We start from the raw sequence: 115,343 nt of genomic DNA on the forward strand, positions 1-115,343 counted from the left end.
AAATTAGGCGGTTTGCGGGGCCGTGCACTTGGTGTGATAAGCCGGGGACATATTCAAGCTACATATCCCAGCTATAGTAGAATGAACCTTAAATAGATTTAATGCTGATCAGGTATGTCATGACAAACCTATTAAAAAATTTACCTGCTGAATGCGAGCAGGAAGTGTTTGAAACTATCTTACAGTTAAGTCAAAGAGGCAGTACAGAGGTGCTGATTGAGCGCATTATCTCTGATGGTCAGCACAGCCCAGCAGATTTTTGGTATTGCCAGCAACAAGATGAGTGTGTGTTGATTGTTCAAGGACATGCGGATATCGAACTCGAGCGGCAGGGCATTATTCACTTAGATAAAGGCGATTATTTGTTTATTCCTCGCGGCGTAAAGCATCGTGTTGTCATGACCTCGGCCGTTGAGAAAACCATTTGGCTAGCCTTGCATGTAGGGCCAAAGGGTTTCATGGCAAGTGCAACGAGTAATGTTGAAGTTCACATTGAAAGCATTTCTTTGGCCCATGCAGCTTATTTACTGGCCAATATTCCTGAGCTAGAGGCGAGTGCCTCAATAAACGGTGATTATTTAGAACATCGTATTGGAAGTCAGCCATTTATTGCTCTTGCAGCGTTTGTTAATGGCCAAGCTGTTGCGGTAAAACTGGGCTATTTTATTGATAATGACGTGTTTTATAGTTGGCTTGGTGGAGTGTATGCTAATTTTCGTGGTCAAGGATTGGCGAAAAAGCTACTGCTTGAGCAAGAGCTGCGAGTAATGGAACTCGGTGCGAAAAAAATAACAGTAAAATCCATGAATCGATATATTGCAATGCTGCAGTTGCTGCTGAGCAACGGTTATTGCATCAGTGGCTATGAAGATAATGGCGATGTTAATAACAACAAAATTCTATTTACTAAAACATTGTGTAAATAAAGTGATGGCTTAATGGTTTGGTTTGACTACAAACCATCAGTTGAAAGCTCAGTTAAAGCCTTAGTTAATCCCGTAGTTAAAGCGGGCGACGTATTACAAGTGTAATGGCTCTGTCCCTGCACAATAATAAATTACGAAGCGATAATTATTGAGAAGGAAGAAGAAAAAGTGTTACCACGTTTTATGATAATCAGTTTTTTTATTATGAGTATGGTTATGGCCGTACCTAGCATGGCAACCAGTGTTGTGATCCCTAGCTCGTTTGCGGTAGAGCAAGTTAATGGTGAAGATATTGCTTATTCATTTCTTGCTAAACAACGTAAGTTCCCTTTGCGTGCAGGCAATAACTCATTGGTGCTCAAATATGAGGCGTTATTCGAAGATGAATTTGAAGATCATCATCATAATGTGCGCTCAAAACCGTTTATCGTACAATTTGCGCTTAAAGGTGACGAAGCGTTGGTGCTGCAATATGCGATTCCTGTCGATGTGAGTGCGGCGAGACAATTTGCTACAGCTCCGCAGGTTGTACTTATTGATCGCAATAACCATCAGCAAGCAATAACAAGCAAAATAGAGAGTCTTAGCAGCTATCAGCAACGCCTAGCGCAGCTGATAAAGCATGATAACGGCATCATAGTGACAGAGAATACCGCTAGCAAAGTCAACGAATACAACGATATCGCCCCAGAAACAAACAACAAGCAGCAAAACCAGGAGGAATATCAGACAAATAATGCTCCAGAGGTAAAAAGTTTGTCTATGCTAAAGTACTGGTGGCAACGTGCTACTCAACAAGAAAAACAAGCATTTATTGACTTTATTAACAAGGATTAAGCGATGCGCGGATTATATTTATTTGCTCTTGTCAGCATTTTTATGAGCCTTTCGGTAGCGGCGAATGATGATCAAAAACAGGGGGTAGAGGTTGTTGGTAAAGGGGCGCTATTAATAGAGCCTGATATTTTTACATTCAGTGTTACCTTGGCCGACAGAGCAAATGACGCTAAGCAATCAAAACAGGTGGTCGATGAAAAGTCACAGCGCCTCATTGATAAGGCGGTGGCCATAGGTATAGATAAATCGGCCATTGAGACGGCTCGCATGTATGTACAGCCAATTTACCCTAATAAACCGAGAGAAGACGTGCCAAGTCAGCCAACCATGATCGAAGTGAGTCGGGTTATCAGTTTTACCCTTGATGATTTTAAACACTACGATCAGCTACTCAATGAGGCTATTACGCTCGGTGTGCGTTATATTTCGCCTTTGCAATATGAAACACGCAAAGCTGATAGCTATTATCGTCAAGCGTTAGAACTTGCCGTTAAAGATGCCTCTATTAAAGCCAAGCTGCTTGCAAAACAACTTAACGTCACCTTAAAAGAAGTCACTTATATCACAGAGGTGCCTATGCATGCTCCAAGGGTATTGATGCGCAGTGATGCCATGGTGTCTGAAGCAAAATCATTTAGCTCGAATCCCGGTAAACGAGAAATTGCGGCACAAGTTGTTGTGAATTTTTCGATAGAGTAACTGTGGCGGTCAAAAATCACGCGGATTTACATAAAAAATTGTGAAATGTCTTTAATTTCGTGCCTTTAACAGGTATGTTATGCCAGTTTTTAAATTAGATAAATTAGGTTAATAGCATCCTATGGATAAATCTCCCTTTTACAACACCATGTTAGCGCAAGTCGATGCGATAATTAGTGGCGAATCTGACGTGATTGCTAATATGGCGAATATCAGTGCTATTTTGTTTAATAGCTTCGATAAAGTAAATTGGGCTGGGTTTTATCGAATGATTGATGGTCAGTTGGTACTTGGTCCATTTCAGGGGCAAGTAGCCTGTATCCGCATCGATGTTGGACGTGGCGTATGTGGTACGGCTGTATCTACAGGTAGCACGCAGCTGGTTGAAGACGTGCATAAATTTGCCGGACATATCGCTTGCGATGCGGCTAGCAACTCAGAAGTTGTGGTACCAGTGTATCATGGTGATGAGATTATTGCGGTACTCGACATAGACAGTACTGAGTATGCCTATTTTGATGAGCAGGATGTGCAAGGTTTACAAAAAATTGTTGAACGTTTGCAACAAACCTTTATTTGATCCTCAAGGATCGTACAGTTGGCGTATACTGAATGAAAGAATTTGTGGTTATTTATGATTTTCTCGTTTCCGAAGAGGTCGTTGGCGACTGGGACGGCGAGGAAGAGCAGGTAGCCGAAAATATCAATGAAATCTACCATACCTTGTATCAGCTCGCAGAAGAGGATATTGACGTTGAGGAACTGACTCAATTGTTGGAATTGGTTTGGGAACATTGGATCGGTCAGCCAGCGCTGGCCGAATTAGAACATGAAGATATTTATGATTGGTGCAGGCACCTGCTTGAAAACCGTGATCAGTATCTTGAGCAATATTTATAAATTTGAAGTAATCATATTATGGAAACAAAACGTATCACCAGTAAAGAAGTGGTAGCTTATTTAGTTGAAAAATTCCCTGCATGTTTTTCGTTGCAAGGACCTGTTAAGCCGTTAAAGGTTGGTATTTTTCAAGACTTAGCTGAAGCATTAGCAGAAGATGAAAAGGTAAGCAAAACCCAGTTGCGTCAAGCCCTTCGTCATTACACATCAAGCTGGCGTTACTTGAAGTCAATTAAGGCTGGCGCGCACCGTGTAGACCTAGCTGGTGAGCAAGTTGCTGAGATTGATCAAGAGCAAGCTGACTTTGCCGAGAAGACTCTAAAAGAGAGTCAGGAAAAATTTGCTAACAAAAAACCACAAGACAAATCAAAAGATTCGTCTTATAAAGGAACTAAACAGAGTGAAAAACGCTCTGAAGATAAAGCAAAGAAATTTAAAGTAGGTAAAGCCAAGAAGGCGCCAGCGAAAGCGAAACCTGCTGTTAAGTTAACCCAAGTTGATGCGGACGCTTTAGCTGTCGGTGACCGCGTAATGGTGCAATTTGGGAATTCACCAATTTCAGCTACTATTACAGAAGTAGCAGGTAAAGACGTATCAGTACAGTTGGTATCAGGTATGGTAGTTAAAACCCAGGCCGATAAAATCTTTACCAAATAACCACATCGGAGTTGTTATATGCATAAAGTTTGTCGAATTGCCCTCGCGATTGCTTTTTCTCTTTCACCTGTTGCCAGCGCAACAGAAACGCAGTTGGTTAACAAAGATGAGTTACCGACGCTGACGCAAGAAGTTCAGCATAAAAAAGCGAGTCAGCGCATTTCGGCAACTTTTGCACGACAGCACTATAAAAAGTTTTATTTTGACGATACCTTATCCTCAGACGTATTCGATTACTATATCAAGCAATTAGATTATTCGCGCAATGTTTTTTTGCAGTCTGATATTGATGCGTTTGAACGTTATCGCAACAGCTTTGACGATATGGTGACATCAGGTAAGCTAACCCCTGCCTACGACATATATAATGTTAACGTAAAACGCCGTTTTGAACGTTACCAGTATGCACTGAGCTTGTTGGAAAATGAATTCGACTTTTCTATCAAAGAAGAATATCAATTTGATAGAGAAGATATGCCTTATGCAAGCAATATTACTGAGCTTGATGAAATATGGCGCAAACGTGTTAAATACGATGCGTTAAACCTTAAATTGGCTGGTAAAGATTGGTCAGAAATTAAAAAGGTTTTGGGTAAGCGTTATCGTTATGCGATGAAACGTTTAACTCAAGGTGAGTCGGAAGATGTGTTTCAAGTCGTTATGAACTCATTTTCCCGTACTGTCGAACCGCATACCTCGTATCTATCTCCTCGCAATGCTGAGCGTTTCCAAATGGAAATGAACCTTAAGCTCGAAGGTATTGGCGCGGTATTGCGCATGGAAGACGATTTCACAGTTATTCAAAGTATTGTCACAGGCGGTCCTGCCGATAAGTCAAAGAGACTTAAGCCGAAAGACAAAGTTGTTGGTGTTGCTCAAGAAGGTGAAGGCTTTGTTGATGTTGTCGGCTGGCGTTTAGATGACGTGGTTGACTTAATCAAGGGGCCTAAAGGCACAACAGTACGCTTGCAGGTTGAAAAGGGCGAAGATGATCCGCGCATTGAAGTGATTTCAATTGTGCGTGATACCATCAAGTTAGAAGATCGCGCTGCTAAATCAGACGTATATCAAGAGCAAGTATCTCCGGGGCAAGACCCTGCTACGGCGCAAAAGTTAGGGGTGATCACCATCCCGAGCTTTTACAACAAACTATCACGTGATGTCGCCATAGAAATCGACAAGCTGAAGAAGCAAAATGTAAAAGGTATTATTGTTGATTTACGTGGTAACGGTGGCGGTTCACTGGTTGAAGCAACGCTTCTTACCGGACTGTTTATCGACCAAGGTCCTGTGGTACAAGTTCGTGATGGCGCTAATCGTATCGATGTCAACAAAGACAACGATGGTGTTAGCTATTATGACGGCCCGCTTACCGTGTTGGTTGATCGTTACAGTGCATCAGCGTCAGAAATCTTTGCTGCAGCCTTGCAAGACTATGGGCGTGCGGTGATTATTGGCGAGCATACCTTCGGTAAAGGCACCGTACAGCAGCACCGAGGTTTAGGGCGTGTTTATGACTTGTACGATAATCCATTAGGTTCGATTCAATTTACTATCGCTAAGTTCTACCGGATAAATGGTGGTAGTACTCAGCACAAAGGTGTGATCCCTGATATTAAATTCCCATCGGCGATTGAGCCGAGTGAATGGGGTGAAAGCCGTGAAGAAAACGCCTTACCATGGGATAAAATAGCGAAGGCACAATATCGTCAAATTAACGACTTTAGCCAAGATATTCCTTACTTAGCGTCGTTGCATGAAGAGCGCATTAAGAATAACGCCGAGTTTAAATACTTAATGCAAGATATTGCTGATTACCGTGCCAATAAGGACGACAAATCGGTGTCGTTAAACTATGACGAACGTAAAGCTGAGCGTGAAGAAAACAAAATGAAACGTTTACAGCGCGCTAACTTGCGTTTGCAAGCGATGGGTAAAGACAAAATCGCCTCGGTTGACGACATTCCCGAAGATTTAGCCGACTTAGACCCGTTTTTAGATGAAGCGGCTAATATCACGTTTGATTTGGTTGAAGTGGGTCGAATCGCGAGAAAATAAACTTCGTTATCGTCACAATTTAACGCAAGTTGTCATTTTAGAAAGCCACCAATGAGGTGGCTTTTTTTATTGCCAAATGCTCCATACCTAGTTGAATATTGAAAAGTAATTGAATCGCAACTTATTATCGTAGGCTTGTCATTAACAATGACGATATTTTTGCACCATGGCAGTTGCTGTCAGCAGATAATCATTTAGCCGTGAAACACTGAGAATTAACATGTTAAAAAAGCTTTATCGCATTGCCACCTGCAGCACGGTTGTGTTTGCTTTTTCGCTACAAGCATCTCCGACAGAAAACGAGTTTGCTGATTGTCAAAAACTCGCTGTCGCTCTACTTGACGCTTGTTTAAAAACGGACGGTGAGCAATGTTGGTCAAAATCCAAAACAGGCTATGGTTCATGTCGAGAACAGGTTATTCAAAGGCATAATCGTAACAGCCCAATTAATAGGGCAAAAATACAGGCAAAAAAACAAGTAGAGAAAAGGCTAGAAGAGCAGGCCAAGGCCAGTCAAGAAGTAACCCAGAATAGTCATCAATAATAGCTTTTGTTGATATGTGAAGTCTTGTATCTATATATATTTCTACTGGGTTAACAGTTGGGCTTACATGGTTAAGCGATATTGGACAGGGCGTTTAATTTATCGCGATAAAATTTGCCGTGGCTTTCGCATTAATGGTTGTTGTTTGAGTGCCATCCGATACGGAAATTAGTGCGTCACAATCTCGTGTGCAATAGGCATTGAGTAGTTTTGGGGTGGTTTTCACAGTGTCCGCGTTACTGTGTAATATGTTGGTTTCCGCTTCATGAGTAAATTGATAGCGAATACCGTTGATTTGATAATATCCTTTGCCTTTAGGTATTGTTGTAACTTGGTATGTTTGCTTAAATTTGTTCAATGCATCTAATGATTTTTGCGTACGTTTGTTTGGGGTTGTTTCACCAAAATTTAATGTGCAAAACATAGCATTATTGACGCTGTAGCAGGCCGATAGGTTATAACCTGATTGAGGTGTGAAACCTGTCTTTAGGCCGACAGCGCCATCTTCCCGCAGTGTCCGGTTTCTATTATATTGAGTGATTTCATTGAAGGTGAATTTTCTTAGTGTGGTGTATTCGAGGATTGTTGGAGTTAGAGCAAGGGTATGCTCAATGAGTTTTTTGAAATCGCTGGCTGTCGTGTAGTGATTCTTATCATGCCGACCGTGAGGGTTAGCAAAATTCGAATTATCCATACCAATATCTTTAGCCGTTTTGTTCATTTCTTTAACGAACTCTTTAACCGAGCCACTGTGATATTCTGCTAATGCAGTCGCTGCATCGTTACCAGATTGTATCAGCAAGCCTTTGAGTAGCGAATCAATATCTACACGCATACCTGGCTCTAAGAACGTTCTTGATGAATTCTTGAATTTATATCCCCACGCCGTTTTTGTTATTTCGGTAGTATCAGTTAGCTCTTGGGTATCTCTAAGAATGATGTGTGCGGTTAAAATTTTGGTTAATGAGGCAGGATATACCTTTAAATTAATATTTTGCTCAGTAAAAGTTTTTGCGGTTTTAACTTCAAAAGATAGAAATGAATTAGCGTATTTGGCAAAAGCACTGGTACTGCCTAGTGACAGTATCAAAGCAGACATGGTTGCTATGCAAGACGCAGATGTACTCATTGCTCGGGGATCAAAATATAAAAGCGAGTTTAAAAAATAAGTATAAGCGAGTTATAACCTAAGCAACAGCGAACAAGCTATATATCAACAAAACGGCTTACTATAACGTTACCATTTTAATGTATGTTGTTGATATATATGGGTTGTTTAGGTATGGTTTATTTTGGCTTTATATTAGTGATGATGGGTTGTTTTATTATCTGTAACGATTAAAGGAAATGTATTCAGATGTGGGAAAATCTCAGTAGATTGCAAAAATTGTTATTTGTGGCCGTAATATGCTTTGTTGTACCACTTGTACCAGAGCTTATTTTTATCGCCGATTTAGGTGGCATTGAGTTAGTGTTTAGTTTTCTCGTTTTGTATTACAAGCCATTGTTGCTCCGCTTACAGACCTTTATCGATAGGGCAAAGTATGAGTTTAATATTTGTGTTGTCGCATTTAAAGGAAGCTCTATTGTTAAGCCAAGAGTCTTCGTGACTCAGGCTGTATTCTATACCTGTACATTTGTGGTTTCCGGTTCAATGGTCTATGCCACCGCATTTTTATTACCCGGACTTTTGTTTAATAACGTGCTGGTATAGCGATAAAATTTACGACTGCAAGAGCGATGAAGGGAAGTGATGAGTAGATTGATTTTTAGTCAATAGCATCGTCATTGGCTTTTTATTACACTGATCTTAGTTATTGATAAGAAAAATTTTATTACCTATCGTAAATTTCCTATGGTCGCACTAATGAGTTGGCTTGTTATCGTTTTTAGTGCTTTTTGATAAGTATCGCATTTATGTTTGTGTTCGCCAGCCTACTGCCGGATATTCACCTTAAGGCTTTATTATATAAAGGCTTTACCTTAACTTTGATATTACCTGCTATTTGACTTTGGCAAATATTTCAAACGCAATAAAAAGGGCCTGCAAAGCGAGTCGCTTAAAGCCTATCATTGCGCACGTCGCTTAACCTGTTTTATTGTATCTTTGGTTGTTGTTTAATTACTTGTGAAAATTAGTTCTATTATATCAATCATACTTTTAAGTGTTCCTCCAATATCTCTTCGTTTTTTGTTAATAACGCTGTTATTGAAGATTAGGAAGGGATCTTACAGTCAATGCTGGTAATTTTCTATTTATGACATTCTAATTTAGAACTGTGTCATTAATGGGGAAGTGGACAATACTACTCTAAACTATACATTAACAAGCCTTTGTCTCAATAAACTGGACGTTAGCAACAAGTCTGTAGCCAATTTTTCGTCGAGTGATGATGTACTTCGGATCGTGAATTGAATCACAAAAATACTTTCTTAATAGCGAAACAGCTTTGTTAATAGAACTATCAGATACATGATGCTTCCAAACTTCCTCAATTAATTCATTTTTACTAACTAGTCGATCTTGATGCGTGATTAAAAATAGTAAAAGTTTGAAACAAATGGGGCTAAGGTCTGAGATTTTGTTTTTAGAATCGATTATTTGAGCTAACCGAGGGTCAAATTTATAGTCGCCGATAATATACATTGTTATTAATAGTTATAGTCACAGCAAGAATTGTTAGTGCCACATTATCTCGCATTTACTCCAATATTTCTGTTAATTCCTCGTTATAAATAAAACCCCTTAAAAATCATGCGGTAAAGAAGAAATCGCTTAAATGTAAGGATTTGGTAAGGTTTTTGTCATGTTACTTGTTTTATTTCTGTTGCATGAGTGTATTATCTTGCCACCTCAATTATCAATGACACTAAAATAAAATTTTTAAGGAAATTAAATGAAAAAGTTAGCAACTGTTGCGTTAGTGACTGTACTTGCAGGTTGTGCTACTCACGCCAATATTACCATGCCAACTGTAACTAATGTTTATCATCAAGCATTTGATAATAAAACTTTCTCTTACGATGTTATGTACAGTCAACCTAAGCCAGGTATTTTCTCAGACGGCGAGCAATTACCTCTAGCGCCACTTGCAGAAGCACAGTTATCAGTTGCATCAACAAAAACGTTAAGAGCTTTACCAAACTATATTTTTGCGCAGCTTCCTGCATCTGCAAAGCGTGGCGAGGTCGGTAATAGCGATTACACTGTGCATGTCGAGTTAACGGCTAATGACAAGTTAGGGCCAGTTTATGCCGACTATGAATCACTAAAAAACTTAGGTAAATCAATGATTACAATAGGTTTAGGTGCTAAAGAGTATGATCTTGTTGCAGACTTTAAAGTCGTTTACAAGTTAATTAATAATAATAAGACAATTTATCATAATGAATATATCGTTAATGAAAAGGTTGATCATGAACTCGGTTTAGGTGAAGGTTTTGGCCTTTTAGATGAGTTCACAGGTCAACTGTTTGAAAAACACTTAATGCTTACTTTAAATGACTTTTTCACTCAAGCGGCGAAAAAAATCTAAGTAGATAAGAAATATATTTTGTGGTGGTTTAAATCCGATATTAGAAATATTATCGGATTTTTTGACCCCGTAACACAATCTTTGTAACTACCTGATTTATATAATCCGTAATTCGGTCTTCAAATTCAATCATAAAGCGATTTAAGGCCGATTTCCAATTTCGAATAGGCATCGTCCACTTTTTCGATGCCTGTTCAATCGCCAAGTAGACAACCTTTTTAGCTGAATCATCATTAGGAACACCTTACGATTCTTCACTGCCTTGCGAATAACGCTGTTTAGGGATTCGATGGCATTGGTAGTGTAAATCGCTGTACGGATGTCTTCAGGATATTTGAAGAGCGTAGATACGTTTTCCCAGTGACGATACCAAGATGCTGAGATACTTGGGTATTTGTCATTCCAGCGCTCAGCAAATTGCTCCAGAGCATTGATGGCTTGCTCTTCCGTAGTGGCCTGATAGATTTTCTTCAAATCAGTGGTCACGGCTTTGTAGTCTTTCCAAGGAACGAACTTCAAGGAATTGCGTACCATGTGAACAATACAGAGCTGAATTTGCGTATCTGGATAAACTGTATTTATGGCATCCGGGAATCCTTTTAAGCCATCAACACAGGCGATGAGAATATCTTTAACACCACGTTTTTGAAGCTCAGTTAAGACGTTGAGCCAGAATTTAGCGCCTTCGTTGTAATCCAATCGCCAGAACCAAACCATATCTTTGTAGTGGCCGAGATCAATTCAGGGCCATTATCTACTCGTATTTGCTTAGGTAATCCTCGCTCAACTTTTAGTGTCTCAAGCGTTCGTACAACACGCTCTGCTGGCAATGATGTGTTCACTTCTATTGCCAAGCATTCTCGTGTACCCTCATCAAGCACGTTAGGGTTCTAAATCGTTTACCGCATTATAAAGTGTCGTCAATGCCCATTGGTGATTAACCTGAGGTAGCACTTCTAATGGCTGCGCTATCTGCTTTGGTAAGACACGTTTAGTTCGTCGTTTTAGATTTAAACCCATTTGACAGTAAACACGTATATGGTTGTAGGGATATACCTTAAAACGCATTCGACCAAAACATTTCCAGAAGCCTGCTCTCGCTTCTGTGCTGTCACAAACCCTTTTTTGCCACCAACTCCTTTACGGCTTGGTTTTCCAAACTGACGTCAGCGTACATCTTTTTTAATTGCGCATTTTCTTGTTCAAGCTCTCTTAAGCGTTTTAAATTTGACGCTTCCATACCACCATATTTTGACTTCCAGTTCTAATAGGTGGCATTGCTTGTACCGTGTTGACGACAAACATTTTCAACTTTCATACCGGCATCCGCTTCTTTTAATACTGCGATGATCTGAGATTCGGTAAAACGTGATTTTTTCATAATAGTCTCCTGCGTTAAGCATTGCAGAAAACTCTAATTACGTTTTTTCAGCTTAGGGGAGTGGACATATCATCATTGGATTTTTATCGAGTTTATGTTTTTGTCGGGTGGTATACTGCCTTAAATATTCACTAACGCATCGTTTATAAGACTTTTACTTTGGTTGTTATATTGGCGGCTATTTGGTTTTGGAAAATATTTCAAACGTAATAAAAATGGCACAAAACGAGTCACTTAAAGCCCATCATTGCATAGGGCTATTAACCTGTTTTACTGTATCTTTGGTTGTTGTTTAATCACTTAGTAAATTAGTTGCTTACTTTTGTTCATAATCGTAATACACTCTTAACACACCTATAACAATAAGTGCGGCAGAGTTTTATTGACTGACCGCCAATAATAAGGTTTTAGTTAAGATGTCTAAAAACAAGGTTATTCAACCACCTTCCTTATTTGATGCGTTGTTACCAATTGTGTTAATGATCGCATTGCTTGCAACCTCTTTTATTTATTTTGGCGATAGTTCGTCTTATGGGCCAAACCAGATTGGTTTATTACTTGCTACCGGTGTTGCCATTATCATTGGCTACAAAAATGGTCACAGTTGGCAAAGCATGGAAAAAGCTATCATTAATGGTATTTCCTTATCGCTTAGCGCTGTTCTTATCCTTTTGGTGGTAGGCGCGTTAATTGGTACCTGGTTACTAGCAGGCACCGTGCCGACGTTAATTTATTACGGCTTGCTTATTCTCGATCCAAGCTGGTTTTATGTTGCAACCTGTATTATTTGTGGCTTAGTGTCGATGTCGATTGGTAGCTCATGGACAACCGCCGCGACCGTTGGTGTGGCGTTATTGGCGGTCGCTGAAGGGCTTAATTTGTCACCGGTGATCACCGCGGGTGCGATAATATCAGGCGCATACTTTGGCGATAAAATATCACCGCTTTCTGAAACCACAAATTTAGCACCAGCGGTGGCGGGTTCAGAGCTATTTGAGCACATCCGCTATATGTTATGGACAACGGTGCCATCAATCATTACCGCACTGTTTTTGTTTACCATTTTAGGCTTACAAGAGGATGTAAGTACTACCACCGAAAGCGCGTTAGAACTCAATGCTTTATTACAGCAATACTTCCATATCAGTAGTTTTAACTTATTGCCTTTAGTGGTGTTAATGGTTTTGGCTTTTAATAAAGTACCTGCGTTTTTAGCGATCGGTGTTGGTACCTTAATCGGTGCAATTTGGGCTGTGTTGTTTCAACAAAACTTTATTATGCTGATTGCAGGCGAGGGCGTTGACCAATTTACTGCCAATGTGACCGTTGTTTGGACCGCATTTTTTGATGGTGTGGCGATCACCACGGATAACACTGATTTTAATAATCTCATTAGTCGCGGTGGTATGGCCGGTATGTTAAATACTATATGGCTAATTATTTGCGCGCTATCCTTTGGTGCGTTGTTAGAGCATTTAGGTTTATTGCAGCGCTTAATGGATGCCATGCTACGTGGTGTTAAATCTATCGGTGGTTTGATTTCCAGTACGGTTGGTACCTGTATTGTCACCAACATAGTAACGGCCGATCAATATATGGCCATCGTCATGCCGGGGCGCATGTATAAAAGTGAATACCAAAAACGTGGTTTACAACCGGTGGTATTATCGAGAACATTAGAAGACTCTGGAACCATTACCTCGCCACTAATCCCCTGGAATAGTTGTGGTGCATATATGCACGGAGTATTGATGGTTAATCCATTGGAATACGCCTTTTATGCGTTTTTTAATTTAATTAACCCAATTTTGGCTGTGGTCTACGGTTTTATTGGCTTTAAATTAAAAAGAGCGGTTAAGGCGGTAACTACTTAAACGATGTAGCTCATCGGTTAAAGAGTATTTCATGACAAAACCCAGTAGTTGCCGTTACTGGGTTTTTGTTTTCTGATATTTAGCCTAGGGTCTGTTGCCCTCTGCAGTATGTTTTTGCAACAGTTAAATAAACGCTGTCCAACGATTCGTTTAAAAACTATTTTCTCATTGCCGTAGCTCGTTTGTATGGAATCACTATCTCTCACTGCGCCTCGAGTAACTACCTTTTAATTCAAACAAAATCTATACCATAAAGATCAACCGACCTTAGGCGTAGATTGGTTGCAAACTCTGGTGTTGTGAGTACAATCAGCTTAAACAACCACACTTATATATTAACAAACACGCCCCGCAGGCGTTGTAATGCATTTGAGACTATGACAGATTTTACTCCCCGTTATTTAAAAGATTATAGTGCACCTGACTATACCATTAGCGATGTTTCTTTAGAGATAACGCTTGATGATCATAAAACACTTGTTAGTAATACCATGCAAGTAGTGAGACAAAACGATGCTGCAACGTCTCTATCTCTGGATGGCGAACATCTACGATTATTGTCCGTTAGCGTCGATGGTAAGTTGCTATCAGCGAATGATTACCAGCTGACTGATAGTAACCTCGTTATCTCTGATTTAGCAGAGTGTCATTCGCTTAATATCGTCACGGAGATTGACCCAAAAGGGAACAGTGCATTAGAAGGTATCTATAAATCGGGCGATGTTTTTTGTAGCCAATGTGAGGCCGAGGGGTTTCGTCGAATCACCTATTATCTCGACAGACCTGACGTGCTTGCAATATTCACCACCAAGATCATCGGCGATAAACAAGCTTATCCATACATGTTAGCTAACGGCAACAAAGTCGATAGTGGTGAGCTCGATAACGGTCAGCATTTTGCTGTTTGGCACGATCCATTCCCTAAACCAAGTTACTTATTTGCTTTGGTGGCTGGCGATTTTGACTTGCTAGAAGACCGTTTTACAACCCGTTCAGGTCGTGATGTTGCATTACAATTATTTGTCGACCACGGCAATTTAGCTCGTGCCGAGCATGCTATGGAAAGTCTGAAGAAATCGATGGCCTGGGACGAGCAAGTCTTTGATTTAGAATATGACCTTGATATTTACATGATTGTTGCCGTTGATTTTTTCAATATGGGGGCGATGGAAAACAAAGGCTTAAATATTTTCAATTCTAAGTATGTATTAGCTGATGATACAAGTGCCACCGACGACGACTTTTTTAACGTTGAAGCCGTCATTGCTCATGAGTATTTTCATAACTGGACAGGAAACCGTGTCACCTGTCGCGACTGGTTCCAATTAAGCTTAAAAGAAGGCTTGACGGTGTTTCGCGATCAGCAGTTTAGTGCCGATATGCACTCTGCTGCGGTTAACCGAATTAAAAATGTTCGCTTATTGCGCTCACATCAGTTTGCTGAAGATGCGGGACCAATGGCGCATCCAATCCGTCCTGAAAAAGTTGTCGAAATGAATAATTTTTACACCTTGACCGTGTACGAGAAAGGGGCTGAAGTTATTCGCATGCTCCATACCATTTTGGGGGAGCAAGGCTTTAAAAAGGGCATTGATTTATATTTTGCCCGTCATGACGGGCAAGCCGTAACCTGTGATGACTTTGTTGCTGCGATGAGTGATGCGAATAACGCGGATTTGAGTTTATTCAGTCACTGGTATCGTCAATCGGGTACACCTGAACTGATCGTCAGTGATCAGTACGATGCTAACAGTAAGCTGTATCAGCTAACGATAGAGCAAGTGCACCCAGCAACCGCTGATAAACAAGATAAGCACACATTACATATTCCTGTGAATATTGAATTACTTGTTAATCAACAAAGCACTGCGAAGCGATTACTGCAGCTTAAACAGAACAAGCAAACCTTTACCTTTGAAAATATTGAACAGCAACCGATCCCAGTATTATTAGGAAACTTCTCTGCGCCAGTGAGATGCCACTACCAGTACACCGATGCGCAACTTATGGCAGTCATGATGTATGCCGATGATGCATTTAATCGTTGGGATGCCGGGCAACAATTGTTTGCCCGCTATATTAAGCAACTGGTGGTAGATTCAGCATTTGTATTGCCTGATAACCTAGTTGAGGCAATGAGCTCTATCCTTCAGCAAGAGGGTGATAATGCCTTAAAAGCTGAGCAGTTAACACTACCTGACTTTGCTCAAATGGCCGATAGTATTGCCGGTGTTGAGCCGCAGCAATTAATCAACGCCATCAAACAACTGAAGACTTTTATCGCCAAAGCGTTAACATCAGAGCTCATCGCAACTTACCAAGGCCTTGTCAGCGAAGTATTTGCTAAAGATGGTCAAGCGATTGCAAATCGAGCATTAAAAAATGCTTGTTTGTCTTACTTGGCCTACACCGAACACGGTGATGACTTAGCTCGTGAGCAATTTAGCACGGCGAATAATATGACCGATGAAATTGCCGCATTACAGGTAGTGGCGGCGAATGACTTGCCATCAAGGCAACCTTTGCTTACTGCTTTTGAAGATAAGTGGCGAGATAACACCTTGGTCATGGATAAATGGTTTACGACTCAAGCCATGGTTGCTTGTGATAACAGTGTTGAACACGTACAGTCATTATTGTCTCATCCGTTATTCAGTTATCAAAACCCAAATCGTGCTCGTGCTCTGATTGCTGGTTTTGCCGTGCATAATCCGCAAGGGTTCCATCAAGTCGATGGTAAAGGCTATCAGTGGCTAGCAGAGCAAATCATCAAACTCAATGACATTAACCCGCAAGTAGCTTCGCGATTGATAACGCCTCTTATTCAGTTCAAATCGTTTGCGAAACCGCAACAAGCTTTAATGCGCACACAGCTTGAACGAATCAATGGCATAAATAATTTAAGCCGGGATCTACAAGAAAAGTTAACCGCGGCTCTGCAGTAGTCGACACTTACTGTATGTTTTACAATCAGTTATAAAAACTAAAGCAGGCGTAGTATTCTATTCCTGCTTTTTTTTATTGTGAATCTTTATCGCGTAGAGCAAATACTTTAAACGGTGGTCAGACCATTATGAGTCCCTGTTTAGTCTAAGATCGCCCACAACACCGTGATATAAACATGTCTAAGGCTATTTGCTGGTTTTAAACGCTTGTTTAAAACGTGTGAAAAAATATTTGCAAAAGCTTAGGGTTGAGGGGGAGTTTTCACAGCCTTGACCTTTGTGATTTAGTGTTGCCATGCGTGTGAAATAGTGTAATTATTGTTTGAGTTCTGCTCAGAACAGAATGTAAATTACAAAAAAATTAATAATAAACAAACGTTTTTCGAAACTCTCGGGGATTAAAACATGACGCCAAGTAATTTGCTTAACTTTGGTAAAAGCCCGGTCGCGAAAAGTGTCACAGCTGCTTTGTTGCTGACATGCGCCATGCCTTCTCAGGCGGTACGCTTTGAGATTGGTGATTTTGAAGTATCATTCGACTCAACATTTACTTATGGTGAAAGCTACCGAGTTGAAGACAGAGATTGGGATAACCTAGTCGGTAAATCAAATAATTTGAATAATAACTTAGATTGGGTCAACAACCAGTATTCTCAAGGTCAAATTTGGGCAATGCCTGGCTCATATTCTACAAATGGTGATTTGGCTAACCTAAATTACGACTCAGGTGAGGCTTTTTCAAAGCTATTCAAAGGCTCCCACGAGTTGGATGTACGCTATAGCAATGATTTAGGCGACTTCGGTTTTTTTGGTCGTGGTATGTATTTCTACGATTTCGAGATGATGGACAGTAGCCGCCCTTACACTAATCCATTAACGGGTCAAACCATCGATCCATGTGACGATGATGAAGCCAAAGACGAAGTGTGTCGTGATGTGCGCTTACTTGATGCGTTTGTCTATGCCGATATGTACGTTGGCGATACCCCTGTAAGTATCCGTGTTGGTGATCAATTAATTGGTTGGGGTGAATCTACGTTAATTTCTCACGGTATTTCTGAAATCAACCCGGTTGATATTGCTCGTTTACGTGCACCAGGCTCAGAATTAAAAGAAGCGTTTATCCCGTTTGGCGCGGTTTGGGCGTCAGTTGGTTTTACCGAGAATTTTAACGTTGAAGCGTTTTATCAATACCGTTGGGAAAAATCTTTATTACCAGCAGCAGGTAGCTACTTTTCAAATAACGACTTTGCCGGCTCTGGTGGTCATTTAAGCAATATTCAATTAGGCTTTGGTGCAACAGCAGACACGAGCCTTGCAACCACATTAGCAGGAGCTAATGCCATTGGTGCCGATATTCGTGCGGCACTCGCGTCTGGTGATATGGCGGCGGTGCAAAGTATTATTGCCGGAGACTATATCAGCCTTGCGCGTGCAGTAACGTTACGTGATATCAATGAAAATGCGGAAATTCAACCAGAAGACGGTGGTCAATACGGTGTGCGTTTCTCATATTTCTTCCCAGAGTTAAATGATACCGAGTTATCACTTTATTATGTCAACTACCACTCTCGTCGTCCGGTGATTTCAGGTGTTACAGCTGACTTTACAGGGGCTGCGTTAATGAGCGATGCGCAGTTGCTTGCTGGTGGTATTGATACGACCAACTACACCGATTTAAAAGCATTTGCTAAAGCACAATTTGAATACACTGAAGATATCAGCATGTATGCAATGAGCTTTAACACCACCGTTGGCTTAACGTCAGTAGCCGGTGAAATCAGCTATCGTCAAGATGAACCAATGCAAATTGATGATGTTGAATTATTGTTTGCGGCGGTACCGCAACAGCTTGCGAACGCAGGTTTAGCACCGTTCTTAGACGGTATCTCACAAATGGATGTCTACCAGCCAGGCGAAACCGCGCAAGGTTACATTGAATTAGATACCCTGCAAGCACAGGTTACTTTAACTCACCTGTGGGGCCCAACCTTTGGTGCCAGCCAATTTACCACGTTACTTGAAATTGGTGGTATCAGCATCGAAGACATGCCAGATGAAGATGTGCTGCGTCTTAATGGCCCAGGTGGTGCGCGCTCGGGCAGTGAAGGTCCTCTTATCGACGCGCTATTTGGTGGTACCGAGACGAATCCATTCCCAACCGATAATGCATGGGGTTACCGTGTGTTAGCAATGTTGGATTACAACGACGTATTTATGGGTGTAAACATGAAACCTCGCGTTGTGTTCTCACACGATGTTGATGGTATCACCCCAGACCCATTATTTTTATTTATTGAAGAAAGAAAGTCGATTTCTGCTGGTATCACGTTTGATTACCAAGCTCGCTGGTCAGCAGATATCACTTATAACGCGTTTTTTGGTGGCGTAGGCACGACCAACCAAAGTGAAGATCGCGATTACGTTTCTTTCAATATCAAGTATTCAATCTAGAGGTATACGATGAAAAAGTTTACAGCTTTATCGTTAGCCATGACTGTCGCGCTTTGTAGCGCGTCAGTATCGGCTAAAGTGTCGCCAGAGCAAGCGGCAAAATTAGGCAAAGAGCTTACTTGGATGGGCGCAGAAAAAGCCGGAAATGCTGATGGTTCAATCCCAGCATGGACGGGCGGTATTACATCTGCACCTGCCGGTTATAAACCAGGTGATCACCACCCGGATCCATTTTCAGGTGATCAAGTGTTATACACTGTGACAGCGCAAAATCTAGATCAGTACAAAGATTTATTAACGCCGGGTCAAATAAAATTATTCGAAACGTACCCTGATACGTTTAAAATGAATGTTTACAAAACGCGTCGTACCGCATCTTACCCGCAACATGTATATGATGAAACGGTAAAAAATGCGACGCGTTCTGAGCTTATTCGTGGTGGTAACGGTATTTCTAAGGCAGCGGTAGGTGTACCGTTCCCAATGCCAAAAGATGGCTTGGAAGCAATCTGGAACCACACACTTCGCTACCGCGGTGAAGAAGTTACTCGCGAAGGTGGCCAAGCAGCTCCTACTGCATCAGGTGACTACACCTACATTGGTTTTAACGAGTCTTTGATCTTGCCATACGGTAAGAAGGGCGCGAGCTATGAAGAGCTAGAGCAAACCAATATTTTGTTTAAATTCAAACAAAAAGTATCAGAGCCTGCGCGCTTAGCAGGTACTGCTTTGCTAGTACACGAAACCATGGATCAGGTGAAGACGCCACGTCAAGCATGGACCTACAACACGGGTCAAAAACGTGTCCGTCGTGCACCAAACGTTGCATACGATGCACCAGGTACAGCATCAGATGGTTTACGCACAACCGATGACTTCGATATGTTTAACGGTGCACCTGATCGCTATACATGGGAGTTAAAAGGCAAGAAAGAATTGTTGATCCCATACAATGATTACCGCCTGCACAGTGATCAAGTTAAATATGACCAAATCTTACAAGCTGGCCATATCAACCCTGATTTAGTGCGTTATGAAAAACACCGCGTTTGGGTTGTTGAGGCAACCTTGAAACCAGGTACCAGTCATATCTACAAAAAACGTGTATTCCACATTGATGAAGATAGCTGGCAAATCGCGGTAGCGGATATGTACGATAACCGTAATGAATTATACCGAGTAGCTGTTGCGCATGGTTTGAACTACTACGAACTACCAGCACACTGGTCAACACTTGATGTATACCATGATTTGAATTCACGTCGTTATATTGCCATTGGTTTAGATAATGAGCACGATATGTACGACTTTAGCCCGACCTTGCAAGAGCGCGACTTTACCTCGTCAGCATTGCGCCGCGAAGGCCGTCGTTAATCGACAACAGGCTTTGATGAAAACGGTTGGCTAAGCCAACCGTTTTGCTTTACATCGCTTGGTTAATGTTATGTTGCAGTAATACCAATCCCATTAAATTTTTGCTCACTCAGCGAGAATGTAAAGATTTTTAGGCAAGTTATTGATTGCCGGCAATGGTTATTCCCTTGTTAAAATCTGGTATGCGCTACTGCGAACGTTTTATACAAAGGCAAATACACGTTTTATGAAAAAAATTTATCAATATTGTTTGTTGATACTTAGCTTAGTTAGCAGTCAAGTGCTGGCAAACTCGGCTGAGCAACAGCCTCTAGCCAGTAAATCATTGATGCTAGATGTTCTTTCTCTTGATGCCGATACACTCATCGCCGCAGGTGAGCGTGGCCATATAATTCGCTCTTCAGACGGTGTCAATTGGCAGCAGCAAGAGGTACCAACGCAGTCGACAATTACCAAACTATTTTTCATTGATGAGAATATTGGTTGGGCAGTAGGCCATGATTCGTTGATATTAAAAACTCAAGATGGCGGTATCACATGGCAATTACAAAATTTCAAGCCGGATCTGCAACGACCATTATTCGATGTGTACTTTGTTGATGAGAATCAAGGGATTGCCGTTGGCGCCTATGGTTTTATGTATCGCACAACTAATGGTGGCGATACATGGCAACGTGAGCATCATTTAGAACTACTAAATGAAGACGACCAATATTACCTTGAAGATTTAAAGCAAGAAGATCCGGAATTTTATCAAGAAGAAATTGCCAGCATCTTACCGCACTTTAATTCATTAACCATGCACCAAGGGGTGTTGTACTTAGCTGGCGAAGTCGGTTTGATGGCAAAAAGCAACGATTTTGGTCGAAACTGGCAATTAATGGATGAAATTTATATCGGTTCATTTTTCGACATTAAAGCGACTAACAACAACGTATTGATAGCCGCAGGCTTACGTGGCAATTTATTTTATCGTGCAGCAGAACAAGCAAACTGGCAACGAGCTGATGTTGATTCTATCGCCTTGCTTAACAATATTGTCACCACCGATACTGGTCGCCTTTTTGTTTTAGGTAATGCCGGGGTGATATTAAGCTCGGATGATGGCCAGCAATTTACTTTAACAACCCAAGCCGACGGTAAAGCTTTGATGGCAGGTGTTTGGTTTAAGAATCAATTGGTTGTTGCGTCTGAAAATGGCATGAAAATACTGGATTTATAATGAGTGCAATAAAAAAATTCTTAAATGCCATTGAACATGGCCTGTTTCATTTCCGCTTTATTGTGCTGTGCATATTTTTATTTATCACGGGCTATTTATTAGCACAGGCAACCAACATTCGTTTAGACGCGAGTTTTGAAAAAAATATCCCACTGCAACACAGCTACATGAAAACCTACCTTAAACATCAAGAGAACTTTGGTGGGGCTAATAACGTCCTGATTTCAGTATGTAATAGCGAGGGGGATATTTTCAATGAGTCGTTTTTTACCACGTTAAAAGGCGTTCACGACCAGTTGTTTTTTATTCCTGGCGTTAACCGAATCTTAGTTAACTCGTTATTTTCACCGTCGACCCGCTTTGTTGAAGTGGTGGAAGATGGCTTTGCTGGTGGTCCGGTTATTCCTGCTGACTTTCAACCAACGCCTGAAGGTTTGGCGATTGTAAAAAGTAATATCGAAAAGGCCGGTATTGTCGGCTCTGTCGTATCTGATGATTACAGCTGTGCCATGGTAAAAACCAGCTTGTTATCAATCGATCCAAATACCGGTGAAAAGCTCGATACCTTAAAGCTTGCTAAACAGTTAGAAGATCAAATCCGCGGTAAATTTGAAAAAGACAATATTTCTATCCATATCATTGGCTTTGCCAAAATGGTTGGCGATGTTGCTAACGGTGCGAAAGGGGTAGTGATATTCTTCGCCATTGCTATCGCTATTACTGCGATAATGGTTTACCTATTCTGTAACTCTATTGTACTGACCTTACTACCGATTTTGTGTTCATTAATTGCAGTGATCTGGCAAATGGGTATGCTTACCCAGTTGGGATTTGGTTTAGATCCAATGTCGATTTTGGTGCCGTTTTTGGTATTTGCTATTGGTGTGTCGCACGGCGTGCAGATGATAAACGCCATATCGAAAGAAGTCGCAAAAGGCAGTCACGCCAAATTGGCTGCACAACAAGCGTTTCGTAAATTGTTAGTCCCAGGTGGTGTTGCACTGTTATCTGATACCATTGGCTTTATGACGTTACTGGCGATTGATATTGGTATTATTCGCGAGCTGGCAATTACCGCATCACTTGGTGTGGGCTTGATTATCTTTACTAACTTGGTGTTACTACCTGTGTTAGTGTCGTTTGTGCGTTTTGACACACAGCAACAAAAAGACATCATCGATAAGGCTGATCACAAGCTAATCAATCGTTTGCTGTGGAAAAAAGCAGCGATTGTCACCTCACCTAAACCGGCAGCGATTATTTTAGCGATAACGGCTGTGCTGTTTTTATGGGGCTTCCAGCAAAGTAAGCAAATGAAAATTGGTGAACTACAAGCCGGTGCGCCACAGTTGCATGAAACCTCTCGTTATAATCAAGACACGTTTTTGATCACCGATAAATATGCGATCAGTGTTGACTATATTTCGGTGATTGTTGAAACCTACGGTGATTCTTGTATTAATCATGAGGTATTAAGCACCATTGATACCATGCAATGGCGTCTTGAGAATATCGATGGCGTACAATCTGCAGTGAGCTTAGCCACCGTCGCTAAGAAGGTGAATGCCAACTTTAACGAAGGCAACAAGCGCTGGCAGGTATTACCACGTAATTCATCGTCGTTGGTGCAATCAATCGCTTTGGTGCCAACGACAAGTGGTTTATTGAATCGTGATTGTAGTGCTATGCCAATTATTCTGTTTTTAGAAGATCATAAGGCAGAGACGATTGAGCGTGTAGTTGCTGCGGTTAAAGCCAATGCAAAAGAGCTAAGCCAAGATGATATTCAGTTTAAATTGGCGTCAGGTCCAGCGGGTGTAATGGCTGCAACCAATGAGGCCGTATCAGAAGCACAAACACCCATGATGTTATATGTTTATGCTGCGGTAACCTTATTATGTTTGATCAGTTTCCGTTCAATTCGCGCCACTGTCGTTGTTATCGTGCCACTGTATGTGGTATCGACGCTCGCACAAGCGTTAATGACCTATTTAGATATTGGCTTAACGGTATCAACGTTACCCGTTATTGCCTTAGGGGTTGGTATTGGTGTTGATTACGGTATTTATATTCTATCAACCATGAGCCAGCGCTTGAAAATGGGTGAGAGCATGGCAGAGGCTTACCTAAGCGCGCTTAAAGAGCGTGGTAGTGCGGTATTGATTACTGGTGTTACCTTAGCGATTGGCGTGTCTACTTGGTTCTTCTCTGCACTTAAATTCCAAGTTGATATGGGCATATTGCTGACTTTTATGTTCTTAGTGAACATGTTAGCCGCGATAATTATTTTGCCAGCACTTTCAACATTCCTTTGGCGTGAAAAAAAATCAGTTAAAGGTTAAACGAAAACAGCGCAAAAATAGTGCATAAATAATCAAGAAAATGGCCGTCAGGCCATTTTCTATTTATGGATATTGAATAATCACTAACCAATTGATCAGAACCTTGAAAAAATTGGTATTTTTACTCTAAAAAAGTTCTCGCAATAGCTCGCTTTTCTTAATAGAATCCGCACCGTAGTCTATCCTAATAACTATTCAAATAGTTAGCTACATAAGTACTTACAGGCTAGTTGGTACTTTATGATGAAAGTTTAGAACAAGAATTACATTCGATGTTAACTTAGTCGTAACATATGCTCGCGATTAATTGGCTAAGTTGCATAAAATCGTTTCGCCAAAAAGAGGGTAATGTTAATGGCGTCGTTAGACAATCACTCTTCGGTACTGTTTACTAACGTGAATAAACTTATTCGCGAAAAAGTACCTGCTGCTACAGCTGGTTTGCTAGAGCAGTTCACCACCTTATTTTACAAAAACTTGTCGACTGACGATCTTGCCGGTCGTAACGACAGTGACGTGTACGGTGCCACGCTAAGCTTATGGAAAGCGTTAAACACCCGTCAAGATGACCAAGCGTTTATCCGTGTATTAAACCCTGAAGTATCTAAGCATGGTTGGAAATCAAGCCACACCGTTATCGAGATCATTTTAAAAGACTCGCCGTTTTTGGTGGACTCAACGCGTATCGCGCTAAATCGCTTAGGCCTATCGCCGCATTTGATTGTTAATTGCCCGCTTAACATTGTCCGTGATTATAACGGTCAGGTGTCCGCTATTGCTGATTCATCTCAATCATTAGCCGATAGCACCACCGAAACCGTCTTCTTTGTTGAAATTGATCGTTTATCATCGCAAAAGCAAATTGATGAGTTAACCGCAGAGTTGACCTCTGTTTATCAAGACGTTCGTTTAACGGTCGATGATTGGCAACCACTGACAGATAAGTTCAAAGAAGCGATTAGCCATTTAACCCAAGCTAAGCCGTTCATTGATGACATTGAATACAATGAAAGCAAAGAGTTTTTAGAGTGGTTGTTAGACAATAACTTTACCTTTATGGGCTATCGCTATTACCAAGTCAACCAAGTAAAAGGCGATGTTGAGCTCGTTGCGGATTACGACACCAGCTTAGGGATGATGAAAAATACCAAAAAAGAATCCCCTGTACGCTTGGTTAATAGCTTAAACAAAAAAGGTCGTGAGTTAGCATTAGGTAAAAACGCCTTAATTTTAACCAAGACCAATACTAAATCACGTGTCCATCGCCCGGCGAACATGGATTATATTGGCGTTAAGCGTTTCGATGACAAAGGCAATTTAATTGCTGAAGATCGCTTTATCGGCCTTTTTGGTAGCGCTTTTTACAATAGTAGCGCACTAAACCTGCCTATCATCCGTAACAAGGTACAGCGCGTCTGTGATGCATCGGGCTTTGCCCCAGGCTCTCATGCGTTTAAAACCTTGATTAATATTTTAGAAACGTTCCCTCGCGATGAAATATTGCAATCAACGGAAGAAGAGTTGGTGAGCACGGTGAAAGGCGTACTGCAAATGCAAGAACGCGATGTAACCGGCTTATTCGTACGTCGCGATGCGTTTGACCGTTTTTATTCTTGTATGGTTTACGTGCCTCGTGAACGTTACAACACCCAGTTGCGTATCGAAACGCAAAAGATTTTACAACAAGCCTTTGGCAGCGAACAAGAAGTTGAATTTAACACATTTTTCTCCGAGTCGGTGCAAGCACGAACCCATTACATTGTTAGAGTAGATTCCACCAAAGCAGACATTAACGTGAAAGAAATCGAACGAAACTTAAACGAAGCCGCCCGCAGTTGGGACGATAAATTCGCCGCCGCATTAAATTCGAATAAAGGCGAAGTTCAGGGCAAAGCATTATCTCGTAAATATTGCTCGTTCCCTCAATCATACAAAGATGAAGTACTACCAGGTACCGCGATCGTTGATATTGATAAATTAGAAGCGGTTAGCGATGCAAACCCTCTAGAAATGTTGTTCTATCAGCCGCTAGAAGAAAAAGCCGACAGCCGCTTTGTTAAGCTGAAGCTGTTCCACAAAGGCGAGCCACTGCACCTTTCTGACGTTTTACCGATTTTAGAAAACTTTGGTTTGCGTATTATTGGCGAAAGCCCGTACATGGTACGCACCAGTGATGGTGAAATGTGCTGGATTTTAGACTTTTCAATGTTATTAACCGGCAATAAGTCGTTTAACCTTGAACAAGTACAAAACTTATTCCAAGATGCCTTTGCTAAAGTTTGGCATGGCGATTTAGAAGATGATGGCTTTAACAAGCTTATTTTAGGTGCAGGTCTTGGTGGTCGTGAAGTATCTATTTTACGTGCCTATGCTAAATACCAACAGCAAATTGGTAGTACGTTCTCACAAAGTTACATCGAGTCAACATTCACTCGTTACCCTAATTTCGCTAAGTTATTGGTAAGCTTATTTGAATTAAAGTTCGACCCGCAAGAAAAACGTGGTGAGAAGGCAATTAACAAAGTTATTGATACCATTGAGCAATCATTGGATGCGGTAGCAAGTTTGGATGATGATCGTATTATTCGTCGTTATGTCGAAATCATCAACGCAACGATGCGTACTAACTACTTCCAAAAAGATGAGCAGGGTAATGATAAGTCATACGTATCATTTAAGTTGATGCCAGAGCTTATTCCAGAGATGCCAAAGCCACTGCCAAAATTTGAGATATTCGTATACTCACCACAGGTAGAAGGTGTGCACTTACGTGGTGGTAAAGTTGCCCGTGGTGGCCTTCGTTGGTCAGATCGCCGTGAAGACTTCCGTACCGAAGTATTAGGCTTGGTAAAAGCACAACAAGTGAAAAACACGGTTATCGTACCGGTTGGTGCTAAAGGTGGTTTCTACTGTAAGCAGCTTCCAGTTGGCGGTTCTCGTCAAGACATTTTTGAAGCTGGTCGCGAGTGTTATAAAACCTTTATCCGCGCTTTATTAGACATTACCGACAATATTGTTGCTGGTGAAGTGGTACACCCTGAGTCAGTAGTACGTCTAGATGAAGACGATACCTACTTAGTTGTTGCCGCTGACAAAGGTACTGCAACCTTCTCTGATACCGCCAATGCCATTGCCGAAGAATACGGTTTCTGGTTAGGTGATGCGTTTGCATCAGGTGGCTCTGTTGGTTACGACCACAAGAAAATGGGTATCACGGCCAAAGGTGGTTGGGAGTCGGTAAAACGCCACTTTAGAGAGATCGGTATTAACTGTCAGACAACCGACTTTACTGTACTTGCTGTTGGCGATATGGGCGGTGACGTATTTGGTAACGGTATGTTGTTATCGAAACATATCTGTTTACAGGTCGCTTTTAACCACATGCATATCTTTATCGATCCAACGCCTAATTCAGCCGCGAGTTGGGTAGAGCGTGAGCGTTTGTTTAATCTACCAGGTTCAAGCTGGGATGATTACAATCGCGAGTTTATCTCTGAAGGTGGCGGTATCTTCTCTCGTGCAGAGAAGTCGATCAAATTATCACCGCAAATGAAACAAATGCTTGGTACTAAAAAAGCATCAGTGGCACCAAACGAATTAATTCAAATGGCCTTAAAAATGAAGGTTGATTTAATTTGGAACGGTGGTATCGGTACCTACATTAAAGGCTCCAAAGAAACTCATGTTGAAGTTGGGGATCGTGCCAACGATGTATTACGTGTTAATGGTAACGAAATTCAAGCGAAAATTATTGGCGAGGGTGGTAACTTAGGTTGTACTCAGTTAGGTCGTATTGAATACACGGCTAATGGTGGCCGTATGAACACTGACTTCGTTGATAACGTTGGTGGTGTTGACTGTTCAGATAATGAAGTCAACATCAAAATCTTACTAAATACCTTGGTTGCTAATGGCGACCTAACGATTAAGCAACGTAACAAACTGCTTTACGATATGACTCAAGATGTCGAAGAGATTGTATTGCAAGATTGTTACCGTCAAACCCAGTCGATTACTATTTCAGAATCGCGCGGCGCGGCTAAGCTTAAAGAGCAACAACGTTTTATCCAACGCTTAGAAAAAGACGGCAAGTTGGATCGCGCGCTCGAGTTCATTCCAAATGACGAAGAAATCGTTGAACGTATGGCGGTCAATAAAGGCTTAACACGTCCTGAGCTATCGGTATTAGTGGCTTACGGTAAAATGGTACTTAAAGAAGAGTTATTGGTTGACGAGATCACCAATGATCCTTACTTAGGCCAGTTGTTGATTGATGCATTTCCAAAAACATTGCAAGAGTCATATAAGGCTGAAATGCAAGCGCACCCACTACGCGCAGAGATCATCGCGACGAGCTTAGCCAATGATTTATGTAACTACATGGGTTCAAACTTTGTGGTTCGTATGCAAGAAGAAACCGGTGCTGATGTGGCGGAAGTTGCGAAATGTTTCACCATTGCCAGCGCCATTTTTGAGCTGCAAAGTGTGTGGGCCAAGATTGAAGGCTTAGATAACAAGATTGATGCTGCAGTACAAACGGAAATGTTGTATCAAATCCGTCGTAATGTGCGCCGTGCTACGCGTTGGTTATTGCGTCATCGCAATAAAGCGTTATCTATTGAGCAATCAATTAAGTTTTTTGCGCCAACGTTTAAAGTACTAGCGAGCAAATTAGACAAGTTACAAGATGCCAAAGAAGCCAAAGGCCTAAATGACATCAAAGACAAGCTAAAAGAGCAAAAAGTACCAGCGACAATTGCCGAGCGCGTATCGCAACTATCGACCTTGTTCTCAACCATGGATATCGCCCAAGTGGCATGTCTTGAAGGACGTGACATTGAGTTAGTTGCGAAACTCTACTTCACCATTGGTGTTCGCTTAGAGTTGCACTGGTTCCTTGATCAAATCACTAAACAGCCGGTTGATAACCACTGGCAGGCATTGGCACGTGCGTCATTCCGTGAAGAGCTAGATTGGCAACAACGTGCACTAACGGCCGCTGTTTTAAGCATGTACCCAGACAGTTCAGATATCGAAGCGATGATCGACGGCTGGGTTGAAAGTGCAGAACAACCACTTGAGCGCTGGTACCACGTATTAGCGGACTTTAGAACCAGCAAAACTCATGAGTTTGCAAAGTTCTCGGTTGCCTTGCGTGAATTGATGATGCTGTCACATCATAATTTACAATAGCTCAAAAAGTTAGTGTGTTAGCTAGCTAATTAATGTTAAACTCCCCGTCCCAAGGGGAGTTTATTTTTTGTGGGCTATTAAGCCAATCTGTGCCAGCCTACAAACGGTAACTATTAGTAATGTATTGAGTCCTTAATAGCTTTTCATGGCTAGTCTCAATTCGCTTTCAACCTTGCGGCCCGTTACTTCCATATAATCTTCCCGATCATTGAACCCGTAACTAATGAGAAGTAAATAACACCATGCTATATTCCCTCGCCCGTAATATCTTATTTAAAATGACTCCTGAGCAAGCGCACGACTTCACTATTAATATGATGAAAAAGCCGGCAGCATTTGCGATGAAAGGTCTATATGGCGCCAAAGTAAAACAAAAGCCGGTGACCGTGATGGGCATCGAGTTTCCGAATCCGGTAGGCTTGGCAGCGGGTTTAGATAAAAATGGCGAGTGTATTAACGGTTTTTCTGCTCTAGGTTTTGGTTTTGTCGAAGTCGGCACGGTAACGCCACGACCGCAACCGGGCAACCCTAAACCACGTATCTTCAGATTACCTGAAGCCGATGCGGTTATTAACCGTATGGGCTTTAATAACCATGGTGTTGATTATTTAGTTGAGCAGGTTAAACGTGCCAACTTTAAAGGCGTGTTAGGCATTAATATTGGTAAAAACAAAGATACACCAGAAGAAAATGCGAAAGACGATTACATTCATTGTATGCGCAAAGTATACCCATACGCGACGTACATTACCGTCAACATCTCATCGCCAAACACACCAGGTCTTCGAGACTTACAATATGGTGATGCACTTAATACATTGCTTGCGGCGTTAAAAGTTGAGCAAAAAACACTAGCAGAGCAATACGGTAAATATGTACCGGTTGCGGTGAAAATTGCCCCAGATTCGACCGAAGAAGAAATCAACGGTATTGCTGAGTGTCTACTGGCCAATGATATTGATGCCGTGATTGCCACCAATACCACGTTAAGCCGTGAAGGTGTCGAAGGGTTAGAGCATGGTGATGAAATGGGTGGTTTAAGTGGTTTGCCCGTGCAGAAAAAGAGTACAGAGGTGATCCGCATGTTACACGCAGCGCTTGGCGATAAAATGCCAATTATCGGTGTTGGCGGTATCAACAGTGCTCAAGCGGCCAAAGAAAAGCTTGAGGCTGGTGCTAGCTTAGTACAGGTGTATACTGGCTTTATTTACGAAGGTCCTAAGCTTATCAAAGACATCGTTGATGCTTTGTAAGTAAACAACGTTTCGAGAGTTTAGGTTAACTAAACTCTAGATTAAGAAGCCCGGCTCTATGAGCCGGGCTTCTTCAAAGGTGAAAACTGTTAATAATTGCTGATATTAATAGCCATCATTATGCACAGAGCGCACTGCTCGTCCTGATGGATCGGCCATTTCACTAAACGCTTTATCCCAAGCAAGCGCCGCCTCGGTTGAGCAAGCGACCGACTTACCACCAGGTACACACTCAGCAGCACTCGCAAGTGGGAAGTGCTGTTCAAAAATACTGCGATAGTAATAGGCTTCTTTGCTATCCGGGGTATTATGAGGGAACTTAAATGCGGCATTTGCCAACATTTGGTCGCTCACCTCGTCCTCGACTAGCGCTTTTAAGCTGTCAATCCAGTTGTAGCCAACGCCGTCAGAAAATTGCTCTTTTTGTCGCCACAGGATTTCTTCGGGCAAATAGCCTTGAAATGCATCACGCAAGACATGCTTTTCGATTTTGCCATCGCGACACATTTTATCTTCTGGATTAATCCGCATCGCGGTGTCTAAGAAGGTTTTGTCCAAAAATGGTACCCGGGCTTCAATACCCCAAGCCGACATCGACTTATTGGCACGTAGGCAGTCAAACATGTGTAATTTACTTAATTTACGCACCAACTCTTCGTGGAATTCTTTGGCATTTGGCGCTTTGTGAAAATACAAGTAACCACCAAAAATTTCATCTGCGCCTTCCCCTGATAACACCATTTTTATACCCATGGCTTTGATTTTACGAGCCATTAAGTACATTGGTGTTGATGCCCGAACTGTGGTCACATCGTACGTTTCAAGGTGGTAGATCACTTCTTTAATGGCGTCTAAACCATCTTGCACGGTAAAGGTTATACTGTGATGGACTGTACCAATCGCGTCAGCCACCTTTTTCGCAGCTGCTAAATCAGGAGAGCCTTCCAGACCACAGGCAAAGGAGTGCAGTTTCGGCCACCAAGCATCACTTAAATCATCTTCTTCGATACGCCGTGCCGCAAACTTTTGCGTAATCGCGGATACCAAAGAGGAATCTAGACCACCAGAGAGCAGCACACCGTATGGTACATCGGTCATTAAATGACTTTTTACCGCGCTTTCCAACGCCTGCTTTAGTGCATCACTGTCTGTTTGGTTGTTGGCGACGTTGTCATAATCATGCCAATCACGTTGATAGTAAGGCGCAATTTTGCCTTGTTTGGAGCAAAGGTAGTGACCCGGTGGAAACTCGCTCACTGTTTTACAAACAGGGGTTAACGCTTTCATTTCGGAGGCGACATAAAAATTACCGTGTTCATCATAGCCGGTATACAAGGGGATAATGCCGATATGATCACGGGCAATTAAGTAACTGTTGTCGTCTTGGTTGTATAAACAAAATGCGAACATGCCTTCAAGCTGGTCGATAAAATCAGCGCCGTGCTCGGCATAAAGTGGCAAAATCACTTCGCAGTCAGATTTAGTCGCAAATTGGTAATCATTAACAAGATTTTTTTCTAGTGTTTTGTGATTGTAAATTTCACCATTAACGGCGAGAATATGGGCATTATCATTGCTATATAAAGGCTGTGCACCATTTTCTGTATCGACGATGGCTAACCGTTCATGCACTAAAATGGCATTGTTATTAGCAAATACGCCCGACCAATCAGGACCTCGGTGGCGTAACAAGCGAGATAGCTCAATCGCTTGGCCTCGTAATTGGCTAGCATCCGACTGGATATCTAAAATACAAAATATTGAACACATAGCAATGCTTCCTTGTAATAAAAAATTAATGCGTTGCACAAACCTGATATGAAACAACGCACACAACATGCTTGATAGAAGCGAAAAACAAAAAAAACGCAATGGTTAAATTGCAACCATTGCGCTTTTAAAGTGTGCTATTTGCGTTTAAAAATCAATAGCCTTTTACGATAAATTAGACTATTTATTCAAATTTTAGCATCGCCGGTGTTATCGACACATTATTAATGATGAATTAGTCAGCCTTTGTTGGGCGTTGGAATTCACTGGTCGCTGACCATTTCGGCCAATCGTTACCTGTGGCTAATTGATGGATCACATCAAAGGTCACTTGAACATCTTCAATGGCGCCAGAAAAGTCCCAATTAGCATCGTATTCGTCACATACTTGGTGATAACAACGACGCATTTTTGGTAATACTGATTTACGGTATTCAGCAGTTTGTGCATCAACAGGCTCACTGCCACCACCGGCGTACAATGCTGGTACACCCACTTTTGCAAAGTTAAAGTGATCAGAGCGGTAGTAGCTACCCGCTGCTGGGTTAACTTCTTTCGCTAATTGACGATTTTGCTTGTTAGCAGCTTTAGCAAGGTAGTTTTCTAGCTCAGATTTACCCATGCCGCGTACTTGCAGATCTTTGGTTCGACCTAAAATATTTAAGCTATCTAGGTTAACGACGCCAACGGTGTTATCCAATGCGTAAATTGGATTCTCGGCATAAAATTTAGAGCCAAGTAAACCTTGCTCTTCAGCGGTTGTGGCAACCACGGTAATTGAACGGTCTGGTCGCTCTGATAGTGAGCCAAACGCTTTAGCGATTTCGATTATTCCACCAATACCCGTTGCATTGTCATGGGCACCGTTGTAGATTTTGTCACCGTTTTGCGCATCTTTGGCAACACCGATGTGATCCCAGTGGCCAGTAAGCAATACGTGCTCATCACTTGCTGTTTTACCAGGTAAGGTAGCAACGAAGTTATTCGATACTGAGTGTTTGATGCTACTTTTTACTGTCGCTGATGCGGTTAAACCAAGAGGTTTGTTAATTGGACCTTGCATGGCTTTATTTTTGTAGGTATCAAAATTTAGACCGGCTTGTTTGAACATCGCTTTGGTCGCGTCCAAGGTTAACCAACCCTCAATTTGCACACGATCTTTATTGCCATCTTCTTTAAATAAGGCATATTGCGGGCCTGTCCAGCCATTAGTCACAACTGACCATGGGTAAGATGCCGGTGCTGTCTCATGGACAATAATCGCTGCTGCGGCACCTTGACGACTTGCTTCTTCGTATTTGTATGTCCAACGACCGTAATAGGTCATAGCACTGCCGGTAAATAGACTCGGAATTTGTGATGCATAACCTGGATCATTGACTAGCATGACCACGGTTTTACCTTTTACATCGATACCCGCGTAATCGTTCCAGTTATATTCTGGAGCGTTAATACCGTAACCAACAAAGACGATTTCTGACTCTTTGATTTCTTCTAAAGTACTGACACGCGATGTGCCCAATACCATATCCGTTTCGTAAGCAAGGACGCTGTCGCTACCATTACCGCTAATTTTTAAGCTCATATCTGCTGAAGCAGTAATTTCAGATAGCTTTACAGGCTGTAAGAAGCTGTCACCATTACCTGGTTGCCAACCGGCATCTTGGAATGCGTTAGTTAAATACGCAAGGATTTTCTTTTCACCGTTTGAGGTTGGTAAACGGCCTTCAAATTCGTCAGAAGCAATGGTTTTAACATGCTGGTGCAACGCTTTGTCTGAAATATCTTGATAGGCTTGGTCGAAGGTTTTTGCTTGTGCCAATGATGACAAAGCAATCGCAGCGCTTAAGACGCCAATGGTTTTATAAGTTAACTTCATAATATCCATTATTATTGTAAAACGTGGGCTCAATTTACCTGTTGTTGAACAACAAATAAAGTCTAGGGTATAAATTAATGTGCTTGTGAGCACCTTTATGGTAGTTTGCTTGAATAGACTTACATGGATTTAACATAACTGAATGTGGGTTTTTATTGACCTATGAGACAGTTACCCGAGATTAATATAATAAAAAGCAGGATTTTAGATGATTTCAGTTGAACATCTTAGCAAACGCTTTGATAGTAAAAAAACGGATAAAAAAAATAACCACAAGCGGGATGAGGTTCGTGATCCCCGTGAACAAGGCAAGGTTTTTAAAGCACTTGACGATGTCAGCTTTCATTGTGAAAAAGGCCAGGTACTTGGTTTGTTGGGTCCCAATGGGGCGGGTAAAACGACCACCTTACGAATTTTATCAACGGCACTAAAACCAGACTCAGGCCAGGTAGTGGTTAATGGTATCGATGTGTTAAAAAAGCCTATGATAGCTAAGCAAAAGATAGGCTTTTTAACGGGTAAAACGGGCTTGTATGGTCGCTTAACCGGTAGAGAGAATATTGAATTTTTTGCTCGTTTACACGGCGTTTCTAAGCAGTTTCTCGCCCAAGATGCGGAAGCGATATATGAAACGCTGGGTATCACTGCGTATCTAGATCGGCGCGTCGAGCAATTATCTACCGGGATGCAACAAAAAGTATCGATTGCAAGAGCTGTCATCCACCAACCCGAGGTATTGGTGTTAGATGAGCCGACCACAGGGCTAGATATTATGGCGACTGAAACCATCATTGAATTTGTCCAATTTATGCGTAGCCAAGGCACCGCTGTGATATTCTCAACACATCACTTAGATGAAGTCGAGTTATTAGCTGATCGAGTCTCGGTTATTGCTCAAGGCAAGACCTGTTTTGACGGCAGCGTTGATGAATTTCGCGCTCATGCATCACCATCTCATCATGACTTACGCAGTGCGTTTATGAACGTTTTACAGGGAGTGCAATAATCATGTGGCAAGTATTTATCAAAGAGCTCGTTGAGTTACTGCGAGACAAAAAAACGTTGTTTTTTATCATTGCCTTACCCCTGTTCATCTTTCCGGTGATCTTCGCATTAATGGGCTTTCTAAGCGCAAAAGTAGCGATAAGTGAACATGAAAAGGTGGTCCGTTATGTGATTGTCAATAAACATGCGGTCAATGACTTCGCAGAATCGTTGTTTTATCACAGCGATTTTAAAGAGGTCGAAGCAAGTCTAACCAATGAACAAGATTACAAAGATGCCATCAAGAATGATCAATTAGACTTGGTTATTGTTTTTAATGATGAGTTTGCTAAAAACATAGCGTCAGGTAAACAGTCCACTTGGCAGATATACCTTAATGGCTCAAAAGTCATTGGAGGTGCGCGTGGCAAGCTTGAAGAGGTTTTAGCTGAATATGTTGACTCATTGCAGCGAACCCAGTTTGAGGAGCTAGGACAAACAGACGCACAGTTCTTGGCGTTTAAAAAGCCGATAGTTTTACAAGAAATCGATACAGCGGAACAACGTGAAAGTGTCGGTGAGAAACTCGGCGGTTTAATTCCATATTTGTTGATCCCATTGTGTCTTACCGGCGCAATGTATCCGGCAATTGATGTCGGTGCTGGTGAAAAAGAGCGCGGTACCATTGAAACACTGCTGTTGACCCCCGTGTCGCGATATCATCTAGTACTTGGTAAGTTCTTATGTATTCTCACGACGGCAATAATGACGGCGATGATCACCATGCTCTCTATGGTGTTGTGGACTTTTTTATTTGGACAAATACTGTCGGTTGAACAAATATCGCAGGTGTTAGGATCGGTGGGGGCGTTTGAGTATTTAATGGTGGTGCTACTGTTACTCCCAGTTTGTGCAATATTCTCCGCGCTATTATTGGCAATATCGATTTATGCGAGCAGTTATAAAGAAGCACAAAACTACATGGGACCCCTCACGATTATCGGTATTTTACCAGTAATTGTTGGCATGATGCCCGGCATGAAGCTTGATGCTACGTGGGCGTTGGTACCTATCTCGAATGTTGCACTGGCGATAAAAGAATTATTTAAAGGCACTTTGGATATGGCGTATTTATTTCCAATATTTGCTTCAACCGGTATTATTGCGCTGATTTCTATCGTATTTTGTGTGCATTGGTTTAACCGAGAAAGCGTTTTGTTTCGTTAAAAAGAGGCAGGGTATTGCCGGTGTTAACTCAGCGATGAGTATCACGGTAAGATGATGAGTTCTATTATCCCTGCTAACGAGACCCGCAAAATATTGCCTTTTAACCCTTGATTAAGACAATATCTTTGCTAAAACCATAACAAATCAAAAAAAAGTCAGAAAAAAAGCACTCTGCCCCTATATAAGCGATAATTTTTGTGTAAAATTATCGCTTTTCTATTTATGTCTTTTCGCCAGTGGTTTTAATGCAACGGCTGGCTTGTTACTCGCGATGTGTATCGCCCGAGGAGAATATGAATTTAGACGACATTATCTTGCAGGCTGAGCAAGCGGTTGCCGCTGCTAACGATCCTGCCGCCCTAGATCAGGTTAGGGTTGAATTTTTAGGTAAAAAGGGCTTACTTACTGAGCAGCTAAAAGGTTTAGGTAAACTGAGCGCTGAAGAAAGACCAAAAGCAGGCCAGGCGATCAACGTAGCCAAGCAACAAGTTCAAAAAATGATTTTTACACGTGGTGAACTGCTGCGTGAAGAGCAAATTAAAGCCAAGTTATCGAGTGAAGCGATTGATGTCACTTTACCAGGTAATACCATGGACGTGGGAGGCTTGCACCCAGTAACTAAAACCATCGAACGTATCGAAACTTTTTTTGGTGAGCTAGGTTTTAGTGTTGCTAACGGTCCTGAAATTGAAGATGACTTTCATAATTTTGATGCGTTAAACATTCCAGCGCACCATCCTGCGCGAGCGGATCATGATACCTTCTACTTTAATCCGAAGTTAGTATTGCGTACCCAAACTTCAGGGGTACAGATCCGTACTATGGAAACTGAGAAGCCACCATTGCGTATTATTTCGCCTGGTCGTGTATACCGCAATGATTACGATCAAACCCATACGCCAATGTTCCATCAAGTGGAAGGGCTTATGGTTGATAAAAACGTTAGCTTTACTCATCTAAAAGGTATTTTGCACGACTTCTTGCATAACTTTTTTGAAGAAGATTTGGAAATTCGCTTCCGTCCATCGTACTTCCCATTCACTGAACCATCAGCGGAAGTTGATGTGAAAGGTAAAAACGGTAAATGGTTAGAAGTACTGGGTTGCGGTATGGTACACCCGAACGTGTTGCGCAGTGTTGGTATTGATCCTGAAGAGTACACTGGCTTTGCCTTTGGTATGGGTGTTGAGCGATTAAGCATGTTGCGTTACGGCGTAACCGACTTACGTTCATTCTTTGAAAACGATCTTCGTTTCTTAAAACAATTCAAGTAGGATTTTCGCAGCATGAAATTTAGTGAATCTTGGTTAAGAGAGTGGGTTAATCCTGCGATTTCTTCTGAAGAATTAGCACATCAAATCACCATGGCGGGTCTTGAAGTAGACTCCGTTGACCCTGTCGCAGGCGAGTTTAGCAACGTTGTTGTTGGTGAAGTTGTAGAGTGTGAACAACACCCTGATGCAGACAAACTGCAAGTAACCAAAGTGAATGTCGGTGATGAGATTGTTGACATTGTCTGTGGTGCCAAAAATTGTCGTTTAGGTTTAAAGGTCGCGGTTGCTAAAGTGGGTGCGGTACTTCCGGGTAACTTCAAGATAAAAAAAGCAAAACTGCGTGGCGTACCATCGCACGGTATGTTGTGTAGTGAGTCAGAGTTAGGTTTAGCTGAAAGTGCAGACGGTATCATTGAATTACCACAAGACGCACCAGTAGGTACCTGTATTCGTGAGTACCTAGATTTAGATGATGTCACCATTGATGTTGACTTAACAGCCAACCGTGGTGATTGTCTAGGTATTAAAGGTTTAGCACGCGAAGTGGGTGTATTAAACTCATTGGCAGTGACAGAAGTTGATATTGCTGAAAGTCCGGTAACTATCGATGATACGGTTACTGTCGACATCGTCGCTGGTGAAGCATGCCCTCGTTATTTAGCGCGTGTTATTAAAGGTATCGATTTGTCAGCAGCAACCCCACTATGGATGGTTGAAAAGCTGCGCCGTTGTGGTATCCGTTCAATTGATGCGGTAGTTGATGTCACCAACTACGTATTGCTTGAGCTTGGTCATCCAATGCATGCCTTTGATTTGACGAGCATTGACGGTGGTATTAAGGTGCGCTACGCAGAGCAAGGTGAAAAGCTTACCTTGTTAGACGGTAATGAAGCGACATTAAACAGCGAAACATTGGTTATTGCCGATCAGCAAAAAGCACTAGCGATGGCGGGCATCTTTGGCGGCGAGAAGTCGGGCGTTACGGCACAAAGCCAAGACATTTTATTGGAAAGTGCCTTCTTTGCACCGTTAGCTATTTTAGGCAAAGCGCGTCAGTATGGCTTACACACCGATGCATCACATCGTTACGAGCGTGGTGTTGATCCACAATTGCAACGCCATGCTATGGAACGTGCAACCAGCTTGTTACTTGATATTGTTGGCGGTCAGGCAGGCCCGATCGTTGAAGCGGTAAGTGAAGCGCACATTCCAGCAGCCCGTAAAGTTAGTTTACGTCGTGATAAGTTAGATTCACGTATTGGTATACATATCGAAACTGACGTTGTTACAGAGATTTTGACCCGTTTAGGTTTGTCTGTGAGCTACAGCGATGGTGTTTGGAACACTGAAGTACCAGCGTACCGTTTTGATATTTCAATTGAAGAAGACTTAACCGAAGAAGTGGCTCGTGTATTTGGCTACGATAACATTCCAAATGTATCGCCAACGGCATCGTTAAAAATGCGCGATCACAAAGAAGCGGACCTAACGATTGCTACATTTCGCAATGCATTAATTAACCGTGGTTACCAAGAAGCGATCACCTACTCATTTGTAGACCCGAAAGTGCAAGAGCTATTGCACCCAGGTGAAGAAGTGATGACCTTACCACACCCTATATCATCAGAGATGTCGGTAATGCGTTTAAGCTTGTTCACTGGCTTATTACAGTCGGTGGTTTACAACCAAAACCGCCAACAGTCTCGCGTGCGTTTATTTGAGGCAGGTTTACGATTTGTACCTGACGCGGCGGCCGAAAATGGTGTTCGTCAAGAAGCCATGTTAGGTGGTGTGATCAGTGGCCTTAAGTTTGGTGAGCACTGGAATTTAGACAAGGCAAACGTTGACTTCTTTGATTCCAAAGGTGATGTTGAGGCGTTATTAGCGTTAACTGGTTTTGGCAAAGAATATGTATTTAAACCAGCCGATATTCCTGCATTACATCCAGGCCAAACAGCAGCGATTTATCGCAACGATAACTTAGTTGGTTACGTTGGTGCGGTGCATCCAGAGCTGGAGCGTAAGCTTGGCCTTAATGGTCGCACGTTGGTGTTTGAATTGCTGCAATCAGAGATTTTGATGCAGAAAATTTCAACGGCTAGCAGTATTTCTAAGTTCCCTGCAAACCGCCGTGACATCGCTGTTATCGTTAAAAATGAAGTTAATGCCGAAGATGTATTACAACTTATTGAAAAGGTTGGCACAAATCACCTAGTTGACCTAGAATTATTTGATGTGTACCAAGGCAAGGGCATTGAGCCTGGTTTCAAGAGTTTAGCGATTGCGTTAACGTTGCAAGATAGCGAGCGTACTCTTGAAGATAAAGACATTCAAGACGTGGTAAGCGGGGTAGTCGAAGCCCTTAAGAGCGAATTTAACGCAACATTGAGAGACTAACGATATGGCGCTAACGAAAGCAGAAGTTGCAGAGCATCTTTACGAAGAAATCGGTCTGAGTAAGCGAGATGCGAAACAGTTGGTTGAAGATTTTTTCGAAGAAATCCGTAGCTGTCTGGAAGGTGGTGAGCAAGTTAAGTTATCAGGTTTTGGTAATTTTGATTTGCGCACTAAGAATGAGCGCCCGGGTCGCAATCCGAAAACAGGCGAAGACATTCCAATTTCTGCCCGAAAAGTCGTGACGTTTCGACCGGGGCAAAAGCTGAAAACACGCGTTGAACTTGCCAATCAAGATTAACTGCATCACAGCAGTATAACAGCATAGTCATCATTAATGAAAAACCAGTCCGTAGGACTGGTTTTTTGTTTTTAGCCATTGTGATTGGTGCCATGACTTGCTGCTACGCTTTTAACGGAGAGTCACGCCTTGAGGATACTGTCTGTTAATTGGCGTGATGGCCACAGTCAAAATGTAATGTGTCGTTAACCATCTTTCACTTTACGATAAAGTGCTCGACCGATCATGCGCGCTTTGGTCGGAAGTGGCATCCGCTTTAAATTGGTTTTAACAATGCCTTGGGTAAATGCCGTGGCCTTAGAGTAGTCGATATTAATATCAACAATGACGGGTTTGTTTTCGGCGGCGAGTTCTCGTGCTTGATAAATACCTTTGCCAATATCGTTATTAGTTTCTATGCGCACATATTCTGCACCTGTGGCGATGGCTAAGCCCTGCAATTTAGTCGGTGGTAATGTCGTGCAGGTTTTTCGATTGTAAGGTATTTGCTGTGCTTGCGATATCTGCGATAACTCACCATCGTTAAAGACACAAATAATACAACCGACATGGTTTTGACTGGCCATAGCCAACTCCATTGCTGTCATCATAAAAGCGCCGTCACCGACAATCGCGACGACTTCCCTGCTAGGGTAGGCCATCTTGGTCGCAATCGCCGCAGGTGTTGCATATCCCATACAATTGAAATCAGTTGGAGAAATAAAACCGTACGGCTGATGAATTGACATGAGTTCCGCAGTCAAAAAGGTATGGTTACCATCATCAACAACAATGTGCGCATCGTCATTTAATTGTTTACGCAATTCATCAAAATATAAGATTGGGTTAACTCTATTGTGACTGTCGTGTTGATACCAACAATCACGATACTGCTGCTTGAGCGTTGCTAATGTATGATGGATATTGCTTGCGTCGTTACGCTCTGTATAAGACTGTAACGCGATTAATAAAGCTTCCAGTACTTGTTTGCTATCGCCTTCAATAGTCAGTTCGGCAACGAAATTACGATTAAATACTTCTGGGTTTATATCAATATGAATGAGCTTTTCCGGTAACTTACCACCAAAACTTCCGGTAGCGATTTCTGCAAAGCGGGTACCAATGGCGAGTACACAGTCGGCGTGATCAAATACGTATTTTGCTGCAGGGGCAGCTGCGGGGCCAAAGCAAAAGCCGGCATGCAGTGGGTGTGCGGCACTGAATGCACTGATCCCCTGCAGGGTGGTGGTAACGGGGGCTGTTAGTTTTTCTGCAACGTATTGTAATTGCTTGTGTGTATGCACGGCACCCCATCCCGCAAAAATGGCTGGATTATCGGCTTCCATAAGCATTTGAGCCGCTTGCTCAAGCTTTTGCAATGTACGTTTACCAAGCGCTGGCGATATTGGTGCTTGATAATGAGGTAGGCTACTAATAGTGCCTTTATCGAGTTGTAAATTAACCGGTATTTCAACAAATACCGGACCAGGTTCGCCACTTTTTGCAATGTTATAAGCTTTATAAATAGTCTCGACAACCTCTTGGTGTGACTCGACTTTAAAGACAGCTTTAGTAAATCCTTGAACAAGCTTTTGTTGATCCAGTTGATGTAGTTGATATTCAAACTTAGAGTCACTACGAATACCGCCACTAATGACCAACATAGGAATACCATCTAGGTATGCTTCAGCAATCCCACTAGCAGCATGAGTAACGCCAGCGGCAGGTACAATGACCATGGTACCTATGGTGTTTGTTGTTCGACTTATTGCATCAGCCATAAATCCCGCATGGGCTTCGTGCATCACTAAGGTTGGGGTGATGGTCTGTGAATTATTCAATTCATCGTAAATTTCGGTATTGTGCACTCCCGGAATACCAAAGGTATGTGTGACGCCAATTTGTTCAAGTGCGTAACGAACTAACCACGCTGCTGTTTTCTTCATATTCTTATTTTTTCGATAACGAGCGTTCACCTAGGTAACGCATTTATTAAGTTACTGTAATTGCTACTTTAACGTGTTTGTGAGGTACAATACCAGATAATCTGCTTTGTGGCGGATTAATGACACAATCAGACTGAGTTATCTGTTAGCGACAGCTAAATCTTGAATAGGACATTGCACGTATATGAATAAAACCCCTGGACTTGGTGATACAAACGCATGTTTTACTGTGTATACACGCCACCGTCCGCCACTGGTGGTATATGAACAATTAACAAGCTTGCAACCACTTCGACAAGGTGAGGTGAAACAGATAGCCGATAATACATCTAACCATTGGCGCAAAGTGTTTAATGTTTATGCAAAGCTACTGTTTTCTATAGATAAAACTGGTTATACCAGTTGGCAGCAATTGCGTGATGAGATATTATTACAGGCAAGTAGTGGTCAAGCTTTACATTTTCTTGATAGCCATCACTGCGACTTTGCCACGGAGCCGGCTGGTGTTCACATTTTAATGGGTAAAACGTTTGCTTTAGATCTCTTAACGGAACAACAATTGAATCAGTACGTGTGGATAGAGAGTGACATCGCAATTAATCGTCAAGACAACATCATCATTAGCCCGTATTTTGACTATCGACAACTGAACAACGCGAAAATTGACGTAATTGCGCGCTTAGTTCAAGGTTTAGTGCGTTAATAACATAGATGGGGCTTATCAAAAACCATTAGCTATAGTCTATTTTGTTTTTAAGTTATTGATAGTTAAAACAAATAAATTTGATGTAAATCACCATTAATAAATGGATTTTTATCTATACTTAATCAGTAAATTATCTAACAAATACTAAGGGTTATTATGTCTGATAATGCCGTACTCGTCATTAATTGTGGCAGCTCGAGCTTAAAATTCTCCGTTATAAACCCCAGCGATGGTGAAGTTTTTGTTTCTGGTGTAGCCGAACGTTTGTTATCGGAACAAGCATTTATCAAAATCGCTTATCAAGGTGAAAAAAAACAAACCGCATTATCGTCGCCATTTGATCATCAAATAGCGGTTAACTTCATAGTTGATTTTCTCACTGAGCAACAGTTAGCCGATAAAGTGACAGCTGTTGGTCACCGAGTTGTGCACGGTGGTGAGGCCTATTCGGAACCGACCATTATCACAGGTGAGGTTAAAAACAGCATCGCTGAACTTGGTAAGCTGGCACCGTTACATAACCCTGTCAATTTAATTGGTGTTGAAGCAGCAGAGCAGGCATTTGCTAAGTTGCCGCAAGTGGCCGTATTTGACACCGCGTTTCATCAAACCATGCCGCCGAAGGCGTTTATCTATGGCCTACCATTTCATTTGTATAAGCAACATGGTATTCGCCGTTATGGTTTCCATGGTACCAGTCACTATTTTGTGTCAAAACAAGCCGCAGAGATGTTGGAAAAGCCTATTGAAGAAACCAGCGTTATCACCGCTCACTTAGGCAATGGCTGCAGTGTTTGTGCTATCGAGAATGGCAAAGCCGTTGATACCTCGATGGGATTAACCCCACTCGAAGGGGTGATTATGGGTACTCGCAGTGGTGATATCGACCCAGGTATCGTATTTCATTTGATTGAACAGTTACATTACAGCCCAGAGCAAGTGAATAACTTGCTGAATAAAGAAAGTGGTTTGCTCGGTATTTCGCAGATGTCGAACGATTGTCGCACAATTGAAGATGCGGTGATTGATGAAAATGACGCGCAAGCTAACCTAACCATGGATATATACTGTTACCGTATTGCCAAATCCATAGCCTCGTACATGGCCTCGCTTAGCCATTTCGATGCGTTGGTATTTACCGGCGGTATTGGTGAAAACTCAGACTTGGTGCGCTCGCGCGTCGTGCGTTCATTGAAACTCCTAAATCTAGAGTTGGATGAAGCCCAAAATACAGCGATTCGCTTTGGTAAACAAGGTACTATCTCTGCCTCAAGCAGTGTCCCGTGTCTGGTGATCCCGACCAATGAAGAGTTAGTGATAGCGACTCAAACTGCAGCCATCGTTGGCCAGGGTTAGGGGGAGTTTATGCCAAGACGAATTATGATAGCGCCATTAGGCTTTGGCGTTGGTTTAACCAGTACGGCGTTGGGTGTTTATCACAAGCTCCAGCAAATGGGCGTTGATGTTGGTTATTATAAACCGATAAGTCAGCCGACTCGCAATAAGCTACAAAGTAATACTTATGGTGCCCCCGAAGTTCATGATGATATTGTCAGCTCTATTCCTATCAGCATTGTTGAAGACAAGGTTGGTGACGGCAAATTAGATGTTGTATTGGAAGAGATTGTCGGTCACTGTGAAAGTATCGATAAAGAAATCATCATTATTGAGGCGATGATCCCAACCACTCGTCACGCTTATGCATCAAAAGTTAATGCAGAGGTTGCGCAAGCATTATCCGCCGATATCATCTTTGTCGCAACACCAGATAATGACACGCCAGAGCAATTTGAAGACCGATTAGAGCTCAGCTCGAAAACATTTGGTGGTTTGAATAACCATCGGGTTAAGGGCTGCATTATTAATAAAATTAATGCCCCCGATAAAGACGTTTATGGCTTGTTACCACGAGAGTCGGAATATGAAGCGAAAACCGATATCAGTGATTGGCAAAATCTGTCGATATTTAAACCTGGAAAATTTGAGCTGATCGGTTCGTTGCCGTGGGAAATTGACTTGGTTGCTCCTCGCGTTGTTGATATCAAAAATTACCTTAATGCAAAAGTTTTGCACGCTGGTGATATGGAGCACCGACGGATCCAGAGCATTAGCTTTTGTGCTCGTAGTGTCGCTAATTTGATGGGCCATTTGGAGCCTGGTCGTTTAATTGTTACCCCAGGCGACCGTACCGATATTATTATTGCCACGTGCTTATCAGCACTTAATGGTACCAAAGTGGGGGCTTTACTATTAACCAGTGGTTATACCCCTAATGAACAAGTTATGGCGTTATGTCAGCAGGCTTTTAAAGCCGGCTTGCCTATGCTGTCGGTAGAATGGGACACTTGGGAAACATCACGTCATTTACTTAGTTACAATCCTGAACTACCAGAAGAAGATTTGCAGCGTCAAGAGCATATCCGTAATTTCGTCGCTGAACGCTTAAACGGTAAGTGGCTTGAAAATTACATCGGTACCAAAGTGACCGGTAAATTATTATCGCCACCGGCGTTTAGGCATAAGTTGACGTCTCAAGCGAAGGCCGCCAATAAGCTTATAGTTTTGCCTGAAGGTAATGATATACGCACTATTAAAGCGGCGGCTATTTGTGCTGAACGCGGTATTGCTCGTTGTCAGTTACTGGGACAAAAAGATGAAATCCTCTTAATAGCCGAGCAACAAGGTATCACTTTACCACCAGGTGTTATCATTACCGAGCCAAAAAGTGTTGTTGAACATTACGTTGAACCATTATTAGCGCTACGTAAGCACAAGGGCATGACAGAGATAGTTGCTCGTGAAGAGCTCAAAGACACCGTTGTGCTGGCGACCATGATGCTGCAACTTGGTCAAGTTGATGGCTTGGTTTCTGGTGCAGTCAACACCACGGCAAATACCATACGTCCAGCGTTGCAACTGATTAAAACCGCTCCAGGTAACTCTTTAGTGTCATCGGTGTTCTTTATGCTGCTTCCTGATCAAGTGTTTGTCTATGGTGATTGTGCCATAAACCCTGATCCTAATGCTGAACAACTCGCCGATATCGCCATTCAATCGGCTGAATCAGCGATTCAATTTGGAATTGAGCCGCGAGTTGCAATGATCAGTTATTCAACGGGTAGCTCTGGTAGCGGTGTCGATGTTGAGAAAGTGGCACAAGCGACCAAACTAGCTCAACAAAAACGTCCAGACTTATTGATTGATGGTCCGCTACAGTATGATGCTGCGGTGATGGAAAATGTAGCCAAAAAGAAAGCGCCGAACTCAAAAGTTGCTGGTAAAGCGACAGTGTTTGTCTTTCCTGACTTGAACACGGGCAATACAACCTACAAGGCTGTGCAACGTAGCGCTGACTTGATCAGTATTGGCCCGATGTTACAAGGCCTAAATAAGCCTGTAAACGACCTATCTCGTGGTGCGTTGGTTGAAGATATCGTTTATACCATTGCATTAACGGCGATTCAGGCTGATCATTAATCAACGATTGAGAGTTATTAAAAAGCGATGCACTCGAGGGGGCATCGCTTTTTTTATGTATTATTCAACATCGTCACTGTTCAGCCTTTCTATACGTTGTGAATGAACTAAGCTAATTAGATAGTTAGGTATAGTGAGGAATCAATATGAAAACAAGAGCTGCGGTGGCATTTGCTGCCGGCCAACCACTTAGCGTTGTAGAGGTTGAACTGCAGGGCCCACAAGCAGGTGAAGTGCTAATAGAGTTAAAAGCAACCGGCGTTTGTCATACCGATGCGTTTACATTATCGGGTGACGATCCTGAAGGTGCCTTCCCGGCGATCTTAGGTCATGAAGGGGCTGGGGTCGTGGTTGACGTGGGCGCTGGGGTTACATCTGTAAAGCCTGGTGATCATGTGATTCCTTTGTATACCCCGGAGTGTCGTGAGTGTGACTTTTGTTTACACCCAAAAACGAACTTATGCCAAAAAATTAGAAGTACGCAAGGCCAAGGTCTGATGCCCGATGGTACCTCTCGTTTTTCGCTCGACGGTAAGCCTATTTTACATTATATGGGCTGCTCAACCTTTTCCAATTACACCGTGTTACCTGAAATAGCCGTTGCTAAAATTCGCGCCGATGCACCGTTTGATAAAGTGTGTTACATCGGCTGCGGGGTAACCACCGGGGTAGGGGCCGTCGCTTTTGACGCAAAAGTGGAGCCGGGTGCTAATGTGGTTGTTTTTGGCTTAGGTGGTATTGGTCTTAACGTTATCCAAGGCGCTAAAATGGTGGGTGCCAGTAAAATAATCGGTGTCGATATTAATGAAGACAAAGCGGCATTGGCAAAACAATTTGGTATGACCGGCTTTATAAACCCAAACAAGGTTGAGAATGTGGTCGATGCTATCATCGAAGCAACCGGCGGCGGCGCGGACTATTCGTTTGAATGCATTGGTAATGTTCAGGTCATGCGCCAAGCACTTGAATGCTGCCATAAAGGCTGGGGGGAATCGTGGATTATTGGCGTTGCTGGCGCAGGACAAGAAATTGCTACGAGACCGTTTCAGTTAGTTACTGGTCGCAGTTGGCGCGGTAGCGCATTTGGTGGTGCCAGAGGGCGCACCGATGTGCCGAAAATTGTTGATTGGTATATGGATGGAAAAATAAATATCGATGACTTGATCACCCATACCATGCCGCTTGATAACATTAATGAGGCATTTGATTTAATGCACCAGGGAAAATCGATTCGCTCTGTGATTTTATACGACCTATAACTCTCAGGGTTGCTAATCATATAGAGTAGCGTACCCAGTTTTAAAGGGGCTGTTGGCTATAAATCACCGATTAACCGCTTTTATTTTTAACAAAGAGTGACGCAGATGAAATTAATAAGCGACTACAAGTCCTTTGCCGGACGACAACTACGTTATCAGCATCAATCAACTAGCTTATCATGCTCTATGATGTTTTCGGTATTTTTGCCTGAACAAGCAGAGCAACAAAGAGTGCCTGTATTGTATTGGTTATCTGGCTTAACCTGTAGCGATGAAAATTTTGTGTTGAAAGCAGGCGCACAACAATATGCTAATAAGTATGGGATCGCGATTGTTGCCCCTGATACGAGCCCCCGAGGCGACGATGTCGCAGATGCTAGCGATGGCGCTTATGATCTAGGGTTAGGCGCAGGCTTTTATGTTGATGCAACCGAGGAGCCTTGGCATAAACACTATCAAATGCATCACTACATTAGCCATGAATTACCCAACTTGGTTTGGCAGCATTTACCTATAGAAGCCGACAGAGCTGCCATATTTGGTCACTCTATGGGCGGCCATGGCGCACTCACCATCGGGTTAAAGCATCCTGAAAAATATCGTAGTATTTCTGCGTTCGCACCGATTTGTGCTCCTAGTCAGTGCCCGTGGGGCGATAAGGCGCTAACAGCGTATTTAGGAGAAAATAAAGCACTTTGGCAGCAATACGACAGTGTTGCTTTGCTTAATCAACTATCATCTTGCCAACCTATTTTAATCGACCAGGGCAGTGCTGATGAGTTTCTGTCAACTCAGTTAAAACCAGAATTATTACTCGCTGCAGTAGCGGGAAAGTCGTTACCTATTAGCTACCGACTGCAAGCGGGCTATGATCACAGCTATTTTTTTATTGCCAGTTTTATCGAACAGCATATTGCTTTTCACGTTAAGCATTTACGTTAATTGTCCTGTGCGAGCCAGTTAGTAATAAAATTATCACAAAAGGTTTGCGTCGCTAAAAAGGTTTATGTGATCATAAATGGATAGAACGATAACGTGTAAATTAGGCTGAAGAATGAAGATTGCTTTCGATATTCAACACTTGTATTACCTACCGCAATATTTGCCTGTTATAAACGCCCTTAAGCAGCATACCCAGGACATTACTTTAGTCGCTCATACCAGCGATGATGTTGAGCTAAATGATATCATTAAAGCGGCTGTACAAGATGTTGATGTTGAAGTGGTTTATGTTAGTGATTGGCAACAAGCACTGGCATATTATCTTGAGCAAAAACCGCGGTGGATAGTTTTTGGTAATGCTGTCTCTGACTTGGTACAGATACATAAACACAGTAAAACGATTTTGATGCAACATGGTGTTGGTCCTAAGAGCTGTTATTATGAAGTCTCAAAAGAGCCGACCACTGTGCGCTTTGTTGAGGGACAAAAACGATTGGCGAATCTGCAGGATATGTATCCACACGGGCAATTTGTTGACACCGGCTATGCAAAATTGGACCCTGCTATAACGGGTAGTGATATAACGATATCATTACCGCAACTCGGCTTAGATCCTAAAAAGCCAACCTTGTTATATGCCCCGACATATTATCCAAGCTCGATTGAATTGTTTGCAGATAATTTCCCCGAGCACTTCGCTCATTGCAATATCATTATTAAACCGCATTTCTTTTCATTAACGAAAGCAAAATATCACAAGCAAAAAGCTTTATTAAATCACTGGTCAGTCTATAAAAATGTTTATGTTGCAACAGTCGATGAATACAATCTATTGCCGTTTATGGCGCTGTCTGATGTTATGCTATCAGATGCATCATCGGCGATTTTTGAATTTGCAGCGTTAGATAAACCTGTTATTTGGTGTGATTTTTATAAATTGCGTTGGAGTTACCGAGGCATTTTTTCGTTCCGCTTTAAAAAGCGTCTTGATGCCAGTATCGAGGTATTTCATCAATTATGTGAACGAGCAAGTAACTTTGACGAATTGGCAAATTGTGTCAAGCAATCACTTGAACAACCTAATGCAAAAAGTGCGATAAGAAATAAGATAACCGAACAGTATGTTGGTCGTGTTGATGGCCAATGTGCTCAGAGAATTGTTGAATATATATTAGCAAACTAATAAAAGTAAGGTAATGAAGAAAGTAATCACTTTTGGCACATTTGACGTATTTCATGTTGGTCATGTCAGTATATTAGAGCGAGCGAAAGACTGCGGCGAATACCTTATCGTAGGGATATCCTCAGATGCTTTAAATGTATCGAAAAAGGGCAGGCGACCGATATATTCACAAGAAGATCGTAAAAAAATCGTTTCATCTCTTGGTTTTGTCGATGAAGTCTTTTTTGAAGAATCATTAGAGTTAAAAGCTCAGTATATTGAACAATTTGATGCCGACGTGTTAGTCATGGGCGATGATTGGCAAGGGAAGTTTGACAATCATAAAGAGCAATGTGAAGTTATATACTTACCGCGGACGCCATCGATATCCACAACTGAGATCATTGAAGTTGTGAAGTCTACCGAACGATAATTTGGATTAATACCTTTTATCAAAATATGTTGAGGATTGGCGCCTTGACATGCCATATCACGTGTAAGTATGCTGTTTAATTGAACAACATATCGTGTCATGATGGTATTAGTCTTACGCCTTCTAATGAGAAAAATCATGCATGAATCAGCCGTTTATAATCAATATTTACTGCGTTTGCAGTGTCCGGATCAATTAGGCTTAATGGCTAATATTGCCAATGTGTTTTCTAAGCACAACGCATATATTAACCGAGTCAGTCAGTTTGGTGAGCCTAACTCTGGTATATACAATTCACGCGTAGAGTTTGACGATCGCAGTGGCCAATTTGACTTAGTAACATTTGAGGCCGCATTTGCGCATATGGCGAAAACGCTTGATATGCAATACACCCTTCGTTTACCAGAGCACCGGCCTAGAGTACTTATTGCTGTGAGTAAATACGATCATTGCTTGAATGTACTACTCAATAAATGGCGCTCTGGTGTCTTAAATATAGATATTGTCGGCGTGTATTCTAATCATAATGACTGCCGTGATTTAGTATCGTTTTACCAGCTTCCTTATCATTATTTACCAGTTGATAATACCAATAAATTAGCACAAGAAAAGAAGGTGTTGGCTTTGATGACGGAATACCAGGTCGACCTATTAGTACTGGCGCGTTATATGCAGATATTATCGGATTGTATGTGCCAACAATTAGCGGGTAAAGTGATCAATATTCATCATTCTTTTTTACCCAGTTTTAAAGGCGCTCGGCCATATCAACAGGCTCATGACAGAGGTGTAAAACTGATCGGCGCAACCGCACATTATGTCACAGCGGATCTCGACGAGGGGCCGATCATTGTGCAAGAAGTAAAACCGGTAGATCACGCTACCAGTGTGCAAGACATGATAGAAATTGGTCATGATACTGAGTCGATAGCTTTAGCTCGTGCGGTACGCTTATTTGCCGAAGATCGGATTTTTTTAAACGGTGAGCGTACCGTTATTTTATAGTACATACTTATTCTCAGTGCTTTAATCGTATCAACACATAAGCGTGATAGTTTATGCCGAAACGGAATGTCGTTATCGGTCGAACTAAAGCCATCATTGCTTGCCTTTGGTTGAGGAAATTAACTTTCGGAGTGTTTATCATGGGGAGCCATATCAAATTTATTGCTTGCGATATGGACGGCACCTTGCTAAATCAACATAGGCAACTACCCGGCGACTTCGCCGACGTATTCAATGCACTCAGAGCCAAAAACGTGTTATTCGCTGTCGCTTCAGGTCGGCAGTATTATAGCCTTAAAAACACTTTTCGAGACTTTGCTGATGACATGCTATTTATCGCTGAAAATGGCACCTTAGTTTTTTATCAAGACAAAGAAATCTATAGTTGCACCATACCTAAACAAGAAGTTGCCCAAATCATCGGCGTATTGCGCTTAATTGCCAATACACATATTGTACTTTGTGGAAAACAATCTGCGTATATCGAAAGCCGTGACCCAAAGGTGCAAGCCGAAGTAAGTCAATATTATCACCACTTAGCTTGTGTTGACGACTTACTGACAGTGGAAGACGAGTTTATAAAAATTGCTGTGCTGAATTTTAACGGTACAGAGCATTATGTTTACCCCGATGTGGCAAAACACTTTGCAAGCAGCCATCAAGTGGTGGTTAGTGCTCATATTTGGCTTGATGTGATGCATAAAACAGCCTCAAAAGGTGATGCCATAATACACCTTCGCGACATATTTGATTTTACTTTTGAGCAAAGTATGAGCTTTGGTGATTATTACAATGATGCCGAGATGCTCGCCGAGACTTACCATAGTTACGCCATGGAAAATGCGGCACCAGCAGTGAAAAAATTAGCGAGATTTATAGCACCGAGTAATGACGATAATGGTGTAACGGAGGTGATTAAAAACAAAATACTGACATAGTATGGAGCTATTAGTATTTATTTGTGTTAGCCGCAAAGATAGCGTAAGTTATTGATTAATAAATACAGTGGCTAACGACTGTTGCGAGCGATGTACGGACGTTTAGTTAGAGTTTTATCGATCACCAGGTTGATTTTAACTAGAGCAATTAGCTCCGATAATAAAAATAAAAGCAAGTGTACATAATAAGCTGCTTAATTGAAGCAATACATCACTATAAGGAAGAAAAATGAAAAGTTATTTAAAAGGAGCGGTTATTGTGTTTGTGTCTGCTGTTTTAGGGTACCAGTTATACCCCATACTAAATGATACAACCCAGGATATAGGCCTAGTTAATCACTCAGAACATTCGAACATTGTCGAACCTAGTCAAGAGAGTGATTTAGAGACAATAGAGCCTAGTATCGTTCAAGAGAGTAAGGCGCTTTCAAATCCCCCTAACATGCCAGGTGAAAGCGCAACAATCACCCTACAAAATGTAGACGATACGACCACCCCTTCAAATGATATTAGCGAGGACGCTTCTATTGAAAATACCTATGCTCAAGAAGAGCTGAAACAATGGTCTATTGAACATAAAGAAAAACTCGATCAAATCATCGATGACAACATGCCCGAATCCATAGCTTCAATGATGAAGTCTGCCATCGGCAATAATAATCACATGTTGAATGAGGCTAGCTTACGACAAGACGATATTGACGACGCGAATTGGTCGTATTTAATGGAGCAGGATATACGGGCGTATATTACCCAAAATGAATTAGCCGCTGGCTTTGAGCTTTTGAATATTTCATGTAAACAACTCATCTGTGATGTGATAGGGATAGAACGAGAGGCCCCTGCTTGGTTTCAAATATATAAAGGCTTTTATTCTTTTCCTAATATTTTGTTTCCCACAGACGGCAATAGACCATTAAACATACAAAGAATGGATAATGGTATTCCTTATATTTATGCGCAAATCATGTTCAAGGCAGATAAAAGCATGTAACAAGCCAATTAAGTGCGGGACTTGGTATATTCAAGGGTCAAGTTTGACACGTTTGCGTCGGCCCTAGTTGTTGCATAAGTTGTTGATTATTAAATGTAGTGGAAACGGCTGTTGCAAGCGAATAAGAGTCATTAAGGGGATGCATGTGAAGCTGCTTTTAAGCGTAGTGCTAACAACGATATCAATGGTTGCTAATGCACAAGCTAAGTTGCCAGCAGAGTTAACTCATGCAGTATTAAGCTCTCGTGATGTTTTATCTGCTGTTGGAAAGACTATACATAACAATACCCCGCCAGCATGGGTTGAAGAACAACTATTATCTCATGGCGATATTGTTCAATTTAAGTGTTATGACAATCATGACTCAGATAAATTTGATACTGTTGTCTGTCATGTTATCCAAGAGAAGTTAATTAACGGGAGCGTATGGGAGTTCTACTTCTTTCTCGAAGGAAGTGATTGGGTTAATACTAATGTAATTCTAGTGCAGGTATTGCCTGACGACATCTGTATCAAAGATGTAAAAATTAATGAAGGCATTGGACAAGGGCTAAGTTACATGCCTGAAGAATGCAAGACTAATAACGACTACTCTGAGCGATCTACGGCCCCTCAGATAGGGATATAAAATGAAGTTTAGAATTAAGAAATGGGATCAATTAAGCACTGTTAAAAAAGGCTTTCGAATTCTAGATATCGTTGCCATTGTTTACTTGCTTGTTCTCGGTTCATTTGTTGTTAGAGCAGAAGTTACCACAAAAACTGATACTGAAAGACTATTTTTAATTAACTCACCATTGTTATTTAAAGTGTTAAATCCAAGTTCACCAAATGCCTTAGGAGCAGCCTTACCAGTCGTTAATATTGGTTTTTTAAATGTATCCAAAATTAATGACATGAATCAAGATATAGAGCTAATTAAAAAGCATGAAGCAAAACACTTAGAGCAATACCAGTCTCTAGGGATGGTTAAAGCTTTTCAGCTAGATAACTGGAAGCTTGAAGGCATTGCAGAATATGCGAGAGGAAGCTCTACTATTGATATATGCTCAACTGAGCCAGTAGGAACAAAAGCTCAATTGGATTATCGAGAATATCATACGGTTGTAAAATACTTGATTGAATCTGAGAAGTTAACTGAAAAAGAGATTTATGAGCTAGATAGCTATCCTGTCGAGCTTGCAAATAAGTGGATACAAGGGCAATACTGTAAATTTATAGAATAGTGTTCGGCCGTTGTGAGCGAATTGCAGCCTGATGCGGATATAGACAAAAAGCGCCGTCATCCCACCATGCTTTTGGGTGGGATCTCCTTCCGCATACAGTGAGTAAGACAATCGATTTACTATAGTTCCTGATATAAATCTTTTCACTCAGGATTTACTTTTTTAATAAGTCTTTCTTTCCAGGACCTTTGCCACCGTTTCAACCTTTTCTCTCGATAAATAGCACTGTTCATATCATCATACAGTTCAAAATAAACTAACTTTTCTAGATTATATCTCTTACTAAAGCCTTCAGTAAGTTTCTGTTTATGTTGAAATACTCGTTGAAGTAGATTGCTAGTAACGCCAACATAGATAACAGTATTGGATTCGTTTGAAATAATGTATATGGCTGGTTGTTTCATGTTTGAAGTCCTTTTCAAATATATGAACAACTATAGTCGATAAATAAACGGTGAAGTAAAATAGACACTTCGAAACTGGTAAAGATCCCACCCAAAAACATGGTGGGATGACGGTTTACTGTTTTGATAATGTGCGTGCTTCTTTGGTGCTATTTTTTCTAATTGTGTGGGTGCACTGTCTATGACGTTATAATGGAGTTGGTATCTAGGAAGTAGTAGTTTTTATGTTTTATCGTTAATCGGTAAAAAATAGTGAGATACACTAGATTCAAAGTCGATACCCTTAATAAACATAGACTTTTGTCGCCTGATGCTGAAAAGTAGTAAATTTTAGACATAAAAAAATCAGCACTAAGGCTGATTTCATTTCTCTAAGCTTAATTCAAAGAGAATGGTGGGTGTGACTAGATTCGAACTAGCGACCTCTACCATGTCAAGGTAGCGCTCTAACCAACTGAGCTACACTCCCACATTTTTTTGTGCAGTTGTCTGTGACAACGGAGGCTATATTAGCGATACCCATTGTTCGGTGCAAGCCCTTTACACAAGTTTTTTTACCAAATTGAATTGTTTGCCTAAAACTTGTGCAAAAGTGACTATTTAGCTCGCTAAATTACTGTTGTTTTGTTCGTAATGGCGTTGTGTTCGTTGTTGTATTATCCGTAAACGCCATGCTAATAATATTGCCGCCGTGGTTAATCCTGAAATAAAGCCAATCCAAAAACCGGCAGCGCCCATGCGTGGCACAATATAATCAGTAAGGCCAAGTATTAACCCCAAACTTAAGCCAACCAGCCAATAGGCAACGAAGGTGATATACAAAATTGATTTTGTATCTTTATAGCCACGTAATGCACCTGCGGATATTACTTGAATAAAGTCCGAAAACTGAAACAGGGCAGCTAAAAACATTAAGCTTGCTGCCATTTCGACAACGGCTAATTCGGTTGTGTATATGCGGGCGATTGGCTCTCGAAAGACAATGGTTAGGGTTGCGGTTGTAGTTGCAATCAAGAAGCCAATAATTAAAGACGTTGTACAAATGTCTTTTGCTTGCTTAGGTTGGTGTTCTCCAACCGCAAAACCCACTTTAATGGTCACAGCCAAAGCAATGGATAACGGGATCATAAACATTAACGATGAAAAGTTTATGGCGATTTGGTGACTGGCAACAATGTCGGCCCCCAAAGGTGCGAGAATAATGGCAACCACTGAAAACAAGGAGACTTCAAAAAGTAATGATAGGGCGATGGGAACGCCAAGCGACATAATCCCCATAATGGGCATCATTTGGGGCCCCGTTAAAGCTGGAACAAAGTTTATATTGGCGAGTTTTTTTGATTTAATTGCATACACTAGCATACCCAAAAACATACACCAATACACAATAGCGGTGGCCAATCCACATCCTGCACCACCTAACTCAGGCGCTCCAAAAGCACCATAAATGAACAAATAATTTAATGGAACATTTATCAATAACGCAATACCAGCAATGATCATCGTCGGCTTAGTAATACCCATGCCTTCGATATAGCTACGTAAGACAAAATATAAACAAAAGCCTGGTCCACCCCAGACAACGTAGCCCAGATAATCAAGCATCAATTGTTTCAATTCTGGTTCGATATTAGTATGCGCTGCGATAAATGGCTTAAGTGCGTAAAATATAATGATGACCGCAACCGATAATATGCTCGCAATCCAAGCCGATTGTATGGTGGAGGTAGCAATTTTGTCATGCTCTTTCGCGCCTCTTGCCTGGGAAACAATCGCGCTCAATGCCATTATCACGCCGTGAATGGTAATGATAATCGGTAACCATACACTACTGGCAACAGCTACTGCGGCCATATCGGTTGAACTGACGCGACCTGCCATTACTGTATCGGCAAAACTCATTAAATTTTGGATTAGTTGGGCAATAAGAATTGGGTAGGCAAGCTTAATCAAGTCTTTCGCATCGGAGAAAAATTTTTCTAGAGTCATAGGGTTAAAAAGCCGATAATATGAGCCACTTAAATACACGTAGGACGATAATATATGTTTACAGGAATTGTGCAATGCACGGCGATCATTATTGAGATTGTTGAAGGGAAAAATTTTCGTCATTTTGTGATGAAGATGCCTTTGTCATTGCTTAGCGGTATAGAACTTGGTGCAAGTGTTGCGAACAACGGCGTGTGTTTAACGGTAGTTGATTTTAAACCGCTTGATGAAAACCACGGGCAAATGGCGTTTGATGTGATCGACGAGACATTACGCTTATCTAACTTAGCAACGTTACAGCTTGGTGATACGGTGAATATTGAGCGCTCAATGAAGGTCGGTGATGAAATCGGCGGTCACATGGTATCAGGTCATGTGCATACTATGGCTGAGTTGATTGAACGAAACGATAGCAAAGATAATAGTCAAATGACGTTCGCGATAGATACAGCATGGCAAAAATACCTATTTGCTAAAGGGTTTATTTCGGTCAATGGCTGTAGTTTAACTTTGGGGAACGTATCAGAGGGGCAGTTTAACTTGCACCTTATCCCAGAAACGCTGGAACGGACCAATTTAAAAGACTTGCAGTTGGGTAATCGCGTCAATATTGAAATCGACCAACAAACCATGACAATTGTTGAATCGATTGAGCGTATTATGGAACGTCGGTACGCATCTCAACAGCAACCAGATAGCTAATCGCAGTTAAGGTTAACGACTAAAATACTTGTTCGTCATCGGCATCGACGGTTAGTTGGATTTTTTGATAGTAATCGTCGATGTGCATGTTTAGATGAATGTCAGAACAGCAATTAGGACAAGATTCGTAGTAATTTTGGTCGCCTTGAGTCGTGTCTAACTCAATGTGCAATGGATGTGCACAGTGCGGGCAAATAATGGTCTTTCTGCTAAGTTGTTGAGCCATGCCCCCCTCCAAGCAGTACGTTAATCGTACCTACAGTATGGCTTTTATTAGCCGATTTTTCCTTGTTAATAGCTAATAAATCCGCATAAAACTAAGGCTTAGAGCTAAGTTTTTGTATTTGTTTGATAAAAGTATTTACCTGCGCAAGGTAGCTTCCCGCAAACATATTGGCATGGTTAAGGATGTGGTAAAAATTGTATACAACCTTGCGTTGCTGATATCCGGAATCGAGAGGTGCTGTGTCGTTATATCCAGCGTAAAAACTATCATCAAAGCGCCCAAACAATTCACTCATGGCGATGTCGACTTCGCGATCAGCATAGTAACAGGCAGGATCGAACAGGCAAGGCGAGGTTTTAGTGAACCCTATATTTCCAGACCATAAATCACCGTGCACTAAACACGGGATCGGCTGGTGACTCGATAATAATGCTGTGCAACGCGCGAGAATATCTTGCTTATCTATGACAACAGATTTTTGCGCTAATAAGTCTAATTGAAAACCTAGCCGGTTTTCACAAAAAAACTCATGCCAGTTATCGTGATAGTCGTTAACTTGTGGGGTAAGCCCTATAAAATTGTCTTCAGGCCAACCAAACTCTGCTTGTTGATTAGCGCTATGCAAATTAGCTAAGGCGACGCCCAGCTGATAAAAGTCAGCACTCAGGGGGGGCAATGGCGAGGGATGCATATCGAGGTATTCGAGAACTAAGTAACTGCGATCATTGGTTGTGCCGTAGCTAACAACGTCGGGAACCGTCAGTTCATCGCTACAATTAAGTAAATCAAGGTTGAGTGCTTCAGCACTAAATAGGTCTAGGTGCTGTTTGCTATTCGTTTTTACGAAATAACATTGTTGCTGAGAACAGATTTTATATGCTTGATTAATATCGCCGCTAGCAAGTTGTTCCACTTTAACGATGCGAAAGTCACAATTGGTTAACTTTGCAATATCATCGCTAATGGCTTGCCACATTGTTTTCCTCCACTATTGATTCACGTTGTCTAGATTCGCACTATTTATATTTGCGCTCTCTATATTTGCACTATTTCGATTTGCGTTGTTTAGCGTGGCGTACACTTATGCCTCTATATTTATGCCCAAGGTCAATCGTTATTCCTGTCATTGTTCAATTATAGTCACTGCCATCGTCACTGCTATGCTCACTGTTATAGTCACGGTACAAACCAATAGCATAACCAATCCCACACAGGTAGGTTATCTATTGATAATAGGTGGGGGCGGTGGGGCGTTAGCGAATATCTCAGTTTATCATCGTTTGGTTTCAAGCTATGGATTTATGACGATATTTTTAAACCCTGTTGTCACACATGTTTGTTGTACATTAGGGGAGATTAATCTTGTTTAGAAAGCCAAAAAGCACGGATTTGTACTACGCTTTAATAAATCAAATAATGGGTCTGCAAACTGTCCATTGTGCCTGTACATCAGGGCCAAAATCAGTCTTATTGCTTTGCGATTTTGGTAGGGACCATGCAACACCAGATAGAAAAGCCACATCGGATTAACAATAACGGGGTCTATCAACTTGAAAAAGTCGAACAAATTGGATCGCATCCGCGACGAATATAACGTCAAACACTGGAGTCAGGACTTTTACGGTATCGATGATAATGGTGAGGTATATGTGTCACCGGCTAAAAATCGGCACAAGGTACCTTTGAGTAACATCGTCCAGCAACTTGAACAACGAGAATACGGTTTACCCGCCTTAGTACGCTTTCCGCAGATCATTCATCAGCGTGTTGAAAACATTTGTACCGCCTTCAATCAAGCTATCGATGAATATGAATACGATAACCATTACTTGTTAGTTTATCCGATAAAAGTTAACCAACAAAAAGAGGTGGTTGATGAAATTATCGATAGCCAAGCAGAGCTCGAATTAAAACAACTAGGCTTAGAGGCTGGGAGCAAAGCGGAGTTGTTGGCGGTTATGGCCTTAGCGCAAAAAGCCAGCTCGGTAATCGTTTGTAATGGCTACAAAGACCGAGAGTATATTCGCTTAGCACTTATTGGCGAAAAACTCGGTCATAAAGTCTTTATCGTGTTGGAAAAACTATCAGAATTAAAAATTGTTTTATCTGAAGCCCAGGCAATGGGTGTAAAACCTCGTATGGGCTTGCGTATACGGCTGGCGTCACAAGGCGCGGGTAAATGGCAGGCCAGCGGCGGTGAAAAATCAAAATTTGGCTTGTCAGCGTCGCAGGTGCTTAGCGTGATTGAAGAGCTTCGCGCTGAACAGCAGTTAGATACCTTGCAATTGGTACATTTTCATTTGGGCTCACAAATGGCCAACATTCGCGATGTGCGCAATGGCGTCAGTGAAGCCGCACGCTTTTATTGTGAACTGCGCGATATTGGCGCGACGATTGATTATCTTGATGTTGGCGGTGGTTTGGCGGTGGACTACGATGGTACGCGCAGTCAGTCATCAAATTCAATGAACTATGGCCTAATCGAATATGCGCGCAATATTGTGATGACGGTAGGCGATATTTGTCACCTTTATTCTCAGCCAATGCCGGTGATCATTTCTGAATCTGGACGCTCGTTAACCGCTCATCATGCGGTATTGATCACTAATGTAATTGGCACGGAAAGCTATGTGCCAGAGAAAATGGACGAACCAGACGAAAAGGCTCCATTGTTACTGCATAATATGTGGGACAACTTAGTGAGTTTGCGTAAAGGGGAAGATGACCGTGCATTAATTGAAATTTATAATGATACGCAAAGCGATCTTGCCGAAGCACACAGTCAATTTTCGACTGGCATGATTAACTTGCAGTATCGCGCTTGGGCAGAGCAAGTATCGTTATTGATAAACTATGAGCTCAGCAAAAGTATGAGCGCTAAAAACCGTTATCATCGCCCCATACTTGATGAGCTACATGAGCGCTTAGCGGATAAATTTTTTATTAACTTTTCCTTGTTTCAATCGATGCCTGACGCGTGGGGGATTGATCAGGTATTTCCGGTATTGCCGTTAAGTGGCTTGGATAAAATTGAAGACCGGCGCGCCGTGATGCTTGATATCACTTGTGATTCAGATGGTACTGTTGATCAATACGTTGACGGTCAAGGCATCGAAACCACCTTACCTGTACCTGATTGGAATCCAGATGAGCCTTATCTTATGGGTTTTTTCTTGGTGGGGGCGTATCAGGAAACATTGGGCTGTATGCATAATTTATTTGGCGATACCCATACCGTCGTGGTTAATGTTGATGAGCAGGGTGCAGCGAACATCGCGTTCGTTAACGAAGGTGATACTGTCGAAGATATGATGGACTATGTGCATTTAGATATGGAATCATTACGTCAATTATACAAAGAAATGGTCATGGCCAAAGTGCCCGAAGATGAACAGCAAAGTGTGATTGAAGAGCTTGAACAAGGGTTAATTGGTTACACCTACTTGGAAGATTTCTGATGCAAGACTTATTTAATAAAGTAGACGATTCCCTTTACTCTAATGCGATGACGTTTATGCGCCGACCATTGGTGCAACAACCGGTAGAGCACAACGCCGACGTGGTGGTACTCGGAGTACCGCTTGATATGGCGACATCCGGCCGCCCAGGTGCTCGTTTTGGCCCTGAAGGGATCCGCCGAGCGTCCGTTAATTTGTCATGGGAGCATAATAAATTTCCATGGGGCTTTGATGTGTTTAGCCAAACTTCGGTGATTGATGCTGGCGATTTGGTGTTTAATACCGGTGATGCCGAAGACTTAACGATACGCTTAGAAGCGGCTGCCAATGCCATATTGCAAAGTGGCAAAACCTTATTATCGCTTGGTGGCGATCACTTTATTACCTTACCTTTATTGCGGGCGCATCAACGCAAGTACGGAAAAATGGCTCTGATCCATTTTGATGCACATACCGACACATCAAGCCATGGCAGTAAGTATGATCATGGAGCTATGTTTCATCATGCACCAATCGAAGGATTGATTTGCCAAGATCATTCGATACAAATTGGAATTCGCACCGATTACAACCCAGATGATCACGGATTTATGGTGATTAATGCGTTGCAAGCTAATGATATGAGTGTAAATGACATTGTTGCGAAGGTGAAACAACGTGTGGGTGATATGCCGGTGTATCTAACGTTCGATATCGACTGTCTTGATCCTGCTTTTGCCCCAGGTACCGGAACCCCAGTATGCGGTGGCATTAATTCTGATAAAATTTTAAAAGTCTTACGCGCCTTCCAAGGGATAAATATTGTCGGTATGGATGTGGTCGAAGTGGCGCCCGCGTACGATTGTAGTGATATCACTGCACTTGCCGGTGCAACCATCGCCTTAGAGTTATTGTACGTTTGGACGGCAAATCGCATGGCTAAATAATGCAAGGTTCACCGTATCAATAGACCTCTGGTAAACTCCCTACTGGTGAGTTTTAAAGGCTTTTATGCTGCGTAACTGATTTTGACAATGGAATAACCATTCTCTGCAATCAAAGCCTTGCTTTAAAACCTTTAAATTCTCACTGAGTGAGCAATAACTTAATGTGATAGGTATAAACGTGTTTGGTGGGGGCTTTTGCTGAAGCACGAGCTAAACTTTACCGCTGAGAATTTGTTCAGGTTGTTTTGGGACTATTGCTTAGATGCGGTGGACTACCGTTTAGATGATATTTTGGCTTCCTTTTGTGCTTCGCCAATAAGGTTCTCTAGGCTAGTCGCAAAGGATTGTAATGCGGCACGATTTGCTAACCATGCTGGAATTTTCCCATTGGGCTTTAAGCTACCACTATAGCTAACCTGTACCCCATCACTGTCTTGTTTGGCGTGCCAGGCCATATCAATATCACTCATTCGAATCGCAGGGTAGTTTGTTAAGTGGTGTTCTATGGCATCGCTAATGTAAAGACTAAATTCGCCTTCGGTTGGTTGAATTAAACGTGATTGGGTAATCATATAACGTGACGATACTGGGCCTTCTCCCGTTAAGCGGGTAAGTACAATAGAGCGTCCAGCCTCATCTAAGGTAAGCGGCCAAACCAGCGCAACATGATCGAGCCATTGCATTACATGCTTAGGATCAGTGAGCAGCCGATAAAACTGCTCGCTGTTGATAGGTAACCATAAGGTCGCCCTAAGGGTGATGAATGGCGCATTTTTGCCAAGATAATAATCGATGCGATACTGGTCAGTGTCGATATAGGTTTCTATATTGCTTGCTACATTTGCTTTCGTTGTATCGGTGTTACTGCGGTACTTACTAGCATATTGGTTGTTATATTGTGCTGGTGTGCGACTAGGGGCAATATCATTAAAAGAGCCATAAGCATGAGGTGAAATACACCAACTAAGCCAAACAAGGCAAATAAGCGTTGCGCTTATAAGGGCGGTGTTGATGTGATTTTTATCTAGCAGTTTAAGGTTCATATACAACTTATTATGACATACTCACTGAGCTACGTTTCCTGTAATTGGGACAATACCGCTTTTCGGTTGCAAATAGGTGGCATATCCCCTAATATTGCTGCCTTTATACTACGTTAACCGGCTACGATATCTATCTATAAAATGAAAGCCTTAGTCGTTTAATGCTACTTCATTACCCAGCCCGTTTGGCAGGGTGTTAAACTAACATAACATGTGGCATTTCGTATGTGTCACCACTGTTGAGGAATTATTATGCCTATCATTACGCTTCCTGACGGCAGTCAGCGCAGTTTCGACAACGACGTTTCTATTATGCAAGTGGCAGCCGATATCGGTTCAGGCCTTGCAAAAGCGACCATCGCTGGTCGTGTTAATGGCGAGCTAAAAGATGCTTGCGAACTTATCAGCGAAGACAGCGAACTGCAGCTTATCACCTCTAAAGACGCCGAAGGATTAGAGATTATTCGCCACTCATGTGCGCATTTATTGGGTCACGCAATTAAACAACTATGGCCTGACACAAAAATGGCGATTGGTCCGGTTATCGATAACGGCTTCTATTACGACGTTGACTTAGAACATAAGCTAAACGATGAAGACCTAGCAAAGCTTGAAAAGCGTATGCAGGAATTAGCTAAGAAAAACTACGACGTTGTGAAAAAGACCGTGTCATGGCAAGAAGCACGCGAAGCATTTGCTGCACGCGGTGAAACGTACAAAATTGAAATTTTAGACGAGAATATCTCGCGTGATGATACCCCTGGTTTGTATCACCATGAAGAGTACATTGACATGTGCCGTGGTCCACACGTACCAAACATGAAGCACTGTCACCACTTTAAACTGATGAATGTTGCCGGTGCGTACTGGCGTGGTAACTCAGACAACAAGATGTTACAGCGTATCTACGGTACTGCTTGGGCAGATAAAAAAGCCCTTAAAGCGTACATTCAACGTTTAGCTGAAGCTGAAAAACGTGATCACCGTAAAATTGGTAAGTCATTAGACTTATTCCATTGGCAAGAAGAAGCGCCGGGTATGGTGTTTTGGCACAACGACGGTTGGACGATTTATACTGAACTTGAACGCTTTGTTCGTGAAAAATTACACGAGTATGATTACGATGAAGTAAAAGGCCCAATGATGATGGACCGCAGTTTGTGGGAAAAATCAGGTCACTGGGACAAATACGCCGACAACATGTTTACCACAGAGTCGGAAAAGCGTGAATATGCTATTAAGCCAATGAACTGTCCAGGTCACGTTCAAATCTTTAATCAAGGTTTAAAATCGTACCGTGACTTGCCATTACGTATGGCAGAATTTGGTTGCTGTCACCGTAATGAACCAAGTGGTGCATTGCACGGTTTAATGCGCGTTCGTGGTTTTACTCAAGATGATGCACACATTTTCTGTACTGAAGATCAAGTACAAGACGAAGTGAGTAAGTGTATCAAAATGGTATACGACGTGTATTCGTCGTTTGGCTTTACCGATATCATGGTTAAACTATCAACGCGCCCTGAAAAACGTATTGGTAGCGATGAGATTTGGGACAAAGCCGAGCTTGGTTTGGCCAATGCGCTTAAAGCTAACGACATTGCGTTTGAATACCAACCGGGTGAAGGTGCTTTCTACGGTCCGAAAATTGAGTTCACATTACTTGATTGTTTAGGTCGCCATTGGCAATGTGGTACGGTACAATTAGACTTTGCTCTACCAGGCCGTTTAGGTGCAACGTATGTTGGTGAAGATGGTGAACGTCACGTTCCTGTTATGATTCACCGTGCTATTTTAGGTTCACTTGAGCGTTTCATTGGTATTCTTATTGAAGAATATGAAGGCAAGTTCCCACTGTGGTTATCACCTATGCAGGTTTCGGTGATGAATATTACCGACAAGCAAGCGGAATATTGTCAACAAGTTGTAAAAAAACTGAAAGAAAATGGTTTTAGAGCAAAAGCAGACTTGCGTAATGAGAAGATAGGCTTTAAAATTCGCGAGCATACACTAAAACGTGTTCCTTATTTATTGGTTGCCGGTGATAAGGAAATGGAAGCAGGCGAAATTGCCATCCGTACACGTAGTGGTGAAGATTTAGGAAAATTGTCTGTAGACGAGTTTATTGCGAAAATCACAGAAGAAGTGAACGCTCGTACTTAACAATAAGCTTGGTTACAGATTTACGTTGAGTTCTTTTGGAGGAACAGACTATTAAAGGTGGTCAGAAAGGCGGTCGTAAAGAACCGCAACACAAGTTAAACGGCGAAATTACCGCTCAGGAAATTCGCTTAATTGGCGCAGATGGTGAACCAGCAGGTGTGGTTTCATTAAGCGAAGCATTAGAGGCAGCGGAAGTTGCAGGCGTAGACTTAGTGGAAATCAGTCCAACGGCCAAGCCGCCAGTTTGTCGTGTAATGGATTACGGTAAGTTCTTATACGAAAAGTCAAAAGAACAGAAAGAGCAACGTAAAAAGCAAAAACAGATCCAGGTTAAGGAAATTAAATTCCGTCCTGGCACTGACGAAGGCGACTATCAGGTAAAACTACGCAACCTGAAGCGCTTTTTAGAAGGTGGGGATAAGGCCAAGGTAACATTACGTTTCCGTGGTCGTGAAATGGCCCACCAGGAGTTAGGTATTGAATTGCTAAATCGTGTTAAAGCGGATTTGCAAGACATCGCTCAAGTCGAATCTTTCCCATCTCGCGTGGAAGGTCGTCAAATGGTGATGGTACTGGCTCCAATTAAAAGATAATTCTTGGTCTTTAAAGTAGAAAGGCCTCATTCGTAAGAATCAGGCCTTTTTCACCTTGGTTATCTTTTTGATCACTAAATGTAGTTGATTAGTGGTCGTTAGGTGGTAACAGAGGCTCAACAAGTGATTAAGTATTTAATCCGCCCCATGTTACTGAATATTTTGGCATATTAAATGCGGAGTAATTTCCATGCCTAAAATGAAAAGCAATAAAGGTGCAGCTAAGCGCTTTAAGAAAACTGCTTCTGGCGGTTTCAAATGCAAACAAGCCGGTCTACGTCACATCTTAACTAAGAGACGTACCAAAGTTAAGCGTCACTTACGTGCAAAATCAATGGTTGCTGCTTCTGATATCAAATCAGTAGTATCAATGTTGCCTTACGCTTAATAGAGGAGAGTAGAACATGGCAAGAGTAAAACGCGGTGTAGTAGCACGTCGTTCTCACAAGAAAATCCTAAAGCAAGCGAAAGGTTACTACGGTGCTCGTAGTCGCGTATATCGCGTTGCTTTCCAAGCTGTAACCAAAGCTGGTCAATACGCATACCGTGACCGTCGTCAACGTAAGCGTCAATTCCGTCAACTTTGGATTGCTCGTATCAACGCAGCAGCTCGTCAAAATGGTTTATCTTACAGCAAGTTCATCAACGGCTTGAAAAAAGCTTCGATTGAAATTGACCGTAAGATCCTAGCTGACATCGCAGTATACGATAAAGCAGCTTTCACTGTACTTGTAGAAAAAGCGCAAGCGGCTCTATAATAGCGGTGACGTGAGTTTTGAAAAGGACGCTTCGGCGTCCTTTTCTTATTCTCTTAGAGTGTTTTAGGGTGTTTATTGCCAACGTATTTTAGGTTGTTTACAGCCTTATGTGTTTAGATACGTTGCCAATAAATACAAAGCACATCAGCTATTGATGCCATAGGGTAGACAGAGGCTGGCGTGCATACATTCAGGGAAAAAATATGAGCCTTGCTAACAAAGTACTAGCCGTCAATAATGACTTACCAATTCGCACTAATTTACCTGTTCACAGTGGTAAGGTGCGCTCTGTTTACTGGTTAACAGAAGAAGATAGCCGCCGTCTGATTATTGAAAAGGGCTATGATGTTGCCAAAAACACACCTCTAGCGATTATGGTCATCTCTGACCGTATTTCTGCCTTCGATTGTATCTGGCACGGTGAAAATGACATGCGTGGCGTACCAGGTAAAGGTGCAGCACTTAATGCCATTTCAAACCACTGGTTTAAACTGTTTAAAGAAAACGGTTTGGCGGACAGCCATATCCTAGATATTCCACACCCATTTGTATGGATTGTGCAAAAAGCAACACCGGTAAAAATCGAAGCGATTTGTCGTAGTTACATCACAGGTTCAATGTGGCGCGCGTATGAAAAAGGTGAGCGCGAGTTCTGTGGCATCGAAATTGGCGAAGGCTTACAGCGCGATCAAAAGCTAGATGAGTTGTTAATTACCCCGTCAACCAAAGGTATTCTTGAAGGTATTGAAGGTGTTCCAGCGCAAGACGATGTCAACATTACTCGCAAGAACATTGAAGATAACTTCGAGGCGTTTAACTTTAAAGAACAAGCAGATATCGACTTGTACGAGAAGCTTTTGAAAGATGGTTTTAATGTTATCTCTAATGAATTAGCGAAGATTGACCAGATTTTTGTCGATACCAAGTTTGAATTTGGTTACGTAAAAGATGCTGCTGGTAATGATAAACTGATCTACATGGATGAAGTGGGTACACCTGATTCGTCTCGAATTTGGGATGGTGAGCAATACCGTGCTGGTAAGGTTGTCGAAAACTCGAAAGAAGGTTTCCGCCAGTTATTACTTAACTACTTCCCAGATGCAGATATCTTATTAAATAAAGACCGCATGGATGAGCGTGAAGCGCTTGCGCGTGATAATGCCTTACCTGAAGAGGTATTAATGCAAGTGTCAAATACCTACACAGGTATTGCAGAGAAAATCACTGGTGAGAAAATAGTGATCAGTGACGATCCCAAAGCCGAAATTGTTAAGATTTTAAAAGAGCAATACGATCTTATTGCTTAATTAGATACAGCATATAAATTATATAAAGCCCTTGCATGTCGAATGACGTGCAAGGGCTTTTTGTTGTGCGCCAAGACCTAACAACATTGAGATAACAACACGAATAAGACTAGAGATTCACTTCATGTGATAAAGGTGATAGGTTTGAGGCCTTAGCGTTTTGCTAAACACTCACCTTGCTCCATCATCCAGTAGGCAGTGTTGCCGACAACGGCAATCGAACCAGACACTATCGCTGAGACTGGTAATAGCAATCCTGCGCCGACAATTTGACTTAAGAATGCTGCTTTGCAGTCGTGATTGTTTAAGCAGTTTATCGCTTTAAAGTTTCCGAGTTGTTCGACAGTCAACTCAATACGTTTCTTCTCAATTTGGCATGTCATATCAAAAAGCTCAGCGTTAATTGTTAACAGGGTTAACGGCGCTGAGCTTTTTTCGTTTATACGGCTTGAATGCGCTTTATAGTAAAGCGAGTATATCTCGGTTCTTTAGTTACGAAGCATTGGCTTGTTTGTCTTGTTCGTTACCAAGGCTTATCAAGCGCAATAAGCCCACTAGTCCAACAAAGAACAAACTAGTGACTAAAAACGCCATGCTCGTCGATAGGGTAAAGCCAACGACAATAAAGCCAACAGCAGAAATAGCGGCGATAGACAGTGCATACGGCAATTGCGTGGTCACGTGATCAATGTGGTGACAGCGCGCGCCGGTTGACGACAATATGGTGGTATCGGATATCGGCGAGCAGTGATCACCAAATACCGAGCCAGCTAATACTGCCGATAGCATAGGTAGCATCAAGGTAATGTCGGCAGCCGCGGCCATATCGCCAGCAATAGGCAGCATAATTCCGAAAGTGCCCCATGAGGTACCGGTTGAAAATGCCATAAAGCCCGATAAAACAAACAGCAGTACTGGTAGCCACGCTAAGTCGATATTACCTTGCGTTAACGATGACAAATAGCTGCCGGTTTTCATATCGCCGATAACACTACCTATGGTCCAGGCAAACAATAAGATTAAAATCGCACCTAGCATCGAATGCGCGCCATTTTTAGCGGCGATAAAGATATCTTTTGCAGCAATGCGCTGACGCAAAACACTTATCAGTGTCGCCGCAAGGCCGACTAATGCACCATACACCAATGACATTCCCACATCGGTATTTTCAAAAGCTGCGAATAAGTTAAACGCTTTATTATCGCCAGCCAACGCTTGCGCGCCGGTATAAATCATAAAGCCAACGGTGGCAATGACCATGAGCAAAATAGGTAAGATTAAATCACTGGCTTTTGCATTTACTAACGTCGCACTTTTTGGCGTGTTATCTGCCACATCAACTTTTGCTAGATCGTGGCCTTGACTGGCGCTGTGCTCATGACGAGACATTGCCCCGACATTGATATCAAAAATGATCACCGCGAACACCAGTAGCAGGGCAAAAACCGCATAAAAATTCATTGGAATTGCCGCTAAGTAGGCACTTAAAGGTGAATATTCTGTGATCCCATGGGTTGCTAAAATGCCGGCCATAATGGTCATAATGTAGGCACCCCATGATGATAACGGCATTAATATACACATCGGCGCCGCGGTTGAGTCGAGAATATAGGCGAGTTTTGCTCGTGAGACTTTGTACCGATCAGTAACTGGACGAGAGACGGTACCAACTGCAAGTGAGTTAAAGTAGTCGTCGACAAAAATAAAGACGCCAAGAAACGCAGCTAATAACTTAGCACCGCGTTTGCTTTTAATTTTACTCATTGCCCAGTTGGCAAAGGCGAGGGTAGCGCCACTGACGCTTAACAGTGAGGTGATCATGCCAAGTAGCAATAAGAAGGCAATAATGGACATGTTCCAACTGTTGATACCGCCGTCTTCGATAAAGACACCGCCGACAGTCGAGGCGACGTACGAGGCACTACTGAGTAGATCAAAATTGTTGAGTAACAATGCGCCCAATAAAATACCAAGCCCTAAAGCAATAATAACTTTACGGGTGATGATGGCGAGCATCAATGCCAAAAGAGCCGGTAATACCGACAGCATAGAGTGTGAAAAATCGTTTAATTCCATGTGTGTTTCTGTAGTTATAGAAACGCAAAATCGAAGAGTGCAACAGCAGTGTGGCAAGATACTTCGTAGCGCTCCATAGGTTATTACTATGGCAGTGTTACGCTTATTCAACGCAACCCCAACAATGGATGTTGATGCATCACTTTGTTTCGGCGACAAACCCTTTCATCATGACTTATAGGCATCACCCTAACCATGATTACTGATGTGTATCGCACCTCTACTTAATGAACGGTCTGTGTACCGTCTATGTGCTTCATTGTGCATGATATTTTTGAAAAAAACAAAATGCACAGCGAATGCTTGCGCTAATTATAACGGCTGAAAAAGTTTTTTCTGTAATCTAAATGTAAAACTCGCCGACAGGGGTGTAAAAAGCCACAATCGCTGAACGATTGTGGCTTGAATTTACTTATCAATAAGTAGTATTAGAGCCATTAAATACTGGTAATGTTTACTGATAGTTTTAGCATTTGCCCAGGTTGTAGGTATTTGCCTCGATTGAGATTGTTCCATTTTTCAATGTCACCAATCGACACATTAAACTTATTGGCAATACGAGCTAACGAGTCACCTGATTTAACGCGGTAGTTAATGTTGCGAACAACCGTATTTCCTGAGGCACTCTTTTTCGCGTTATCATTAGCGTTGGTCCAAATGGTGAGCTTTTGTCCAAGACGCAACATGTCCTTTGGTGCGAAACCATTCCATTTAGCAATTTGCTTACTACTGACCTTATATTTTTGACCAATATCCCATAGCGTATCGCCTCGTTGCACGGTATGAACCAATTTTTTGCCACTGCCTTTTTTTGAAAGTTTTGACAAACGCACTTGTTCATATGACTTGTAACGATCCAGCGATTGCGTTGCTGTTGGGATCAACAAGTATTTACCGGTGCGAATGCTGTTATCCGCCATGTTGTTGGCTTCTTTGATAACCGTCACCGTTGTGTTAAAACGACGAGCGATTACCGACAAGCTGTCGCCACTCTTGATTCTGTAACGTTGCCAGCTTAAACGGTCTTTTTCTTCCAGTTTTGCAAGGCGCTGTTGAAAAGCCTCCACTTTATTGTTTGGTAACAACAAAGAGTGCGGTCCATCTGGCGCGGTCGCCCAACGGTTAAAACCAGGGTTCAATGCATGTAACTCGTCAACCGTTAAATCAGCCATGTCAGCAGCCAATGCTAAATCGAGCTGTGAGCCAATATCAACCGATGAAATCACCGGCTTGTTGGCAATGGCATATAACTCCACATTAAAGCGTTGTGGGTCTTTTACAATCTCAGCAAGTGCGAGTAATTTTGGCACATAGTCACGCGTTTCTTTTGGCAATTTTAAGTGCCAAAAGTCAGTCGGTTTACCTTTGCGCGCATTGGCTTTCATGGCACGAGACACTCGGCCTTGACCTGAGTTATATGCCGCAAGGGCTAATAACCAGTCGCCGTCAAAGCGTTCGTTTAAGTACTTAAGGTACTTAATGGCAGCTTGCGTTGATGCAGCAACATCACGTCGGCCGTCATACCACCAGTCTTGCTGTAAACCAAATTGTTTACCCGTACCAGATAAAAACTGCCACATACCCGAAGCACTACCGTGTGAATAGGCAAACGGGTCGTAGGCACTTTCTACGACGGGTAATAATACCAACTCAATTGGCATATCATGCTTTTCGAGCTCTTCGGTTACGTAATAGATAAACGGCTCGGCACGCTTTGCCACACGATCTAAGTACTTTTGATGTTTAGCATACCAATTACGGTGTGCGCGTACTTGAGCATTATCTGGAATGTCGAAACTAAGCTGGTTACGAATACGATCCCAGATGTTGTCGACAACGACCAATTCGTCTTGATCGGCCAGTGGAATATCCACATCGTCTTTTGGGTGAATAACGTTCGCTGACTCATCAGCATACAATGCTTCGAAAATATCGACATTGTTAGCGACAATGTTGTCATTTATATTCGATGATGAAGTCGACGGTTGATTAGCGCTTTGACACCCCACTAATACCGCTAATGAAAGGGGAATTAAAATCTTCTTCATGAATTCTCTTATCTACTATTAATGTTGTTATAAGTGGAATCTTGGTACTACTTATAAAACTACGATTAACTGCTTAACAGACTTCAAAAAATTTAGAAGCTGTCTTTCAAAGCGCGCATCATAGCAAAAACTTCCCAGTGTTTGTACGTTTTTTGTTCGTCCAGTTCTCGTTTGGCCTTTAAAACAGCCTGTTCAACAGGGTGTAAATGGGTTCTTAAAAAAGGGTTAATTTGTTTTTCTAAGCCAATGTTTGACGGGATCGTGCGCTCATTTTGAGCTCGTTTTTTTTCTACAATAGTAATGTAATCAGCAAGTTGTTGGTTATCTGGCTCAAGTGTTTCAGCAAAGCGCAAATTCGCTAGTGTATACTCGTGAGCGCAGTAAACATGGGTCGACTCTGGTAATTGTGTTAATTTGTTTAAAGATGTATAGAGCTGCTCAGCACTGCCTTCAAACAGTCTTCCGCAACCCCCAGAGAACAAGGTATCGCCACAGAATAACCAATCTTGGTTATAAAAACCAATGTGCCCTAAGGTGTGGCCGGGTAAATCAATAACGTTCAGTGTTAGTTGATTATCAAATAATTCGACCGTATCGCCTTCTCGTACTTGCACGTCGCTGTGCTGTGTTGCTTCTAACGATGGACCATAGACGCGTAATGAATGTTGTTGTTGATTGGTAAAATCTCGTAACTCACCGACGCCGCCGACATGATCGTTATGGTGATGGGTCAGCAAAATCGATACTAATGTTAAGTGATTTTTCTCTATATATTCGATACATACGTTGGCATCACCCGGATCAACAAGAACGCAATGCTTGCTTGCACTCGAGGTAATACACCATATATAGTTATCGTTGAATGCATCAATGGCCTGGACCTGAAACACAGCGTCTCCTATTGAAAATGGCTTTTTACAGCAGTATACCGTGACTGAAACGACAACAAAAGTCGTAATAGCAACTCGTTTGATTATGGAAAGAATATGAAACCAGCACTGGCGTTTGCACAACTTAAGAAGCCAAAAACGTGGCAAGATATGTCATCTGGTTTGTTGATCAAAAAGCATATTGAGAAATCACTTGAACCATGGTGGCAACGCGCATTTGGCTATCACATGCTCAAACTGGGTCAACTTAGCAGTCAAATAGAGTCACAACAGGCAAAAATACCCCATCAAATCAACGTCTGTGAATCGCCATTAGTCGCCGATGTGGTTGCTGAAATAGATGATTTACCCTTTGTCCAGCAGAGTATCGATTTATGTCTATTAACATTGCAGCTTGAGTACGCGGTAGATCCTCATCATATTCTTCGTGAAGCCGATAGGGTATTAATTGCCAATGGTTATATGGTTATTGCTGGTATTAATCCTTGGTCGTTAGCTGGGGTGAATAAGCTCATACCTTATCGACGTCAGCAATTGCCTTGGCAGGGGCGATTCTTTACGCCGATGCGTGTTAAAGATTGGCTAAATCTACTCGGTTATGAAATTGTCGATGATCAGCGGATTTTATTTTCAGGACTGCATAACAAGCAGCGCGACGATCGTTGGTGGTTTAAAAAATTACAAACAATAGGTCAGTCATATTTGCCATTGTTTTGTTCTGTTTATGTTATTGTTGCTAAAAAGCGGGTTCAGCCTTTAACGCCTATTCGCCCTAAGTGGCAATTACGGCATAAGTTTCGTCCTATTAATGTCTCGACCATTGGCCAAAACCGCCATATCTAATCGTAATAAACATCGTTAAGCTGTGATGAATCAACAACAAACAAACAGATATTATTTAACCGTGGACTTTGGCAGTCAATCATTACGGGCACAGGTGTTTAATGCTCAAGGTGACTGTTTAGCAAAAATCACGGTTGGCGACTTTGAGTATCAGCGATACCAAGGCGGTCAAGTGAATCAACACGTGAGCTGGTTTTATAAGACATTTGTCAGCGCAGTTAAACAGCTTGCGATGCAACTCACGCCGTTATCTTTGTCATTAACCGACATTGATAAAATGACCATTACTTGCATGCGCAACACATTTATCGCGCTAGACGAACAAGGTAAGCCAGTTGATAAAGCCATTGTGTGGCAAGACAATAAAGATGCTCAGCGTGTGCCTAAGTTAAATGTTTTTTACCGAACATTATTCACCATTGCGAACCTCTTTTATCCACTGAATAAAAGCATACGACAATTACAGCAACAGGCGGCGATTAATAAATTTTGTGAGCGAGTCAATGATGCACATCTTCGCATTGATAAAGTCTGTTTATTAGGTGGCTATCTTCATTATCAGCTTACCGATGACTTAGTAGACAGCAGCGCCAGTACCATCAGTCACTTACCGTTAAACTTTAAATCCGGCACTTGGCAACCGTTATGGCACTGGTATTATCAAGCGCTTGCCGTTAAGCCAAAGTGGTTACCAAGACTTTGCCCAAGTGGCGCTGTGATTGGCCGCCCAACGATAGCCGCACAACAGCAAATCGGTTTATCGGCGGGGTGCGATGTTATAGCTGGTGGCGCGGATAAGGTAATGGAGATGTTGGGCAGTGGCTGCTATCGCTCAGGTGATGTTCATATTAGCTTGGGAAGTGCCGTGAGTGTCAGCGTGCTCACAGATAAATTTATTGGTGCAAAACCTTTTTTTCCGGCGTTTCCCTTTGTTGTTAAAGGTTTATATTGTACCGAAATCATGCTCGACTATGGCATGCTGGTGATTTCCGATTTTATCGCCAGCTATCGTGCACATTTAAAGCGCTTATGCTTAACCAGCAAATGGAATACCGCCGAACACGCGCTGACTGACGCCAGCGCCGGTAAATATGAAATCAGCGACAGTGAATTGCTTAGCGATTTAGATAATAGACTGCTCTTGGGTAAGCTAGATGCGGGTTATCACTTTGATTTAACAGGTTATGCTAAATCACGAAACTTTAACACAAACTTACAGCGAATCAATGGCTATAGCCAAGCAGACTTGCCGGTAAATGAGACGCAATATGTTTACCAATATAAAGCGATACTTGATTCACTTGCGGAGCATATTGGTATCGCTCTAGAACGTTTAAAGCACAGGCTTAAGCTGAGTAATATAAATTTATATGTTAGCGGTGGTGGTGCTAACAGCTGCTACTTATTAACCGCAATAGAGCAAACGGCTAAAGCAACTATCGCGGCTACCTGTAAAGATCAAGCCGGCTGTCGTGGTGCTGCGATATTTTTGGCATATCAAGATCATCAATACGCAAGCTTAGAACAAGCCATCAGAGCCTTTAAAAAGTAACAATGCGCTATGGCAAAAGTTATCTAGCGGATATCTAATCAGATTGCTACATATGCATGAAAATCAGTTAAGCCAAGTTTGTTAAACCAAATCAGCTGAGTTAAATCAGTCAAGCCAAATCAATTAAGGTGACTGGTGACAGCCCCAAGATTTTGGTATAACGGGGCGTAACTGTTACTGAGACGTTGAACGAGAGAAGTCCTTTTTATTATGAAACGACAAGAGTTTATGCAATTGCTAAACAGCATTATGCAACCAGAGCGCATTAAAGACTACTGCCCTAATGGTTTGCAGGTACAAGGTAGTGACACGGTAACAAAAATTGTTACCGGGGTAACCGCCTCTAAAGAGCTTATCGATGCGGCAATAGCCCACCAAGCGGATACTATTATTGTTCATCATGGTTACTTTTGGAAAAACGAACCATATCCAATTACCGGTATGAAATACCGTCGTATTAAAGCCTTGATTGATCATAACATCAACTTAATCGCTTACCACTTACCCTTGGATATTCACGAGACTTTAGGTAATAACGTCCAACTTGCAAAGCTGCTGGATATTGTTGATGTGCAGCCACTTGACGATGGCAACCCACTATCAGTGAGTTTAAAAGGCCGTTATCGAGAGGCGATGCCGGCCGATAAAGTCGCCAATAAAATCAGTGCGCGGTTAAATAGACAATGTCTGCATATCGCACCGAGTGCTGCAGACAATGACCAACCGATCACTACATTGGCCTGGTGTACCGGAGGGGGCCAAGGGTTCATTGAGCAAGCAGCAGAGCAGGGGATTGATGCCTTTATTACAGGCGAAGTATCCGAGCAAACAACGCATATTGCCAGAGAAATGGGTATCCACTTTTTTGCAGCGGGTCATCATGCAACAGAGCGTTATGGTGTAAAAGCACTTGCTGATTATTTGCAACAACAATATCAGTTGGATGCCACGTTTATTGATATTGATAATCCAGTGTAAATGCCCCGTGTGATAATTTATCTTATGTGCGAGGGCGCTTGGTGATACGCAAATGCCTTTGTTCTATTTAATCGAATAAACTATGTCAATTTAAGGTATTTAAATTCTACTGAGATTGCTTACAATGAGTTTTATAACCATTTAGCAAGTTATGTGACATTAAAAATGAATAAGCAACAAACAAATCCTACCTATTCAACCCTTGCCAAAGTGCTGCATTGGCTCACCGCATTGACGGTTTTTGCCATGTTTGCTGTCGGTGTGTGGATGGTGGAGTTAGATTATTATTCAAGTTGGTATCGAACTGCACCAAATTATCACAAGAGCGTAGGTATTTTATTAGCGTTACTTGTTATGTTTCGTCTTGTTTATAAAACGTTAAAGCCGCGCGTGCAGGCGATACCTAGCCATAGCAAGCTTGTAAAAACGACCTCGCGACTGGTTCATTATCTATTGTACCTGCTGTTATTAATGTTATTTATTTCGGGTTACTTGATTTCAACTGCCGATGGTCGCGGTATTGAAGTGTTCAATTGGTTTATGGTGCCATCTCTAGGCGAGCTTGTGGCCAATCAAGAAGACATTGCCGGCGAGGTTCACGAGATTATTGCTTACAGCTTGATAGCGTTAGTGATATTGCATGCACTAGCCGCAATTAAGCATCACGTTTTTGATAAAGACGAGACCTTAAAACGTATGCTGTAAACACATACTTGTTATTTACATTACTTATTATTTTACTGTTTGAATAGAGAGCATATTATGAAAAAAACACTATTATCAGGACTTTTGTTAGGATCAATGGCTATGTTACCTGCGCATGCTGCAGATTATCAAATTGATTACCAGGGCGCGCATGCATCAATTAACTTTAAAGTGAAGCACTTAGGCTATAGCTGGCTTACTGGTCGCTTTAACAAGTTCGATGGTCAATTTAGCTATGATGCCGATAACGTAGAGGCGAGTAAAATTACCGTCAATATCGATACTGCGAGTGTTGACTCTAACCACGCAGAGCGTGATAAGCATTTGCGTAACGATGATTTTCTTGATGTCGAAAAGTTCTCTACAGCAAGCTTTGTCAGCAAAAAAGTGATTGATAAAGGCGATAACAAACTTGATATTATTGGCGATTTAACCTTGCAAGGCATTACCAAAGAGTTAATTATTGAAGCAGAAAAAATTGGTGAAGGTGAAGACCCATGGGGCGGTTATCGCGCAGGCTTTGCCGGTACCACATCGATTGAAATGAAAGACTTTGGTTATAAAATGGACTTTGGTGAGATCATTTTCGATTTGCATATTGAAGGCATCCGTCAATAAGCCAATCTAAATTGTCTATTCCACACTGGACACTACACACTCAAAAGGTCTAGCAGCTTATCTTGCTAGGCTTTTTATTATGTCAAAATAGCCCAGCTTAGATCATGAGAACTCGTCTTTTATGACCGCATTGGCGTTAGTTTTTGATCTTGGTCTGTTTGACTTTGGTCTATTTATCAGTAGATTAGATTAAATGGTGAGGTGATAAACTTCTGTGTTAAATGAACGATGGTTACTCGGGTTGAGCCAGAGGGTTATTATCACTGTGGCTAGATAATAAATAGTGAGGTTTTCTCGATGGTGCTTAATCGAGTTGTGATCGACAAGAAAATGATGAAGTTGACTTTGATCTTGTCACTTATGCTTGTTCTATCTGTATTACTTGTTGCTTATGAGAAGCTGTCCTACCTTACGATAATTATCACGCTTGTTTTATATGTCCTTGTGTTACTGGTTTTATTTAAAAAGGTGCAAAGACCATCTGCTGAAATAACAGAGGGAAAGTTATTTATTCATACTGGACTGTTAAACCAACAAGTTATCGATAAGTGTTTGCTAGAATCTGCGAGGTATGAAGTGGGTCATAAACAGCGAATTCAAGATCCATTAGCTCCGTCAGTGTTAGGTATGAAAGCAAGAAAATTCATTGATGCAGAAATGCATGTACTTACCGTTAAATTGAAAGGCTTTAATGAATGGAAAATTTATATTAAGGAAATAGATAATCACATTGATAATCTAAGACTATATAATTTTATTAACGCTAATTTTTATCGCCTAGCTCTAACAAAGAATATTCAATGATTTGGCTAGTCAATATACTTACCGTAATTGCTGCTGTTTATTATGCTATTAACTTGTCGTTAGAAAAAAGAGCTTTCCTTTATTCTATCGCGTTGATCATTTTTGGATTTTTTCTACACATACTTCAAGCATTTTTGAACAGCGCTAAAGGTGAATGTGATTTCGACTTTACTCACAACCTTTTGTTAACCATTGATAATTGTATCGATTATCAATCCGGTAGTATGATCATACCTCAAGCCATTATTTTAGCAGGCTTTGTCGTTATATTTGTTAGGTTAGCGTTGAAAGCTAATAAGCAAATAAATCAGAATCAATAACCGTTATCGGCTTGCTTGTTATTCGACAGCATTAGCTCGTCAATCCAAAATCCATGTATATTAGAACTTGCTAGCAGGCACATATCGCCACGGTTACGTTAGTCGCAAATATAGCGTTCTCTATTATAAGTAATAAGGCAGTATTACTGAGTCGCCGGCATAATGAGTTGTGAGGTAGTGGACAGTAGCAACGGAGGAAAAATGAGTATTCGAGTGATTCAAATCGTTGACTACGATCCCAGTTGGCAGACAAAGTTTGCAAGTGAGAAGCTATTGCTAGCACAAGCGATTGGATCTAATGCAATAAACATTGAACATATTGGCAGCACATCAGTTATTGGTTTATCGGCAAAACCTGTTATTGATATTCTGATTGAAGTTTCAAGCTTAACAGAGCTCGATGGTGCTAACGAAAAACTTGAAGCACTCGGTTATAAAGTCAAAGGAGAAAATGGCATTTCTGGGCGTCGATATTTTCAAAAAGGGGGCAACCGGCGAAGTCATCACGTTCATGCATTTCAATCAAATAACTTACACCTGATCAGGCATATAGCGTTTAGGGAATACCTAATAGCGAACCCTGAATTGGCTTCAAGGTATGGCACAATAAAAAAACAAGCTGCGTCTCAGTGCAAAAACAATATAAATACGTATATGGCTCTAAAAAATGACTTTATCGAAAAGCATGAAAAATTAGCTGTTGAGTGGTTTAAAAACGACCAATGACTGATGGGTAGTTTTATAAATCATGCTAGGCAATACGCCTCCCTAGTAATATCGACAGTTAGTTAACGTTAATATAGAGCGTTTTACGCGCTAAGTATGGGCATTGAGTTTGCGCACTGGGTATGAGCACTGAATTTTGACACATAGTTTTGGCTGTGAGCTTTTGCCTCTGAGCTTGGTATAGAACTTTCGATTGAGCTGTTTAGTCGATTATTATCTTTCTGTCATTCACCGCTTATCCAGTAGTTAATGTAGGTATCCAACATGGGTAAAGGTAGCGCACCGTTTTGCAGCACCATGTCATGAAAGGTACTGATATTAAAACGTCGATTTAATACGCTTTTTGCGTAATCGCGAAGGCCGATAATTCGCAGCATACCGATTTTTGCCGCCAGTGCTTGACCAGGCAAAGCGATGCAGTATGTCACATGTTGCCGCGCTTCTTGCCTCGTAATTCCTACCTGATCGATGAGATAGTTTATCGCCTTATCTTCATCCCATTGTTGCGAATGAATACCAGTGTCAATAACCAATAATGCCGATGCGAGTAACTCAGACTGTAGACGACCGAGATTGCCATAAGGGTTATGCTCGTACATTCCCATTTTATAGGCAACGCGCTCAGCATACAGAGCCCAACCTTGGATAAACGCTTGGTATGGGACGAGCAGGCGTAGGTTAGGTACATGAGTTTGTTGTAATTGTACGTGATGTTGCCAATGCTGCCCTGGAACCGTTTGCTTATGTATCATTGTCGATACTCGAAACGCTGGAAGTAGGCTCAGTTTTTGTTTATTTATCACTAGATTTGCAGGCCTATCACCATGAATAAACGCGGGCTGATAGTTTATAAGTGGAGCAATCGAAGCGATTGGTTCACTTACAGAAGAAATGGTTAAGTGTAGCTCCTTATCAACGTTAAAATAATCGTGGAGCTTGTCATTGGTGTCTGCAATTAACGAGACAACGTCAGTTATTTCGCTTGTTTCTGCGCCCCTTAGGGGCACGATATTGCGAGCTTCAATCGCCACTGATTGGTCATTGAGAACTGTGTTTTTATTTTCTGTATTAGCATGACGATTAGAGGAATCAGTGGCAAAACGTGCTTCTGTGGCAAGTGCTTTAAGTCTGCTTGCAACACTGCCTTGTACATACCCTAAGCGTGTTAAGATGGAGTCGATATCGGTGGTTAATCGGTTAACTTCGGTGACGCCTAATTGATGTATTTGCTCAGCGTCGAGGTTGGTGTTTAACTGCTGAACAAGGACATATTGGTAAAGCTCTTTGCCAGTTGCTTGTGTCGATAATCCAATAGCAGTTGGCGCTTCATGTCGGTAGTGAGCTAACGAGTCGATAATTTTCTGATAGGCCGGCTGCAATTTCTCGCTGATGATCTTAGCGGCTTGTTGTAACAGTTGCTGTTGCTCGTCCTTTGTTAACGACGAGCTATCAAGTTTATGTTGCAGTTGGCGGTATAATATGTGTTTGTCAGTTTGCGGCTCGGCAAAGGTAGCTAACTTACTTTTACTCGCATCAATGATGGTTTTTGGTGGTAACCAACCTTGCTGTGCTTCGCTGACAAAGTGCTCTTTAACTTGGTCAATCTGTTGCGCCATTTTTGAGAGTAGCAACAGATAAAGCTCTGCGTTGACCATATTTTTAATGTCTAATTTATATTCAAATAGATTGATAGCTTCAACGACTGGGTTGGTTATAGGGTTGATGACAAACGGCAAGTGGCCGTAATTGGCATCAATATAACCAATATCGTGATCAGGTGAGCCAGCAAAGCGTAAAAATACATCTGCCATTAATAGCCGATTTTCTTCGTCGTGAACGTCTTGTTGGGGACTGGCCTGACTCAGTAATGTGCCGTATTCGTTCATTTTCGCGCGAAATACGAGCCCTTGCCTGCGATTGTAATTATTCAAATTTTCATCGGTGTCGACGCCTGTTTGCTTATCGGCAACACCTAAGCGCTGGCCCATTTGCGGTCGATACAAGAATACATCTTGACTGCCTTGGTTGATGACTTCATTTACGTTAATTCGCTCACTTTCGGCGACAACACCCAGCACATCAAGCTTGGGTTGCTCAATGAGTTTTACTTCGGTGATCACAGTTTCTTTCTCCGAGCAACCACTGGTAAGGAGTAACCACAATGTGATCGGGATTATGACGTAGGGAGATCGATTGTTATTCATTATGCCTTGGATGTCGTGTATGTATTATGTTGCTATCGGTTTATTAAGTGTAGAGCGAAAATGACAAGCAAATAGGAAGAAGTTGTTGATATCGTGTATTAAACTAATAGCTAAGGTGAACAAACTAGGGAACTTCAGGTTATGAACTTGACCGTTACAAAACTTGCTTTATCAGTGGCACTTATTGCTGTGCTGAGCTCCTGTGCAAAGTCGTCTACTGGGCGTAATCAACTTTTACTGCATTCATCAGATGATCTAGACAAAATGGGAATTCAGTCGTTTGCACAGATGAAACAACAAATTCCAATCAGCAAAGATGCCAAGGTTAACGAATTTGTGATGTGTGTGGCTGATGCAATAACGCCTAATGTTAATTCATCAGTACACCAAGGCGATTGGGAGGTTGTGGTCTTTGATTCGGAACAAATCAATGCATTTGCCTTACCCGGAGGTAAAATAGGCGTTTACACCGGTATTTTAAATGTGACTGAAGATGCCGACCAATTAGCCGCTATCATAGGTCATGAAGTTGGTCATGTGATTGAACAACATTCCAATGAACGGTTATCGTCAAATCAAATGTCACAAATTGGTTTGGTGGTAGCCGGTGTGGCAATGAGTGCAAGCGATGTGGATAATAGCGCCTTGATTTTAGCTGGGTTAGGACTTGGCGTGCAATACGGTATTATTATGCCGTACGGTCGTGCTCATGAAACCGAAGCGGATATTGTTGGTCAAAAGCTGATGGCGGAATCAGGGTTTAACCCGCAAGCGGCGGTAAAACTATGGGAAAACATGGGCAAAGTATCAAAAAGTGCACCGCCGGAGTTTTTTTCAACCCACCCATCGCACGGCACCCGAATTAATAACTTAAGTAAAAACTTAGCTGTTACTGAGCCTATTTATGCTGCTCAAACGAATCGTCCTTCATGTCCAAAGCCGACAATTCCTACACCTAAGAAAGCGGCATCGTAATGCGTTAATGTAACACAATTGCTAATAAGGTTATTGTACTGTAGATAAAGCCGGGTTTTTCCCGGTTTGCCTTTTTAGGTCTGCAAGTTTGTGATACACTGCGCGGCGATTTTAATAAGGATAACTTCACATGTCAGAATTTACTTCAATTGAACAACGCGTAAGTTACGGCGTAGGTCGTCAGTTAGGTGACCAATTACGTAACAACCCATTTAAAGAATTTGATGTAGCTGCTGTACAAGCAGGTATTGCTGATGCATTAGCTGGTGCTGCTAGCCAAGTAAGCCAAGAAGACTTACAAGAAGCATTTACTGTTGTATCTAAAAAATTGCAAGAGCAAGAAGCTGAATTAGCAAAAGAGCTTGCTGCAGAGGGTGAAGCTTACCTTGCGAAAAACGCTGAGCGTGAAGAAGTAACAGTGACAGAATCTGGTCTTCAATTTGAAGTACTTGTTGAAGGTGACGGCGAAATGCCAACAGCTGCGAGCACGGTTCGCACTCACTACCACGGTACTTTTATCGACGGTAAAGTGTTTGATTCATCATATGATCGTGGTCAACCAGCTGAGTTCCCAGTGCAAGGCGTAATTGCTGGCTGGACTGAAGCTCTGCAAATGATGAAAGTAGGTTCTAAGTACCGTCTACACGTACCATACAACCTAGCATACGGCGAGCGTGGCTCTCAAGGCGCGATCCCTCCATACGCAACGTTGGTATTTGACGTTGAGTTATTAGCTATTTTGTAGCAGAGAAAACGGGGTTTTTACCCCGTTTTTTTTTGGTTAAAAATAGCCCGCTTTAGGTCGGTAAATCGGTAAATCATAAAATAACTAAACGATGTGACCAAAATGCGTTAATTTGGATAGATTCTCACGATCGATACAGGGTAGATAAAAATAATGATAAAAGTTGCTATTTTAGGCTGCGCTGGCCGCATGGGCCGCAATCTGTTGCAAGCCGCAATCGAAGATAAAAGCATTGAACTTGTTGGTGGAACCGTACGAGCAGATAATAGCTTGATTGGCGTCGATGCCGGTGAATTATGTGGTTTAGGCAAACAAAATGCACCTATTAGCTCAGATATTAATGACTTAGGTGCTGCCGATGTATTTATAGACTTTACCAGCATAGAGTCTACCAAACAGCACATATCATGGTGTAATCAGCACCAGAAAGCCCTTGTGATTGGCACCACTGGATTTAGTGATAGCGAAGTTCAGCACTTACAACAGTCTGCCTTGGATATTGCTGTTGTACTTGCGCCCAATACCAGTATCGGCGTCAACCTACTCTTTAAATTAGCGCAAATGGCTGCCCAAGTGGTGGGCGATGATAGTGATATCGAAATCTTAGAAGCGCATCATCGCTTTAAAAAAGATGCACCGTCTGGTACCGCAGTGAAACTCGGTCAAGTGATTGCCGATACCTTAGACAGGGATCTAAACGAGGTCGCTGTTTATGGTCGTGAAGGTATTACATCGGAGCGAGATAAACATACCATCGGTTTTGCTACGGTGCGGGCAGGCGATATCGTCGGTGAACATACTGCTTTATTTGCCAATTTAGGCGAGCGTCTTGAATTAACGCATAAGGCCACATCAAGAATGACCTTTGCTTTAGGGGCAATGCGCGCGGCTAAATGGCTCGCCCAAGCTGACATTGGCTTTTACGATATGCAAGATGTACTAGGCCTTAAATAAGCTATACCAAAAACGGTTAAATAATGTAACTTCGGTTACGATTTTTCGCCCAAAATACCCTTTGAAAAATGGATAAATGTTTGTTTTTCGGGGTTTGGTGTGAAAATCACAACTAAGTTCTCAAATTGTATTAATTTGTTATGGACGAAATCGTTCTAACATCGTAGAATGCGCGGAATTTGCCAGAAATTCCAACGCGGTGTTAGACGGCTTAATAAATGGGAAGTATCGAGTTGGTAGCCCAATACTTTTCAATTAATGACTACATTTCTTCATTATGGAGGTTAAATTGACTAAATCTGCCATTTTAGTGCTCGAAGACGGCACGGTATTTAAAGGGACAGCCATAGGTGCGACAGGCACGTCAGTGGGTGAAGTTGTATTTAATACAGCGATGACAGGCTATCAAGAAATTCTTACCGACCCTTCTTACGCAGAACAGATAGTCACTTTGACATATCCGCATATTGGTAACGTAGGTACCAATAGCGAAGACGAAGAATCAGGTGATATTGTTGCAAAAGGCCTGATCATTCGTGATTTACCATTGTTAACCAGTAACTTCCGTAGCGAAAAGTCGCTAACGGAATACTTAGTTGATAATAACATCCTAGGTATCGCCGACATTGATACCCGTAAGTTAACCCGAATTCTACGTGAAAAGGGTGCGCAAAACGGTTGTATCATGGCGGGTGATGATCTAGACGAAGCTACAGCTTTAGAAAAAGCCAAAGCATTCCCTGGTTTAAAAGGCATGGACTTGGCCAAAGTTGTTAGTACCAAAGACGCGTATGAATGGACAGAAGGTAGCTGGCAGCTTGGTAAAGGCCATGTGACGCCTGAAACGTTTAAACATCACGTTGTGGCTTATGACTTTGGTGCTAAGCGCAACATCTTACGCATGTTAGTTGACCGTGGTTGTAAGTTAACGGTTGTACCAGCACAAACACCAGCTGAAGATGTTTTAGCGATGAATCCTGATGGTATCTTCTTATCAAATGGCCCTGGCGATCCGGAGCCGTGTGATTATGCGATTAATGCCATCAAATCATTCCTAGAAACGGATATCCCGGTATTTGGTATTTGTTTAGGTCACCAATTATTAGGCTTAGCAAGTGGCGCACAAACTGTAAAAATGAAGTTTGGTCACCACGGTGCGAACCACCCAGTAAAAGATTTAGACAATAACGTGGTGATGATCACCTCACAAAACCACGGTTTTGCAGTTGATGAAGACACCTTACCTGAGAACCTAAAAGCGACTCACAAATCGCTATTTGATGGTTCATTACAAGGTATCCACCGTACAGATAAGCCTGCGTTTAGTTTCCAAGGCCACCCAGAAGCGAGCCCTGGTCCACACGATGCAGCGCCATTGTTCGATCACTTCATCGAACTTATTGAACAACGTAAATAAGCTTAATCACTGAATAGATAGAGTAAAGAAATGCCAAAACGTACTGACATAAAAAGTATTCTTATTTTAGGTGCCGGCCCGATCGTTATTGGTCAGGCTTGTGAGTTTGACTATTCAGGTGCACAAGCGTGTAAAGCCCTTCGCGAAGAAGGTTACCGTGTTATCTTGGTTAACTCGAACCCGGCAACCATCATGACCGACCCAGAGATGGCTGATGCAACTTACATTGAGCCAATTCACTGGGAAGTGGTGCGTAACATCATTGATAAAGAGCGTCCAGATGCGATCTTACCGACCATGGGCGGTCAAACCGCTCTAAACTGTGCGCTAGAGCTAGAAAGCAAAGGCGTATTAGCTGAGTTTGGTGTTGAAATGATCGGCGCAACGGCTGATGCAATCGATAAAGCAGAAGACCGTTCACGTTTCGACAAAGCGATGAAAAACATCGGCTTAGACACGCCAAAAGCAGAAATCGTACACTCAATGGAAGAAGCGTTTGCCACCAGCGAGCGCATTGGTTTTCCATGTATTATCCGTCCATCATTTACCATGGGTGGTACTGGTGGTGGTATTGCATACAACCGCGAAGAGTTTGAAACCATCTGTACCCGTGGTTTGGATTTATCACCAACCAACGAGTTATTGATTGATGAGTCATTAATCGGTTGGAAAGAATACGAGATGGAAGTGGTTCGTGACAAAAACGACAACTGTATCATCATCTGTTCAATCGAAAACTTTGACCCTATGGGTATCCATACGGGTGACTCAATCACCGTAGCGCCAGCGCAAACGTTAACTGATAAAGAATACCAATTAATGCGTAACGCATCGGTTGCGGTACTGCGTGAGATTGGTGTTGAAACTGGCGGGTCAAACGTACAGTTTGGTGTATGTCCAGATACTGGTCGCATGGTTATCATCGAGATGAACCCACGTGTATCACGTTCATCTGCACTTGCATCAAAAGCAACCGGTTTCCCAATTGCTAAGATCGCCGCCAAGCTTGCGGTAGGTTACACCTTAGATGAGCTAAGCAACGACATTACAGGTGGCGCAACACCGGCATCGTTTGAGCCGACCATCGATTACGTTGTGACTAAGATCCCTCGCTTTAACTTTGAAAAGTTCGCCGGCTCTGAAGATCGTCTAACCACGCAAATGAAATCTGTTGGTGAGGTAATGGCGATTGGTCGTAACCAACAAGAGTCAATGCAAAAAGCATTGCGTGGTCTTGAAGTGGGCATGAACGGTTTTGACTCATTAGTTGATGTAACTAAACCTGGTGCGAAAACCAAAATCATGCACGAGCTACAAGAAGCTGGCGCAGATCGTATTTGGTACGTAGCAGACGGCTTCCGTTTAGGCCTAACGGTTGATGATATCTTCCGTTTAACCAAAATTGACCGTTGGTTCCTAGTACAAATCGAAGACATCGTTAAAGAAGAGCAACTTGTTGCTGAAGGTGGTTTATCGTCATTAACACCTGAATACCTGCGCAAGTTAAAGCGTAAAGGTTTCTCTGACAAGCGCCTAGCTGACATCATCGGTGTTGCCGAGTCTGAAATTCGTCGCAAGCGTGTTGCAGCTGATATTTACCCAGTATACAAGCGCGTAGATACGTGTGCAGCAGAGTTTAGCTCAGATACCGCTTACATGTATTCAACGTACGATGAAGAGTGTGAAGCGAACCCGTCTGATAAAGACAAGATCATGATCATCGGTGGCGGTCCTAACCGTATCGGTCAAGGTATTGAGTTCGATTACTGTTGTGTTCATGCGGCATTAGCGCTTCGTGAAGACGGTTACGAAACCATTATGGTTAACTGTAACCCAGAAACGGTATCAACCGATTACGACACATCAGATCGCTTGTACTTTGAACCAATTACCTTTGAAGATGTACTAGAAATCGTTCGTGTTGAAAAACCAAAAGGCGTTATCGTGCAATACGGTGGTCAAACACCACTTAAACTAGCGCGTGCTTTAGAAGCGGCCGGCGTACCAATTATTGGTACCTCACCAGATGCGATTGACCGTGCTGAAGACCGTGAGCGCTTCCAAGCGGCAGTTGAGCGTTTAGGTTTATTACAACCAGAAAACGCGACAGTCACATCGCTTGAAGAAGCGGTAGCTAAATCAAAAGAAATCGGCTTCCCATTGGTTGTACGTCCATCATACGTACTAGGTGGTCGTGCGATGGAAATCGTTTACGATGAAGCGGATTTACGTCGCTACATGACTGACGCGGTAAGCGTATCAAACGAAGCGCCAGTATTGCTTGACCACTTCCTTGATGATGCGATTGAAGTTGATATCGATGTTATCTGTGATGGTGAAAACGTGGTGTTTGGCGGCATTATGCAACACATCGAACAAGCTGGTGTTCACTCTGGTGACTCAGCATGTTCATTACCACCTTACAGCATCAGCGAAGACATTCAACAGGTCATGCGCGAGCAAGTAAAAGCACTCGCTTTTGAACTTGGCGTTATCGGCTTGATGAACACGCAAATGGCGGTTAAAGATGGCGAGGTTTACCTAATCGAAGTGAACCCACGTGCCGCACGTACGGTACCATTTGTATCAAAAGCGACTAGCGTGCCATTAGCTAAAGTAGCCGCTCGTGTTATGGCAGGTACTTCGTTAGTAGAACAAGGTATTACGGAAGAAGTTATCCCAGATTACTTCTCAGTGAAAGAAGTTGTTATTCCATTTAACAAGTTCCACGGTTCAGATCCACTGGTTGGCCCAGAAATGCGCTCAACAGGTGAGGTTATGGGAACGGGTGAGACCTTTGAAGAAGCTTACGCCAAAGCAAACTTAGGCGCTGGTATTGAATTGCCTAAAGCTGGTCGTGCGCTTATTTCAGTTCGTAACTCTGATAAAGAGCGTGTGGTTGAGTTAGCGCGTCAGTTAATCGACTTAGGCTTTAAGTTGGATGCCACACACGGCACTGCAATCATCTTGGGTGAAGCCGATATTCCTGTACGATTAGTGAACAAAGTACACGAAGGTCGTCCACATATTGTTGATAGAATTAAAAATGGCGAGTACAGTTATATAATTAACACTACCGAAGGTCGTAAGGCGATCGAAGATTCGAAAGAAATCCGTGGTAGTGCACTTCGTTATAAAGTAACCTATACAACAACATTAAATGCTGCGTTTGCTGCTTGTATGGCACACGCTGCAGACGATAGAACTACTGTAAGCTCTATCCAAGAATTGCATAAAAGGTGTAAATAAAAAATGAGCCAATTTCCAATGACGGTTCAAGGTGCAGAAGCTTTAAAAGAAGAGCTAACGTATCTAAAATCGGTTAAACGTCCAGCGATCGTGCAAGCGATCGCCGAGGCGCGCGAGCACGGCGACTTAAAAGAAAATGCTGAATATCACGCCGCGCGTGAAGAGCAGGGGTTTTGTGAAGGTCGTATTCAGGAAATCGAAGGTAAACTAGGTAACGCGCAGATCATTGATATCAGCAAGCTTCCAAATAATCAGAAAGTGATTTTTGGTGTTACTGTTACCTTGTTAAACATCGATACTGATGAAGAAGTCACTTACAAAATTGTTGGTGACGATGAAGCGGATATCAAAAATAATTTGATCAGCATCAGCTCACCGATTGCAAGAGCTCTAATTGGTAAAGAAGTCGACTCTGAAGTAGAAGTATCTACACCGCGTGGAAAAGTAGAATACGAGATTATTTCAGTAGAACATATTTAATACGATATCGTATTAAGAATAAAAAACGTGGCGATGCCACGTTTTTTTATACCCTGATTTTATAGTCTGGACTTACTCAATGGCTGTTTTGACTACCCTTAGTACATCTCTTTACCATGCATAAAAAGTGTCTAGCGTAGCATCTTGTATAGAAGGGGAAACGATAAGGGAGGTTGTTTAGTCTTGTGAGTTTCCCATTATTAATTAAAAAAATTTCCCCAAAAGCCAACCGAAACATACTGAGCAGCACAAAGCTTCATATGAATTTTTGATCTTAATCAAAAAGCTAATGCGTTTGTAAATAAAAACTATTCTCATTTGCATTTTGCTATGTTAGACTACGTCGCATATTGAGAACAAGTCTTAGATTGATGCTTAGCTCCTCATGACTTTGCTGGTAGTAAAGCGTCAACAACATAAAAAATAATTTTTTGTCATTCTTGGAGACAACATGAAATTTAAACTGTCTACAATTGCTACGGCGCTATTGGTAAGTCAAACGGCATTCGCTGAATCAAATAATGATATTGAACGCGTTGTTGTAGAAGGTAAGTACCTGTCAGTTAACGAGTCAAACTCAGTAAAATCACCTACACCGATCCTCGATGTACCGCAAAGTTTAACCATCATGACAGCGGATGATATTACTGAACGTGGTATTACGAGCATCGGCGATATCATCGATTACACACCAGGTGTTAATACATCTCAAGGCGAAGGTCACCGTGACTCTGTGGTATTTCGTGGTGTTCGTTCAACCGCTGACTTTTTTATGGATGGTAACCGTGATGACGTTCAATACTACCGTTCATTATATAACGTAGAGCAAGTTGAAATTTTACGAGGTCCTAATGCGTTATTATTCGGTCGTGGTGGTACAGGCGGTATTTTAAATCGTGTATCTAAAAAAGCACAATTTGACGAGGGCTTTACCAATTATAAAGCACAAGTAAATTCATTTGGTGGTTACAATTTAGAATTAGATACCAATGTAGCTAGCAGCAAAGATTCAGCTGTCCGCATTAATGCCATGTACGAACAGCTTGAAAATCACCGTGATTATTTTGGCGGTGAGCGTATGGGCTTTAACCCAACGGCACGCTTTGAGTTAAACTCTGACACAACCGTTGATGTGTCTTACGAGTACATTAACCATGAGCGTTTCATTGACCGTGGTATCGCAACCGATGCTGACGGACAGCCAATCGAAGCATTAAAAGATGTTGTATTTGCAGATCCGAGCTTTAACCAACAGCAACTTGAAGCACACGTTTTCAGAGCTAACGTAGAGCACCAATTTAGCGATTACGTTAAAGGTAACTTTAATGCCTTTTACGGTGACTACGATAAGCTTTACCAAAACTTTTATGCAGCAGGCTTTGATGCCGATGCGGACATCGTAACCTTAGATGGTTATGTGGATACCACACAACGTGACAACCTAATCTTGTCGGCTAACTTAGTAAGTGAGTTTGAAACCGGTGATTTTGGTCATACCGTTATTTTTGGTGGTGAAGTGATTCGCACCAAATCTAATCAAGATCGCTACAACCCAGTATTTAGCACCTCAGGTAAAGACAAAGAAGACTTTGTTGTAGGCGCAGATGGCACGTTGAACTTTGATAACTTAACTGGTGTTAATGCCGCTGGTGATAACTTCACCGTAGCGTTTACCGATCTAAATGACGACACCCATGTTAAGCTAGATGTGTTCTCGGTTTACTTGCAGGACGAAATTGCCATCTCTGAGCATTTAGATCTTGTATTAGGTGCACGCTTTGATAGTTTCGATATTGAAGTTGATAACCTTAAAGCAAACGAAACTCGTACTCGTATCGACGAAGAAGTTTCACCGCGTGCAGGTCTTGTGTTTAAGCCTCAAGAGAATATCTCAATTTACGCCAGTTACAGTGAATCTTTCTTACCACGCAGTGGTGAGCAGTACACCGACATCGATGGAAACGATGACAAACTAGCACCAGATACCTACACCAACCAAGAAATTGGTATGAAGTGGGACTTTGAAAGTGGCTTAAGTTTTACTGCCGCAGCGTTTGAAAATACGCAAAGTTCACCACAAGTTTCAAACGAAGACTCATCAAAGTTAGTTATTATTGACCAAGAAATCACCGGTTTTGAATTACAGTTAGCTGGCCACGTGACCAAAGATTGGTTTGTATCGGCAAACTACAGCAACCTTGACGGTGAAATTGTTGACATCAATGGTCCTACTGGCAGAACACCGCGTGAGTTGCCAGAGCACACGTACTCGTTATGGACCACCTACCAAGTAACCCCTGTGTTTGGTTTAGGTTTTGGTGTAACGCATCAAGGTGAAAGCTACATTGATACTAAGAACGCGGCGACTTTGCCAAGCTACACGCGTTTTGATGCGTCAATGTACTATGACTTATCTGACGATTTACGTGTACAGTTAAACCTAGAAAACTTAACTGACGAAATTTACTTCCCGAATGCACATTCAACGCATCAGGTAACAGTCGGCGCACCAGCCAATGCTATGCTAACCATTATCGGTAGCTTGTAATTAACCACTGCTGACATTTGTATTATTAAAGACCGCTTCGGCGGTCTTTTTTTGCTCCGAAATTAGCTAACACAGCTTATCTTGTTGACGTCGTTAGCACGATGTTAGCTAAGTTTGCTACGCTTGTAGTCAGTCGAATTGATATCGTAGTTATCGTTCATAATTTTTTATTAACGAGTGATAAAGTAATGCAAGGTATATTCAATGCTTGGTGCTATGACGCAACTAGCCATTCCATCGCACTATCAAAATGCGAGGTGAAACCATTAGATAGTGGTGAAGTTAGGGTAAAAAATCTTTGTTTTGGCATTAATCCGGTTGATTGGAAGTTTATTGAGTCCAACCCCTTGGTTTGGCCAAACGGTCACATTCCCGGTGTTGATGGTGTCGGCGTGATCGTCGAGGTTGCTGACGATGTTGATAAATCACTCGCAGGTAAGCGCGTTGCTTATCATCAGTCGTTGGTACAGCTAGGGAGCTTTGCTGAACAAACCGTGTTACGTGCAGAGCGAGTGATGCAGGTACCGTTAGTAATAACCGATGCTGTAGCAGCATCATTACCGTGTCCCATGTTAACCGCTTGGCAAGCGTTTCGTAAAATTCCCACTGATAAAGCCGAACATGTATTGGTGATTGGGGTTGGTGCGGTAAACAAAATACTGATTCAATTACTGGTTAAAGCCAATATGATGGTTGATGTGGTGTCAAAAAGCATATCTAAGGATGATGCCAAGTCGCTTGGTGTTTCTAACGTGTTTAGAGAGCAAGGGCGGTTAGAGGCAAGTTATTTTGCTGCCTTCGATGCCGTTGGGAGCTTAAGTGCCAGTCAATATGTAAATAACTTACAGGCGAATGGCCACATAATATGTATTCAAGACAGAATAGAGTCACCAATTGATCCGCCCTTTACGAAAACAATTTCTTATCATGAAATTGCGTTAGGGGCCTTACATCAATACGGTGATGCTCGCGCATGGCGTGATCTTATGGCTGCAGGGGAGAATATGATGGCAGATATTGCAGGAGGTAAAATTGACATTGAGACGCCGGTAATATTTGCATTTGATGAGTGCCTTGATGCGTTAAAACACAGCAAGTACAGTAAGTTGAAAACCGTGGTAGCGCTACCATAGCGAAAAGTATGCGAATCGATAGTGTAACAGGGCATTCAAGTCGGACTTGATAGCGAGCAAAACGGTGTAAATTGTAACTGTATTAACTAAAAAATCAGATTGATTGACCGCCGCTAATTATAACTAAATCATAGGTTTACCTGAATTTAGGTGGTTGTTCTCTATAACCAGGTAATACGACTAGTGCAAATTATACGGATATTATCTGATCGTATGATTCATCACTTGCTATTGGTTGATATTTTTTTAGCATCTCGGTTAATACAGTGTTCGGAATATACTTGTCGCCTTGTTTTTGGCGCTGGCGATTAATTGCTTGTAAATAGCTATGGTCACTCGCTGTTTTGAAGGTAACGGCAATAAAGTGTGCGCTAGGGTAATGCGCTTTAATATTATCCCGCTGTGTTCGAGTTAAATTGGTGAGATCCCAAATGACATTGCTTGACTGTTTGGAGCGTTTAATGGCTTGGTTAAACAACCGTTGGTGTTGCCTGCGAAGAGGGTTATTTATGGCCAATTCAAAAAATTGCCGATAGCGGATGCGATGTTTTTCAGCTAACTTCTCGACGATATTATCAGAAGAAATTACCTGGAAATCATCTCCAAGGGTTTTGATAAGCGAGTGGACGTAGGTGGATTTACCACAACCAGGGGCACCGATAAGAATGTATACGGTTTGTTTAGCCATAAGTTTAATACGCATGTTGGGTTTTCTGCGCGATGCCGATGATGGCCTCGATCCTCACCATGATAATGGTGTTAATAGCGTTATGTCTCTGTATTCATAACAAAAAGCTAAGTGAGCAGAGATAAAAAAAGCGCCTGTGCAATCAAGTTAACCTTGTATTGAGTCTAAGACGCTTTTAAACCATCGATTAATACGCGATGAAATTAGATACGAGGAATGTCGATTTTTTTCTCGTCTGATTGACGGTAAATAATTAATGTTTTACCGATGGTTTGCACTTTCACTGCATTGGTTTCACGAACAATCGCGTCAACAATTAATTGCTTCACTTCGCGATCATCTGTCGGGATTTTTACCTTGATTAACTCATGGTGATTTAATGCTGCATCGATTTCAGCAATAACACCTTCAGTTAAGCCGTTAGCGCCCAGTAATACAACCGGTTTTAAGTTATGGGCTAAGCCTTTTAGGTAGGTGATCTGTTTTTTTGATAAATTCATTGAAATATTTCGTTTAAGTGACTTGAATTACAACCATTTTAACGCCATCTTTGGGGGAATACCAAATGCAATTACAGTATTTTACTAAAATATGAGCAAAGCGAAGAAAAATCGATCAGCCAGTTCGAATCGTTGGATGCAAGAGCACTTCGACGATGAATATGTGAAAAAAGCACAGAAGCTTGGATTACGATCTCGTGCTGTATTTAAAATCGAAGAAATAAACAATAAAGACAAACTGATTAAACCCGGCATGAATGTTGTTGACTTAGGCGCTGCGCCTGGTGGCTGGTCAGAGTATGCAGTAAAAGTTGTTGGTGATGATGGCAATGTGATTGCCTGTGATATTTTACCTATGGAGCCATTGCCGGGTGTTGCCTTCTTACAAGGTGACTTTCGTGAGGATGCCGTTCTTGACACGTTATTAAACCGAATTGATGGTCGTAACGTAGATGTAGTTATGTCTGACATGGCGCATAACTTCAGTGGCAATGAAGCAACCGACCAAGCGCGAAATATGTATTTGGTAGAATTGGCTCTTGATATGTGTCACCAAGTATTGAAGAAAAACGGCAGTTTTGTTGTTAAAGTATTCCAAGGTGAAGGTTTCGACCAATACATGAAAGACGTAAAGGCCTGCTTTAACGTGGTTAAAACGCGAAAGCCAGAGTCGTCTCGAGCTCGCTCTCGAGAAGTATATATTGTGGCTACAGGTTATAAACTGTAGTAGAGTAAGTATTGGGTGACGTTGTTACACTTGAAATTTTGAACAACCGCCCAAATTTACAGTCAATAATAATGAAAACATCGCATTGATAGTTACAAGAGGTCCTCACTTTGAGCGATATGGTTAAAAATCTAATTTTATGGCTGGTTATAGCCATAGTCCTAATGTCTGTGTTTAATAGCTTTACGCCGAGCAATACCGCTGACGCGAAGCTTGATTACACGCAATTTATTACCGATGTTCGATCTGGCCAAATAGGCGAGGTGAAAATCGAATCGAATGGTGTGATTAACGGTACCACCCGTAACGGACAAACCTTCTCCACCATGATCCCGACGCAATATGATAAAGACTTGCTCAATGATCTCATTCAAAACGATGTGAAAGTACAAGGTGTACCGCCTGAAGAGCCAAGCTTATTGGCGAGCATTTTTATCAACTGGTTCCCAATGCTATTGCTTATCGGTATTTGGATCTTCTTTATGCGTCAAATGCAAGGTGGCGGTGGTAAAGGCGCCATGAGCTTTGGTAAGTCAAAAGCACGTTTATTGTCTGATGATCAGATCAAAACAACATTTGCTGACGTTGCCGGCTGTGACGAAGCAAAAGAAGAAGTTGCCGAATTAGTCGACTATTTACGTGATCCATCGAAATTCCAAAAACTTGGTGGTCGCATTCCATCAGGTATCTTAATGGTTGGCCAACCAGGTACAGGTAAAACCTTATTAGCAAAAGCTATTGCCGGTGAAGCAAAAGTACCGTTTTTCTCAATTTCGGGTTCAGACTTTGTGGAAATGTTCGTTGGTGTTGGTGCATCACGCGTTCGTGATATGTTTGACCAAGCGAAAAAGTCAGCGCCTTGTATCATTTTTATTGATGAAATTGATGCGGTTGGTCGCCAACGTGGTGCAGGTCTTGGTGGTGGTCATGATGAGCGCGAGCAAACCTTGAACCAAATGTTGGTTGAGATGGACGGTTTTGAAGGCACAGAAGGCGTTATCGTTATTGCTGCAACAAACCGCCCTGACGTGTTAGATCCAGCATTATTGCGTCCTGGTCGTTTTGACCGACAAGTAACGGTTGGTTTACCTGATATTCGCGGTCGTGAGCAAATATTGAAAGTGCACATGCGCAAAGTACCAATTGCTGATGATGTTGATGCGGCAGTAATTGCCCGTGGTACCCCAGGTTTCAGTGGTGCTGATTTAGCAAACTTAGTAAACGAAGCCGCGTTATTTGCGGCGCGTACTAGCCGACGATTAGTGTCTATGGTTGAATTTGATAAAGCCAAAGACAAAATTATGATGGGCGCTGAACGTCGTTCAATGGTCATGAGCGAAGCGGAAAAAGAAATGACCGCTTATCACGAAGCTGGTCATGCCATTGTTGGTCGTATGGTGCCAGAGCATGACCCTGTTTACAAAGTGAGTATTATTCCTCGTGGCCGTGCTCTAGGTGTGACCATGTACTTGCCTGAACAAGACCGAGTGAGCCATTCTAAGATGCACTTAGAGAGTATGATTTCATCACTGTATGGTGGTCGAATTGCCGAAGATATTATTTACGGCGCAGACAAAGTATCGACAGGTGCGTCAAATGATATTGAACGTGCGACTGAGATCGCTCGCAAAATGGTAACCCAGTGGGGCTTATCAGAAAAAATGGGCCCTATGTTGTATGCCGAAGAAGAAGGTGAAGTATTCTTAGGTCGTACAGCGGCACAACACAAGCACATGTCAGATGATACGGCGAAAGACATTGATGATGAAGTTCGTAGCATTATCGAGCGCAACTACAAACGCGCCGAAGATATCTTAAAGAACAATATGGATATTCTTCATGCAATGAAAGATGCGTTAATGAAATACGAGACCATTGATGCACCACAAATTGATGACTTAATGGCGCGTATTGACGTTCGTGAACCAAAAGGCTACGGTGATGAAAATCGAGACGATAATACACCACCAGCAAATTCAGCTAAGCCAAACACAGATGTCAATAAACCGGCAGATGAACCTGCAAATTAATGCTGCCAGCTAATATTGATTGACTCAAAAACCGCACATTGTGCGGTTTTTTTTTGCATTCATACTCAGAAAATCGGTTGTATAATTATCAAGATCTAACGCTTAAATAGGGTTTATGTTTATCAACGATGGCGTAAATTTTCTAGGTAATGGCTTGGTATTCAAGGCTAGCTCTTTTATAATGCCGAGCATAAAATTTAACAATATTAAAGATTCCATGCTATTTGCCGATAAGTCTCTGCCCTTAGACACCCCTCAAGTAATGGGGATATTAAATGTCACACCAGACTCTTTTTCCGATGGTGGTCGTTATAAAGCCATCGATAGTGCTTTAAGCCAAGTTGAAAAAATGGTGAGAGATGGGGCAACGATTATCGATGTTGGTGGTGAGTCTACCCGTCCAGGCGCTGCTGATGTTGCACTTGCTGAAGAGTTATCACGAACAATCCCCGTTATTGAAGCAATAACACAACGATTTGATGTTATTGTTTCGATTGACACCAGCAAGAGCGACGTGATGAAGCAAGCGATAGGTGCTGGTGCTGGTTTAGTTAATGATGTGCGCGCCCTACAAAATCCTGGCTGTGTAGAGGCTGTGGCTGCCAGTGATGTTGCAGTATGTTTGATGCACATGCAAGGGCTGCCAAGAACTATGCAGCATAACCCGCAATATGATGATGTTGTCACCGATATTATTGGTTTCTTTGAGCAGCGTATTAATGTCTGCAAGCACGCGGGTATCGACAAACAACGTATTATTCTCGACCCTGGCTATGGCTTTGGCAAAACCCTTGAACAAAATTATCAATTGTTAGCACGCCAAAATGAATTACTTGGCTTAGGCTTACCAATTTTGTCAGGCATATCAAGAAAGTCGATGATCGGAAATTTGTTAAATAGAGATGTATCCGAGCGCATGGCGGGCAGTTTATCTGCTGCTGTTATTGCTGCAATGCATGGCGCGCGGATTATTCGAGTTCATGATGTTAAAGAAACTGTTGATGCGCTTGCTGTCTTGCAAGCAACATGGCAGTTTGCATAAAACTTTCAGTGTTGTTGCAACATGTTCGTTGTGGCAATTTACCGTCAAGATTATAAAAAGTTAAGGGAGATTAACCTGTGGCAGAGAGAAAATATTTTGGTACCGATGGTGTTCGAGGCTTAGTAGGGAAAGCGCCAATATCACCAGAGTTCGTTATGAAATTAGGCTGGGCAGCAGGTAAAGTACTGGCGAGCCAAGGCACCAAAACAGTGTTAATTGGTAAAGATACTCGTATTTCGGGCTACATGCTAGAGTCTGCACTTGAAGCTGGGTTTTCTGCTGCAGGCATTGATGTTAGCTTGACAGGCCCAATGCCAACCCCAGCGATCGCTTATTTAACGAAAACATTTCGTGCTGAAGCGGGCGTTGTGATCAGCGCATCGCATAACCCGTTTTATGACAATGGCATCAAATTCTTCTCTACTTCGGGTGAAAAATTACCCGATGACGTTGAACTAGAAATTGAGCGCATGATTGATGAGCCGATGGATTGTGTGCACTCATCACTGTTAGGAAAAGCAAATCGTATAAATGATGCTGCAGGTCGTTACATTGAATTTTGTAAGAGCAACTTCCCGTCTGATTTATCACTACGTGGTTTAAAAATTGTGGTTGATTGTGCCAATGGCGCAACGTATCACATTGCGCCAGCGGTATTTCGTGAACTAGGTGCTGAAGTTATTGAGTATGCAAGCAAACCTAATGGCATCAATATTAATGATGACTGTGGTGCAACATCAATGACCAATATTGCTAAAATGGTTCTGGATCAACAAGCGGATTTAGGTATTGCTTTAGACGGCGATGGCGATCGTTTGATGATGGTTGATCATAATGGTGATGTCGTAGATGGTGATGAGCTTATATATATTATTGCTAAAAACGCTCAGCAGCAGGGTACGTTAACCGGTGGCGTTGTTGGTACGTTAATGAGTAATATGGGTTTAGAACTTGCGCTTAAAGAGCTTAATATTGACTTTACCCGTGCCAAAGTTGGTGACCGTTATGTGATGGAGCAACTAAAACAAAATGGGTGGAAGCTTGGTGCCGAGAACTCTGGCCATATCATTAACCTAGATTGTACATCGACAGGTGATGGTGTTGTTGCTGCGTTAAATGTCCTTGAAGCGCTGGGCCGTTCAGGTAAAACGTTAGCGCAATTAAAAGCTAGCATGAGCAAACTACCACAAATTTTGGTGAACGTACGCTTTGAAGAGGGCAACGATCCGCTAAACAGTGACGAGGTTAAATCACAGGTAGAAGCAGTTGAGACTGAGCTTGCGGGAACTGGTCGAGTGTTACTTCGTAAGTCAGGCACCGAACCATTGATTCGCGTTATGGTTGAAGGCCCAAATGCCGATAATGTTAGAAAACTCGCGAACAGTATTGCTGATAAAGTAAAAGAGTCGGTATAAGTATATCGAGCATTTGATCAACTAAGTTGTTCAAAAATAGCGATAAGTGTTGCTAATTTAAGCAAACAATCATTTGCGCGAGATATTTTCTTGTATCTGCTTTACAAGGTTGCTAATATCTCGCCAAATAATAATGAGGATGCGTAATGAGCAGACAAAGTATTGTTGCCGCGAATTGGAAAATGAACGGTGATACAAATTTAGTTAAGCAAATGATTGAAGGCTTAAATGATTTGCAGTTATCTGAGACTAAATCGGTACTAATCTGTCCGCCAGCGCCTTATCTTGCCAGCCTAAATCATGTCATCGATAATGACCACATCGTAGTAGGTGCGCAAAACATTAGCCAGCATGAAAAAGGTGCGTATACAGGTGAACTTTCAGCTTTAATGCTGAAAGATTTGCAGGTACAATACGTTATTCTTGGTCATTCAGAACGTCGCGCTATGTATGGTGACACGTCTGAGCTTGTTGCTGAAAAACTAGCAACAGCGCTTGAGCATGGTCTTACACCAATTTTGTGTGTCGGAGAAACCGAGCTTGAGCGTGAGAATGGCGAGACCGAGCAAACATTGCAATCACAAATTCAACCTGTGATTGAAAAAGTTGGCATAGAAAGTTTTAAAAATATTGTTGTGGCGTATGAGCCAAGATGGGCAATAGGTACAGGTAAAACAGCCTCTGCTGAGATTGCACAAGCGGCACATCAATTTATTCGTGGATACCTAGCATCGTTTGATGCAGATGTTGCGAACCGAGTACCAGTATTGTACGGTGGTAGTGTCAACGCGGGTAACTGCAAGAATTTATTCTCGCAGCCAGATATCGATGGTGGTCTGATAGGTGGCGCGAGCTTGATTGTAGAAGAATTTAGGAAGATCTGCGAAGCAGTATAGGATTTAAACGTAATGTTGTATCAAGTTTTATTAGTAATCTATTTGATCATTGCCTTAGTTCTTGTTGGTTTTATTCTTATCCAACAAGGTAAAGGTTCAGATATGGGCGCATCATTTGGTGCAGGTTCATCAGCGACCGTTTTTGGTTCATCTGGCTCAGGCAACTTTATGACGAAAACAACAGCTATTCTTGCAACATTGTTTTTCGTTATCAGCTTGTTCTTAGGTAACTTAACTGCACAGCGCACCAAAGCGACTGATGAATGGAGTAACCTTGGTGGCGCTGAGCAAACTGAAAGTGTTGCTCCTGCTACTGATGTACCAGCTAGCGATGACAAAAAAGAAAGCGACGTTCCAAATTAATATCGCTTCATAACAAATTCGCGGATGTGGTGGAATTGGTAGACACGCCATCTTGAGGGGGTGGTGAGCATTGCTCGTGGGGGTTCAAGTCCCCCCATCCGCACCAATTCAAGGTTCAATAAGAACCAATAAAATACAGAAAGCCCTGAGAATTCAACGCTCTGGGCTTTTTTATGTCTGATCAAACCCGATAAGATTCATTGAAATTTAGTCGCACCTCATGGAGTACATACCTTAAATCAAAATTTTGGTATGGCATCATAACCAAAAACAACCACTATTTATCTATCATTATTGTTTCGGTAAGCCCCGTTTTAACGTTCACAAGCAATCCCAAAATACCCCTAAAACTTCCGTAGTCGCTATGCTTAGCAAGTAAGGTTTTGTCTGAAAATGTCTGATCAATACAAGGGTATGTTGGATAAGTTTTTATCTAGCTAAGTGCGATCAGTAGTCACTACAAACAATATCAATGGTATCTTGGTAATCGCCAGCCATAGCAGTGGTTGGGACTTCACCTATTGTCAAGCGAAGCATAAATAGTCTTAAGTAGCCTTCGTAGCCCCGGCACTCCACGTCATATACGTCATCATACGTCAATAATGTGTAATTGCCTTGGCTTAGGTCAATGTTTTTTGTTTCTCTGGGGCAAATGCTGTCATAAACCACAGTGAACGGAACGGCAGAGGTAGCGTTAGTTAAATGGACTAAATTGCTACTGTTTCTAGACCTTATATCTATTCTTAGCGGGAGACTTGAGACACACCCAGCTTGAACGTTTATTTGCTCATAGTTTTCCAGGATGTCAAAATCTATTGCGTGGTGTTCGTCTTCGTTCAGGCCACCAACTCTAAGGTCTATTGTAGATTCAACAGGAATCGTGACATTGACGAGCGCGGTATCTTCAACAGATGATCGTGCTGAAAATGGATTTTGTTTATACAGTTTCAACGAAACCGTGTCGTTATAAACACCAGCTGGGACGTACTGCTTATTGGCGACGGCCATAAAGAACGTTTGCTCTGTGGTACTACCAACCCCAACCGGCTCTCCGGTAATAACTTGCGAGCGCTTGGTTATGCTTGAAGCGTCTTTAATAAAGTTTCCTGAGCTGATATTCTGGCTAGACACTAAAAAATATTCGATCATGTGTGTACCATTATAAGCCCCTCGTTTATAGCTATTGTCGCCGCGCCTTCCAGTGGACGCGGTAACATACCAATTGCACTCATGTGGTCCTGTGTTGGATATCGAAATAGTGTGTTTAACAAATCGAGTTCCTTCTTTCGGTGAATACGCGCCACTGTTCGCAGTCCAATATAAATCGTTAATGGTGTTAAACCTCAGATTACAATCATCTTCGTTATAGCTATACGCGGTAACAGAGAATACTAACAGTGTCATCTGCATACAAAACAATAATATCGAGAATGGGATAAAGCGGTAAATATATACACTTGCTGCCACTATGACACCTTTGTCAGAGAACTTATCTGCTAACTATAGCGTAGCCATCACTCTTGTACTTAATGTACTGAATAAAAAGTAAAAAGATCTATAGAGTCGAGTGTGTTGAGAGCTAAAAAATTTGTTTAATAAGGATTGTTAACTATGCTAGATCTTATAGCTCGTTCACATCATTCAAACAATAGTGTGCGAGTTAATGAGAGTTACTTCAGTTTTAAACTTATTAGGTAACAAAATGGCTATATCTTTTTTTAAAACGATTTTCTCGGTATCCTCGCTGATGATGGTCACTTCTATGTTGGCAGTAACATCAGCAAACGCCGCAAGCTTATCTGGTACTATCGTCATTAATGGTAAGGTGCCATCAGCAACCTCATTGGAGACAACAACAGGAGATTCAATTTTGACCCCCTTGGGCCAAGGATATACTGACCGCAAAGTTGGTACTGTCATTATTAAGAGCAATAATGCAGGTGGCTTTAAAGTTTCGATTCAGTCTGCGACAGGAGGTTATATTGCAATGCCAGAAGCTACTGGCGCAAATGATAGATTAGGGTATACGTTAACGTTATCAAATCCTACAGGAACATGGGGTGATAACCTTACACCACCTGACCCCAGTACCTTGGAGGATATTGACTTTAAGGTAGCCAATCCAAAAGAATTTTCCACTTCGGGAACAGCAACATCATCAACCTCTGTTACCTATGATGTTTCAATCACAACTCCAGTAGCCACCAACTTATTAAAGGGTGATAACTACAGCGATACAATAACATTTAGTATTAGTGATTTGTAATCATATGCGCCTGCTCCTCTTGGTATGTTTAGCTACGGTTATTGCTGTTGGTGCTCTGATTGGTTCGCCTTTGCTTTATGCGGTGGAGATCACTATAAACAATGTCCACTTTTCACCAGGTAACCTGCAGAAGAAGTTAATTCTAAACAATGACGGCGACAATATTGTCGCATTGAAAGTGAGGGTGACGCATAGGACATATAACGAGGCCGGTGTGGAAAATATCGATGAACCCTACAAGGGGATGATGGTGATCCCATCACAAGTGGTGGTTGGCCCAGGTGAAGAGCAAGTGGTTAATTTGCGCTTGACGGAACCATTTCCACGCGAAAGCGAAGTACCTTTGCGACTGATAGTTTCCACAGTGCCGGTGTCACTGGCAAAACAAGTGCCTGGTGAGAACGCCCAAACTGGAGGTGTACAAATGGTTTATCAATTGGTCCGAGCATTGTATTTGACACCAGCGAATGCTCAAGCAGATGTTGTAATAGAGTCGTTGCTAGCCAAAGACAATGGGATGCAGTTAGTACTCGTAAATAAAGGTAATGCACATCAGGTGTTTTATGGCCTAGATGTTAAACTAAATACTGGCTATACCTTTACCATAAGTGGGCAAGAATTAGGTGGCGGTATAAATATGTTACCAGGCGATCGTCGGCTAATAAATTTTAAAACACCGCAAAATTGGCCTACTACACCATGGTCTTCAGCCAAACTGATCAGCAAAGATTAACGCAATGGCGTTGTTGTCACGGTCGTCACCGTATCTACCTTGTTGCGGTTACGGCGTTAAATGTAACTTTGGCTTCAGCTCCTTCCTTTGTCATTGCCCAAAAAAACGATAATCCATCAAGTGCTCGCAGTCAAACCGTCACCCAAGAGCAAAAAGAGCAATTTTTTAGACAGGCGTTTGGTGTAGATATACCAGAAGTTTGGTACAAGGATAGTTTGTTAATTATTGTCAATAACGAGATCACCCAATCACTTCCGGCAGAAATCAACCCTTATTCACAGGCGGTCCGCTTGGATGGCATGCAAGTCATGGAATTAATCAGACTTTATCTAAAGCCTGATGCTGAACTGGACTTGCAAGCGTTCATTACCACAACAGGGTTTGCGGATTTCGAGTCATTGCAACAGCAAGGCTTTTCTTTTCGATTAAATCGACGATCGAATACCTTTGAAATTCAGTTACCTGGCGCACTAAGCCGTTTACAAACATTAGACGCAGGACAAGACTATAAAGCCCAGTCAAAGCAACGAGCTTACCTACCGGAGCCAGTTAGCGGCTTTATTAACGCCTATAGTTATCATGGCGATACTCGTGATGCAAATGGCGATAGACGCTATGCAGGGCAAACCCGTTTTGAATCCAATTTAAATATTAATGGACTGGTCTTTCAGCACGAAGGTAACTACACCAATACAGGCGAAACGAGTTATTGGCAGAACTCTGCCTTGCGTATGATTTACACGCAACACGAGTTAGCGCAACATATTATTATTGGTGAACAATCGCCACTTGATGCTAATTGGTCACTACAGCCTGCACCGACGAGTGGCAGTTTTGCTGAGCGCCTAGTTGGTATTGGCGTCAATAAACGCGTTTCGTTATCAGATTTTGCCCGAACAACCAATAATTTTCAATACAACTTTGTTTTAGAGCAAGGGGCAGAAATTCAAGTATTTGTTAACAATAAACTGGTCTATCAAAAGCAGTTGACCCCAGGAGATTATAATCTAAAGGGGTTACCACTAGAGCAAGGCGAAAATGACATCCAAATTGTGATATATAAAGATGACGGGCAAGTGGATGACTTTACAGATACATTTTATAACAGCCCCTCTTTACTGGGAGAAGGTGAACGAGAGTGGCAATTTGCCGCAGGCTATTTATACGAAGGTCCTTATGATCTAACACGATTAGATGAACAAAATCCTCTTATGTACGGCATGTATCGGATGGGGTTATCAAGTTATTTCGGCATAGCACCATATTTTCAATATCAAGAAAATCGGCAGTTTTTAGGTGTATTAGCGCAACTAGGAACGAGCTTTGGGCAAATTAACCTTGATCTGTCACAAAGTAACGATAGTGTCGTTGGCACTGGTAGCGCAATTCGCTTAGAGTTACTCGGCGAGCCGTCGTACCGGCCATTTGGCTTTTTTAATAACAGTTACCGAAGCTTTAGCGTAACTGCCGAGGCTTATAGCGAAAATTATACCGCCACAGCAGTAAGCGCTTCTTCAGAGGACTCTAATGCTCGCTTACCTTATCGTTGGAGCATCAATCCTGCGTTAGAAATAGGGTTTAGTGACAAAATGAGGCTGAGCATAAGCGCTATTTATAGCAAAGTAAACCAAGCCGATAATCAGCAAAATAATTTTAGATATAATATCCGTCTGTTACATCGTTGGCGTCAGCTAGATTTTGGCTTGGAATTTCAACGTGGCGCTGAGACATTTTTAGGACAAGATGAAAATCAGCTAAACTTCAACATAACCTACAATGGAAGCTCTGGAAGAAAATATTTGCGAGCAGAGCATAATACCGCTAATAGATCGGAGTCGTTGCAAGCGACCTTTAGACCTCAGTCAAATCGGCAAATGCAGTATCAGGTAGATCTTCGAAAACTTTCTGAAAACTCTTACCTGCGAAGAGTAGGGGTAAGCTATCGCGATGGTTATGTAAACCGAAGCCTTACCATTGAGAGTCGAGCAAACTTTGGCGTTGAAAAGAAATCGATCGCAGCTGGTTGGCAAGGTGCACGAGGCGCAATTTATTCATACCTTACTGACGATGAGAACGCCGCCAATATGGGATTTGTCGGTATTGAAAGTGCGTTGGTGTTTGCTGGTAACAAGTTTGCTATTGCCCGCCCCGTTGATGATAGCTTTGCTATTCTCTACCCGGCTGAGGGCTTAAAGGGATCTAACATCGTATTTAATAATCGAGCTCAAATTGATTGGTTAGGACCTGCTGTGGTGTCTAATTTAAATTCGTATCAAAACACCGGTATATCGGTAGAAGAAAGTCATGCACCTGTTGGCGCTGATTTGGGTTCAGGGTATTTTTATGTTAAGCCGAGTTACGCCTCAGGCACTGCAATTAAAATTGGACAAGGTGGCACACTGCTACTTAATGGCGTATTGGTTGATGAGAAGGGGGAACCTTATAAACTCGCGACTGGCCGCATTGAATTGTTAGCAAATGAACAAAGTGATAAACCTAAACTATTTTTTACCGATGAATTTGGTAACTTCTCTATATTAGGGTTAGCAGCGGGGCGTTATCAACTGATTGTGGATGACGAAGATTATCAGCCTGTGGAGTTAGTCATTGAGCAAGCTGAAGATGGCATTATCCAAGTTGGAACGATAACAGTTAAGAAAAAATGACCTAATATTTGGTTGTTAAATAGCCTAACTTGCGACTGTTTAGTTTTGCGCAGTTGTTGTTGGGTTACTAAAGGCCTTAACGCAAGTTAACTACCAGTTGACATGAGTTTCTTTAGTCGTTTGAAGTTACTTGCATAACCTGTAATTTACCCTATGCTGAAAATTAAGGCTCTTTGCTCCATGCTCTGGCACGTATAACGATGTAAGGTGGGGTAATTAATCGGTATTTTCTTCGATAATATAATCAGGTGAGATAATGGCGACATCTGCGTTAAAGACACTCATTGCAACTTATTCGTCGCTAATTTTGGCTACGATGCTTTCGGTAACCACATCTTATGCGGCAAGCTTATCAGGCACCATTGAAATTAATGGTGTTGTACCCTCTGAGACATCGTTAACGACAACCACCACAGCAGAGGCTACATTGAACCCTTTAGGGCAGGGGTATACTGACCGTAAAGTGGGTACTGTGGTAATTAAGAGTAATAGCGCAGCTGGCTTTATGGTATTAATTGAATCTGAAAATCAAGGATATATCGCTAAGCCTGATGCGACAGGGAGTAGTGACCGACTAGGATACACGCTAACCCTAACCAACCCACAGGGAATAGTGGGAGAGGGGCTTAGACTGCCTCCTCCTTATGTATTGATTAATCTTGACTTTAAAGGGGTAAACCCCAAAAGGGTTCCGTTTGTGGGCAAACCAAAATCTCCAACATCCATTACTTATGATGTTACGATCACTACTCCTGCAAATCCAAATCTGTTAGTTGGCGAAAATTACAGTGACACCATTACGCTATCTATGGTTGAGTTGTAGCGTATATTCCTGATGTTTTGTGTTTCAACCTAGGCTAGTTTTTAACCTGTTTATTTTCCTGACGAATGAACGATTAACGATACTTCTCGTTGGGTCATACCACTACACGTGTCATGCATTCGAATAAGTTACTGACGGTAGAGCGTAATGTAACGTACATGCACACAAATCACATGATCATAAGTTTGCAAAAGTGCTTAACTCCATAACCCCTTGTCACTAGTTAACGTTTTACGAAAAATATTCCTTAAGCTGATTAATGGTTGGCTGATAGCGAAACACCAACTGACCATCGACTAATATATTGGGCGAATGCTTAAGGTTGTATTGTGAAACGAGCTCTGGGTGTTGCTCAATATAATCAATGCGGCAATCGACACCGACACATTGCATTTCGTTTTTAAGATTGGCAATACTAAAATCTGTTTTGGTCACTAATAGTTGTACGTCCACGTTGCTTACCTCCGAGCTTGTCTGTCTTCGAGCTTGTCCATCCTTAAGTATAGTTGTATGCGTCCGTGTAAGTGCAGTAGCGGTTTGAAGATTTTAGCTTTTCCATCTAGGCTTGAATTATAAGCATTTTAACGTACTGATTAATAATAATTTATCGCCAGCTTTTGGTGATGACGTTAGGACTACATTATTCATGTCACAAACCCTTACCCGCAACCCGTATACTGGTGATGTTATCGCCAAATACCCTCAAGACAGTTTGTCTGTTATTGATGAAAAAATCGCTCATTTACGACAGCGCTTTCAACAATGGCAAATGGTTGATGTCGCAGAGCGTGTTGCGCTGTTGCGCAGTGCCTGTGATTACTTTGAAGCAAATCGCAAGCAAATTGCCCAAGATATTACCGAGCAAATGGGCAAACCGTTAAGCCAAGCTAACCAAGAAATAAATGGCTTTTTTGAGCGTGCAAATTATTTATTGGCTAATGCACAAACGTTTTTAGCCGATGACATCATACTCGATGATAACAGCTGTGAACAACGTATTAGCCATCAACCGCTTGGCGTTGTTGTGGTTATTGCCGCATGGAATTATCCATTGCTCATTGCCGTGAACAGTGTGCTTACAGCTTTGTTGTGTGGCAACACTGTGTTGTTAAAACATGCGTCTATGACAACCGCGATAGGCGAGCATTTTCAGCGAGCTTTTGGCCATATTCCCGGTCATGAACATTTATTACTGCAAACCGTTACCGACCATGATGTGATGGCAAATGTGCTGCAACACAGTGATATTAGTCATGTTGTATTTACTGGGTCGAGTTCAGGTGGCCAACACGTTTATCAACAAACAGCGCATCAATTGAATCCGTGCCATTTAGAGCTTGGTGGCAAAGATGCCGCCTACGTTGATATCGATACTGATATTGACAAAGCGGCCGCAAGCCTAGTCGATGGCGCTATGTATAACGCGGGACAATCGTGTTGTGGTATTGAACGTGTCTACGTGCATGAAAAAATTTACGACGCCTTTATCGATGCTTGTTTGCGAATTATTGCAGATTATCGATTAGGCGACCCTATGGATGAGGGTACTAGCATAGGGCCATTAGCAAGCGCAGAGTCGGCCATATTAATGAGAGAGCACGTGAGTGAGGCAGTGGCACAAGGGGCCATGTTGCTTACTGGCGGCGATAGTCAAACCATCGGTCATGCGATATTTTTTCAGCCGACCTTGTTGGCCAATACCAATAATTCAATGCAAGTGATGCGCGAAGAAAACTTTGGTCCTATTTTGCCATTAATGGCGGTGACGGATATGTTCCAAGCAATCAAGCTGATTAACGATAATCATTATGGTTTAAGCGCCGCTATTTACAGCAACGATAATGATAAGGCAACTGAGTTTGCTAACTGTGTAGAGGTGGGCACTGTGTTTCAAAATCGATGCGATTATTTGGCGCCAGCATTGCCTTGGACGGGATGGAAGCAAAGCGGTATTGGCTCTGGGTTATCTAAGTATGGCTTTTACGGTTTAACCAAGCGCAGAGCCATAAATTTTAATAAGAAATTATAACGTATCGAGAGTAGGCTATGTCATCAAAGATAGAAACAAAAATAAACCAGCTTGAACATGAAGGCATTAAATGGGTAAAACTGGCTTTCACCGATATTGATGGTGTTCATCGTGGTAAATATGTCAGCCTAGAAAAATTTGCGTCGATTTTAGAACATGGTGCCGGCTTTTGTGATTGTGTGCTTGGTTGGGACATGAACGACCAACTCTACGACAATACCGAATTTACCGGTTGGCACACGGGTTTTCCTGATGCCTTGTATCAAGTCGATTTAAGCAGTGAACGGCGATTACCCGACGAGAACAATATCCCATTTTATTTAGTCGACTTTGTTAGCAACGATGGTCAACCACACCCCATTTGTCCGCGCAGTGTTTTAAAACGTGTATTAGCGAAAGCCAGCGACATGAATATTGGCGTAAAACTGTCGTTTGAATATGAGTTTTTTCTGTTTAATGAAACGCCAGAATCGGCGCGCGAAAAAAACTATCAAAACTTAACGCATTATACACAGGGCAATTTTGGCTATTCATTACTGCGCGCTAATACTAATTCTGATTTGTACCATCAATTTCTAGATTATTGTCAGCGCATGAATTTTCCCATTGAGGGGCTTCATTGTGAAACTGGCCCTGGCGTGTGGGAAGCTGCAATCGCCTATGACGACGCGTTGGTTATGGCAGATAAAGCTGCCTTGTTTAAAACCTTTGCTAAAAGCTTTTTTCAAAAACGGCAGTTGATGGCGACCTTTATGGCTAAGTGCTCGATGGATTATCCGGGGCAAAGTGGTCATGTACATCAATCGCTATATAACGCTCAATCGGGTGAAAGCTTGTTTTTTGAAGAAAACGCCGAGCATCATATCAGTCAAACGATGCGCCATTATATTGCCGGCCAGCAACGTTACTTAAAGCCATTGCTGGCGCTGTGTTCGCCAACTATTAACTCTTATACACGCCTAATCAAAGGTTTTTGGGCGCCAACCGCGGCGACCTGGGGCATTGAAAACCGCACTACCGCATTGCGTGTTATCGGCAATAGTGCCAAATCGCAACGGGTTGAGTTTCGCCTAGGCTCTGCCGATGCCAATCCTTATTTAGTTGCAGCAGCGGTGATCACCTCTGGCTTACTTGGTATTGAGCAACAGCTGCAACCAAGTGAGCCGTTATTAGGCAATGCTTATGAGCAAGAAGATAATTTACCTGAGCATTTGCAATTGGCTACCAATTTACGTGATGCCAGCCGTGATTTTAACCAATGTGAGGCGGTTAGGGAGATACTAGGCGAGGAATTTTGTCAGCACTTTTTTGCAACACGAATGTGGGAAGTGAGAGAATATGAGCGTCAGGTAACGGATTGGCAATTGCAACGCTACTTTGAAATTATATGATGGCAGAAAGGAAAAGGACGAATTTTATGCAGCAATTTAATTTTCCAACCACCATATATTTTGGTGACGGAGCTCTGGCTGGCCTTGCACGTTATTTACATGAAAAAACTCATAAAAAGGCATTATTAGTTACTGATCGCACCCTAGTCGAGCTTGGCTTAGTTGAGCAAGTTGTTAACGTTATTGAGCTGCACATTGACGTGGTGATATTTGCTGATGTTCACGCCAACCCGATTGAGCAAGATGTTGAGCAGGGGCGCGCCACATTTATAGATAACCGTTGTGACTGCATTATTGCCCTTGGTGGCGGTAGCCCTATGGATGTGGCTAAGGTAATAAAAGTGGCGACGACGCACCCGATGCCATTGGCGCAATACGATGATGCGCTCGGTGGTGATAAACTCATTGTTAATGATATGCCGCCGTTGTATGCGATCCCAACAACCGCAGGTACTGGCAGTGAAGTAGGGCGCTCAGGGGTTATCATATTGCGAGACAGTGGTCAGAAAACCATTATATTTGCGCCACAATTAATGCCCGATATTGCCGTGCTAGCTCCTGAGTTAACAGTCAACTTACCCACCCATATTACCGCGGCAACCGGTATCGATGCCTTTACCCATTGCCTTGAAGCGTTCTTTGCCCCGGTTTTTCATCCCATGGCGGATGGTATCGCCCTTGAGGGGATGCGTCTTTGTTTAACACACCTTGCAACGTGTGTTAAACGGGGCCAAGACATTAATGCCAGAGGTCAGATGCAGTTAGCTGCCACCATGGGGGCAACGGCGTTTCAAAAAGGCTTAGGCATGACCCATTCGCTTGCTCATCCGTTATCAGCAGAATTTAATATCCACCATGGCCTAGCCAATGCCTTGTTACTCCCCTATGTATTGGCTTTTATTGAACAACAAGTAAACCTTGATGCTGAGCAAATCAGTAAAATTAATCGGGTAAAGCAGTTGTTTGCAGAGCAAGGCATGGTTTGTGACTCGTTGGCACAAGCATGTGAAACCTGGTTTACTGAATTAGGTATCCGTTTTGGCTTAAAGCATCAAGATATTGCTGAGTCTGATTTGTCAATGCTCGCTGATAAAGCCTTTGCCGATCCATGCCATCACAGCAACCTTATCGTCGTTAATCGTGATGATCTGTTCGCGGTTTACCAAAGGGCGTGGTAATGCATATTGCTTTATTATTATGTGATCATGTGAAACCGCAATTACGCCATGTTAGTGGTGATTACGCTGACATGTTTACGGCCATGTTTGCTAAATACGCCCCCCGCGTTAAGCTAACGCTATTCGATATTCAAGCAGGTATCTACCCTGAGAATATCGACGACTACGACGCATTTCTCAGCTCAGGCTCGGCCTCTTCGGTATATGAGCGCGATGATTGGATCATCGAATTTATGCTATTTGTGCGGCAATTGTTTGCTGCCAACAAAAAGTTTATCGGCATTTGTTTTGGCCATCAAATGATAGCTCATGCGCTCGGCGCTGAGGTAACATTATCTGAAAAGGGCTGGGGTGTGGGTATTAAAACATCAAGGGTAGTAAACCCAAAACCGTGGATGCAGCCAAAAGCCAGTGAGTTTGCGATGTTGCTTTCGCATCGTGATCAAGTGCTCTCCTTGCCTGAAAACGGCCAAGTATTGGCATGTAACTCACATTGCGATATTTCTATGTTTCAAATAGGCAATAACTTTTTGGGCTTACAAGGTCACCCAGAATTTACGCCAGAATATGCTAAGGCGTTAATGGATTTTCGCCACGAAATTATTCCTGAAGATATTCGCAAGCAAGCGGTAGCTACGCTGGACAAGCCTTTGAGTACGGCAACGCTCGTTGACTGGTTATTGGCGTTTATTCGCAGTAGTTAAACTAAATGATTTGCGTAAGCCAGACTATTAAGAGAGCAGCATAATCTGCTGATGATTTTGTCATGTCGCATCAGATCCTAGCGATACTTATCACACCACAATGCCAAGTCACAGATGACGCGATATACATTTACCTGCCGTAAATTCCTATCCCAACAATTAGCTATATAGCTATAACGATTAGTCATAACCATGGTTAATGAATTTATCTCTTCGCATTGTCGATATTCACAAGCTATCGAGCAAATGGACGATGTATTGAACCCGCTTTACGCTTATTAATTGTTGATTAAATTGCCACATTTCATATTAACCTGCGGAGCATTGATGAAGTTCACCCTAACTGATGAGCAGAGCATGATCCAACAATCGGCCATCAAGTATTTACAAGATTCAGTCACGTCTGAGTCTGTGCGTAGTGCCATGGCATCTGGTGTCGGCTATAACCTTGAGCATTGGCAACATATCACTAATGAGCTGGGTTGGTCAGCGGTTCATGTGCCACAAGCATATGCAGGATTAAATTTAAGTTATGTCGAGTTGGTATTGCTACTAGAGCAAATGGGCAGATATTTGTATTGTTCGCCATTTTTGGCAAGCAGTGTTATGGCCACCAATACCTTATTATTAGCGGCAACGGCGCAACAAAAAGCGGATTATATACCTACTTTATGCAGTGGTCAGCAAACGGCCACGTTAGCATTTGTTAGTCTTGATGGTAGCCGTAATGTGATTGATTGGGGAACTAACTCGGTACAAGCGACCTATCAGACGAGGCAAGATGGCTTTCAACTCAACGGTACCTTTCACTATGTTATCGACGGTCATACTGCCGATGTGATTATTGTTGCCGCACGGCAGATAGGCACTGAAGGGGATGATGGCGTCAGTTTGTTTATGGTACCTGCTAATATGACTGGCGTTGAGCGATGTTTACAACCGACCATGGATCAAACCCGCAAACAAGCGCTTATCAAACTGAACAATATTGTTGTGCCGCGCCAGAACTTAATTGGCAGCGAGGGCAAAAGCGCCGAGCATCTGGTTAATAGCATTGCACTAGCCAATATCGCTTTAGCCGCTGAGCAAGTCGGTGGGGCTCAGCAAGTGCTTGATAATACCGTTAACTACACGAAAGAGCGTTACCAGTTTAATCGCCCCATCGCCAGCTTTCAGGCAATAAAACACAAAGCGGCAGATATGATGTTACGCTGTGAAGTAGCTCGTTCAGGTGTGTACTATGGCGCATGTGTGGCGAGCGACTTTATGCTACATAAAGCAAATGCCAAAGAGCTTAGAGAAGCGGCGAGTATTGCTAAGGCCTATGCAAGTAACGCTTACTATGATAATGCAAGCGAAAGCCTGCAAATGCATGGTGGTGTAGGTTTTACTTGGGAATTTGATGTGCATTTATATTTTAAACGCGCAAAAGCATCACAGCTTTTTTTAGGGAATAGCAATCATCACTATGAACAGCTTGCAGATCAGTTACTCGGGTACTAGCAGACAAAGGATTAACTATGCAATTAACGTTTAGTATGCAAGATGAAGCGTTTCGCACTGACATCGCCGACTGGTTAAATGATAATTTGGTTGGCGAATTTGCTAGGTTGAAATATCGCGGTGGTCCGGGTGATGAGCACGCCTTTGTCAAGCTGCGTAAACGATGGGAGCAAAAGCTCGCCTCAAGCGGTTGGACTTGCGTTGGCTGGCCTAAACAATACGGTGGTCGCGGCTTATCCATTGAGCAGCAAGTCATTTTTTTCGAAGAATATGCGCGAGCCGGCGCACCAGGGCGAATGGGCCATATTGGTGAAGGCCTTGCAGGTCCTACTATTATCGCCTTTGGAAGTGAACAACAAAAACAAAAATATTTGCCGGGCATTGTTGCTGGTACCGAATTTTGGTGCCAAGGCTACTCCGAGCCAAACGCGGGCTCCGATTTAGCGAATGTGAAAACCAAAGCGACCTTTGATAAACAAACCAAGAAATGGCGTATCTCTGGGCAGAAAGTTTGGACATCACTTGCCAACGAAGCAGATTACGCGTTTGTTATTGCCCGTACCGATCCACAATCTCAAGCGCACCAAGGATTGGGCTTTTTCCTCGTGAAATTAGATCAACCTGGGGTTGATATTCGTCCCATTCAGCAACTCACCGGGACCTCAGAATTTAATGAAGTATTTTTTGAGGATGCCGAGTGTGGTGACGATGACATTGTTGGCGAACCGGGTCAGGGCTGGCAAATCGCCATGGGCTTGTTAGGGTTTGAACGGGGTGTATCAACCTTGGGTCAGCAAATGCAATTTCAAAATGAATTGGACGCCATTATTGAGGTAGGCAAACAAAACGGCATGGCACAAGATCCCATGATCAGACAGCGTATCGGCAAAGCGCATGCGGAACTTAAGATCATGCGTTATAACGCCATGCGTATGCTTTCTGGGCAAAACAGTGATGGTGCTCTGCAAAAAGAGGCCTTGGTTTATAAACTCTTTTGGTCGACCTGGCACCGTGCACTTGGTGAATTAGCCATAGATATGTTGGGGCCTGAAGGGCAATTGTTAGTTAACTCGCCGTATGAGCTTAGCCGCCTGCAGGCGCTGTATTTATTTAGTCGTTCGGATACCATTTATGGTGGTACCAATCAAATTCAGCGCAATATTATTGCTGAACGTGGTTTAGGTATGCCAAAGGAGCCGAGATAAAGGAGCCGAGACAGTAACAGAGGGATAGGTGCTTACAAGGTCTGTTCGGGGGGAGCTTATAAACAGTCCCTACAACCACTTATTCTTCTTAAGTAACAGCATCAACAATCCTGTGATCACCAGCAAAATTAGGGTGACAATATAAAATGCGTTAGGATCATCCATGCCAGGTATACCCCCGACATTAATGCCAAGTAAACCGGTTAAAAAGCCCAAGGGTAAGAAAATTCCGGCAACAATCGACAAGACATACATACGA

The 115,343-nt window shown here is 42.2% G+C and carries 95 protein-coding genes, 2 tRNA genes, 2 pseudogenes and 1 riboswitch (1 of these 100 running past the window's edge); of the genes and pseudogenes, 76 read left to right on the plus strand and 23 right to left on the minus strand.

All coding sequences use genetic code 11. The features are described 5' to 3' along the window. Positions 1 to 119 precede the first annotated feature (119 nt). From ACAX20_RS05870 to ACAX20_RS05905, 8 genes are all read left to right on the plus strand, one after another. Positions 120 to 926: a hypothetical protein gene (locus ACAX20_RS05870; RefSeq protein WP_371189224.1), complete on the plus strand. Its 807-nt coding sequence runs from the start codon at positions 120 to 122 to the stop codon at positions 924 to 926. Positions 927 to 1,142: 216 nt separating this feature from the next. Next, positions 1,143 to 1,763 carry a DUF2057 family protein gene (locus tag ACAX20_RS05875; RefSeq protein WP_371189225.1) on the plus strand — a complete coding sequence of 207 codons (621 nt, stop codon included), beginning with the start codon at positions 1,143 to 1,145 and terminating at the stop codon, positions 1,761 to 1,763. A gap of 3 nt (positions 1,764 to 1,766) precedes the next feature. Further along, the gene (locus ACAX20_RS05880) at positions 1,767 to 2,462 is read left to right on the plus strand and encodes an SIMPL domain-containing protein (protein WP_371189226.1); all 696 of its coding nucleotides are present in this window, start codon (positions 1,767 to 1,769) and stop codon (positions 2,460 to 2,462) included. A gap of 121 nt (positions 2,463 to 2,583) precedes the next feature. Then, on the plus strand, positions 2,584 to 3,042 hold the full coding sequence (locus ACAX20_RS05885; protein ID WP_371189227.1) for a GAF domain-containing protein: 459 nt from the start codon (positions 2,584 to 2,586) through the stop codon (positions 3,040 to 3,042). A 32-nt stretch (positions 3,043 to 3,074) separates the two neighbouring features. Then, a complete protein-coding gene (locus tag ACAX20_RS05890; RefSeq protein ID WP_371189228.1) occupies positions 3,075 to 3,362 on the plus strand; it encodes a hypothetical protein in 288 nt (95 codons plus the stop codon). A 15-nt stretch (positions 3,363 to 3,377) separates the two neighbouring features. Beyond that, positions 3,378 to 4,019, plus strand: coding sequence for an RNA chaperone ProQ (gene proQ, locus ACAX20_RS05895; protein WP_371189592.1), 642 nt, complete (start codon positions 3,378 to 3,380; stop codon positions 4,017 to 4,019). A gap of 18 nt (positions 4,020 to 4,037) precedes the next feature. Then, entirely contained in the window at positions 4,038 to 6,077 is a 2,040-nt protein-coding gene (gene prc, locus ACAX20_RS05900) for a carboxy terminal-processing peptidase (protein ID WP_371189229.1), read from the plus strand. A gap of 220 nt (positions 6,078 to 6,297) precedes the next feature. Next, on the plus strand, positions 6,298 to 6,621 hold the full coding sequence (locus ACAX20_RS05905; RefSeq protein ID WP_371189230.1) for a hypothetical protein: 324 nt from the start codon (positions 6,298 to 6,300) through the stop codon (positions 6,619 to 6,621). 94 nt (positions 6,622 to 6,715) lie between these two features. Here the strand turns inward: ACAX20_RS05905 and ACAX20_RS05910 are convergent, their stop codons facing one another. Then, positions 6,716 to 7,720, minus strand: a complete 1,005-nt coding sequence (locus tag ACAX20_RS05910; RefSeq protein WP_371189231.1) for a D-alanyl-D-alanine carboxypeptidase family protein — start codon at positions 7,718 to 7,720, stop codon at positions 6,716 to 6,718. A 297-nt stretch (positions 7,721 to 8,017) separates the two neighbouring features. Here ACAX20_RS05910 and ACAX20_RS05915 point away from each other — a divergent pair, with 297 nt between their 5' ends. Beyond that, a complete protein-coding gene (locus tag ACAX20_RS05915; RefSeq protein WP_371189232.1) occupies positions 8,018 to 8,335 on the plus strand; it encodes a hypothetical protein in 318 nt (105 codons plus the stop codon). A gap of 609 nt (positions 8,336 to 8,944) precedes the next feature. Here the strand turns inward: ACAX20_RS05915 and ACAX20_RS05920 are convergent. Then, positions 8,945 to 9,268, minus strand: coding sequence for a transcriptional regulator (locus ACAX20_RS05920; RefSeq protein ID WP_371189233.1), 324 nt, complete (start codon positions 9,266 to 9,268; stop codon positions 8,945 to 8,947). Between the two features lie 250 nt (positions 9,269 to 9,518). Here ACAX20_RS05920 and ACAX20_RS05925 point away from each other — a divergent pair, with 250 nt between their 5' ends. Further along, entirely contained in the window at positions 9,519 to 10,157 is a 639-nt protein-coding gene (locus ACAX20_RS05925; protein WP_371189234.1) for a hypothetical protein, read from the plus strand. A gap of 49 nt (positions 10,158 to 10,206) precedes the next feature. Here the strand turns inward: ACAX20_RS05925 and ACAX20_RS05930 are convergent. Both ACAX20_RS05930 and ACAX20_RS05935 read right to left on the minus strand, forming a co-directional pair. Beyond that, positions 10,207 to 10,898: pseudogene (locus tag ACAX20_RS05930) on the minus strand (IS256 family transposase); the annotation flags it as partial. Continuing rightward, positions 10,871 to 11,538 (minus strand): annotated as a pseudogene (locus tag ACAX20_RS05935) (transposase); the annotation flags it as partial. The pseudogenes ACAX20_RS05935 and ACAX20_RS05930, both read right to left, overlap by 28 nt. A 416-nt stretch (positions 11,539 to 11,954) precedes the next feature. Here ACAX20_RS05935 and nhaC point away from each other — a divergent pair. The 8 genes from nhaC (at position 11,955) to pyrD (ending at position 30,195) form a co-directional block, all read left to right on the plus strand. Beyond that, a complete protein-coding gene (gene nhaC / locus ACAX20_RS05940; RefSeq protein WP_371189235.1) occupies positions 11,955 to 13,412 on the plus strand; it encodes a Na+/H+ antiporter NhaC in 1,458 nt (485 codons plus the stop codon). A gap of 377 nt (positions 13,413 to 13,789) precedes the next feature. Next, a complete protein-coding gene (gene pepN / locus ACAX20_RS05945; RefSeq protein ID WP_371189236.1) occupies positions 13,790 to 16,357 on the plus strand; it encodes an aminopeptidase N in 2,568 nt (855 codons plus the stop codon). Positions 16,358 to 16,762: 405 nt separating this feature from the next. Beyond that, entirely contained in the window at positions 16,763 to 18,811 is a 2,049-nt protein-coding gene (locus ACAX20_RS05950) for a DUF1302 domain-containing protein (protein WP_371189237.1), read from the plus strand. A gap of 9 nt (positions 18,812 to 18,820) precedes the next feature. Then, positions 18,821 to 20,185, plus strand: a complete 1,365-nt coding sequence (locus tag ACAX20_RS05955; protein WP_371189238.1) for a DUF1329 domain-containing protein — start codon at positions 18,821 to 18,823, stop codon at positions 20,183 to 20,185. 226 nt (positions 20,186 to 20,411) lie between these two features. Further along, a complete protein-coding gene (locus tag ACAX20_RS05960) occupies positions 20,412 to 21,407 on the plus strand; it encodes a WD40/YVTN/BNR-like repeat-containing protein (RefSeq protein WP_371189239.1) in 996 nt (331 codons plus the stop codon). After that, entirely contained in the window at positions 21,407 to 23,749 is a 2,343-nt protein-coding gene (locus ACAX20_RS05965) for an RND family transporter (protein WP_371189240.1), read from the plus strand. Before ACAX20_RS05960 ends, ACAX20_RS05965 begins: the two co-directional genes overlap by 1 nt. A gap of 354 nt (positions 23,750 to 24,103) precedes the next feature. Further along, entirely contained in the window at positions 24,104 to 28,942 is a 4,839-nt protein-coding gene (locus tag ACAX20_RS05970; RefSeq protein ID WP_371189241.1) for an NAD-glutamate dehydrogenase, read from the plus strand. A 242-nt stretch (positions 28,943 to 29,184) separates the two neighbouring features. Continuing rightward, a complete protein-coding gene (pyrD, locus tag ACAX20_RS05975) occupies positions 29,185 to 30,195 on the plus strand; it encodes a quinone-dependent dihydroorotate dehydrogenase (RefSeq protein ID WP_371189242.1) in 1,011 nt (336 codons plus the stop codon). A gap of 105 nt (positions 30,196 to 30,300) precedes the next feature. Here the strand turns inward: pyrD and asnB are convergent, their stop codons facing one another. Both asnB and ACAX20_RS05985 read right to left on the minus strand, forming a co-directional pair. Then, entirely contained in the window at positions 30,301 to 31,965 is a 1,665-nt protein-coding gene (gene asnB, locus ACAX20_RS05980) for an asparagine synthase B (protein ID WP_371189243.1), read from the minus strand. Positions 31,966 to 32,200: 235 nt separating this feature from the next. Then, positions 32,201 to 33,844, minus strand: a complete 1,644-nt coding sequence (locus tag ACAX20_RS05985) for a M28 family metallopeptidase (RefSeq protein ID WP_371189244.1) — start codon at positions 33,842 to 33,844, stop codon at positions 32,201 to 32,203. A gap of 208 nt (positions 33,845 to 34,052) precedes the next feature. Here ACAX20_RS05985 and ACAX20_RS05990 point away from each other — a divergent pair, with 208 nt between their 5' ends. From ACAX20_RS05990 to ihfA, 5 genes are all read left to right on the plus strand, one after another. Next, positions 34,053 to 34,850 carry an ABC transporter ATP-binding protein gene (locus ACAX20_RS05990; protein ID WP_371189245.1) on the plus strand — a complete coding sequence of 266 codons (798 nt, stop codon included), beginning with the start codon at positions 34,053 to 34,055 and terminating at the stop codon, positions 34,848 to 34,850. 2 nt (positions 34,851 to 34,852) lie between these two features. Beyond that, positions 34,853 to 36,055 (plus strand): ABC transporter permease, encoded by a 1,203-nt coding sequence (locus ACAX20_RS05995; protein WP_371189246.1) that lies wholly within the window; start codon positions 34,853 to 34,855, stop codon positions 36,053 to 36,055. Between the two features lie 293 nt (positions 36,056 to 36,348). Then, positions 36,349 to 37,329, plus strand: a complete 981-nt coding sequence (gene pheS, locus ACAX20_RS06000) for a phenylalanine--tRNA ligase subunit alpha (protein WP_371189247.1) — start codon at positions 36,349 to 36,351, stop codon at positions 37,327 to 37,329. A gap of 12 nt (positions 37,330 to 37,341) precedes the next feature. Next, positions 37,342 to 39,726, plus strand: coding sequence for a phenylalanine--tRNA ligase subunit beta (gene pheT, locus ACAX20_RS06005; RefSeq protein WP_371189248.1), 2,385 nt, complete (start codon positions 37,342 to 37,344; stop codon positions 39,724 to 39,726). A gap of 4 nt (positions 39,727 to 39,730) precedes the next feature. Beyond that, positions 39,731 to 40,024 carry an integration host factor subunit alpha gene (gene ihfA, locus ACAX20_RS06010; RefSeq protein WP_371189249.1) on the plus strand — a complete coding sequence of 98 codons (294 nt, stop codon included), beginning with the start codon at positions 39,731 to 39,733 and terminating at the stop codon, positions 40,022 to 40,024. A 185-nt stretch (positions 40,025 to 40,209) separates the two neighbouring features. On the opposite strand, the gene ACAX20_RS06015 is transcribed toward ihfA, so the two are convergent. Beyond that, the gene (locus ACAX20_RS06015) at positions 40,210 to 41,949 is read right to left on the minus strand and encodes a thiamine pyrophosphate-binding protein (RefSeq protein ID WP_371189250.1); all 1,740 of its coding nucleotides are present in this window, start codon (positions 41,947 to 41,949) and stop codon (positions 40,210 to 40,212) included. 184 nt (positions 41,950 to 42,133) lie between these two features. On the opposite strand from ACAX20_RS06015, the gene ACAX20_RS06020 reads away from it, so the two are divergent. The 12 genes from ACAX20_RS06020 to ACAX20_RS06075 all read left to right on the plus strand — a co-directional run bounded on the left by ACAX20_RS06020 (position 42,134) and on the right by ACAX20_RS06075 (position 54,091). Further along, positions 42,134 to 42,652 (plus strand): DUF6942 family protein, encoded by a 519-nt coding sequence (locus ACAX20_RS06020; RefSeq protein ID WP_371189251.1) that lies wholly within the window; start codon positions 42,134 to 42,136, stop codon positions 42,650 to 42,652. Positions 42,653 to 42,811: 159 nt separating this feature from the next. Then, positions 42,812 to 44,011, plus strand: a complete 1,200-nt coding sequence (locus ACAX20_RS06025) for an acetate kinase (RefSeq protein ID WP_371189252.1) — start codon at positions 42,812 to 42,814, stop codon at positions 44,009 to 44,011. Between the two features lie 9 nt (positions 44,012 to 44,020). Next, positions 44,021 to 46,132: a phosphate acetyltransferase gene (pta, locus tag ACAX20_RS06030; RefSeq protein ID WP_371189253.1), complete on the plus strand. Its 2,112-nt coding sequence runs from the start codon at positions 44,021 to 44,023 to the stop codon at positions 46,130 to 46,132. 146 nt (positions 46,133 to 46,278) lie between these two features. Next, positions 46,279 to 47,391, plus strand: coding sequence for an S-(hydroxymethyl)glutathione dehydrogenase/class III alcohol dehydrogenase (locus ACAX20_RS06035; protein WP_371189254.1), 1,113 nt, complete (start codon positions 46,279 to 46,281; stop codon positions 47,389 to 47,391). A gap of 105 nt (positions 47,392 to 47,496) precedes the next feature. Then, positions 47,497 to 48,333 carry an S-formylglutathione hydrolase gene (fghA, locus tag ACAX20_RS06040; protein ID WP_371189255.1) on the plus strand — a complete coding sequence of 279 codons (837 nt, stop codon included), beginning with the start codon at positions 47,497 to 47,499 and terminating at the stop codon, positions 48,331 to 48,333. 112 nt (positions 48,334 to 48,445) lie between these two features. Beyond that, positions 48,446 to 49,516, plus strand: coding sequence for a CDP-glycerol glycerophosphotransferase family protein (locus ACAX20_RS06045; protein ID WP_371189256.1), 1,071 nt, complete (start codon positions 48,446 to 48,448; stop codon positions 49,514 to 49,516). A gap of 13 nt (positions 49,517 to 49,529) precedes the next feature. Then, positions 49,530 to 49,928 (plus strand): adenylyltransferase/cytidyltransferase family protein, encoded by a 399-nt coding sequence (locus tag ACAX20_RS06050; protein ID WP_371189257.1) that lies wholly within the window; start codon positions 49,530 to 49,532, stop codon positions 49,926 to 49,928. Positions 49,929 to 50,066: 138 nt separating this feature from the next. Continuing rightward, positions 50,067 to 50,933 (plus strand): formyltetrahydrofolate deformylase, encoded by an 867-nt coding sequence (gene purU, locus ACAX20_RS06055; RefSeq protein WP_371189258.1) that lies wholly within the window; start codon positions 50,067 to 50,069, stop codon positions 50,931 to 50,933. A gap of 140 nt (positions 50,934 to 51,073) precedes the next feature. Then, positions 51,074 to 51,871, plus strand: coding sequence for a Cof-type HAD-IIB family hydrolase (locus tag ACAX20_RS06060; protein WP_371189259.1), 798 nt, complete (start codon positions 51,074 to 51,076; stop codon positions 51,869 to 51,871). 229 nt (positions 51,872 to 52,100) lie between these two features. Continuing rightward, positions 52,101 to 52,865: a hypothetical protein gene (locus ACAX20_RS06065; RefSeq protein ID WP_371189260.1), complete on the plus strand. Its 765-nt coding sequence runs from the start codon at positions 52,101 to 52,103 to the stop codon at positions 52,863 to 52,865. Positions 52,866 to 53,010: 145 nt separating this feature from the next. Continuing rightward, positions 53,011 to 53,493, plus strand: coding sequence for a hypothetical protein (locus tag ACAX20_RS06070; protein WP_371189261.1), 483 nt, complete (start codon positions 53,011 to 53,013; stop codon positions 53,491 to 53,493). Between the two features lies 1 nt (position 53,494). Then, a complete protein-coding gene (locus tag ACAX20_RS06075) occupies positions 53,495 to 54,091 on the plus strand; it encodes a hypothetical protein (protein WP_371189262.1) in 597 nt (198 codons plus the stop codon). Between the two features lie 143 nt (positions 54,092 to 54,234). On the opposite strand, the gene ACAX20_RS06080 is transcribed toward ACAX20_RS06075, so the two are convergent. From ACAX20_RS06080 to ACAX20_RS06090, 3 genes are all read right to left on the minus strand, one after another. After that, positions 54,235 to 54,495: a GIY-YIG nuclease family protein gene (locus tag ACAX20_RS06080; RefSeq protein WP_371189263.1), complete on the minus strand. Its 261-nt coding sequence runs from the start codon at positions 54,493 to 54,495 to the stop codon at positions 54,235 to 54,237. A 392-nt stretch (positions 54,496 to 54,887) separates the two neighbouring features. Next, positions 54,888 to 54,964 (minus strand) — tRNA-Val (locus ACAX20_RS06085). A gap of 131 nt (positions 54,965 to 55,095) precedes the next feature. Then, the gene (locus ACAX20_RS06090; RefSeq protein WP_371189264.1) at positions 55,096 to 56,484 is read right to left on the minus strand and encodes an MATE family efflux transporter; all 1,389 of its coding nucleotides are present in this window, start codon (positions 56,482 to 56,484) and stop codon (positions 55,096 to 55,098) included. Between the two features lie 54 nt (positions 56,485 to 56,538). Here ACAX20_RS06090 and ACAX20_RS06095 point away from each other — a divergent pair, with 54 nt between their 5' ends. Further along, complete coding sequence (locus tag ACAX20_RS06095) at positions 56,539 to 57,186, plus strand: riboflavin synthase subunit alpha (RefSeq protein ID WP_371189265.1); 648 nt, start codon at positions 56,539 to 56,541, stop codon at positions 57,184 to 57,186. Positions 57,187 to 57,205: 19 nt separating this feature from the next. Here the strand turns inward: ACAX20_RS06095 and ACAX20_RS06100 are convergent, their stop codons facing one another. Then, the gene (locus tag ACAX20_RS06100; RefSeq protein WP_371189266.1) at positions 57,206 to 57,412 is read right to left on the minus strand and encodes a CPXCG motif-containing cysteine-rich protein; all 207 of its coding nucleotides are present in this window, start codon (positions 57,410 to 57,412) and stop codon (positions 57,206 to 57,208) included. A gap of 91 nt (positions 57,413 to 57,503) precedes the next feature. Beyond that, positions 57,504 to 58,388, minus strand: coding sequence for a fructosamine kinase family protein (locus ACAX20_RS06105; protein ID WP_371189267.1), 885 nt, complete (start codon positions 58,386 to 58,388; stop codon positions 57,504 to 57,506). A 574-nt stretch (positions 58,389 to 58,962) separates the two neighbouring features. Here ACAX20_RS06105 and speA point away from each other — a divergent pair. Then, positions 58,963 to 60,870: an arginine decarboxylase gene (gene speA, locus ACAX20_RS06110; protein WP_371189268.1), complete on the plus strand. Its 1,908-nt coding sequence runs from the start codon at positions 58,963 to 58,965 to the stop codon at positions 60,868 to 60,870. Further along, positions 60,870 to 61,796 (plus strand): agmatinase, encoded by a 927-nt coding sequence (gene speB, locus ACAX20_RS06115; RefSeq protein WP_371189269.1) that lies wholly within the window; start codon positions 60,870 to 60,872, stop codon positions 61,794 to 61,796. Before speA ends, speB begins: the two co-directional genes overlap by 1 nt. A 272-nt stretch (positions 61,797 to 62,068) precedes the next feature. On the opposite strand, the gene ACAX20_RS06120 is transcribed toward speB, so the two are convergent. Next, positions 62,069 to 62,839 (minus strand): hypothetical protein, encoded by a 771-nt coding sequence (locus ACAX20_RS06120; protein ID WP_371189270.1) that lies wholly within the window; start codon positions 62,837 to 62,839, stop codon positions 62,069 to 62,071. Between the two features lie 252 nt (positions 62,840 to 63,091). On the opposite strand from ACAX20_RS06120, the gene thrS reads away from it, so the two are divergent. The 5 genes from thrS to ACAX20_RS06145 all read left to right on the plus strand — a co-directional run bounded on the left by thrS (position 63,092) and on the right by ACAX20_RS06145 (position 67,660). Further along, positions 63,092 to 65,002: a threonine--tRNA ligase gene (thrS, locus tag ACAX20_RS06125; protein WP_371189271.1), complete on the plus strand. Its 1,911-nt coding sequence runs from the start codon at positions 63,092 to 63,094 to the stop codon at positions 65,000 to 65,002. Between the two features lie 35 nt (positions 65,003 to 65,037). Beyond that, complete coding sequence (infC, locus tag ACAX20_RS06130) at positions 65,038 to 65,595, plus strand: translation initiation factor IF-3 (RefSeq protein WP_371189272.1); 558 nt, start codon at positions 65,038 to 65,040, stop codon at positions 65,593 to 65,595. Between the two features lie 190 nt (positions 65,596 to 65,785). Then, positions 65,786 to 65,983 (plus strand): 50S ribosomal protein L35, encoded by a 198-nt coding sequence (rpmI, locus tag ACAX20_RS06135; RefSeq protein WP_290250261.1) that lies wholly within the window; start codon positions 65,786 to 65,788, stop codon positions 65,981 to 65,983. Between the two features lie 16 nt (positions 65,984 to 65,999). Beyond that, on the plus strand, positions 66,000 to 66,353 hold the full coding sequence (gene rplT, locus ACAX20_RS06140) for a 50S ribosomal protein L20 (protein ID WP_371189273.1): 354 nt from the start codon (positions 66,000 to 66,002) through the stop codon (positions 66,351 to 66,353). Between the two features lie 203 nt (positions 66,354 to 66,556). After that, a complete protein-coding gene (locus ACAX20_RS06145; protein ID WP_371189274.1) occupies positions 66,557 to 67,660 on the plus strand; it encodes a phosphoribosylaminoimidazolesuccinocarboxamide synthase in 1,104 nt (367 codons plus the stop codon). A 152-nt stretch (positions 67,661 to 67,812) separates the two neighbouring features. Here the strand turns inward: ACAX20_RS06145 and ACAX20_RS06150 are convergent, their stop codons facing one another. The 4 genes from ACAX20_RS06150 to gloB form a co-directional block, all read right to left on the minus strand. Beyond that, a complete protein-coding gene (locus ACAX20_RS06150; RefSeq protein WP_371189275.1) occupies positions 67,813 to 68,043 on the minus strand; it encodes a hypothetical protein in 231 nt (76 codons plus the stop codon). A 109-nt stretch (positions 68,044 to 68,152) separates the two neighbouring features. Further along, positions 68,153 to 69,736 carry a Na+/H+ antiporter NhaC family protein gene (locus ACAX20_RS06155; protein ID WP_371189276.1) on the minus strand — a complete coding sequence of 528 codons (1,584 nt, stop codon included), beginning with the start codon at positions 69,734 to 69,736 and terminating at the stop codon, positions 68,153 to 68,155. 58 nt (positions 69,737 to 69,794) lie between these two features. Beyond that, positions 69,795 to 69,967: riboswitch (Lysine riboswitch) on the minus strand. Between the two features lie 206 nt (positions 69,968 to 70,173). Next, positions 70,174 to 71,784, minus strand: coding sequence for a LysM peptidoglycan-binding domain-containing protein (locus tag ACAX20_RS06160; protein WP_371189277.1), 1,611 nt, complete (start codon positions 71,782 to 71,784; stop codon positions 70,174 to 70,176). Positions 71,785 to 71,876: 92 nt separating this feature from the next. Further along, entirely contained in the window at positions 71,877 to 72,674 is a 798-nt protein-coding gene (gloB, locus tag ACAX20_RS06165) for a hydroxyacylglutathione hydrolase (RefSeq protein WP_371189278.1), read from the minus strand. Between the two features lie 96 nt (positions 72,675 to 72,770). Here gloB and ACAX20_RS06170 point away from each other — a divergent pair, with 96 nt between their 5' ends. The 8 genes from ACAX20_RS06170 (at position 72,771) to ACAX20_RS06205 (ending at position 79,220) form a co-directional block, all read left to right on the plus strand. Next, complete coding sequence (locus ACAX20_RS06170; RefSeq protein WP_371189279.1) at positions 72,771 to 73,517, plus strand: methyltransferase domain-containing protein; 747 nt, start codon at positions 72,771 to 72,773, stop codon at positions 73,515 to 73,517. A 25-nt stretch (positions 73,518 to 73,542) separates the two neighbouring features. Next, positions 73,543 to 75,069 carry an FGGY family carbohydrate kinase gene (locus tag ACAX20_RS06175; RefSeq protein WP_371189280.1) on the plus strand — a complete coding sequence of 509 codons (1,527 nt, stop codon included), beginning with the start codon at positions 73,543 to 73,545 and terminating at the stop codon, positions 75,067 to 75,069. Between the two features lie 210 nt (positions 75,070 to 75,279). Continuing rightward, positions 75,280 to 76,047: a Nif3-like dinuclear metal center hexameric protein gene (locus ACAX20_RS06180; protein ID WP_371189281.1), complete on the plus strand. Its 768-nt coding sequence runs from the start codon at positions 75,280 to 75,282 to the stop codon at positions 76,045 to 76,047. A gap of 165 nt (positions 76,048 to 76,212) precedes the next feature. Further along, positions 76,213 to 76,752 carry a cytochrome b gene (locus tag ACAX20_RS06185; protein WP_371189593.1) on the plus strand — a complete coding sequence of 180 codons (540 nt, stop codon included), beginning with the start codon at positions 76,213 to 76,215 and terminating at the stop codon, positions 76,750 to 76,752. Between the two features lie 57 nt (positions 76,753 to 76,809). After that, complete coding sequence (locus ACAX20_RS06190; RefSeq protein WP_371189282.1) at positions 76,810 to 77,370, plus strand: YceI family protein; 561 nt, start codon at positions 76,810 to 76,812, stop codon at positions 77,368 to 77,370. A 330-nt stretch (positions 77,371 to 77,700) separates the two neighbouring features. Next, positions 77,701 to 78,174, plus strand: a complete 474-nt coding sequence (locus ACAX20_RS06195) for a hypothetical protein (protein WP_371189283.1) — start codon at positions 77,701 to 77,703, stop codon at positions 78,172 to 78,174. After that, on the plus strand, positions 78,171 to 78,494 hold the full coding sequence (locus ACAX20_RS06200) for a hypothetical protein (RefSeq protein ID WP_371189284.1): 324 nt from the start codon (positions 78,171 to 78,173) through the stop codon (positions 78,492 to 78,494). The genes ACAX20_RS06195 and ACAX20_RS06200 overlap by 4 nt, the downstream gene beginning before the upstream one ends. Before the next feature lie 201 nt (positions 78,495 to 78,695). Further along, positions 78,696 to 79,220, plus strand: coding sequence for a GrpB family protein (locus ACAX20_RS06205; RefSeq protein ID WP_371189285.1), 525 nt, complete (start codon positions 78,696 to 78,698; stop codon positions 79,218 to 79,220). Positions 79,221 to 79,444: 224 nt separating this feature from the next. On the opposite strand, the gene ACAX20_RS06210 is transcribed toward ACAX20_RS06205, so the two are convergent. Next, positions 79,445 to 81,340, minus strand: coding sequence for a DUF885 family protein (locus ACAX20_RS06210; RefSeq protein WP_371189286.1), 1,896 nt, complete (start codon positions 81,338 to 81,340; stop codon positions 79,445 to 79,447). A gap of 225 nt (positions 81,341 to 81,565) precedes the next feature. Between ACAX20_RS06210 and ACAX20_RS06215 the strand changes: the two genes are divergently transcribed. The 8 genes from ACAX20_RS06215 (at position 81,566) to ACAX20_RS06250 (ending at position 92,925) form a co-directional block, all read left to right on the plus strand. Then, on the plus strand, positions 81,566 to 82,399 hold the full coding sequence (locus ACAX20_RS06215; RefSeq protein ID WP_371189287.1) for a M48 family metallopeptidase: 834 nt from the start codon (positions 81,566 to 81,568) through the stop codon (positions 82,397 to 82,399). 130 nt (positions 82,400 to 82,529) lie between these two features. Beyond that, a complete protein-coding gene (locus tag ACAX20_RS06220; RefSeq protein WP_371189288.1) occupies positions 82,530 to 83,144 on the plus strand; it encodes an FKBP-type peptidyl-prolyl cis-trans isomerase in 615 nt (204 codons plus the stop codon). 150 nt (positions 83,145 to 83,294) lie between these two features. Continuing rightward, complete coding sequence (gene dapB, locus ACAX20_RS06225; protein ID WP_371189594.1) at positions 83,295 to 84,098, plus strand: 4-hydroxy-tetrahydrodipicolinate reductase; 804 nt, start codon at positions 83,295 to 83,297, stop codon at positions 84,096 to 84,098. Positions 84,099 to 84,387: 289 nt separating this feature from the next. Then, the gene (gene carA / locus ACAX20_RS06230; protein ID WP_371189289.1) at positions 84,388 to 85,515 is read left to right on the plus strand and encodes a glutamine-hydrolyzing carbamoyl-phosphate synthase small subunit; all 1,128 of its coding nucleotides are present in this window, start codon (positions 84,388 to 84,390) and stop codon (positions 85,513 to 85,515) included. A 30-nt stretch (positions 85,516 to 85,545) separates the two neighbouring features. Next, a complete protein-coding gene (gene carB, locus ACAX20_RS06235) occupies positions 85,546 to 88,764 on the plus strand; it encodes a carbamoyl-phosphate synthase large subunit (RefSeq protein ID WP_371189290.1) in 3,219 nt (1,072 codons plus the stop codon). A gap of 3 nt (positions 88,765 to 88,767) precedes the next feature. Then, positions 88,768 to 89,244, plus strand: coding sequence for a transcription elongation factor GreA (greA, locus tag ACAX20_RS06240; RefSeq protein ID WP_371189291.1), 477 nt, complete (start codon positions 88,768 to 88,770; stop codon positions 89,242 to 89,244). Between the two features lie 451 nt (positions 89,245 to 89,695). Then, complete coding sequence (locus ACAX20_RS06245; protein WP_371189292.1) at positions 89,696 to 91,792, plus strand: TonB-dependent receptor; 2,097 nt, start codon at positions 89,696 to 89,698, stop codon at positions 91,790 to 91,792. Positions 91,793 to 91,893: 101 nt separating this feature from the next. Next, on the plus strand, positions 91,894 to 92,925 hold the full coding sequence (locus ACAX20_RS06250) for an alcohol dehydrogenase catalytic domain-containing protein (protein WP_371189293.1): 1,032 nt from the start codon (positions 91,894 to 91,896) through the stop codon (positions 92,923 to 92,925). 190 nt (positions 92,926 to 93,115) lie between these two features. Here ACAX20_RS06250 and ACAX20_RS06255 read toward each other — a convergent pair whose 3' ends face one another. Next, on the minus strand, positions 93,116 to 93,628 hold the full coding sequence (locus ACAX20_RS06255; protein ID WP_371189294.1) for an ATP-binding protein: 513 nt from the start codon (positions 93,626 to 93,628) through the stop codon (positions 93,116 to 93,118). A gap of 188 nt (positions 93,629 to 93,816) precedes the next feature. Further along, a complete protein-coding gene (gene yhbY / locus ACAX20_RS06260) occupies positions 93,817 to 94,113 on the minus strand; it encodes a ribosome assembly RNA-binding protein YhbY (RefSeq protein ID WP_371189295.1) in 297 nt (98 codons plus the stop codon). 91 nt (positions 94,114 to 94,204) lie between these two features. Between yhbY and rlmE the strand changes: the two genes are divergently transcribed. The 7 genes from rlmE (at position 94,205) to ACAX20_RS06295 (ending at position 100,692) form a co-directional block, all read left to right on the plus strand. Then, positions 94,205 to 94,840 (plus strand): 23S rRNA (uridine(2552)-2'-O)-methyltransferase RlmE, encoded by a 636-nt coding sequence (rlmE, locus tag ACAX20_RS06265; RefSeq protein WP_371189296.1) that lies wholly within the window; start codon positions 94,205 to 94,207, stop codon positions 94,838 to 94,840. A 110-nt stretch (positions 94,841 to 94,950) separates the two neighbouring features. Next, positions 94,951 to 96,870, plus strand: a complete 1,920-nt coding sequence (gene ftsH / locus ACAX20_RS06270) for an ATP-dependent zinc metalloprotease FtsH (RefSeq protein ID WP_371189297.1) — start codon at positions 94,951 to 94,953, stop codon at positions 96,868 to 96,870. A gap of 217 nt (positions 96,871 to 97,087) precedes the next feature. Then, a complete protein-coding gene (gene folP, locus ACAX20_RS06275; RefSeq protein ID WP_371189595.1) occupies positions 97,088 to 97,912 on the plus strand; it encodes a dihydropteroate synthase in 825 nt (274 codons plus the stop codon). Positions 97,913 to 97,989: 77 nt separating this feature from the next. Then, positions 97,990 to 99,327 (plus strand): phosphoglucosamine mutase, encoded by a 1,338-nt coding sequence (glmM, locus tag ACAX20_RS06280; RefSeq protein WP_371189298.1) that lies wholly within the window; start codon positions 97,990 to 97,992, stop codon positions 99,325 to 99,327. 146 nt (positions 99,328 to 99,473) lie between these two features. Beyond that, on the plus strand, positions 99,474 to 100,223 hold the full coding sequence (tpiA, locus tag ACAX20_RS06285) for a triose-phosphate isomerase (RefSeq protein WP_371189299.1): 750 nt from the start codon (positions 99,474 to 99,476) through the stop codon (positions 100,221 to 100,223). Positions 100,224 to 100,238: 15 nt separating this feature from the next. Beyond that, positions 100,239 to 100,586, plus strand: coding sequence for a preprotein translocase subunit SecG (gene secG, locus ACAX20_RS06290; protein WP_371189596.1), 348 nt, complete (start codon positions 100,239 to 100,241; stop codon positions 100,584 to 100,586). A gap of 20 nt (positions 100,587 to 100,606) precedes the next feature. Then, positions 100,607 to 100,692: transfer RNA gene (locus ACAX20_RS06295), tRNA-Leu, on the plus strand. Between the two features lie 341 nt (positions 100,693 to 101,033). On the opposite strand, the gene ACAX20_RS06300 is transcribed toward ACAX20_RS06295, so the two are convergent. Further along, on the minus strand, positions 101,034 to 102,053 hold the full coding sequence (locus ACAX20_RS06300; protein WP_371189300.1) for a hypothetical protein: 1,020 nt from the start codon (positions 102,051 to 102,053) through the stop codon (positions 101,034 to 101,036). Between the two features lie 235 nt (positions 102,054 to 102,288). Here ACAX20_RS06300 and ACAX20_RS06305 point away from each other — a divergent pair, with 235 nt between their 5' ends. The 4 genes from ACAX20_RS06305 (at position 102,289) to ACAX20_RS06320 (ending at position 107,074) form a co-directional block, all read left to right on the plus strand. Beyond that, the gene (locus ACAX20_RS06305) at positions 102,289 to 102,852 is read left to right on the plus strand and encodes a hypothetical protein (protein ID WP_371189301.1); all 564 of its coding nucleotides are present in this window, start codon (positions 102,289 to 102,291) and stop codon (positions 102,850 to 102,852) included. A 4-nt stretch (positions 102,853 to 102,856) separates the two neighbouring features. Continuing rightward, a complete protein-coding gene (locus tag ACAX20_RS06310) occupies positions 102,857 to 103,585 on the plus strand; it encodes a molecular chaperone (RefSeq protein WP_371189302.1) in 729 nt (242 codons plus the stop codon). Further along, positions 103,552 to 106,251, plus strand: coding sequence for a fimbria/pilus outer membrane usher protein (locus ACAX20_RS06315; protein ID WP_371189303.1), 2,700 nt, complete (start codon positions 103,552 to 103,554; stop codon positions 106,249 to 106,251). The genes ACAX20_RS06310 and ACAX20_RS06315 overlap by 34 nt, the downstream gene beginning before the upstream one ends. Before the next feature lie 256 nt (positions 106,252 to 106,507). Then, a complete protein-coding gene (locus tag ACAX20_RS06320; RefSeq protein WP_371189304.1) occupies positions 106,508 to 107,074 on the plus strand; it encodes a hypothetical protein in 567 nt (188 codons plus the stop codon). A 231-nt stretch (positions 107,075 to 107,305) separates the two neighbouring features. On the opposite strand, the gene ACAX20_RS06325 is transcribed toward ACAX20_RS06320, so the two are convergent. Next, a complete protein-coding gene (locus tag ACAX20_RS06325) occupies positions 107,306 to 107,527 on the minus strand; it encodes a hypothetical protein (protein WP_371189305.1) in 222 nt (73 codons plus the stop codon). 193 nt (positions 107,528 to 107,720) lie between these two features. Here ACAX20_RS06325 and ACAX20_RS06330 point away from each other — a divergent pair, with 193 nt between their 5' ends. The 6 genes from ACAX20_RS06330 (at position 107,721) to ACAX20_RS06355 (ending at position 115,084) form a co-directional block, all read left to right on the plus strand. After that, positions 107,721 to 109,103, plus strand: coding sequence for an aldehyde dehydrogenase family protein (locus ACAX20_RS06330; protein WP_371189306.1), 1,383 nt, complete (start codon positions 107,721 to 107,723; stop codon positions 109,101 to 109,103). Positions 109,104 to 109,120: 17 nt separating this feature from the next. Further along, positions 109,121 to 110,494, plus strand: coding sequence for a glutamine synthetase family protein (locus ACAX20_RS06335; RefSeq protein WP_371189307.1), 1,374 nt, complete (start codon positions 109,121 to 109,123; stop codon positions 110,492 to 110,494). A gap of 26 nt (positions 110,495 to 110,520) precedes the next feature. Beyond that, positions 110,521 to 111,672, plus strand: coding sequence for an iron-containing alcohol dehydrogenase (locus ACAX20_RS06340; RefSeq protein WP_371189308.1), 1,152 nt, complete (start codon positions 110,521 to 110,523; stop codon positions 111,670 to 111,672). Then, positions 111,672 to 112,376 (plus strand): glutamine amidotransferase-related protein, encoded by a 705-nt coding sequence (locus ACAX20_RS06345; RefSeq protein WP_371189309.1) that lies wholly within the window; start codon positions 111,672 to 111,674, stop codon positions 112,374 to 112,376. Before ACAX20_RS06340 ends, ACAX20_RS06345 begins: the two co-directional genes overlap by 1 nt. 327 nt (positions 112,377 to 112,703) lie before the next feature. Continuing rightward, positions 112,704 to 113,879 (plus strand): acyl-CoA dehydrogenase family protein, encoded by a 1,176-nt coding sequence (locus tag ACAX20_RS06350; RefSeq protein ID WP_371189310.1) that lies wholly within the window; start codon positions 112,704 to 112,706, stop codon positions 113,877 to 113,879. A 17-nt stretch (positions 113,880 to 113,896) separates the two neighbouring features. Next, positions 113,897 to 115,084, plus strand: coding sequence for an acyl-CoA dehydrogenase family protein (locus ACAX20_RS06355; RefSeq protein WP_371189311.1), 1,188 nt, complete (start codon positions 113,897 to 113,899; stop codon positions 115,082 to 115,084). A 69-nt stretch (positions 115,085 to 115,153) separates the two neighbouring features. On the opposite strand, the gene ACAX20_RS06360 is transcribed toward ACAX20_RS06355, so the two are convergent. After that, positions 115,154 to 115,343, minus strand: the 3' portion of a protein-coding gene (locus ACAX20_RS06360) for a zinc transporter ZntB (RefSeq protein ID WP_371189312.1). The gene runs 761 nt beyond the window's last position; the window shows 190 of its 951 coding nt (coding positions 762-951); the start codon falls outside the window, past its right edge; its stop codon occupies positions 115,154 to 115,156.

The sequence above is a fragment of the Thalassotalea sp. Sam97 genome (assembly GCF_041379765.1).
Lineage (GTDB): Bacteria > Pseudomonadota > Gammaproteobacteria > Enterobacterales > Alteromonadaceae > Thalassotalea_A > Thalassotalea_A maritima.

What these genes read in the sequence shown, in the direction of transcription:
- yhbY (WP_371189295.1), bottom strand. Translation starts at nt 94,113, where the DNA reads ATGAATTTATCAAAAAAACAGATCACCTACCTAAAAGGCTTAGCCCAT.
- ACAX20_RS06350 (WP_371189310.1), top strand. Translation starts at nt 112,704, where the DNA reads ATGAAGTTCACCCTAACTGATGAGCAGAGCATGATCCAACAATCGGCC.
- pyrD (WP_371189242.1), top strand. Translation starts at nt 29,185, where the DNA reads ATGCTATATTCCCTCGCCCGTAATATCTTATTTAAAATGACTCCTGAG.
- carB (WP_371189290.1), top strand. Translation starts at nt 85,546, where the DNA reads ATGCCAAAACGTACTGACATAAAAAGTATTCTTATTTTAGGTGCCGGC.
- ACAX20_RS06335 (WP_371189307.1), top strand. Translation starts at nt 109,121, where the DNA reads ATGTCATCAAAGATAGAAACAAAAATAAACCAGCTTGAACATGAAGGC.
- ACAX20_RS05965 (WP_371189240.1), top strand. Translation starts at nt 21,407, where the DNA reads ATGAGTGCAATAAAAAAATTCTTAAATGCCATTGAACATGGCCTGTTT.
- ACAX20_RS06355 (WP_371189311.1), top strand. Translation starts at nt 113,897, where the DNA reads ATGCAATTAACGTTTAGTATGCAAGATGAAGCGTTTCGCACTGACATC.
- ACAX20_RS06075 (WP_371189262.1), top strand. Translation starts at nt 53,495, where the DNA reads ATGAAGTTTAGAATTAAGAAATGGGATCAATTAAGCACTGTTAAAAAA.
- ACAX20_RS05870 (WP_371189224.1), top strand. Translation starts at nt 120, where the DNA reads ATGACAAACCTATTAAAAAATTTACCTGCTGAATGCGAGCAGGAAGTG.
- ACAX20_RS06180 (WP_371189281.1), top strand. Translation starts at nt 75,280, where the DNA reads ATGAAACGACAAGAGTTTATGCAATTGCTAAACAGCATTATGCAACCA.
- rplT (WP_371189273.1), top strand. Translation starts at nt 66,000, where the DNA reads ATGGCAAGAGTAAAACGCGGTGTAGTAGCACGTCGTTCTCACAAGAAA.
- ACAX20_RS05960 (WP_371189239.1), top strand. Translation starts at nt 20,412, where the DNA reads ATGAAAAAAATTTATCAATATTGTTTGTTGATACTTAGCTTAGTTAGC.
- pta (WP_371189253.1), top strand. Translation starts at nt 44,021, where the DNA reads ATGCCAAGACGAATTATGATAGCGCCATTAGGCTTTGGCGTTGGTTTA.
- thrS (WP_371189271.1), top strand. Translation starts at nt 63,092, where the DNA reads ATGCCTATCATTACGCTTCCTGACGGCAGTCAGCGCAGTTTCGACAAC.
- ACAX20_RS06065 (WP_371189260.1), top strand. Translation starts at nt 52,101, where the DNA reads ATGAAAAGTTATTTAAAAGGAGCGGTTATTGTGTTTGTGTCTGCTGTT.
- greA (WP_371189291.1), top strand. Translation starts at nt 88,768, where the DNA reads ATGAGCCAATTTCCAATGACGGTTCAAGGTGCAGAAGCTTTAAAAGAA.
- pepN (WP_371189236.1), top strand. Translation starts at nt 13,790, where the DNA reads ATGACAGATTTTACTCCCCGTTATTTAAAAGATTATAGTGCACCTGAC.
- ACAX20_RS06310 (WP_371189302.1), top strand. Translation starts at nt 102,857, where the DNA reads ATGCGCCTGCTCCTCTTGGTATGTTTAGCTACGGTTATTGCTGTTGGT.
- ACAX20_RS06035 (WP_371189254.1), top strand. Translation starts at nt 46,279, where the DNA reads ATGAAAACAAGAGCTGCGGTGGCATTTGCTGCCGGCCAACCACTTAGC.
- ACAX20_RS06320 (WP_371189304.1), top strand. Translation starts at nt 106,508, where the DNA reads ATGGCGACATCTGCGTTAAAGACACTCATTGCAACTTATTCGTCGCTA.
- nhaC (WP_371189235.1), top strand. Translation starts at nt 11,955, where the DNA reads ATGTCTAAAAACAAGGTTATTCAACCACCTTCCTTATTTGATGCGTTG.
- ACAX20_RS06215 (WP_371189287.1), top strand. Translation starts at nt 81,566, where the DNA reads ATGAACTTGACCGTTACAAAACTTGCTTTATCAGTGGCACTTATTGCT.
- ACAX20_RS06155 (WP_371189276.1), bottom strand. Translation starts at nt 69,736, where the DNA reads ATGGAATTAAACGATTTTTCACACTCTATGCTGTCGGTATTACCGGCT.
- ACAX20_RS05920 (WP_371189233.1), bottom strand. Translation starts at nt 9,268, where the DNA reads ATGTATATTATCGGCGACTATAAATTTGACCCTCGGTTAGCTCAAATA.
- ACAX20_RS05910 (WP_371189231.1), bottom strand. Translation starts at nt 7,720, where the DNA reads ATGTCTGCTTTGATACTGTCACTAGGCAGTACCAGTGCTTTTGCCAAA.
- ACAX20_RS05880 (WP_371189226.1), top strand. Translation starts at nt 1,767, where the DNA reads ATGCGCGGATTATATTTATTTGCTCTTGTCAGCATTTTTATGAGCCTT.
- speB (WP_371189269.1), top strand. Translation starts at nt 60,870, where the DNA reads ATGCAAGACTTATTTAATAAAGTAGACGATTCCCTTTACTCTAATGCG.
- ACAX20_RS06200 (WP_371189284.1), top strand. Translation starts at nt 78,171, where the DNA reads ATGATTTGGCTAGTCAATATACTTACCGTAATTGCTGCTGTTTATTAT.
- ACAX20_RS05990 (WP_371189245.1), top strand. Translation starts at nt 34,053, where the DNA reads ATGATTTCAGTTGAACATCTTAGCAAACGCTTTGATAGTAAAAAAACG.
- ACAX20_RS06305 (WP_371189301.1), top strand. Translation starts at nt 102,289, where the DNA reads ATGGCTATATCTTTTTTTAAAACGATTTTCTCGGTATCCTCGCTGATG.
- ACAX20_RS06020 (WP_371189251.1), top strand. Translation starts at nt 42,134, where the DNA reads ATGAATAAAACCCCTGGACTTGGTGATACAAACGCATGTTTTACTGTG.
- ACAX20_RS06025 (WP_371189252.1), top strand. Translation starts at nt 42,812, where the DNA reads ATGTCTGATAATGCCGTACTCGTCATTAATTGTGGCAGCTCGAGCTTA.
- ACAX20_RS05905 (WP_371189230.1), top strand. Translation starts at nt 6,298, where the DNA reads ATGTTAAAAAAGCTTTATCGCATTGCCACCTGCAGCACGGTTGTGTTT.
- ACAX20_RS06090 (WP_371189264.1), bottom strand. Translation starts at nt 56,484, where the DNA reads ATGACTCTAGAAAAATTTTTCTCCGATGCGAAAGACTTGATTAAGCTT.
- ACAX20_RS06205 (WP_371189285.1), top strand. Translation starts at nt 78,696, where the DNA reads ATGAGTATTCGAGTGATTCAAATCGTTGACTACGATCCCAGTTGGCAG.
- ACAX20_RS06120 (WP_371189270.1), bottom strand. Translation starts at nt 62,839, where the DNA reads ATGAACCTTAAACTGCTAGATAAAAATCACATCAACACCGCCCTTATA.
- ACAX20_RS05925 (WP_371189234.1), top strand. Translation starts at nt 9,519, where the DNA reads ATGAAAAAGTTAGCAACTGTTGCGTTAGTGACTGTACTTGCAGGTTGT.
- folP (WP_371189595.1), top strand. Translation starts at nt 97,088, where the DNA reads ATGCTATTTGCCGATAAGTCTCTGCCCTTAGACACCCCTCAAGTAATG.
- ACAX20_RS06250 (WP_371189293.1), top strand. Translation starts at nt 91,894, where the DNA reads ATGTTAGCTAAGTTTGCTACGCTTGTAGTCAGTCGAATTGATATCGTA.
- rlmE (WP_371189296.1), top strand. Translation starts at nt 94,205, where the DNA reads ATGAGCAAAGCGAAGAAAAATCGATCAGCCAGTTCGAATCGTTGGATG.
- asnB (WP_371189243.1), bottom strand. Translation starts at nt 31,965, where the DNA reads ATGTGTTCAATATTTTGTATTTTAGATATCCAGTCGGATGCTAGCCAA.
- ACAX20_RS06150 (WP_371189275.1), bottom strand. Translation starts at nt 68,043, where the DNA reads ATGACATGCCAAATTGAGAAGAAACGTATTGAGTTGACTGTCGAACAA.
- purU (WP_371189258.1), top strand. Translation starts at nt 50,067, where the DNA reads ATGCATGAATCAGCCGTTTATAATCAATATTTACTGCGTTTGCAGTGT.
- ACAX20_RS06190 (WP_371189282.1), top strand. Translation starts at nt 76,810, where the DNA reads ATGAAAAAAACACTATTATCAGGACTTTTGTTAGGATCAATGGCTATG.
- ACAX20_RS06170 (WP_371189279.1), top strand. Translation starts at nt 72,771, where the DNA reads ATGAAACCAGCACTGGCGTTTGCACAACTTAAGAAGCCAAAAACGTGG.
- tpiA (WP_371189299.1), top strand. Translation starts at nt 99,474, where the DNA reads ATGAGCAGACAAAGTATTGTTGCCGCGAATTGGAAAATGAACGGTGAT.
- ACAX20_RS06315 (WP_371189303.1), top strand. Translation starts at nt 103,552, where the DNA reads ATGGTCTTCAGCCAAACTGATCAGCAAAGATTAACGCAATGGCGTTGT.
- ACAX20_RS05885 (WP_371189227.1), top strand. Translation starts at nt 2,584, where the DNA reads ATGGATAAATCTCCCTTTTACAACACCATGTTAGCGCAAGTCGATGCG.
- pheS (WP_371189247.1), top strand. Translation starts at nt 36,349, where the DNA reads ATGAATTTAGACGACATTATCTTGCAGGCTGAGCAAGCGGTTGCCGCT.
- ACAX20_RS06330 (WP_371189306.1), top strand. Translation starts at nt 107,721, where the DNA reads ATGTCACAAACCCTTACCCGCAACCCGTATACTGGTGATGTTATCGCC.
- ACAX20_RS05875 (WP_371189225.1), top strand. Translation starts at nt 1,143, where the DNA reads ATGGCCGTACCTAGCATGGCAACCAGTGTTGTGATCCCTAGCTCGTTT.
- ACAX20_RS06095 (WP_371189265.1), top strand. Translation starts at nt 56,539, where the DNA reads ATGTTTACAGGAATTGTGCAATGCACGGCGATCATTATTGAGATTGTT.
- ACAX20_RS05955 (WP_371189238.1), top strand. Translation starts at nt 18,821, where the DNA reads ATGAAAAAGTTTACAGCTTTATCGTTAGCCATGACTGTCGCGCTTTGT.
- ihfA (WP_371189249.1), top strand. Translation starts at nt 39,731, where the DNA reads ATGGCGCTAACGAAAGCAGAAGTTGCAGAGCATCTTTACGAAGAAATC.
- ACAX20_RS05995 (WP_371189246.1), top strand. Translation starts at nt 34,853, where the DNA reads ATGTGGCAAGTATTTATCAAAGAGCTCGTTGAGTTACTGCGAGACAAA.
- pheT (WP_371189248.1), top strand. Translation starts at nt 37,342, where the DNA reads ATGAAATTTAGTGAATCTTGGTTAAGAGAGTGGGTTAATCCTGCGATT.
- ACAX20_RS06255 (WP_371189294.1), bottom strand. Translation starts at nt 93,628, where the DNA reads ATGCGTATTAAACTTATGGCTAAACAAACCGTATACATTCTTATCGGT.
- ACAX20_RS05950 (WP_371189237.1), top strand. Translation starts at nt 16,763, where the DNA reads ATGACGCCAAGTAATTTGCTTAACTTTGGTAAAAGCCCGGTCGCGAAA.
- ACAX20_RS06185 (WP_371189593.1), top strand. Translation starts at nt 76,213, where the DNA reads ATGAATAAGCAACAAACAAATCCTACCTATTCAACCCTTGCCAAAGTG.
- ACAX20_RS06050 (WP_371189257.1), top strand. Translation starts at nt 49,530, where the DNA reads ATGAAGAAAGTAATCACTTTTGGCACATTTGACGTATTTCATGTTGGT.
- rpmI (WP_290250261.1), top strand. Translation starts at nt 65,786, where the DNA reads ATGCCTAAAATGAAAAGCAATAAAGGTGCAGCTAAGCGCTTTAAGAAA.
- ACAX20_RS06100 (WP_371189266.1), bottom strand. Translation starts at nt 57,412, where the DNA reads ATGGCTCAACAACTTAGCAGAAAGACCATTATTTGCCCGCACTGTGCA.
- ACAX20_RS06015 (WP_371189250.1), bottom strand. Translation starts at nt 41,949, where the DNA reads ATGAAGAAAACAGCAGCGTGGTTAGTTCGTTACGCACTTGAACAAATT.
- ACAX20_RS06080 (WP_371189263.1), bottom strand. Translation starts at nt 54,495, where the DNA reads ATGAAACAACCAGCCATATACATTATTTCAAACGAATCCAATACTGTT.
- fghA (WP_371189255.1), top strand. Translation starts at nt 47,497, where the DNA reads ATGAAATTAATAAGCGACTACAAGTCCTTTGCCGGACGACAACTACGT.
- ACAX20_RS06220 (WP_371189288.1), top strand. Translation starts at nt 82,530, where the DNA reads ATGTCAGAATTTACTTCAATTGAACAACGCGTAAGTTACGGCGTAGGT.
- ACAX20_RS06345 (WP_371189309.1), top strand. Translation starts at nt 111,672, where the DNA reads ATGCATATTGCTTTATTATTATGTGATCATGTGAAACCGCAATTACGC.
- ACAX20_RS06105 (WP_371189267.1), bottom strand. Translation starts at nt 58,388, where the DNA reads ATGTGGCAAGCCATTAGCGATGATATTGCAAAGTTAACCAATTGTGAC.
- ACAX20_RS06045 (WP_371189256.1), top strand. Translation starts at nt 48,446, where the DNA reads ATGAAGATTGCTTTCGATATTCAACACTTGTATTACCTACCGCAATAT.
- ACAX20_RS06245 (WP_371189292.1), top strand. Translation starts at nt 89,696, where the DNA reads ATGAAATTTAAACTGTCTACAATTGCTACGGCGCTATTGGTAAGTCAA.
- ACAX20_RS06195 (WP_371189283.1), top strand. Translation starts at nt 77,701, where the DNA reads ATGATGAAGTTGACTTTGATCTTGTCACTTATGCTTGTTCTATCTGTA.
- ACAX20_RS06060 (WP_371189259.1), top strand. Translation starts at nt 51,074, where the DNA reads ATGGGGAGCCATATCAAATTTATTGCTTGCGATATGGACGGCACCTTG.
- ACAX20_RS06175 (WP_371189280.1), top strand. Translation starts at nt 73,543, where the DNA reads ATGAATCAACAACAAACAAACAGATATTATTTAACCGTGGACTTTGGC.
- ACAX20_RS05985 (WP_371189244.1), bottom strand. Translation starts at nt 33,844, where the DNA reads ATGAAGTTAACTTATAAAACCATTGGCGTCTTAAGCGCTGCGATTGCT.
- ACAX20_RS06160 (WP_371189277.1), bottom strand. Translation starts at nt 71,784, where the DNA reads ATGAAGAAGATTTTAATTCCCCTTTCATTAGCGGTATTAGTGGGGTGT.
- ACAX20_RS05970 (WP_371189241.1), top strand. Translation starts at nt 24,104, where the DNA reads ATGGCGTCGTTAGACAATCACTCTTCGGTACTGTTTACTAACGTGAAT.
- prc (WP_371189229.1), top strand. Translation starts at nt 4,038, where the DNA reads ATGCATAAAGTTTGTCGAATTGCCCTCGCGATTGCTTTTTCTCTTTCA.
- ACAX20_RS06340 (WP_371189308.1), top strand. Translation starts at nt 110,521, where the DNA reads ATGCAGCAATTTAATTTTCCAACCACCATATATTTTGGTGACGGAGCT.
- ACAX20_RS06145 (WP_371189274.1), top strand. Translation starts at nt 66,557, where the DNA reads ATGAGCCTTGCTAACAAAGTACTAGCCGTCAATAATGACTTACCAATT.
- ACAX20_RS05890 (WP_371189228.1), top strand. Translation starts at nt 3,075, where the DNA reads ATGAAAGAATTTGTGGTTATTTATGATTTTCTCGTTTCCGAAGAGGTC.